The sequence below is a fragment of the Mycobacterium sp. 1274761.0 genome (genome assembly GCF_001668615.1).
Taxonomy (GTDB): Bacteria; Actinomycetota; Actinomycetes; order Mycobacteriales; family Mycobacteriaceae; genus Mycobacterium.
Window position 1 is genome coordinate 57,672 of record NZ_LZMC01000038.1, and the last position, 113,443, is coordinate 171,114.

At 67.2% G+C, this 113,443-nt stretch carries 115 protein-coding genes and 1 pseudogene (2 of these 116 only partly in view); 57 read left to right on the forward strand and 59 right to left on the reverse strand.

Annotated features, from left to right (window positions below; genetic code table 11):
- The 3 genes from A5651_RS06220 to A5651_RS25655 form a co-directional block, all read right to left on the reverse strand.
- Positions 1–954, reverse strand: partial view of a hypothetical protein gene (locus A5651_RS06220; RefSeq protein ID WP_066976838.1) — the 5' portion only. 228 nt of this gene lie to the left of the window's left edge; 954 of the gene's 1,182 nt are visible here — the first part of the coding sequence; it begins with the start codon at positions 952–954; its stop codon lies off the left edge, out of view.
- Positions 951–1,442, reverse strand: coding sequence for an ImmA/IrrE family metallo-endopeptidase (locus A5651_RS06225; RefSeq protein WP_066976841.1), 492 nt, complete (start codon positions 1,440–1,442; stop codon positions 951–953). The genes A5651_RS06220 and A5651_RS06225 overlap by 4 nt, the downstream gene beginning before the upstream one ends.
- Before the next feature lie 64 nt (positions 1,443–1,506).
- Complete coding sequence (locus A5651_RS25655) at positions 1,507–2,325, reverse strand: hypothetical protein (RefSeq protein WP_197496561.1); 819 nt, start codon at positions 2,323–2,325, stop codon at positions 1,507–1,509.
- Between the two features lie 290 nt (positions 2,326–2,615).
- Here A5651_RS25655 and A5651_RS06235 point away from each other — a divergent pair, with 290 nt between their 5' ends.
- From A5651_RS06235 to rraA, 8 genes are read left to right on the forward strand one after another with little or no spacing between them, the layout of a single operon-like run.
- On the forward strand, positions 2,616–3,272 hold the full coding sequence (locus A5651_RS06235; protein ID WP_066976844.1) for a DUF6474 family protein: 657 nt from the start codon (positions 2,616–2,618) through the stop codon (positions 3,270–3,272).
- Between the two features lie 7 nt (positions 3,273–3,279).
- The gene (locus A5651_RS06240; protein WP_066976847.1) at positions 3,280–3,801 is read left to right on the forward strand and encodes a hypothetical protein; all 522 of its coding nucleotides are present in this window, start codon (positions 3,280–3,282) and stop codon (positions 3,799–3,801) included.
- Positions 3,802–3,838: 37 nt separating this feature from the next.
- Positions 3,839–4,483, forward strand: a complete 645-nt coding sequence (locus A5651_RS06245; protein WP_156662664.1) for a YcnI family protein — start codon at positions 3,839–3,841, stop codon at positions 4,481–4,483.
- Complete coding sequence (locus tag A5651_RS06250; RefSeq protein ID WP_066976853.1) at positions 4,480–4,989, forward strand: copper resistance CopC family protein; 510 nt, start codon at positions 4,480–4,482, stop codon at positions 4,987–4,989. The genes A5651_RS06245 and A5651_RS06250 overlap by 4 nt, the downstream gene beginning before the upstream one ends.
- Positions 4,965–5,918 carry a copper resistance D family protein gene (locus tag A5651_RS06255; protein ID WP_066976856.1) on the forward strand — a complete coding sequence of 318 codons (954 nt, stop codon included), beginning with the start codon at positions 4,965–4,967 and terminating at the stop codon, positions 5,916–5,918. The genes A5651_RS06250 and A5651_RS06255 overlap by 25 nt, the downstream gene beginning before the upstream one ends.
- 44 nt (positions 5,919–5,962) lie before the next feature.
- Positions 5,963–6,493, forward strand: a complete 531-nt coding sequence (locus tag A5651_RS06260; RefSeq protein WP_066976859.1) for a hypothetical protein — start codon at positions 5,963–5,965, stop codon at positions 6,491–6,493.
- Positions 6,494–6,552: 59 nt separating this feature from the next.
- Complete coding sequence (locus tag A5651_RS06265) at positions 6,553–7,107, forward strand: MerR family transcriptional regulator (RefSeq protein WP_082943614.1); 555 nt, start codon at positions 6,553–6,555, stop codon at positions 7,105–7,107.
- A gap of 9 nt (positions 7,108–7,116) precedes the next feature.
- Complete coding sequence (rraA, locus tag A5651_RS06270; RefSeq protein ID WP_066976862.1) at positions 7,117–7,596, forward strand: ribonuclease E activity regulator RraA; 480 nt, start codon at positions 7,117–7,119, stop codon at positions 7,594–7,596.
- 4 nt (positions 7,597–7,600) lie between these two features.
- On the opposite strand, the gene A5651_RS06275 is transcribed toward rraA, so the two are convergent.
- Positions 7,601–9,076, reverse strand: coding sequence for an NAD(P)/FAD-dependent oxidoreductase (locus tag A5651_RS06275; protein WP_066976866.1), 1,476 nt, complete (start codon positions 9,074–9,076; stop codon positions 7,601–7,603).
- 76 nt (positions 9,077–9,152) lie between these two features.
- Between A5651_RS06275 and A5651_RS06280 the strand changes: the two genes are divergently transcribed.
- Together A5651_RS06280 and dinB are read left to right on the forward strand one after the other, a co-directional pair.
- Positions 9,153–9,803 (forward strand): TetR/AcrR family transcriptional regulator, encoded by a 651-nt coding sequence (locus A5651_RS06280; protein WP_066976869.1) that lies wholly within the window; start codon positions 9,153–9,155, stop codon positions 9,801–9,803.
- 23 nt (positions 9,804–9,826) lie between these two features.
- On the forward strand, positions 9,827–11,032 hold the full coding sequence (dinB, locus tag A5651_RS06285; RefSeq protein WP_066976872.1) for a DNA polymerase IV: 1,206 nt from the start codon (positions 9,827–9,829) through the stop codon (positions 11,030–11,032).
- 11 nt (positions 11,033–11,043) lie between these two features.
- On the opposite strand, the gene A5651_RS06290 is transcribed toward dinB, so the two are convergent.
- The 3 genes from A5651_RS06290 to A5651_RS06300 are packed head-to-tail and all read right to left on the reverse strand — an operon-like array spanning position 11,044 to position 15,019.
- Entirely contained in the window at positions 11,044–13,278 is a 2,235-nt protein-coding gene (locus A5651_RS06290) for a catalase (RefSeq protein ID WP_066976875.1), read from the reverse strand.
- Positions 13,279–13,317: 39 nt separating this feature from the next.
- Positions 13,318–14,322, reverse strand: coding sequence for a PHP domain-containing protein (locus tag A5651_RS06295; protein ID WP_066976878.1), 1,005 nt, complete (start codon positions 14,320–14,322; stop codon positions 13,318–13,320).
- Between the two features lie 16 nt (positions 14,323–14,338).
- Positions 14,339–15,019 (reverse strand): TrkA family potassium uptake protein, encoded by a 681-nt coding sequence (locus A5651_RS06300; protein WP_066977292.1) that lies wholly within the window; start codon positions 15,017–15,019, stop codon positions 14,339–14,341.
- 118 nt (positions 15,020–15,137) lie between these two features.
- Here A5651_RS06300 and A5651_RS06305 point away from each other — a divergent pair, with 118 nt between their 5' ends.
- Positions 15,138–16,634: a potassium/proton antiporter gene (locus A5651_RS06305; protein ID WP_066976880.1), complete on the forward strand. Its 1,497-nt coding sequence runs from the start codon at positions 15,138–15,140 to the stop codon at positions 16,632–16,634.
- A gap of 86 nt (positions 16,635–16,720) precedes the next feature.
- Positions 16,721–17,557: an LLM class F420-dependent oxidoreductase gene (locus tag A5651_RS06310; protein WP_231988585.1), complete on the forward strand. Its 837-nt coding sequence runs from the start codon at positions 16,721–16,723 to the stop codon at positions 17,555–17,557.
- 378 nt (positions 17,558–17,935) lie between these two features.
- On the opposite strand, the gene A5651_RS06315 is transcribed toward A5651_RS06310, so the two are convergent.
- The 4 genes from A5651_RS06315 to A5651_RS06330 form a co-directional block, all read right to left on the reverse strand.
- Positions 17,936–18,721, reverse strand: a complete 786-nt coding sequence (locus tag A5651_RS06315; RefSeq protein WP_066977295.1) for a polysaccharide deacetylase family protein — start codon at positions 18,719–18,721, stop codon at positions 17,936–17,938.
- Between the two features lie 63 nt (positions 18,722–18,784).
- Positions 18,785–20,251 (reverse strand): glutamate synthase subunit beta, encoded by a 1,467-nt coding sequence (locus tag A5651_RS06320; RefSeq protein ID WP_066976883.1) that lies wholly within the window; start codon positions 20,249–20,251, stop codon positions 18,785–18,787.
- Positions 20,244–24,896, reverse strand: coding sequence for a glutamate synthase large subunit (gltB, locus tag A5651_RS06325; RefSeq protein ID WP_066976886.1), 4,653 nt, complete (start codon positions 24,894–24,896; stop codon positions 20,244–20,246). Before gltB ends, A5651_RS06320 begins: the two co-directional genes overlap by 8 nt.
- 460 nt (positions 24,897–25,356) lie before the next feature.
- Positions 25,357–25,635, reverse strand: a complete 279-nt coding sequence (locus A5651_RS06330) for a WhiB family transcriptional regulator (RefSeq protein WP_082943615.1) — start codon at positions 25,633–25,635, stop codon at positions 25,357–25,359.
- 134 nt (positions 25,636–25,769) lie between these two features.
- Between A5651_RS06330 and A5651_RS06335 the strand changes: the two genes are divergently transcribed.
- The 4 genes from A5651_RS06335 (at position 25,770) to aqpZ (ending at position 29,167) form a co-directional block, all read left to right on the forward strand.
- A complete protein-coding gene (locus A5651_RS06335) occupies positions 25,770–26,477 on the forward strand; it encodes a hypothetical protein (RefSeq protein ID WP_066976888.1) in 708 nt (235 codons plus the stop codon).
- A 10-nt stretch (positions 26,478–26,487) separates the two neighbouring features.
- Positions 26,488–26,973: a hypothetical protein gene (locus tag A5651_RS06340; RefSeq protein ID WP_066976891.1), complete on the forward strand. Its 486-nt coding sequence runs from the start codon at positions 26,488–26,490 to the stop codon at positions 26,971–26,973.
- Between the two features lie 19 nt (positions 26,974–26,992).
- Entirely contained in the window at positions 26,993–28,297 is a 1,305-nt protein-coding gene (locus tag A5651_RS06345) for a ClC family H(+)/Cl(-) exchange transporter (RefSeq protein WP_066976894.1), read from the forward strand.
- A gap of 87 nt (positions 28,298–28,384) precedes the next feature.
- Complete coding sequence (gene aqpZ / locus A5651_RS06350; protein WP_066976897.1) at positions 28,385–29,167, forward strand: aquaporin Z; 783 nt, start codon at positions 28,385–28,387, stop codon at positions 29,165–29,167.
- Here aqpZ and A5651_RS06355 read toward each other — a convergent pair.
- From A5651_RS06355 to A5651_RS06365, 3 genes are all read right to left on the reverse strand, one after another.
- Positions 29,160–29,717 (reverse strand): Dps family protein, encoded by a 558-nt coding sequence (locus A5651_RS06355; RefSeq protein ID WP_066976900.1) that lies wholly within the window; start codon positions 29,715–29,717, stop codon positions 29,160–29,162. The genes aqpZ and A5651_RS06355 overlap by 8 nt on opposite strands.
- Positions 29,718–29,805: 88 nt before the next feature.
- On the reverse strand, positions 29,806–30,726 hold the full coding sequence (locus tag A5651_RS06360) for a DNA-3-methyladenine glycosylase (protein ID WP_066976903.1): 921 nt from the start codon (positions 30,724–30,726) through the stop codon (positions 29,806–29,808).
- 1 nt (position 30,727) lies between these two features.
- On the reverse strand, positions 30,728–31,102 hold the full coding sequence (locus tag A5651_RS06365) for a DUF427 domain-containing protein (RefSeq protein WP_066976907.1): 375 nt from the start codon (positions 31,100–31,102) through the stop codon (positions 30,728–30,730).
- 59 nt (positions 31,103–31,161) lie between these two features.
- Here A5651_RS06365 and A5651_RS06370 point away from each other — a divergent pair, with 59 nt between their 5' ends.
- The gene (locus tag A5651_RS06370; RefSeq protein ID WP_066976910.1) at positions 31,162–31,635 is read left to right on the forward strand and encodes an SRPBCC family protein; all 474 of its coding nucleotides are present in this window, start codon (positions 31,162–31,164) and stop codon (positions 31,633–31,635) included.
- Here the strand turns inward: A5651_RS06370 and A5651_RS06375 are convergent.
- Positions 31,632–33,002 (reverse strand): FAD-binding oxidoreductase, encoded by a 1,371-nt coding sequence (locus A5651_RS06375; RefSeq protein ID WP_066976913.1) that lies wholly within the window; start codon positions 33,000–33,002, stop codon positions 31,632–31,634. The two genes, A5651_RS06370 and A5651_RS06375, sit on opposite strands and share 4 nt — an antisense overlap.
- A 68-nt stretch (positions 33,003–33,070) precedes the next feature.
- Here A5651_RS06375 and A5651_RS06380 point away from each other — a divergent pair, with 68 nt between their 5' ends.
- Positions 33,071–33,541 (forward strand): DUF4262 domain-containing protein, encoded by a 471-nt coding sequence (locus A5651_RS06380; protein WP_066976916.1) that lies wholly within the window; start codon positions 33,071–33,073, stop codon positions 33,539–33,541.
- On the opposite strand, the gene A5651_RS06385 is transcribed toward A5651_RS06380, so the two are convergent.
- From A5651_RS06385 to A5651_RS06400, 4 genes are read right to left on the reverse strand one after another with little or no spacing between them, the layout of a single operon-like run.
- Complete coding sequence (locus A5651_RS06385; protein WP_066976919.1) at positions 33,529–34,347, reverse strand: class I SAM-dependent methyltransferase; 819 nt, start codon at positions 34,345–34,347, stop codon at positions 33,529–33,531. The genes A5651_RS06380 and A5651_RS06385 overlap by 13 nt on opposite strands.
- 8 nt (positions 34,348–34,355) lie before the next feature.
- Complete coding sequence (locus A5651_RS06390) at positions 34,356–35,363, reverse strand: NAD-dependent epimerase/dehydratase family protein (protein ID WP_066976923.1); 1,008 nt, start codon at positions 35,361–35,363, stop codon at positions 34,356–34,358.
- 1 nt (position 35,364) lies between these two features.
- Positions 35,365–35,877, reverse strand: coding sequence for a nuclear transport factor 2 family protein (locus A5651_RS06395; protein ID WP_066976926.1), 513 nt, complete (start codon positions 35,875–35,877; stop codon positions 35,365–35,367).
- 20 nt (positions 35,878–35,897) lie between these two features.
- Positions 35,898–36,317, reverse strand: coding sequence for a hypothetical protein (locus A5651_RS06400; RefSeq protein WP_066976929.1), 420 nt, complete (start codon positions 36,315–36,317; stop codon positions 35,898–35,900).
- 87 nt (positions 36,318–36,404) lie between these two features.
- On the opposite strand from A5651_RS06400, the gene msrA reads away from it, so the two are divergent.
- Positions 36,405–36,920 carry a peptide-methionine (S)-S-oxide reductase MsrA gene (msrA, locus tag A5651_RS06405; RefSeq protein ID WP_066976932.1) on the forward strand — a complete coding sequence of 172 codons (516 nt, stop codon included), beginning with the start codon at positions 36,405–36,407 and terminating at the stop codon, positions 36,918–36,920.
- A gap of 81 nt (positions 36,921–37,001) precedes the next feature.
- Here msrA and A5651_RS06410 read toward each other — a convergent pair whose 3' ends face one another.
- On the reverse strand, positions 37,002–38,336 hold the full coding sequence (locus tag A5651_RS06410) for a cytochrome P450 (protein ID WP_066976935.1): 1,335 nt from the start codon (positions 38,334–38,336) through the stop codon (positions 37,002–37,004).
- Positions 38,337–38,456: 120 nt separating this feature from the next.
- Between A5651_RS06410 and A5651_RS06415 the strand changes: the two genes are divergently transcribed.
- Positions 38,457–39,098: a TetR/AcrR family transcriptional regulator gene (locus tag A5651_RS06415; protein WP_066977301.1), complete on the forward strand. Its 642-nt coding sequence runs from the start codon at positions 38,457–38,459 to the stop codon at positions 39,096–39,098.
- On the opposite strand, the gene A5651_RS06420 is transcribed toward A5651_RS06415, so the two are convergent.
- Complete coding sequence (locus A5651_RS06420) at positions 39,075–39,644, reverse strand: TetR/AcrR family transcriptional regulator (protein ID WP_066976938.1); 570 nt, start codon at positions 39,642–39,644, stop codon at positions 39,075–39,077. The genes A5651_RS06415 and A5651_RS06420 overlap by 24 nt on opposite strands.
- A 53-nt stretch (positions 39,645–39,697) precedes the next feature.
- On the opposite strand from A5651_RS06420, the gene A5651_RS06425 reads away from it, so the two are divergent.
- Positions 39,698–40,375, forward strand: coding sequence for a class I SAM-dependent methyltransferase (locus A5651_RS06425; protein WP_066976940.1), 678 nt, complete (start codon positions 39,698–39,700; stop codon positions 40,373–40,375).
- Here the strand turns inward: A5651_RS06425 and A5651_RS06430 are convergent, their stop codons facing one another.
- The 4 genes from A5651_RS06430 to A5651_RS06445 form a co-directional block, all read right to left on the reverse strand.
- The gene (locus A5651_RS06430) at positions 40,376–41,422 is read right to left on the reverse strand and encodes a prenyltransferase (protein WP_066976943.1); all 1,047 of its coding nucleotides are present in this window, start codon (positions 41,420–41,422) and stop codon (positions 40,376–40,378) included.
- 19 nt (positions 41,423–41,441) lie between these two features.
- On the reverse strand, positions 41,442–42,173 hold the full coding sequence (locus A5651_RS06435) for a class I SAM-dependent methyltransferase (RefSeq protein WP_066976948.1): 732 nt from the start codon (positions 42,171–42,173) through the stop codon (positions 41,442–41,444).
- Positions 42,167–43,402, reverse strand: a complete 1,236-nt coding sequence (locus A5651_RS06440) for a glycosyltransferase family 4 protein (RefSeq protein WP_066976950.1) — start codon at positions 43,400–43,402, stop codon at positions 42,167–42,169. The genes A5651_RS06435 and A5651_RS06440 overlap by 7 nt, the downstream gene beginning before the upstream one ends.
- A 173-nt stretch (positions 43,403–43,575) precedes the next feature.
- Complete coding sequence (locus A5651_RS06445; protein WP_066976953.1) at positions 43,576–44,031, reverse strand: PPOX class F420-dependent oxidoreductase; 456 nt, start codon at positions 44,029–44,031, stop codon at positions 43,576–43,578.
- 130 nt (positions 44,032–44,161) lie between these two features.
- Here A5651_RS06445 and A5651_RS06450 point away from each other — a divergent pair, with 130 nt between their 5' ends.
- Positions 44,162–47,155: a serine/threonine-protein kinase gene (locus A5651_RS06450; protein ID WP_066976956.1), complete on the forward strand. Its 2,994-nt coding sequence runs from the start codon at positions 44,162–44,164 to the stop codon at positions 47,153–47,155.
- A gap of 9 nt (positions 47,156–47,164) precedes the next feature.
- Here the strand turns inward: A5651_RS06450 and A5651_RS06455 are convergent, their stop codons facing one another.
- Entirely contained in the window at positions 47,165–47,776 is a 612-nt protein-coding gene (locus A5651_RS06455; protein WP_066976959.1) for an FHA domain-containing protein, read from the reverse strand.
- A gap of 65 nt (positions 47,777–47,841) precedes the next feature.
- Positions 47,842–48,786, reverse strand: coding sequence for a hypothetical protein (locus A5651_RS06460; protein ID WP_066976962.1), 945 nt, complete (start codon positions 48,784–48,786; stop codon positions 47,842–47,844).
- A 163-nt stretch (positions 48,787–48,949) separates the two neighbouring features.
- Here A5651_RS06460 and A5651_RS06465 point away from each other — a divergent pair, with 163 nt between their 5' ends.
- Genes A5651_RS06465 through A5651_RS06475 form a run of 3 tightly spaced genes read left to right on the forward strand, consistent with a single transcriptional unit; the run spans position 48,950 to position 51,105 of the window.
- Complete coding sequence (locus A5651_RS06465; protein ID WP_066976964.1) at positions 48,950–49,357, forward strand: RICIN domain-containing protein; 408 nt, start codon at positions 48,950–48,952, stop codon at positions 49,355–49,357.
- Positions 49,358–49,385: 28 nt separating this feature from the next.
- Positions 49,386–49,706, forward strand: coding sequence for a hypothetical protein (locus A5651_RS06470; protein ID WP_066976967.1), 321 nt, complete (start codon positions 49,386–49,388; stop codon positions 49,704–49,706).
- Positions 49,707–49,710: 4 nt separating this feature from the next.
- Positions 49,711–51,105 carry an HNH endonuclease signature motif containing protein gene (locus tag A5651_RS06475; RefSeq protein WP_066976969.1) on the forward strand — a complete coding sequence of 465 codons (1,395 nt, stop codon included), beginning with the start codon at positions 49,711–49,713 and terminating at the stop codon, positions 51,103–51,105.
- On the opposite strand, the gene A5651_RS06480 is transcribed toward A5651_RS06475, so the two are convergent.
- Both A5651_RS06480 and A5651_RS06485 read right to left on the reverse strand, forming a co-directional pair.
- Complete coding sequence (locus A5651_RS06480) at positions 51,106–51,420, reverse strand: hypothetical protein (protein WP_066976972.1); 315 nt, start codon at positions 51,418–51,420, stop codon at positions 51,106–51,108. It abuts the gene before it with no gap.
- Positions 51,421–51,454: 34 nt separating this feature from the next.
- The gene (locus tag A5651_RS06485; protein ID WP_066976975.1) at positions 51,455–53,056 is read right to left on the reverse strand and encodes an AMP-binding protein; all 1,602 of its coding nucleotides are present in this window, start codon (positions 53,054–53,056) and stop codon (positions 51,455–51,457) included.
- 133 nt (positions 53,057–53,189) lie between these two features.
- Between A5651_RS06485 and A5651_RS06490 the strand changes: the two genes are divergently transcribed.
- From A5651_RS06490 to glgX, 10 genes are all read left to right on the forward strand, one after another.
- Positions 53,190–54,572 carry an acyl-CoA dehydrogenase family protein gene (locus A5651_RS06490; RefSeq protein WP_066976979.1) on the forward strand — a complete coding sequence of 461 codons (1,383 nt, stop codon included), beginning with the start codon at positions 53,190–53,192 and terminating at the stop codon, positions 54,570–54,572.
- Positions 54,573–54,581: 9 nt separating this feature from the next.
- Positions 54,582–55,406 carry a DUF427 domain-containing protein gene (locus tag A5651_RS06495; protein ID WP_066976983.1) on the forward strand — a complete coding sequence of 275 codons (825 nt, stop codon included), beginning with the start codon at positions 54,582–54,584 and terminating at the stop codon, positions 55,404–55,406.
- 67 nt (positions 55,407–55,473) lie between these two features.
- Complete coding sequence (locus A5651_RS06500; protein WP_066976986.1) at positions 55,474–56,652, forward strand: zinc-dependent alcohol dehydrogenase; 1,179 nt, start codon at positions 55,474–55,476, stop codon at positions 56,650–56,652.
- A gap of 45 nt (positions 56,653–56,697) precedes the next feature.
- Positions 56,698–58,158, forward strand: coding sequence for an aminotransferase class I/II-fold pyridoxal phosphate-dependent enzyme (locus tag A5651_RS06505; protein WP_066977303.1), 1,461 nt, complete (start codon positions 56,698–56,700; stop codon positions 58,156–58,158).
- A gap of 91 nt (positions 58,159–58,249) precedes the next feature.
- On the forward strand, positions 58,250–60,085 hold the full coding sequence (locus tag A5651_RS06510; protein WP_066977306.1) for a hypothetical protein: 1,836 nt from the start codon (positions 58,250–58,252) through the stop codon (positions 60,083–60,085).
- Positions 60,082–60,264 carry a hypothetical protein gene (locus A5651_RS06515; protein WP_066976988.1) on the forward strand — a complete coding sequence of 61 codons (183 nt, stop codon included), beginning with the start codon at positions 60,082–60,084 and terminating at the stop codon, positions 60,262–60,264. The genes A5651_RS06510 and A5651_RS06515 overlap by 4 nt, the downstream gene beginning before the upstream one ends.
- Positions 60,261–60,710 carry a hypothetical protein gene (locus tag A5651_RS06520; RefSeq protein WP_066976991.1) on the forward strand — a complete coding sequence of 150 codons (450 nt, stop codon included), beginning with the start codon at positions 60,261–60,263 and terminating at the stop codon, positions 60,708–60,710. Before A5651_RS06515 ends, A5651_RS06520 begins: the two co-directional genes overlap by 4 nt.
- A complete protein-coding gene (locus A5651_RS06525; RefSeq protein ID WP_066976994.1) occupies positions 60,707–62,038 on the forward strand; it encodes a hypothetical protein in 1,332 nt (443 codons plus the stop codon). Before A5651_RS06520 ends, A5651_RS06525 begins: the two co-directional genes overlap by 4 nt.
- A gap of 52 nt (positions 62,039–62,090) precedes the next feature.
- Entirely contained in the window at positions 62,091–62,768 is a 678-nt protein-coding gene (locus tag A5651_RS06530; protein ID WP_066976997.1) for a PAS and ANTAR domain-containing protein, read from the forward strand.
- A 96-nt stretch (positions 62,769–62,864) separates the two neighbouring features.
- Positions 62,865–65,000 (forward strand): glycogen debranching protein GlgX, encoded by a 2,136-nt coding sequence (glgX, locus tag A5651_RS06535; protein WP_066977309.1) that lies wholly within the window; start codon positions 62,865–62,867, stop codon positions 64,998–65,000.
- Between the two features lie 29 nt (positions 65,001–65,029).
- Here glgX and A5651_RS06540 read toward each other — a convergent pair whose 3' ends face one another.
- The 5 genes from A5651_RS06540 to treS form a co-directional block, all read right to left on the reverse strand.
- A complete protein-coding gene (locus A5651_RS06540) occupies positions 65,030–65,380 on the reverse strand; it encodes a hypothetical protein (RefSeq protein WP_369803917.1) in 351 nt (116 codons plus the stop codon).
- Between the two features lie 391 nt (positions 65,381–65,771).
- Positions 65,772–66,140, reverse strand: a complete 369-nt coding sequence (locus tag A5651_RS06545) for a hypothetical protein (protein ID WP_066977000.1) — start codon at positions 66,138–66,140, stop codon at positions 65,772–65,774.
- A gap of 15 nt (positions 66,141–66,155) precedes the next feature.
- Entirely contained in the window at positions 66,156–67,520 is a 1,365-nt protein-coding gene (locus A5651_RS06550; RefSeq protein WP_066977315.1) for an FAD-dependent oxidoreductase, read from the reverse strand.
- A gap of 66 nt (positions 67,521–67,586) precedes the next feature.
- Positions 67,587–68,918, reverse strand: coding sequence for a maltokinase (locus A5651_RS06555; protein ID WP_066977003.1), 1,332 nt, complete (start codon positions 68,916–68,918; stop codon positions 67,587–67,589).
- Positions 68,915–70,696 (reverse strand): maltose alpha-D-glucosyltransferase, encoded by a 1,782-nt coding sequence (gene treS / locus A5651_RS06560; RefSeq protein ID WP_066977005.1) that lies wholly within the window; start codon positions 70,694–70,696, stop codon positions 68,915–68,917. The genes A5651_RS06555 and treS overlap by 4 nt, the downstream gene beginning before the upstream one ends.
- Before the next feature lie 267 nt (positions 70,697–70,963).
- Here treS and A5651_RS06565 point away from each other — a divergent pair, with 267 nt between their 5' ends.
- Positions 70,964–71,353, forward strand: coding sequence for a transcriptional regulator (locus tag A5651_RS06565; RefSeq protein WP_066977318.1), 390 nt, complete (start codon positions 70,964–70,966; stop codon positions 71,351–71,353).
- 8 nt (positions 71,354–71,361) lie between these two features.
- Here the strand turns inward: A5651_RS06565 and A5651_RS06570 are convergent, their stop codons facing one another.
- Positions 71,362–72,351: a hypothetical protein gene (locus tag A5651_RS06570; RefSeq protein ID WP_197496562.1), complete on the reverse strand. Its 990-nt coding sequence runs from the start codon at positions 72,349–72,351 to the stop codon at positions 71,362–71,364.
- Positions 72,352–72,504: 153 nt separating this feature from the next.
- Between A5651_RS06570 and A5651_RS06575 the strand changes: the two genes are divergently transcribed.
- The gene (locus A5651_RS06575) at positions 72,505–73,245 is read left to right on the forward strand and encodes a HugZ family protein (protein ID WP_066977011.1); all 741 of its coding nucleotides are present in this window, start codon (positions 72,505–72,507) and stop codon (positions 73,243–73,245) included.
- Positions 73,242–73,814: an orotate phosphoribosyltransferase gene (locus A5651_RS06580; RefSeq protein WP_066977014.1), complete on the forward strand. Its 573-nt coding sequence runs from the start codon at positions 73,242–73,244 to the stop codon at positions 73,812–73,814. The genes A5651_RS06575 and A5651_RS06580 overlap by 4 nt, the downstream gene beginning before the upstream one ends.
- Here the strand turns inward: A5651_RS06580 and A5651_RS06585 are convergent.
- From A5651_RS06585 to A5651_RS06600, 4 genes are read right to left on the reverse strand one after another with little or no spacing between them, the layout of a single operon-like run.
- Positions 73,811–74,851: an ABC transporter ATP-binding protein gene (locus tag A5651_RS06585; RefSeq protein ID WP_066977018.1), complete on the reverse strand. Its 1,041-nt coding sequence runs from the start codon at positions 74,849–74,851 to the stop codon at positions 73,811–73,813. The two genes, A5651_RS06580 and A5651_RS06585, sit on opposite strands and share 4 nt — an antisense overlap.
- Positions 74,848–75,648 carry an ABC transporter permease subunit gene (locus tag A5651_RS06590; RefSeq protein WP_082943616.1) on the reverse strand — a complete coding sequence of 267 codons (801 nt, stop codon included), beginning with the start codon at positions 75,646–75,648 and terminating at the stop codon, positions 74,848–74,850. Before A5651_RS06590 ends, A5651_RS06585 begins: the two co-directional genes overlap by 4 nt.
- On the reverse strand, positions 75,645–76,499 hold the full coding sequence (locus A5651_RS06595) for an ABC transporter permease subunit (protein ID WP_066977024.1): 855 nt from the start codon (positions 76,497–76,499) through the stop codon (positions 75,645–75,647). Before A5651_RS06595 ends, A5651_RS06590 begins: the two co-directional genes overlap by 4 nt.
- A gap of 1 nt (position 76,500) precedes the next feature.
- On the reverse strand, positions 76,501–77,649 hold the full coding sequence (locus A5651_RS06600; RefSeq protein WP_066977027.1) for an ABC transporter substrate-binding protein: 1,149 nt from the start codon (positions 77,647–77,649) through the stop codon (positions 76,501–76,503).
- Positions 77,650–77,776: 127 nt separating this feature from the next.
- On the opposite strand from A5651_RS06600, the gene A5651_RS06605 reads away from it, so the two are divergent.
- Entirely contained in the window at positions 77,777–78,310 is a 534-nt protein-coding gene (locus tag A5651_RS06605) for a hypothetical protein (protein ID WP_066977030.1), read from the forward strand.
- 9 nt (positions 78,311–78,319) lie between these two features.
- Here A5651_RS06605 and A5651_RS06610 read toward each other — a convergent pair whose 3' ends face one another.
- Together A5651_RS06610 and A5651_RS06615 are read right to left on the reverse strand one after the other, a co-directional pair.
- On the reverse strand, positions 78,320–78,559 hold the full coding sequence (locus A5651_RS06610) for a hypothetical protein (RefSeq protein ID WP_066977033.1): 240 nt from the start codon (positions 78,557–78,559) through the stop codon (positions 78,320–78,322).
- Between the two features lie 86 nt (positions 78,560–78,645).
- On the reverse strand, positions 78,646–79,272 hold the full coding sequence (locus A5651_RS06615) for a TetR/AcrR family transcriptional regulator (protein WP_231988587.1): 627 nt from the start codon (positions 79,270–79,272) through the stop codon (positions 78,646–78,648).
- A gap of 50 nt (positions 79,273–79,322) precedes the next feature.
- Here A5651_RS06615 and A5651_RS06620 point away from each other — a divergent pair, with 50 nt between their 5' ends.
- From A5651_RS06620 to A5651_RS06635, 4 genes are all read left to right on the forward strand, one after another.
- On the forward strand, positions 79,323–79,730 hold the full coding sequence (locus A5651_RS06620; RefSeq protein ID WP_066977324.1) for a TIGR03668 family PPOX class F420-dependent oxidoreductase: 408 nt from the start codon (positions 79,323–79,325) through the stop codon (positions 79,728–79,730).
- 45 nt (positions 79,731–79,775) lie between these two features.
- Entirely contained in the window at positions 79,776–81,119 is a 1,344-nt protein-coding gene (locus tag A5651_RS06625; protein WP_082943617.1) for an Hsp70 family protein, read from the forward strand.
- 190 nt (positions 81,120–81,309) lie between these two features.
- Positions 81,310–81,609, forward strand: a complete 300-nt coding sequence (locus tag A5651_RS06630) for a hypothetical protein (RefSeq protein ID WP_066977039.1) — start codon at positions 81,310–81,312, stop codon at positions 81,607–81,609.
- Positions 81,610–81,693: 84 nt separating this feature from the next.
- Positions 81,694–82,113: a thioesterase family protein gene (locus tag A5651_RS06635; protein ID WP_066977042.1), complete on the forward strand. Its 420-nt coding sequence runs from the start codon at positions 81,694–81,696 to the stop codon at positions 82,111–82,113.
- On the opposite strand, the gene A5651_RS06640 is transcribed toward A5651_RS06635, so the two are convergent.
- Positions 82,097–82,852 carry a L,D-transpeptidase family protein gene (locus A5651_RS06640; protein ID WP_369803914.1) on the reverse strand — a complete coding sequence of 252 codons (756 nt, stop codon included), beginning with the start codon at positions 82,850–82,852 and terminating at the stop codon, positions 82,097–82,099. The two genes, A5651_RS06635 and A5651_RS06640, sit on opposite strands and share 17 nt — an antisense overlap.
- 182 nt (positions 82,853–83,034) lie before the next feature.
- Here A5651_RS06640 and A5651_RS06645 point away from each other — a divergent pair, with 182 nt between their 5' ends.
- On the forward strand, positions 83,035–85,197 hold the full coding sequence (locus tag A5651_RS06645) for an elongation factor G-like protein EF-G2 (protein WP_066977047.1): 2,163 nt from the start codon (positions 83,035–83,037) through the stop codon (positions 85,195–85,197).
- A 1-nt stretch (position 85,198) separates the two neighbouring features.
- Here A5651_RS06645 and A5651_RS06650 read toward each other — a convergent pair whose 3' ends face one another.
- A complete protein-coding gene (locus A5651_RS06650; RefSeq protein ID WP_066977051.1) occupies positions 85,199–85,876 on the reverse strand; it encodes a TIGR02206 family membrane protein in 678 nt (225 codons plus the stop codon).
- A 179-nt stretch (positions 85,877–86,055) separates the two neighbouring features.
- On the opposite strand from A5651_RS06650, the pseudogene A5651_RS25915 reads away from it, so the two are divergent.
- Positions 86,056–86,199: pseudogene (locus A5651_RS25915) on the forward strand (group 1 truncated hemoglobin); the annotation flags it as partial.
- Between the two features lie 165 nt (positions 86,200–86,364).
- Here the strand turns inward: A5651_RS25915 and A5651_RS06655 are convergent.
- A complete protein-coding gene (locus tag A5651_RS06655) occupies positions 86,365–87,357 on the reverse strand; it encodes a TerC family protein (protein WP_066977055.1) in 993 nt (330 codons plus the stop codon).
- A gap of 195 nt (positions 87,358–87,552) precedes the next feature.
- Here A5651_RS06655 and A5651_RS06660 point away from each other — a divergent pair, with 195 nt between their 5' ends.
- Entirely contained in the window at positions 87,553–88,380 is an 828-nt protein-coding gene (locus A5651_RS06660) for an acyl-CoA thioesterase domain-containing protein (RefSeq protein WP_066977327.1), read from the forward strand.
- Positions 88,381–88,383: 3 nt separating this feature from the next.
- On the opposite strand, the gene A5651_RS06665 is transcribed toward A5651_RS06660, so the two are convergent.
- On the reverse strand, positions 88,384–88,857 hold the full coding sequence (locus A5651_RS06665; protein WP_066977058.1) for a GtrA family protein: 474 nt from the start codon (positions 88,855–88,857) through the stop codon (positions 88,384–88,386).
- A gap of 184 nt (positions 88,858–89,041) precedes the next feature.
- Here A5651_RS06665 and A5651_RS06670 point away from each other — a divergent pair, with 184 nt between their 5' ends.
- Positions 89,042–91,807, forward strand: coding sequence for an AAA family ATPase (locus tag A5651_RS06670; RefSeq protein WP_231988589.1), 2,766 nt, complete (start codon positions 89,042–89,044; stop codon positions 91,805–91,807).
- A gap of 11 nt (positions 91,808–91,818) precedes the next feature.
- Here A5651_RS06670 and A5651_RS06675 read toward each other — a convergent pair whose 3' ends face one another.
- Complete coding sequence (locus A5651_RS06675; RefSeq protein ID WP_066977064.1) at positions 91,819–93,024, reverse strand: cytochrome P450; 1,206 nt, start codon at positions 93,022–93,024, stop codon at positions 91,819–91,821.
- 8 nt (positions 93,025–93,032) lie between these two features.
- The gene (locus tag A5651_RS06680) at positions 93,033–93,869 is read right to left on the reverse strand and encodes a mycofactocin-coupled SDR family oxidoreductase (protein ID WP_066977068.1); all 837 of its coding nucleotides are present in this window, start codon (positions 93,867–93,869) and stop codon (positions 93,033–93,035) included.
- Between the two features lie 94 nt (positions 93,870–93,963).
- Here A5651_RS06680 and A5651_RS06685 point away from each other — a divergent pair, with 94 nt between their 5' ends.
- The gene (locus A5651_RS06685) at positions 93,964–94,545 is read left to right on the forward strand and encodes a TetR/AcrR family transcriptional regulator (RefSeq protein ID WP_082943618.1); all 582 of its coding nucleotides are present in this window, start codon (positions 93,964–93,966) and stop codon (positions 94,543–94,545) included.
- A 276-nt stretch (positions 94,546–94,821) separates the two neighbouring features.
- Entirely contained in the window at positions 94,822–95,223 is a 402-nt protein-coding gene (locus tag A5651_RS06690) for a heme-binding protein (RefSeq protein WP_066977333.1), read from the forward strand.
- 59 nt (positions 95,224–95,282) lie between these two features.
- Here the strand turns inward: A5651_RS06690 and A5651_RS06695 are convergent, their stop codons facing one another.
- From A5651_RS06695 to A5651_RS06710, 4 genes are read right to left on the reverse strand one after another with little or no spacing between them, the layout of a single operon-like run.
- Positions 95,283–95,672 (reverse strand): hypothetical protein, encoded by a 390-nt coding sequence (locus A5651_RS06695; protein WP_231988591.1) that lies wholly within the window; start codon positions 95,670–95,672, stop codon positions 95,283–95,285.
- On the reverse strand, positions 95,669–95,956 hold the full coding sequence (locus A5651_RS06700) for a helix-turn-helix domain-containing protein (RefSeq protein WP_082943619.1): 288 nt from the start codon (positions 95,954–95,956) through the stop codon (positions 95,669–95,671). Before A5651_RS06700 ends, A5651_RS06695 begins: the two co-directional genes overlap by 4 nt.
- On the reverse strand, positions 95,953–98,310 hold the full coding sequence (locus A5651_RS06705) for a glycoside hydrolase family 65 protein (protein ID WP_066977077.1): 2,358 nt from the start codon (positions 98,308–98,310) through the stop codon (positions 95,953–95,955). The genes A5651_RS06700 and A5651_RS06705 overlap by 4 nt, the downstream gene beginning before the upstream one ends.
- On the reverse strand, positions 98,307–99,059 hold the full coding sequence (locus A5651_RS06710) for a beta-phosphoglucomutase family hydrolase (RefSeq protein ID WP_066977080.1): 753 nt from the start codon (positions 99,057–99,059) through the stop codon (positions 98,307–98,309). The genes A5651_RS06705 and A5651_RS06710 overlap by 4 nt, the downstream gene beginning before the upstream one ends.
- Positions 99,060–99,102: 43 nt before the next feature.
- On the opposite strand from A5651_RS06710, the gene A5651_RS06715 reads away from it, so the two are divergent.
- From A5651_RS06715 to A5651_RS06730, 4 genes are all read left to right on the forward strand, one after another.
- On the forward strand, positions 99,103–99,609 hold the full coding sequence (locus A5651_RS06715) for a peroxynitrite isomerase (protein WP_369803915.1): 507 nt from the start codon (positions 99,103–99,105) through the stop codon (positions 99,607–99,609).
- Positions 99,610–100,881, forward strand: a complete 1,272-nt coding sequence (gene lipE / locus A5651_RS06720) for a lipase LipE (protein WP_066977087.1) — start codon at positions 99,610–99,612, stop codon at positions 100,879–100,881.
- An 83-nt stretch (positions 100,882–100,964) separates the two neighbouring features.
- Complete coding sequence (locus A5651_RS06725; RefSeq protein ID WP_066977090.1) at positions 100,965–101,324, forward strand: STAS domain-containing protein; 360 nt, start codon at positions 100,965–100,967, stop codon at positions 101,322–101,324.
- A gap of 41 nt (positions 101,325–101,365) precedes the next feature.
- On the forward strand, positions 101,366–101,839 hold the full coding sequence (locus tag A5651_RS06730) for an ATP-binding protein (protein WP_066977093.1): 474 nt from the start codon (positions 101,366–101,368) through the stop codon (positions 101,837–101,839).
- On the opposite strand, the gene A5651_RS06735 is transcribed toward A5651_RS06730, so the two are convergent.
- From A5651_RS06735 to A5651_RS06745, 3 genes are read right to left on the reverse strand one after another with little or no spacing between them, the layout of a single operon-like run.
- Entirely contained in the window at positions 101,825–102,265 is a 441-nt protein-coding gene (locus tag A5651_RS06735) for a response regulator (protein WP_066977097.1), read from the reverse strand. The two genes, A5651_RS06730 and A5651_RS06735, sit on opposite strands and share 15 nt — an antisense overlap.
- A complete protein-coding gene (locus A5651_RS06740; protein WP_066977100.1) occupies positions 102,262–103,917 on the reverse strand; it encodes a CHASE3 domain-containing protein in 1,656 nt (551 codons plus the stop codon). The genes A5651_RS06735 and A5651_RS06740 overlap by 4 nt, the downstream gene beginning before the upstream one ends.
- Complete coding sequence (locus A5651_RS06745; protein ID WP_066977103.1) at positions 103,914–105,128, reverse strand: PP2C family protein-serine/threonine phosphatase; 1,215 nt, start codon at positions 105,126–105,128, stop codon at positions 103,914–103,916. Before A5651_RS06745 ends, A5651_RS06740 begins: the two co-directional genes overlap by 4 nt.
- A 150-nt stretch (positions 105,129–105,278) precedes the next feature.
- Here A5651_RS06745 and A5651_RS06750 point away from each other — a divergent pair, with 150 nt between their 5' ends.
- Positions 105,279–106,475, forward strand: coding sequence for an acyl-CoA dehydrogenase family protein (locus tag A5651_RS06750; RefSeq protein ID WP_066977106.1), 1,197 nt, complete (start codon positions 105,279–105,281; stop codon positions 106,473–106,475).
- On the forward strand, positions 106,468–107,697 hold the full coding sequence (locus A5651_RS06755; RefSeq protein ID WP_156662668.1) for an acyl-CoA dehydrogenase family protein: 1,230 nt from the start codon (positions 106,468–106,470) through the stop codon (positions 107,695–107,697). Before A5651_RS06750 ends, A5651_RS06755 begins: the two co-directional genes overlap by 8 nt.
- Here A5651_RS06755 and A5651_RS06760 read toward each other — a convergent pair.
- Both A5651_RS06760 and A5651_RS06765 read right to left on the reverse strand, forming a co-directional pair.
- Positions 107,694–108,584: an SDR family NAD(P)-dependent oxidoreductase gene (locus tag A5651_RS06760; protein WP_066977109.1), complete on the reverse strand. Its 891-nt coding sequence runs from the start codon at positions 108,582–108,584 to the stop codon at positions 107,694–107,696. The genes A5651_RS06755 and A5651_RS06760 overlap by 4 nt on opposite strands.
- Positions 108,585–108,588: 4 nt before the next feature.
- Positions 108,589–109,707, reverse strand: a complete 1,119-nt coding sequence (locus A5651_RS06765; protein ID WP_066977113.1) for an FAD-dependent oxidoreductase — start codon at positions 109,705–109,707, stop codon at positions 108,589–108,591.
- A 42-nt stretch (positions 109,708–109,749) separates the two neighbouring features.
- Here A5651_RS06765 and A5651_RS06770 point away from each other — a divergent pair, with 42 nt between their 5' ends.
- A complete protein-coding gene (locus A5651_RS06770; protein WP_066977116.1) occupies positions 109,750–109,989 on the forward strand; it encodes a hypothetical protein in 240 nt (79 codons plus the stop codon).
- Positions 109,990–109,996: 7 nt separating this feature from the next.
- Here the strand turns inward: A5651_RS06770 and A5651_RS06775 are convergent, their stop codons facing one another.
- Complete coding sequence (locus tag A5651_RS06775; RefSeq protein WP_066977119.1) at positions 109,997–110,821, reverse strand: alpha/beta fold hydrolase; 825 nt, start codon at positions 110,819–110,821, stop codon at positions 109,997–109,999.
- Between the two features lie 29 nt (positions 110,822–110,850).
- Entirely contained in the window at positions 110,851–112,290 is a 1,440-nt protein-coding gene (locus tag A5651_RS06780) for a carotenoid oxygenase family protein (RefSeq protein WP_066977123.1), read from the reverse strand.
- Between the two features lie 57 nt (positions 112,291–112,347).
- Here A5651_RS06780 and A5651_RS06785 point away from each other — a divergent pair, with 57 nt between their 5' ends.
- Positions 112,348–113,004, forward strand: coding sequence for a TetR/AcrR family transcriptional regulator (locus A5651_RS06785; RefSeq protein WP_066977126.1), 657 nt, complete (start codon positions 112,348–112,350; stop codon positions 113,002–113,004).
- Between the two features lie 26 nt (positions 113,005–113,030).
- Here the strand turns inward: A5651_RS06785 and A5651_RS06790 are convergent, their stop codons facing one another.
- Positions 113,031–113,443: the 3' portion of a hypothetical protein gene (locus tag A5651_RS06790; protein ID WP_066977129.1), read on the reverse strand. The gene runs 256 nt beyond the window's last position; the window shows 413 of its 669 coding nt (coding positions 257–669); its start codon lies beyond the right edge, outside the window; the stop codon is at positions 113,031–113,033.

A 113,443-nucleotide genomic window follows, 5' to 3' on the forward strand; every position in this document is an offset into this window, starting at 1 on the left:
GTCGGTGATCTCAGCATCGAGGTCACTGTCGAGGTCCCGCTCGGCCGACGCGCCGGACGACTCGACGCGGTGGCGCAGCGCGGCGTCAGCGGCCGTCGCCTCCAAAAACAGCGCATCGGAGATCAGCGACATCCGCTCGGCCACCCGGAACACCAGCGGGCCCCTGGGACGCACCCCGATTCCGACGTCGGGATGCCGCTGGCCGAGTTCGTCGAGCAGCGGCTGGATCATCCGCAGCTCGCGCCGCGCCCCGAACCAGTCCTCAACGCTGGGCAGCAGTGAGCCCGCGGCCACCACCACCATGGCGCAGCCCAACAGGGTGGCCGCCGCGCCGACACCGACGAATTGGGTGGTGCCGACGGCCCTCAGGAAGAAGAACGCACTGGCGAGCACGATCAGCACGATGCCGACAGTGAACACGAACAGGGCCCGGCCGCGGCGGGTGCGGTTCGAGTGACGCATGCCGGCCCACGACACCAGCGTCAGCGCCAGAAGCACATACAGCAGCGGCAGCAGCCAGGACGACGCGGTCCCGCTCGAGCCCAGGTTGCGCCGCAGGTACTCATCGGGCGACATCTCCGGCTGGTGGCCCGCCGCGAAGAACGCGACGAGCGTGGCAACGGCGATGACAACCGCAATGGCGTACTGCGCCAGCGCGATACGGCGAAGCGTGGCGGGTTTACGCGGCGAGGAGACCGTGGTGATCATCACGCAGCTGCCCGCCGCGCAGGCGACGAGTGCGACCTGGCTGAGCGCCATCGACACGTTGGGCCACTGCAGCAGGGTGTCCAGCAGCAGCGTCAGCGGTTGCCAGTTGAGCGCGGCCACCATTCCCAGGCTGCCCAGCGCCAGGATCATCGCGGTGCTCACCAGCGACTGTTTGTTGACCAGGGCCCAACCGATGCGCAGGCCGGTAGCAAGTCCGAGCAGACCGGCGATGACCCAGATGATCAACCAAACGCCTCTCCGAGCCGAACCTGCACGATCGAGGAGCGGTCGGAGGGCAACCTGCCCAGGCGGTAGATGAGCAGCGCTGCGAAGTCCTCGGCCTCCTGCTCGGCGTCTTCGCCGCTCGGTCCCATGCAGCCAGTTCGCTGGTTGAGCATGTACCCGATCAGCTCGGAGCTGGCGACTTCGGTTTCCTCGCGGGCGGCTTGCACCACCGGGATGCCTTCGTGGCCCAGCACCAGGTGCCCGAGTTCGTGGGCCAACGTGCGGTCCCAGGCCGGCAGGCCTTTCTGGATCAGGAACACGTCCCGGTCGGCGTACTGGCGCCACTGGCCGCAGACGCCGGGCGGCAGGTCCGCCGTCTTCAATTCGATCGGCCGCTTGCGGTCCTCGCTGACCGCGTCGACGAGACGTGGCAGCGAGATCTCACCGCGTCGCGGCGCGAGATCCAATACCGCGCCGACGGCGCGGGTAACCCGACGGCTCGCTGGCATATGCCCCCCTCTCGACGTAATCCACTATGCGCCGCCCAGTCTTGTGATGGGGCGGTTTGTCCTACTACCTCATGAAGCGAGCCGAGCCGCCGGTCCGAACGGCATGACCCGCCCTTGCTTGCCGGTATCCCATCAGGCCGCCGGCGCCGGTCAACACCAGAATGCCGACGACGCCCGGCACAGCCAAGGCCGCCACCTGCGGCAACCCCGCGCCGCGCAGATACTCGCTGTACCCGACCCGATAGGTGGAATGTGATGACGCGGCAGCGCTGCCCACATTGGCCGGCGGCGGGATCCGTCCGGCGGGCGGCTGCGCGGACATGGCTCTCGGCGCCGTCGGCGGCCCGGCCACTGGGCCTGCGCCGCGCGCACCCACGCCGAGACCGAGAGGCGGTGCGACGATCACCGGTAGAGCGATCGGGGCGGCCGGTCCGACGGGCGCGACAGCGACGGCGTTCGCGCCCGCGTCGAGCGCAGCGGTGTCGCCCGGCTGGCTGGGGTTCAGCTGATCAGGCAGCACCATGTCGGGAACGCGCGGCGGCGTGTATCGCGGAAGCGCGACAGCCGCACCCCCGCCACCACCCCCACCACCGCCAGCGCTCTGCGGCGGCGGTGGAGTCTCGCCCGGCGGCTGGTCGTCGCCATCGCCGGGACACGGCGGCTTGGTGGTCTCTTTGGTGGGGGTGCCCTGCGGAGGACGACCGTTGCCCCAGCGGGGATGGCGGGGCAGCTCACTAACCGACTCACTGTCGCTGCCGCCGGCTTTGACGTCGAACGCGGGCCGGACCGCATCGGCGACGGTGTCTTTATCGCTGTCTTTATCGCCCTTGTCGTGGTCGGAGCCGGCCTCACCATGGCTGTGACCGGGCTCCGCAATCGCCATCGCGCCACCGGCACCGGCGAGGAACAGGCCAGACGCTACGAGGCATGCGGACGCGGCTACACGGACACGCGAAGCCACCCGGTCACCACCTCTCGAGACTCCGCCCCCCAACGAAATCAACCGCTGCGACAATCGTCGCACAGGGGCACAGTAGCGTTTGCTAGTGGATCGCACCATACGCCGAAAGGGGCACGCAAGCGCCCGCCGCGATGCAGGCGATAGTGTTGTGCTGCGCCATCGCATGAACCGATGGCCAGATGCCGACGAGATGACGGGGAAGGCGGCCGGGTATGGCCCTGTTCAAGCGACGCAAAAGCCGCGCTACTCGGCGAGCTGAGGCCCGTGCCATCAAGGCCAAGGCGAAGCTGGAAGCCAAGCTTGCGGCGAAGAACGAGAACCGTCGCATCAAGGCCGCACACAAGGCCGAGACCAAGGCGCTCAAGGCTCAGCTACGGGCGCAGCGGGAGAGCGACAAGAATGCGCTGAAGGTTGCTGAAGCCGAGCTCAAGGCGGTTCGGGAAGGCAAGCTGCTGTCGCCGACGCGCATTCGCCGCACGCTGACCGTCACCCGGTTGCTCGCCCCTATCGCGGTGCCGCTGGCCTACCGCGCCGCGATCGCTGCACGCGGATTCCTCGACCAACGGCGGGCAGACCAGCTGGGTGTGCCGCTCAGCCAGCTCGGCCAATTCTCAGGCCACGGGGCTGCGTTGTCGGCCCGCATCGCAGGCGCCGAGCAGACGCTGCGCCAGGTAGCCGACAAGAAGCCGAAGGATGCCGAGACGAAGCAGTTCGTCGCCGCCATCACCGACCGGCTGACCGATCTTTCGGCGGCCGTCACCGCCGCGGAGCACATGCCGTCGGCCAAGCGGCGCACCGCGCACAGTTCGATCTCCCAGCAGCTCGACGGCATCGAAGCCGATCTGATGGCCCGCCTCGGCGTGGCCTGACAACACCGTGCGAGCGCAGCCGACGACCACAGCGCCCCCTCTTCGGGGCACGGCGGCGGGGCTGCTGACCGCTGCCCTGGCCGTCGCCGCCCACGGCACCGCCGCGGGGGCCGCCCCCGCGGGCGCGGCCGTCGTTCTGCTGGTGGCGCTTTCCGCGACGGTCGGCGGGCTCGCCGCGACCGTCTCCCACGCCGCGGACGTGCGCGTGCTGCTCGGGTTACTCGCGACCGCCCAGCTCGTCGGCCACGTGATGCTCGCCGGGGCGGGGCACCATCAGGCGGTGTCGCCGACCCCCTCGATGATGGCCGCACACGCCGTGGCCGTGGTCGCAGGCGCGGTGCTGATCGCCGCGGGCGACCGGCTGTGCGGGGCGGTGTCACGTGCTGTCGGCGTCGCCACGCGCCCGGTCGCCGCGCCGATTCCGGGCATGACGGTCGTCGCCGCGAGCGCCGATCAGCCGTTGCGCTCGTCGCTGCTGCTCGCGACCTCGGTGTCGCATCGGGGTCCGCCGGTCAGCCGCGCCCGCTGACCGTCCGTTCCCCTATTCCACGAAAGCGACATCTTCAATGCGTTTCCCATCCATGGCGCCCAAACGCGCCCTCATCACCGTCGCCGGCGCGCTGACGATCGGCTTGGCGTGCGCGGCGCCCGCGGCGGCCCACGTCCGAGCCGAAGCCGACAATCCCACGCCGGGTAGCACCTCGGTGGTGACCTTCCGGGTTCCGGGTGAGTCCGAAACCGGTGCTGTGACAACCCAATTGAGCGTCACCCTGCCGAATGTGGCATCGGCTCGCGCCGAAGTCATGCCCGGCTGGACCGCCAGCCTGGACCGCGATACCGCCGCCGGCACAGTCCGCTCGGTCACGTGGACGGCCGACCCGAAGACCGGCATCGCGTCGGACCAGTTCGCTCTGTTCCGGATCTCGGTGAAGTTGCCCGAGGGTGACAGCGTCGCCTTCCCGGCAACGCAGACCTATTCCGACGGCACCGTGGTGCGCTGGGACCAGCAGCCGCTGCCCGGGGGGCAGGAACCCGAACACCCCGCACCGGTGGTGAGCTTGACCGGCACGCCGGTGGGCGACGATCGCGAGATGACGGCGTCGAATGCCGCACGCACGGTGGACAACTCGGCCCGATGGCTCGCCGGTAGCGCGCTTGTGCTGGCCGCGGTCGGCATCGCCGCGGCGCTGCTCACGCGCAGGCGCACATGATCCGTTCGGTCCGGTTCGCGTTCATCACCGCCCTCGTGGCGGCGATGGCGCTTGCCGGTGCGCCCGTAGCGGCCGCGCACGCCGCCCGGATCGCGACCGACCCCGCCGACAATGCCGCGCTGACGCAGGGCCCGCCACGGGTCAGCGCGACGTTCAACGAGGCGTTGCAGCCGCAGTTCGCTGCGATGACCGTCGTCGGTCCCGACAAGAACCTGTGGTCGACGGGTGACGCGCGGGTGGCCGGTGCCGTGATCACCGTCGACGTGCGGCCGCTTGGCCCGGCGGGCACCTACACGGTGAACTACCGGGTGACTTCGGCCGACGGTCATCCGGTGTCGGGTTCGTGGACGTTCCGGCTCACAGCGGCGGGCACCGGCACGCCCGGTCCGCCGGCGGCTCAGCCGGCCGACACCGGTGACGGCGGAATTCCGGTGTGGCCGTTCCTGATTGCGGGTGCACTGATCATCGGCGGCGCCACCGCATGGACGGCGCGGCGCAAGCCGTGACCCGGCGCCGGGCCGTGCTCGGCGGCCTAAGCGTCATCGCCGTCGTGCTGGCCGCCTCGGCCGCGGCCTGGGCGGTGGCGTTCGACCAGGCGGCGCCTGCTGCCACGGTGGTGCGCGCGTTCGCCGACTGCGCGGCCGTCGCCACGCTCGGCCTGGCGGTGGCGCCGATGCTCGACGCCGGCCGTCACCGTGCCGAGTTGGTGCTGCGCGCTGGCCGGCCGTTGGTGAGGGCGGCCGGTCTCTGGCTGCTCGCCGAGATGTGCCGTCTCGCGGTCGGTGCCGCCGAGGCCGCTGCTGTCCCGCTCAGCCGGGTCGGGGTCGCGGCCACGGCCCAGTTCGCCTGGACGACGTCGACGGGGCGGTCGGGTCTGTTTAGCGTCGTGGCGGCCCTCCTGGTGCTAATCGTGGCGCTGGCCGGGGTGAGGACGCAGGCCGCGGCCGTCGCCATTGTGGGGGTTACGGCGATCGGTCTGGCCGCACGCACGATCGGTGGCCACACGTCGGCCAGCGGGCTCGGCGCCGTCGCGGTCGCGATCCATGTGCTGGCCGCCGCGACGTGGTGCGGGGCGTTGGCGGCGCTGGCGTTGACCGTGGAGCACCGCGGTCAGTGGGCTCGGGTGCTGCCGAAATTTTCCGAGCTGTCGTTGGCGTGCGTGCTGGCGTTGCTGGCCGGCGGCGTGATGGGCGCACTTGCCGTGCTGGGTTCGCCGTCGCAGTTGTTCGCCACGGGTTACGGGCGGCTGTTGCTGACAAAGATCATCCTGACCGCCCTGCTGATAGCGCTGGCGTGGCGTAACCGCGCCCGGTGGTTGCCCGCGGCGAAGTCCCACCGGGCCACGGCGTATGTGTCGCGGTGGCGGTCGCTGACCGAGCTGGCAATCATGACGGTGGCCCTGACCATGGCCGCCGCGCTGTCGGTTACCGGTTAGGGTGGAATGGCTTTGAGGACGAGACACTGCAAAGGAGCAGCCTGATGGCCGACCCGCAGGATCGACCCGACGAGAAGCGGGGCGCTCCCCCGGCCGCGCCGCAGTTCTTAGACGCTGCGCCTGCCGGGCGGCCTGCGCCCGAGCCGCCCGCCGCCGAGCCGCCAGCACCGCCGCCTCCGGCCCCTCCGGCCAAGAAGTCCGCCAAGAAAGCCGCGAAGAAGGCCGCCAAGAAGGCGCCCGCCAAGACACCCAAGAAGGTGCCGGCGAAGGCGGCCAAGAAAGCCGCCCCGGCGAAAAAGGGGGCGCCCAAGAAGGCACCCGCCAAGAAAGCGCCGCCCGAGGCCGCACCCAAATCGCCTGACACCAACGGCGCGGGCAATGTCGCCGACGCGGCCAAGGAGGTCGCGGCACAGGCCAAAAAGACAGTCGCCGCCGCGAGTAACCCGGCGACCGGACCGGCCCCGGCGCCGCTGGTCGGACCCGCACCCTCGCGGATACCGATCGCCGCGGCGATTGCCGCGGGTGTCCTCGCGATCCTGTTGGTGTTGGTCATCCGCCGGCACGGCGAGGACTGACAGCGATTGGCGGAAAGGCGCTTGAACCCTCACGTGACGTCAGAGCCCACACTGGCGGCATGGACGCCAAGACCGTCGGAGAGGTAGCCGCCCTCACGGGTGTCTCCGTGCGCACCCTGCACCACTACCACCACATCGGTCTGGTGGTGCCCGGCGTCCCTACGCCTGCGGGCTATCGCGGCTACACCGACACCGACATCGAGCGGCTGCATGTCGTGCTCGTCTACCGCGCGGTCGGACTGCCGCTAGACGAGATCCGCACGCTGCTCGACGACTGTGACGCCGATGTGATGGCACACCTGCAGCGGCAGCACGCGCTGCTGACCGAAAAGGCCGACCGGCTTCGCGACACCATCAAGGCAGTGGAGGAACTGATTAGCGCACACCGCAACGGGATTCCGCTCAGCGCGGAGGAACAGGTCGAGATCTTCGGAACCACCGCATTTGGCGGGCAGTACGCCGAGGAGGTGCAGCAGAGGTGGGATGATACCGACCCGTGGCGGCAATCGCAGCGGCGGTCCGCGGACTTCACGAAGGGACGACTGGACGGCGATCAGGCCGACAAGCTGGCGCGGTTTCTGCACGACATCGTTGTCGCGCGCCACGCTCGCTAGCATCGACGGGTGACCATCGAACCCCGCGCCACCGCAGACCTCGTCGACGAGATCGGTCCCGACGTGCGCAGCTGCGATTTGCAGCTGCGGCAGCTCGGCGGCCGCCCGCAATTCGCCGGGCCCATCACCACGGTCAGGTGCTTCGAGGACAACGCCTTGCTGAAATCGGTTCTCTCCGAACCGGGTAACGGCGGTGTGCTGGTGATCGACGGCAACGGCTCGCTGCACAGCGCCCTGGTCGGCGATGTCATCGCCGGGCTCGGCGTCGACAACGGCTGGGTCGGCTTGATCATCAACGGCGCGGTGCGCGACGCCGCGACGCTACGGACGCTGGACATCGGCGTCAAGGCGCTGGGCACCAACCCGCGCAAAAGCAGCAAGACCGGAGCCGGCGAGCGTGACATCACCGTCGAGTTCGGCGGGGTCGCCTTCGTCCCCGGCGACGTCGCCTACAGCGACGACGACGGGATCGTCGTCGTCGCCGGCTGAGGCGCTACGCCGAAGCCGCCACCGCCGCACGGTGTTTCGTGAACTGCAGCGACTCTTCGTCGACCTTGCCGTACCGGATCATCCGCATGTCGAACAGGTAGTTCTGCTTGAGCCGCCACGGAGCCCGTGATCCCGACTTCGGCAACATATGCTCGGAGCGCTTGAAGTAACCGGGTGAGAAGTCCATGAACGGCAGCTCGTCCACGCTGTCGCCCGGATGCTGGGGCTCGACGCGGTCGAATCCGTTGTCGTCCATGTAATTCAGCAGCCGGCACACGAATTCGGACACTAGATCGGCCTTCAGCGTCCACGACGAGTTCGTGTAGCCGAACGTCATCGCGAAGTTCGGGATACCAGAGAACATCAGGCCCTTGTAGGTCATCAGCGACGTCAGGTCGATTTCCCGGCCGTTCTTTGTCGGCTTCAGGCCACCGAGCAGCTGCATGTTCAAACCCGTTGCGGTGATGACGATGTCGGCGGCAAGCTCCTCACCCGAGGTCAGCTTGATACCGGTCTTGGTGAACCGTTCGATGGTGTCGGTGACGACGTCGGCGTGCCCCTTGCGGATTTCTTTGAACAGATCGCCGTTGGGTGCCAGGCACACCCGCTGATCCCATGGCTTGTAGTTCGGCACGAAGTGCTTGTCGTAGTCGAACCCCTCGGGCAGCCTGCGCTCACCCATTTGGCGCAGGGCCTTCTTGAAGACGTTCGGGAAATTCCGGGCGATCTGATACTGGATCGTGCTCTGCAGGATTGCCTTCCAGCGGATCGCCGTGTACGCCGCCTTCTCGGGCAGCCACTTCGCGGCCTTCGCCGCAAAAGCATCGGTGTCGGGCATACCGGCGATGTAGGTCGGCGTGCGCTGCAGCATCGTCACGTGCCCCGACCCCGACCGGATCAGCGCCGGAATCAGCGTGACGGCGGTGGCGCCGCTACCGATGACCACGATCTTCTTGCCTTGGTAGTCGAGGTCCTCGGGCCAGTGCTGCGGGTGCACGATGGTGCCCTCGAAATCGTCGGCCGCGGGAAACTCGGGCGAGTAGCCCTCGGCGTAGTTGTAGTAGCCGGTGCAGCCGAACAGGAACCCGCAACTGATCTCGCGCCGCTGCCCGCCGGACTCGACGGTCAACGTCCAGCGGTTGTCCGCGTCGGACCAGTTGGCGCCGACCACGTTCTGGCCGAAACGCATGTGCTTGTCGATGCCGTTTTCGGCTGCCGCTTCCTTCAGGTAATCGAGGATCTTCGGCCCCTCGGCGATTGCCTGCTCGTCGAGGTAGGGCTTGAACCGGAAGCCGAGTGTGTACATGTCGGAGTCCGATCGCAGACCCGGGTACTTGAACAGGTCCCAGGTACCGCCGAGGTTCTCCCGCCGCTCCAGGATGACGTAGCTCTTGTTCGGGCAGCGGTTCTGCAGGTGCCATGCCGCGCTGATGCCGGAGATACCAGCCCCGACGATGACGACGTCGACAAATTCAGTCATGGTGTAAAGCTATCAACACGGTGTCGATCTAGTCAACAGTGCGTTGAAACTTTCGACACCGTGTAAAGTTGGCCGCGTGATAACTGCCAGCCATCCCCGCATCGCCCGAGGTCGCCGCGGCAGCCGGCCCTCCGGCGACGATCGTCAGCTGGCGATACTCGAGACCGCCGAACGGCTCCTCGAGGAGCGGCCGCCCACCGAGATCTCCGTCGACGACCTGGCCAAAGGAGCCGGGATCTCCCGGCCGACTTTCTACTTCTACTTTCCGTCCAAAGACGCGGTGCTTCTGACGCTGCTCGACCGGATCATCGCCGAGGCCGATGAACGTGCGGACAGGGCACTGGGCCCGAAGGACGAGGCGGTCGACCCGGCCGGCGTCTGGCGAGCCATCAATGCCCTGTTCGAGTCGTTCGGCGAGCACCGGGCCGTCTTGCTCGCCGGCTGGCAAATGCGGCCGACCAACGGCGAGATGCACACGATGTGGTCGCGGTTCATGCAGAAGTGGATCGGCTACACCGCCGATTCCATTCAAGCCGAACGCGATCGCGGGGCGGCTCCAGTCACCATTCCGGCGCGGGACCTTGCGATCGCGCTCAACCTGATGAATGAGCGAACGATGTTCGCCGCGCACGCCGCCGAGAAGGATTCGGTGCCGCGCGAACGCATCGTCGACACGCTCGCCCACATCTGGGTGAGCAGCATCTACGGCCCGGCGGCCTCGGTCTGACTGTCGGACGCCGGTGCGACCATGTGGTCGTGTCAGGTGAGGCCAGTGTGCTGCACGCCGACCTCGATTCGTTCTACGCATCGGTAGAGCAGCGTGACGACCCGGCCCTGCGCGGCAGGCCGGTGATCGTGGGCGGCGGCGTGGTGCTTGCGGCTAGCTACGAGGCGAAGGCCTACGGTGTCCGCACCGCGATGGGGGGCCGCCAGGCCCGAGAGCTGTGCCCGCATGCCTTGGTGGTACCGCCGCGTATGAGCGCCTACTCGCAGGCCAGCGACGCCGTGTTCGCGGTCTTTCGCGATACCACCCCGCTCGTCGAGCCCCTCTCCATCGATGAGGCCTTTCTCGACGTGTCCGGGCTGCGCCGGGTCTCAGGGACGCCCATCGAGATCGCCGTGCGCCTGCGCGCTGAGGTCCGCGACCGTGTCGGCCTCCCGATCACGGTCGGCATCGCCCGCACCAAGTTCCTCGCCAAGGTAGCCAGCCAGGAAGCTAAGCCCGACGGCCTGCTGCTCGTGCCTCCTGACCGCGAACTGGCGTTCCTGCATCCCTTACCGGTGCGCCGATTGTGGGGCGTTGGCGCCAAGACCGCAGAGGCACTGCACGCACACGGCGTCGAGACCGTGGCCGACGTCGCCGAGCTCAGCGAGTCGACGCTCGCCTCGATGGTCGGCGGCGCAATGGGTCGTCAGCTGTTTGCGTTGTCCCGCAACATCGATCGCCGCCGCGTGGTCACGGGCGTGCGCCGCCGTTCGGTTGGCGCCCAACGTGCCCTCGGCCGCCGCGGCAACACCATGTCGGCCGCCGAGGTCGACGCCGTGGTGATCAACCTGATCGACCGGATCACCCGCCGCATGCGCGCGGCGGGGCGAACCGGCCGAACGGTGGTGCTGCGGTTGCGGTTTGACGACTTCGGCCGGGCCACCCGCTCCCATACCATGCCGCGGGCCACGGCGTCGACCGACACCATCCTGGGCGCGGCCCGTGAGCTCGTGTCCGGCGCCGCCCCACTGATCGCCGAACGCGGCCTCACGTTGGTGGGTTTCGCGGTGTCCAATATCGACCGCGACGGCGCCCAGCAGTTGGAGCTGCCGTTCGAGGAAGCCGCCGACACCGTCGCGCTCGACCACGCCGTCGACGAAGTCCGCAAGCGCTACGGCAACTCAGCGGTCATCCGCGGCGTCCTCGTCGGTCGCGACCCCGGCCTGGAGATGCCCCACCTGCCGGACTGACGGCGACCCGCTCAGGCGACGACGACGCGGTTCCACACCCGGTGTTCGCCGAGGCCCTCTAAGAGGGTGGCCGCAAGCGCCGAGGCCTCCGAAGCCGTGAGGACGCCGTCCGCGTCTGCCGCCACCCCCGCTGCAGCGAGCAGCTCCTCACCCTGCGGCAGCACAGCCAGCGCCTTGAAGTGCCGGAACGCCTCGTCGACGAGGATCCGCGCCTGAACGGTCGCCGGTGTGCCGGCCAGGACCAGGGCGTCGAACTCGATGGACCGGGAGGTGGCATACGTGCGGGAGACCGGCACGCTGTCGCCGTCGTGGTCGAGGGTGCCCCCGTGCGGGGCGATCACCAAGGGCACCACGTCGGCTGCACCCAGCGCGGCAACCACCGCCGCCACATCACCGTGATCGGAGTCGGGCCCGGTGAGAATTCCGACGAGGCGTCCATCGACCGGCCAGTTCCCGCCGACCTGGGACAGCGCCTCGCTGATCACCGTGGGTTCGGTCGGGGGCACCGTCGGTGCCGGCGGCTCCAGGCCCAATCCGGCGGCGACCGTCGCGCACAGCTCGGCGTCGATGTTGGCCAGCACCGCGAGCTGGCGCTCCTTGATCGCCTGTTCGTAGCACTTGCCCAGCTCAAAGGTGTACGCCTCGGCGACGTGAGCCTGCTCGACCGGGCTCAGGCTGCGGTAGAACATCGTGACCTGCGAGAAGTGATCGTCGTACGACGCAGGGGCGGCGCGGACCTTTGTCGACTCCGCGACCGCGGCAGGCGCCTCGATGAACGCGGCGGTGTCTGCGCCGGCGAGGAACGGGCACCCGCCGTCGAGCGAATTCGGCCGGTACGGCGCGACGCCCGGATGCACACCATGCTGATGGAACCCGTCGCGGAGCATGTCGTTGACCGGAGCGTGCGGCCGGTTGATCGGGATCTGGCCGAAGTTCGGCCCGCCCAGTCGGCTGAGCTGCGTGTCCAGGTACGAGAACAACCGCGCCTGCAGCAACGGATCGTCGGTGACGTCGATACCGGGTACCAAATGCCCCGGGTGGAACGCCACCTGTTCGGTCTCGGCGAAGAAGTTGGTGGGATTGCGGTTGAGCTGCATGGTGCCGATCACCTGCACCGGGACCAGTTCCTCGGGCACGATCTTGGTGGGGTCGAGTAGGTCGATGCCCTCGTACATCTGGTCCGGGCTGTCCGGCATCACCTGCACGCCGAGGTCCCACTCCGGGTAGGCGCCCTTCTCGATCGCGTCGGCCAGGTCGCGGCGGTGCAGATCCGGATCCATTCCGGCGGCGATCTGCGCCTCCTCCCACACCAGCGAATGCACCCCCAGCCGCGGCTTCCAGTGAAACTTCACCAGCGACGTCGAACCATCCGGCGCGGTCAGCCGGAAGGTGTGCACGCCGAAACCCTCCATCATCCGGTAGGACCGGGGGATGCCCCGGTCGGACATGTTCCACATGGTGTGGGCCTGGGCTTCGGTGTGCAGCGACACGAAGTCCCAGAAGGTGTCATGCGCGCTCTGCGCCTGCGGGATCTCCCGGTCCGGGTGCGGCTTGGCGGCGTGGACGATATCGGGAAACTTGATGCCGTCCTGAATGAAGAACACCGGGATGTTGTTGCCGACGAGGTCGAACGTGCCCTCGTCGGTGTAGAACTTGGTGGCGAACCCGCGGGTGTCGCGGACCGTGTCGGCCGATCCGCGTGAGCCGAGCACGGTCGAGAAACGGACGAAGACATCGGTCTCGGTACCGGACTTCAGGAACGCCGCTTTGCAGATCTTCTCGGCCGCGCCGTTACCGCGGAACACGCCGTGCGCAGCGGCGCCGCGGGCGTGCACCACCCGTTCCGGGATGCGCTCGTGGTCGAAATGGGTGATCTTCTCCCGAAGGTGATGGTCCTGCAGCAGGGTCGGCCCCCGTTGCCCCGCCTTGAGCGAGTGATCGGTGTCGTAGAGCCGGGCGCCCTGGGCGGTGGTGAGATATTCGCCCTGCTGACCCCGCGCGGTCTGGGTGCCTCCGACCGAGACACCAGTGGCCGTTCGCAGTGCCGGTCCGCCCTGATCGGGCTTCGGCGGCAACGGTTCCCGGGGAGCGGTCGGCTCGGTGAACGAAGGCGTCTCCGACCCCGGCCGACCGGGGATGTAGCTCGGGCTGTGCTGCTCAATCCGCTCGACGGTCTCCTTCACCTTGTCCTTGGCGTCCTTGATGACACCCTTGATGGTCTCTTTGGCTCCGCGCTCTTCTGGCATGGTGCGCGGTTTCCCTGCACCGGAAACCCTGAAACGTGATCAGGACTCGGTCCAGGCCAGCAGTTCTTCGACGGGCCACGTATTGACGATCCGCTCGACGGGGAGCTTGGCGTCCAGCGCCCGCTGCGCGCCGTAGCCCAGGAAATCCAGCTGGCCGGGAGCGTGCGAATCGGTGTCGATCGAGAACAGGCAGCCGACCTCCAGCGCAAGGTTCAGCAGTCGGGTCGGGGGATCGCGGCGCTCGGGCCGCGAATTGATCTCCACCGCGGTGCCGCTGTCCCGGCATGCCGTGAACACCTTCTCGGCATCGAACTTCGACTCGGGGCGCATGCCCCGCCCACCGGTAACCAGCCGGCCCGTGCAGTGGCCGAGGACGTCGGTGTGCGGATTCTCCACGGCCTTAAGCATCCGCCGCGTCATCGCCGGTCTGTCCATCGCCAACTTGGAGTGCACGCTGGCCACCACCACGTCGAGGCGCTCCAACAGCTCGGGCTCCTGATCGAGCGAACCGTCTTCGAGGATGTCGACCTCTATGCCGGTGAGAATGCGCAGCGGCGCGACGGTCTGCTGCAGTTCGTCGATGACGTCGAGCTGCTCGCGCAGTCGCTCCGGGGACAACCCGTTGGCGATCCGCAGGCGGGGCGAATGATCGGTCAGCGCGCAGTACTCGTGGCCCAAATCCCTTGCCGCAAGCATCATTTCCTCGATCGGCGCCGATCCGTCGGACCAGTTGGAGTGCACGTGCAGATCGCCGCGCAGGGCAGCCCTGATCTCTCCGCCACCGAAATCCTTTGCACTGGAGCGCAATTCGACGAGCAGATCCGGTTCACCACCCGACCACGCCTGGGCGATGACCTTGGCCGTCTTGGGCCCGATTCCCGGCAGCGACTGCCAGCTGTTGGCAGCGCCATGGCGTTCCCGCTCGGTGTCGCTGAGTGCTTCGACGATGTCGGCCGCGTTGCGGTAGGCCATCACCCGTCGCGGATCCTCGCGGGCGCGGTCCTTGTAGTACGCGATCTGGCGGAGGGCGAGGGCAGGATCCATGACCCCAGTGTGCCCGCTACCGCCCGCGCAGCGGTTTCGTCGCCCCGTGAACGAGGGCGCGCACCTGGTCCTCGACGGTGCCACCGGCGAAGAACAACATCTCGTCATCGGCCTGCAGCACCTCGTCGGGCTGGGGCACGATCACCCCGCTGTCGCGGATGAGCAGCGCCAACGCCGTGTTCTCGGGCAGCGGAATGTCTCGCACGTGCTTGCCAACCATCGGATCATCGGCGGGCAACCGCAGCTTGCCCAGGCTCACCTGCCCCTGCCGCAGCTCCATCAGGCTCACCACGTGGCCGATGTCGATCGCGCCCTCGATCGCGGCCACCAGCGCACGTGGCGCGGACACCGCGACGTCGACACCCCAGGCGTCGCTGAACAGCCATTCGTTGCGGGCGTCGTTCACCCGCGCAACCACCCGCGGCACCCCGAACTCGGTCTTGGCGAGCAACGACGACGTGAGGTTCACCTTGTCGTCGCCGGTGGCGGCGATGACGACATCGCAACGCTGTATTTCGGCGTCCTCCAACGACGACAGCTCGCACGCATCGGCCAGCAGCCAGTCCGCGTCCGGTACCGTCTGCGGTTCGTAATGCCGCACATTGTTCTCGATCAGCAGGATCTTGTGGCCGTAGGCGAGCAGTTCCATTGCAACAGACCGGCCGATCGCCCCGGCGCCCGCGATGGCCACGCGCATCGTCGCGCGTTCGTCGACCGGTTTCGCCGACGTTCTCCAGCGCGGTCTGCTTCGGAACACTCGGAACACAAAGTCATACTGACCCATGCGTGGCCCTACTGGTTAACTGCGGGATGAAATGACTTTGCAGCAGCTGTATCTGGTGCTGCTGGCCGGCGGACTCGTTTTATTGGCCAGCATCATCGCCACGCGCGCGGCCACCACCGTCGGCTTACCGAGCCTGTTGTTGTTCCTCGGTGTCGGTGTCATCGTCGGCGAAGACGGGCTGGGTCTGCACTTCGACAATTACCTTCTTGCCGACCATCTCGGCACGGTGGCGCTGGCCATCATCCTCATCGAGGGCGGCCTCACGACCCGGTTCTCCGACATTCGGCGCGTGCTGGCGCCGGCGGCCATGCTGGCGACGGTCGGGGTCGCAGTGTCCATGGTGATCACCGCTGCGGGCGCACACCTGCTGTTGGGCATGGATTGGCAACTCGCGCTGCTGCTTGGCGCCATCGTCTCCTCGACCGACGCCGCCGCGGTGTTCTCGGTGCTGCGGGTCGTGCCGCTACCGAGACGGCTGGCCGGGATGCTCGAGGCCGAGTCCGGTTTCAACGACGCGCCCGCCGTCATCCTCGTGCTGATGTTTTCCCAGACGCCGCTGGACCTGGCGCCGTTGCACACGGTCGGTGAACTGGCCTACGAGTTGGGCGCCGGTGCGGCGATCGGGCTGGGCTGCGGGGTGCTCGGCTCGCTCGCGTTGCGCCGCATCGCGCTTCCGGCATCGGGGCTGTATCCCCTGGCCAACTTCGGGCTCGGCATGGTGGCGTTCGCCGCGGCGGGCAGCGCCCACGCCAGCGGCTTCCTCGCCGCGTATCTGGCCGCGGTGGTGCTGGCCAACTCGGGGCTTCCGCACCGCTCGGCGACGCGGTCCTTCGCCGAGGGGCTGGGCTGGCTCGCCCAGATCGGGTTGTTCGTCCTGCTCGGGTTGTTGGTCGACCCCAGCGACCTCGGCCGCGACCTGGTGCCGGCGATCATCATCGGGTTGGTGCTGTTGCTGATCGCGAGGCCGGCGTCGGTGCTCATCTCGCTGGCCGGTTTCCGCGTGCCCTGGAAGGAGCAGGTTTTCCTGTCCTGGGCCGGGCTGCGCGGCGCGGTTCCCATCGTGCTGGCGACGTTCCCGATCGTCGCGGGCGTCGACGACGCCATCAGGCTGCTCAATATCGTCTTCGTCCTGGTGGTGGTGTTCACCTTGGTGCAGGGACCCAGCCTGCGGCTGCTGGCCCACCGGCTGGGGCTGATCCCGCGCGAGGCGACCCGCGAGATCCAGGTCGAAGCGGCGCCGCTGGATGTGCTGGAGGCCGAGCTGCTGACGATGCGGGTGCAGTCGCCGTCGCGGTTGCACGGCGTCACCGTCCTGGAACTGCGGTTGCCCGACCCCAGCGTCATCACGCTGATCATCCGCAACGGCCACACCTTCGTCCCGCAGCCCCAGACCCGCATAGCGGCGGGCGACGAACTGCTGATCGTCACCACCCCGAAGACGCGCACCGCGGCCGAGCGCAGGCTCCGCGCGGTCAGTCGGCGCGGCAAACTCGCCTACTGGTTCGACGAGTACGGCGAGCCGGACTAACAGCGCACGCCCAGGAAATCCGGACTAGCCTTGATCTAGTGTGATTCGCCTTCAAAACATCCCCGCAAAACACCACCTGGCACGAGATGCTGGCCGTCTGGCAGGCCGCCGACGATATAGACGTCTTCGAGTCCGGCTGGACCTTCGACCACTTTTATCCGATCTTCTCCGACTCCACCGGACCCTGCCTCGAAGGCTGGACCACGCTGACCGCGCTGGGGCAGGCCACCAAGCGGTTGCGCGTCGGGGTGCTCGTCACCGGCATCCATTATCGTCATCCCGCCGTGCTGGCAAACATGGCTTCGGCGCTGGACATCATCTCCAACGGTCGTCTGGAGCTGGGCATCGGTGCCGGCTGGAACGAGGAGGAATCGGGCGCCTACGGGATCGAGCTCGGCTCGATCAGGGAACGCTTCGACCGGTTCGAGGAAGCGTGCGAGGTGCTCATCAGCCTGCTGAGCAAGGAGACGACGACCTTCGACGGCAAGTACTACCAACTCAAGGACGCGCGCAACGAGCCGAAAGGCCCGCAGCAGCCGCACCCGCCAATCTGCATCGGGGGTAGCGGCGAGAAGCGCACACTGCCGCTGACCGCGAAGTACGCCGATCACTGGAACTTTGTCGGCGGACCGCCGGAGGAGTTTGCGCGCAAGCGCGACGTGCTCGCCGCCCGGTGCGAAGACATCGGCCGCGACCCGAAGGAGATCACGCTGTCGGCGCACGTTCGGCTGGAATCCGCGCGCGCGAAAAACGGAGAAGATACTGACTTGGATTACGCCAAGGCGGTCGACGAGGCAGGCGCGCTGGGAGCCGAAGGACTGGACCTCGCGATCATCTATCTGCCGCCGCCGCATGACCCCGCCGTGTTGGCGCCGCTGGCCGAGGCGATCAGGGATTCGGGGCTGAGCAGCAAAGATGGTTGACGATAACGAAAATATAACGGTCGGGCAAAGGGTTGGTCACATCGCGGCGATACACCGCGTTCGGACCGGGTTTGCGGTTGCTAGAAGCCGTAACGGACGAGTTCGTCGGCAGTGATCAGGCGCTCGGCCTTCGCCGGGTACTCACGGCACTTCACGGGGTGGCGGAACAATGACCAGGCGATTCGACTCATCCGTGAGCGGGAGAGTGGGTTGAGGTACACGTCGATCACTCCTGCGGTATAGCAATTGCTGAACCGAGGCACTACGTTACCGCAGCGCCCTCACCAAGTCATTAAATAACGCTGATCTGGCAAACAGAATTAGGCGCGCCGGTTAAAAAGCAGATGATTTTATTGATGCAGAAGTGACAGATGTTGTTCAGCTGACGTACACATCATTCAGGGTGACGGTGCGCAACCGGCGCTCCCGGATGAGGTCGACGAGCCGGCCGTAGACGTGGGTGACCGGCTCGTGGTTGAGGTGTCCGATCACGATCGAACCCGGCGTGAAGTACTTCTCGGCCATCTTGACGATCTCCTCGGCCGGCAGCACCACGTGGTCCTCCAACGAGCCCGACCACAATGTGCCCGCGGTGTATCCGAGCTCGCCGCAGACCGTGTCGACGTTGGCGTTGTGCGCGCCGTAGGGCGGCCGGAAGTAGGGCCGGGCGTCCACGCCGTAGGCCTTCCACAGGAAGTCGTGGGTGTGCCGAAGCTCTTCTGCCACAGCGGTTAACGGCAACTTCGTCAGGTCCGGATGAGACCAGGTGTGGTTGCCGAGCTGGATCTGCCCACTGTCGACGAGCGGCCGCAACAGCGCCTGGTTCTCCGTCCACGACCGGTAGGCGCCGTTGACGAAGTACGTCAGCCGCACACCGGTGTCCCTGGCGAACTCGGTGTAGAGCCGCACCACATCGCTGCTGACACCATCATCGACGGTCAGCGCCAAGAGGTCCCCGCCGTCGGGCAGGGTGGCAAGCATGCCGCCACCCGGCAGCGGAATTCGCGCCACGCGCGGGGGCGGCGGCAGAAGCGGTGGCGGTTGTTCGACGGCGACCGGGGTCGCCTCGGTGGCGCGGGGCTGCGCGGCCGTGCTACACCGGGTCAACCCCATGGCGCCGACCGTCACCGCAGAAAGCGCCACCAGAAAGTGCCGCCGGTCCAGTTGCATGGCACTTACTGTCGCGCGTGCGGGCGCGAAAACCCGCTCATTGGCGGGCGTGTCGCGTCAGCGCTGGGGGACGGCGGTGGGCTTGATCGGCGCAGGTAGCACTGTGTTGCCCATCAGGAACCGGTCGACGCCCGCGGCGGCCGCGCGGCCCTCGGCGATGGCCCACACGATCAGCGACTGTCCACGCCCCATGTCACCGGCGACGAAAACACCCGGCACCGAGGTGGCGAAGTCGGCGTCCCGTGCCACGTTGCCGCGGTCGGTCAGCTCGACGTTCAGGTCGGTCAGCAGGCCTTCGCGCTCGGGCCCGACGAAGCCCATCGCCAGCAGCACCAGGTCGGCTTCCATCTCGAACTCGGTGCCGTCGACCTTCTCGAACCTGCCGCCGACCATCTGCACCTCGTGCCCGCGCAGGCCGGTGACCTTGCCGTCGCGGCCGATGAACTCCTCGGTGTTCACCGAGTACACGCGCTCGCCGCCCTCTTCATGGGCCGAGGACACCCGGAACATCAGCGGATAAACCGGCCACGGCGTCGAGTCGGCGCGTGTTTCCGGCGGCCGCGGCATGATCTCGAACTGGTGCACGCTCTCGCAGCCCTGCCGGTGCACGGTGCCCAGGCAGTCTGCGCCGGTGTCGCCGCCGCCGATGATGACGACCTTCTTGCCCTTGGCGTGCAGCGGCGGCAGGCCCTCGTCGTCGGTCACCGGATCGCCCTGCTGCACCCGGTTGGCCCACGGCAGGAACTCCATGGCCTGGTGGATGCCGTCCAGCTCCCGGCCGGGAATGGGTAGATCCCGCCAGGCCGTCGCACCGCCGGACAGGACGACCGCGTCGAACTGCGACCGCAGCTCCTCGGCGGAGATGTCCACGCCGACATTGCAGTTGGCCTGGAAGCGGGTGCCTTCGGCCTCCATCTGCTCGAGGCGGCGGTCGATGTGGCGCTTCTCCATCTTGAACTCGGGGATGCCGTAGCGCAGTAGCCCGCCGATGCGGTCCGCACGCTCGAACACGGTGACGGTGTGACCGGCACGGGTGAGCTGCTGGGCGGCGGCCAGCCCGGCCGGGCCCGACCCGACGACCGCGACTGTCTTGCCCGTCAGCTTGTTCGGCGGCAGCGGCACCACCCAGCCCTCGTCGAAGGCGTTGTCGATGATCTCGACCTCGACCTGCTTGATGGTGACCGGATCCTGGTTGATCCCCAGCACGCAGGAACCCTCACACGGCGCAGGACACAGCCGGCCGGTGAACTCCGGGAAGTTGTTGGTGGCGTGCAGCCGCTCGATCGCGTCCCGCCAGCGGTCGTTGCGGACCAGATCGTTCCACTCGGGAATCAGGTTGCCCAGCGGACAGCCGTTGTGGCAGAACGGAATACCGCAGTCCATGCAGCGGGTGGCCTGCTCGCGCAGCATGTCGTGGGAGAAGTCCTCGTAAACCTCTTTCCAGTCACGCAACCGCAGCGGGACCGGCCGCCGCTGCGGGGTCTCGCGCTTGGTGTACTTCAGAAAACCGCGGGGGTCAGCCATTCGCCGCCGCCATGATCGCGGTGGCTATGCCGTCTTCGTCCGCCCCGTCTTGCTCCGCGTCGGCGATTGCCTGCAGTACGCGCTTGAAGTCGCGCGGCATCACCTTGACGAAGTTCTTCAATTCGTTGTCCCAGTCAGCCAGAATTTGTTGCCCCACAGCGGAATCGGTGGCATCGACGTGTGCCGTGATGATGCCGCGCAAGTATTCGACGTCCTCGTTGTCCATCTCGTCGAGGTCTACCATCTCGGAGTTGAGGTTCTGCTCGAAGGTGCCGTCGACGTTGTAGACGTAGGCCACCCCGCCGGACATGCCGGCCGCGAAGTTGCGGCCGCATGCTCCGAGGATGACCACCTTCCCGCCGGTCATGTACTCGCATCCGTGGTCGCCGACGCCCTCGACCACCGCGTGTGCGCCGGAGTTGCGCACCGCGAACCGCTCGCCGACCACACCGCGGAGGAAGACCTGCCCGCTGGTGGCGCCGAACAGGATCACGTTGCCTGCGATGATGTTGTCCTCGGCGACGTAGTCTTCAGGCGCGTTGTCGGATGGGCGTACGACAAGCCGTCCGCCCGAAAGCCCCTTGCCGACATAGTCGTTGGCGTCGCCGTACACCCGCAGGGTGATGCCCTTCGGCACGAATGCACCGAAGCTGTTGCCCGCCGACCCGTCGAACGTGATGTCGATGGTCCCGTCGGGAAGCCCTTCTCCCCCATAAGCCTTGGTGAGCTCGTGACCGAGCATCGTGCCGACCGTGCGGTTGGTGTTGGCGATCGTGGTCGAGAAGCGCACAGGCGTGCCCGAATCCAGCGCCTCCCGGCACATCACGATCAGCTGCTGGTCCAGCGCCTTGTCCAGACCGTGGTCCTGACGCGAGCTGCAGTACAGGTCCTGGTTCATGAACGCCGACTCCGGCTCGTGCAGCACCGGCGCCAGGTCGAGCTTGTGAGCCTTCCAGTGCTCGGCGGCCTGTGTGGTATCCAGCGAGCCAACCTGGCCGACCATCTCGTTGACGGTGCGGAAGCCCAACTGAGCCATCATTTCCCGCACTTCCTCGGCGATGAACATGAAGAAGTTCTCGACGAACTCCGGCTTGCCCGCGAACCGCTTGCGCAGCGTCGGATTCTGGGTCGCCACGCCGACGGGGCAGGTGTCGAGGTGGCAGACACGCATCATGATGCAGCCCGACACCACCAGCGGCGCGGTGGCGAAGCCGAACTCCTCGGCACCCAGCAGCGCGGCGATGACGACGTCGCGGCCGGTCTTGAGCTGGCCGTCCACCTGGACGACGATGCGGTCGCGAAGCCCGTTGAGCAGCAACGTCTGCTGCGTCTCGGCGAGCCCGAGCTCCCACGGCGCGCCCGCGTGCTTCATCGACGTCAGCGGCGTGGCCCCGGTGCCGCCGTCGTGACCGGAGATCAGCACGACGTCGGCGTGCGCCTTCGACACGCCGGCTGCCACCGTTCCCACTCCGTTTTCGGAGACCAGCTTGACGTGCACACGGGCTTGCGGGTTCGCGTTCTTCAGGTCGTGGATCAGCTGGGCGAGATCCTCGATCGAGTAGATGTCGTGGTGCGGCGGCGGGGAGATCAGGCCGACGCCGGGTGTGGAGTGCCGCACCTCGGCCACCCACGGGTACACCTTGTTACCCGGAAGCTGGCCGCCCTCACCGGGTTTCGCCCCCTGGGCCATCTTGATCTGGATGTCGGTGCAGTTGGACAGGTAGTGGCTGGTGACGCCGAACCGGCCGGATGCCACCTGCTTGATCGCGCTGCGCCGCCAGTCGCCGTTCTCGTCACGGTCGAACCGGCTGACGGCCTCGCCGCCCTCGCCCGAATTCGACCGCCCGCCAAGGCGGTTCATCGCGATTGCCAGCGTCTCGTGCGCCTCCGCGGAGATCGATCCGTAGCTCATCGCGCCGGTAGAGAATCGCTTGACGATCTCGCTGGCCGGCTCGACCTCGTCGATCGGCACCGGGGGGCGTTCACCGTCTTTGAACTTCAGGAGACCGCGCAGCGACGCCATCCGCTCGCTCTGGTCGTCGACCAGCTTGGTGTACTCCTTGAAGATGTCGTACTGGCCGGTGCGGGTGGAGTGCTGCAGCTTGAACACCGTGTCCGGGTTGAACAGGTGGTACTCGCCCTCGCGGCGCCACTGGTACTCGCCGCCCACCTCGAGCTCGCGGTGGGCCCACTCGTCGGGCCGGTCCAGGTAGGCCAACGCGTGCCTGCGCGCCACGTCGTCGGCGATGTCGTCGAGGTCGATGCCGCCGACCGGGCACGTCAGGCCCGTGAAGTACTCATCGAGCACGGCCTGGCTGATGCCGACCGCCTGGAACAGCTGCGCGCCGGTATAGGACGCCAGCGTCGAGATGCCCATCTTCGACATCACCTTCAGCACGCCCTTACCCGCGGCCTTGACATAGTTCGCCTTGGCCTGGTCGCTGCTGATGCCGGTGATGATGCCGCGGTCGACCATGTCCTCGATCGACTCAAACGCCATGTACGGGTTGATCGCGGCGGCGCCGAAACCAACCAGGCAGGCCATGTGGTGCACCTCGCGGGCGTCGCCCGCCTCGACGACCAGGCCGACCTGGGTGCGGGTGCGGTCGCGGACCAGATGGTGGTGTACGGCGGACACGCTCAGCAGCGACGGGATGGGCGCCATCGACTCATCGGACTCCCGGTCGGACAGCACGATGATGCGCGCGCCGTCGCGGATCGCCGCCGACACCCGTGCCCTGACGTTGTCGAGCGCCTCCTTGAGGCCTTGGCCGCCGCGGTTCACCGGGTACAGGCACCGGATCACCGCTGCGCGCATGCCGTGCTTGTGGCCGCGGATCTCGTGATCGGGGTCGACGCACATCAGCTTCGACAGTTCGGCGTTGCGCAGGATCGGCTGCGACAGCACGATCTGGCGGCACGAGTCGGCCGTCGGGTTGAGCAGGTCGCCCTCCGGGCCGAGGGTGCCCTGGAGGCTGGTCACCACCTCTTCGCGGATGGCGTCCAGCGGCGGGTTGGTCACCTGGGCGAACAGCTGCTGGAAATAGTCGTAGAGCATGCGCGGCCGCTCCGAGAGCACGGCGACGGGAGTGTCGGTGCCCATCGAGCCGATCGGCTCGGCACCGGTGCGCGCCATCGGCGCCACCAGCAGGTTGAGTTCCTCGTAGGTGAAGCCAAAGATCTGCTGGCGCAAGACAACCCGGTGATGCGGCATACGTACGTAGTCGCCAGGCGGCAGTTCGTCGAGCTTGAACCGACCGGCGTCGAGCCATTCCTGGTAGGGATGCTCGGCGGCCAGCTCGGCCTTGATCTCCTCGTCGTCGACGATGCGTCCCTTGGACGTGTCGACCAAGAACATGCGGCCCGGCTGCAGCCGCATTTTCTTGACGACGGTCGACGGGTCGAGGTCAAGCACGCCAGCCTCGGAGGCCATCACCACCAGGCCGTCCTTGGTCACCCAGATGCGCGACGGGCGCAGGCCGTTGCGGTCCAGCACGGCGCCGATCACGGTGCCGTCGGTAAAGGTCATCGACGCGGGGCCGTCCCACGGCTCCATCAGCGACGCGTGGTACTCGTAGAACGCCCTGCGCGCGGGGTCCATCGACTCGTTGCGCTCCCACGCCTCCGGGATCATCATCAGTACCGCGTGCGGCAGGCTGCGGCCGCCAAGGTGAAGCAGTTCCAGCACCTCGTCGAACCGCGCGGTGTCCGAGGCGCCGGGCGTACACACCGGCACGATCTTGTCGAGGCTGCGGCCCTTGTCACGGCCGTCGCCGCCGGCCGAGCCGAACACGTCGGTGTTGATCAGCGCTTCCCGCGCCCGCATCCAGTTCTCGTTGCCGGTGACGGTGTTGATCTCGCCGTTGTGGGCGATCCGGCGGAACGGGTGGGCCAGCGGCCACGACGGGAACGTGTTGGTCGAGAAGCGCGAGTGCACGATGCCCAGCGCGCTGGTCAGCCGGTCGTCCTGCAGATCGAGGTAGAACGCCTTGAGCTGCGGCGTGGTCAGCATTCCCTTGTAGACGAATGTCTGCCCGGAAAGGCTTGGAAAATAGACGGTTTCGCGCCCGGGCCCGTCCTGGCCGGGGCCCTTGGTGCCGAGTTCGTGTTCGGCGCGCTTGCGCACTACATAGGCGCGACGCTCGAGCTCCATGCCACTCGCGCCCGCGATGAACACCTGCCGGAACGTCGGCATGGCGTCGCGCGCCAGGGCACCGAGCGACGAGTCGTCGGTGGGCACCTCTCGCCAACCCAGCACCTCCAGGCCCTCGGCCTCGGCGATCTTTTCGACGGCTTCACATGCCGTCGCCGCGTCCTTCGACGACTGCGGCAGAAACGCAATGCCCGTGGCGTAGCTGCCGGCTTCGGGCAGCTCGAAGGCTTCCTTTTCGCAGACTTCTCGCAAGAAGTCATCGGGCACCTGCAGCAGGATGCCCGCACCGTCGCCGGTGTGCGGCTCGGCGCCCTGGGCGCCGCGGTGCTCGAGGTTGACCAGGGCCGTGATGGCCATGTCGACGATGTCGCGGCTACGGCGGCCATGCATGTCCGCGACCATGGCGACGCCGCACGCATCATGCTCGAACGCGGGGTCATATAGCCCGCGCGCACGCGAGGAGCGAAACAGCCCTGGCTGTACGGGCGCCATTCCCACCTAGCCCTTCAAAACACCTACGGAAAATCTGTGCTGGCCGTCGACGACGGCGTTAGCCGGTCATGCGTGGAGGGCGCCTCCGTGCAGCACTGAACGACGACCCCTACCCCACTCGGCACAAGTGGGGAAAACGATATGACAAACCCCGGCTGACATGCCAACTTAGTCGCACCTAACTAGCCCGCCCGGCCACCGCGGCAACGCTGCCCCATGTGCTGCCATGATACGGGCGAAGCCCTTGCGCGCCTTAGCCTTTGGGTGATCGGAGGCGGACTGGCCCGGTCGGCACCGCGGGTACGGGTGCGACGAACATCACTAATCGAGATTGCTGCGGTCGATCCCGGCCGCCTATTACAAGGGAAAAGACGATCTTGTTCGTTTGCTGGAAAGCCTATCCAGTTTCTTAGAGTAGCCCGCCCGCTCACCCCTCACGAGCGGGCAGGCAGCGGGCTGATCAGCGGTGAACGGGGTATCCGCCGCGCTCGGCAAGCGAGCGCAGTTGCTTGAGCGCGAACGTGCGACCCCGTCCGCCCTCGGGAATGTGAATACCGGCCCACATGCCCTGGGCGCCGGGCATCTCGCAGGCCTCCTTCGCACACAGCCAGCGCCGCGGGCAGGACCGGCAGACCGCCTTGGTCTGGTCGTCGGTTGCGGTCATCCACCGTTCCGGGTCTTGAGTGCACGCGCCGATCTGGCCGTCGGTCAGTACAGGTAGGTCGATCATGACGGTCATGGCCCGTTCCTCTCGCTCGCCGGCCGTTAAGGAAAACGTAGCGTTCTTTCCGTAGCAGCGCAACACTTGCTACCGGTTTTGCGGCTCGGCGAGGTTGGCCCGTCGCGGCCGGTTCTGCTGGCTACACTGGGCGGGTGGACGAGGACGCCGGCGATCCGGGCATCGCCCGCGCTGGTGCCGCGGTTGCCGCCCGGCGTCGTGAATTGGACATCAAACAGCGGAATCTCGCGAAGTACAAGATCATCAACGCCGGTGCGCTTATCGCGTTCGAGAAGGGCCGCAGCTGGCCGAGGGAACGGACGCGGGCCAAGCTCGAGGAGATCCTGCAATGGCCCGCCGGAACCATAGCGACGATACGGTATGGCGGTCCGGTTCCCGGGGCTGCGACGGCGCCGCCCGCCGACGACGGGGCGGCCTCGCTGATCGTCGGCGCGGTCGAGGTGGCCATGAAGACCTTCGGCGCGGCCATCGAATCGCTGCCTCCCGACGACGACGCGGAGTTCTCCTCGCGCGTCACGGTCATCCTGGCCGATCTGCGCAAGCTCGAAGCGGTGGTGGCCCGCGCCGCCCAGCGCAGCCGCGGCACGCCCGACGTGGTGCTGGCGCTGAAGACGGTCCGGAGCAGCTACGACGACCTGATGTTCCGTGCGGCCGCCGCGCCGGGGGCAACGCTCGGCCAGCGGCTCTACGCCGCGCGCCGACGCGCCAACCTGTCGGCGGCCGAGACCGCCAACGCGGCGGGCCTTCCCACGGAGCTCGTCGACGCGGTCGAAGCGGGCGAACCGGCCACTGAGGCCGACGCCGCCACCCTGAATGCCCTCATCACCTCGCTCGATGGCTGATACTGGGCCCGTGGCACTGCCCGATCTCGTTCGCAACGTCGGCGACGTGTTGTCGCGGGCGCACACATTGTTCGGCACCGCCGACCCGGACGCGGCCGCCGCTACCCCCGACCGGTTGACCGACATCACCGACACCATCCGCTCCGGTCAGGAGCAGGCCGCCTCGATGACCGGCGACGCGATCACCGGCTACGCCGACTTCGCGCACGGCACCCGAGAAGCACTGGACCATCTGTCCGGCGTCGAATCCGAGCTCGGCCGGCGCCTGCAGGATGCCGCCGAGGCGGTGACCGCCGCCCATACGGCATCCGGGTCGGCCCTCGACGTCGCGTCGTCGGCGTCGGACGCGCTCGACCAGCTGACCGGTGCACCCGCCGCCGAGATCGCCGTTATCCGGGCACTTCGCGCGCAGGTGGGACACGAGCTCGAGCTGATCCGCACCCAGCAGGCCCTCGCCGAGCAGCTCGGCGCGCAGTTGCTTGGCCTGGGCTACTGATCCGCGCAGCGGCCAGCCGGTGGAAGATCCCGATCAGCCCGACGATTCCCCCCGGGGTGCTGTCCGCATCTGCCTCACGGCGCTGGTGGCCGGTGTCCTCATCGGGTTCGTCGGTGCCGCATTCCGCTGGTGTCTGCAGACGGCCGACCGCTGGCGCATCGACCTGGTCGACTGGGCACACGACCTGCCGGGGCCCAGCTGGCTGGTGCCGATCGCGGCTGCCGCGGCAGGCGCGACGCTGGCCGCCCTGATCGTCCGGTGGGAGCCGTTGGCCGCCGGCAGCGGCATTCAACACGTCGAGGCCGTCTTCCGCGGCGAAGCCCGACCGCCGCCGATCCGGCTGCTCCCGGCGAAGTTCGTCGGCGGCGTGCTGAGCATCGGCTCCGGGTTGGTGCTCGGCCGCGAGGGGCCCACAGTGCACATGGGGGCGGCCATCGGGGCCGAAGCAGCGCGGCGCGCTGCCCTGCCCGACGCCGAAGTCAGGATGATGCAGACAGCGCTCGGCGGCGCGGGCCTGGCGGTCGCGTTCAACGCGCCGATCGGCGGCACGCTGTTCACCCTTGAAGAGGTCACCAAGTCGTTTCGGGTAAAGGCCGTGCTCGCAACGCTTTTCGCGGCCGTCACCGCGGTGAGCTGTTCTCGCTGGGTGCTGGGCAACCATGCCGACTTCCACGTCGCGTCCGTCGGCGGCGCACCGGCACTCGCGTGGTTGCCGCTGTTCGTCGTCTTCGGGCTTCTCACCGGATGCGTCGGCGCTGCCTACAACAGGCTGATCCTGTGGTCCCTCGACCACGTCGCGGCGATCCAGCGCATACCCACGGTCGCCAAAGCCGCCGTGATCGGCGCACTCATCGGTGGCGCGATGTTCGCTCACCCCCTTGCGGTGGGTGGTGGCGACGATCTGACGCAGCGGATCCTCGGCGGCGGACACATCGCGGTCTCTGCCGCCGTCGCGATCCTCCTGGTGCGGTTAGTCGCCGGCCCACTGTCGTATTCGGCCGCGGTTCCCGGCGGGCTCTTCGCCCCGTTGCTGGCGGTCGGCGCGTTATGGGGCCTGGTGTTCATTGCGGGTTTCGGTGCCGTCTGGCCCGGCGGCACAACGCAATTGGCGGTGCCCATGGCCCTGGTCGGAATGGCCGCCCTCTTCGGGGCAGCGGTGCGTGCACCGTTGACCGGGATGGTGGTGGTCACCGAAATGACCGCCACCACCGAGACGTTAGTGCCGATGATGGCCGCTACCGCCGCCGCGGTGCTGGCCGCGTGGCGCCTCAATTCCCCGCCGATCTATGACAGCCTGCGTGAACGCATGCCCGAAACGAAGTAAGCACCGCGCGATCACGACAATTGCGGTCCCAAAACAATTCGGCAACAACCTCTTCAACGGGGTCGTCGCGCGCGCACCCTGGCGACCATGACACCACCGACCATGCTGCACCGTCTGGTCGCAGAATTCATCGGCACCTTCTGGCTGGTGCTCGGCGGCTGCGGCAGCGCCGTGTTCGCGGCCAAGTTCGCGTCCTCGGACGGCACCTCGCTCGGCGTCGGATTTCTCGGCGTCGCACTGGCATTCGGCCTCACCGTGCTCACCGGCGTGTATGCGTTCGGCACGGTGTCCGGCGGCCATTTCAACCCGGCGGTCACGCTCGGGGCGGCGCTGGCGCGCCGCGTGGAATGGAAGGCCCTGCCCGGCTACTGGGTCGTGCAGGTCGTCGGTGGTCTGGTGGCGGGAGCGGTGATTCTCGTTGTGGCCAAAGGCAAGGACGGTTTCGAGGCCACCGGCAACATGGCCGCCAATGGATACGGCGAGCACTCCCCCGGCGGCTATTCGCTCACCGCCGTCCTCATCATCGAGATCATCCTCACCGCGGTGTTCCTCTTGGTGATCCTGGGCTCGACCGACGACAGGTGGCCCGCCTCAAAAGGTTTCGCCGGGCTGTCGATCGGCTTGACCCTGACCCTGGTCCACCTGATCTCGATCCCGATCTCGAACACCTCGGTCAACCCTGCACGGTCCACGGGCGTCGCGTTCTTCAACGGTGCCGGCGCACCCGCGCAACTGTGGGTGTTCTGGCTCGCCCCCCTGGTTGGCGCGGCGATTGCAGGGCTGGCGTACCCCTACCTCTTCGGTAAGGCGGGCGAACTCGCCACCGAACCGGTACGGGACGACGCGTTGGACGGACCCGGTCCTACTTGACCGGTGCCTTCTTTTTGGCCCGGTTCGCGGCAGCCTTCTCGGTCTTGGCGCCCTGATTGGCGAGCTGGCCACCGGCGTTCTCGAGGTGAGCGCGCACGAACCACTGGAACTTCTCCAATTCGGCTGCGTGGGCGATCAACATGTCCTGGGTCACCGGATCGAGCTCTTCGGTCCGCTCGATGGACTTGCGGGTGTCCTCGATGACGCCCGTGTAGACCAGGTCAAGCGCCGCCAGGTGGGCCTGGACGGTGTCGCGTTCCACCGAGTAGTCATCCCACGTCCGGTCGTTGATGATGGCTCCTGGCGTACCCAATGGCGACTTGCCCAGCGTGGCAATCCGCTCGGCGACCTCGTCGGCGTAACCGCGCACCAGCTCCACCTGCGGGTCGATCATCTCGTGCACGCCGATGAAGTTCGGACCGACCACATTCCAGTGAACGTGCTTGAGCGTGAGGTGCAGATCGTTGTACCGGCTCAGCGCCTTCTGTAGCAGCTCGGCGACCTCATTGCTCTGCTTGTTCGACAGGCCGGGGACTGTGAACTGAGTCATCGAAAGCTCCTTCGCACGTGATGGACCGGGGCGATGTCTCTTCGGGTCTACCCGAGCCCACCACGCGGTAATCACGCCGCGGGCGACGTCACAAATCGGCCAGCTTCGGAATGGCCTGCCGGGCGCCGAACCGCGGGTTGCGCGCCAGGCCGCTGACTTCGAGGAGACGGACCGCGCGGTGGCGGTGGGGACGGACCGGTGCAAGCAGGTCGATCATGGCCTCGTCGTCGATCGGATGTCCGAGCAGGCTCCAGCCGACCACCTTCGCCAGGTGGTAGTCGCCGACAGACAGGGCGTCGGCGTCGCCGAACGCCCGCTGCGCCGTCTCGGCGGCTGTCCATATGCCGACCCCCGGCAGGGAGGTCAACGCCTGGCGCGCCTGCTCCGCGGGCCGCGTCACAAGCCGTTCGAGCGAATCGGCCCGCTGTGCGCAGCCGACGACCGTGCGCGCCCTGCCCGGGTCGACGTTGGCCAGGTGGAACTCCCAGGACGGGATCCGTCGCCACACGTCGGCAGGTGGTGGCACACGCATGCGCGCGGGCGCCGGGCCCGGCGCGGGTGAACCGAATTTGGTGACCAGCACCCGCCATGCCCGAAACGCGTCCTTGCCCGCCACCCGCTGTTCAATGACCGCCGGGATCAGCGCTTCCAGCACCCGTCCGGTGCGGCCCAGGCGCAGATGCGGCACCCGCCGGTGCGCCTCGGCGAGCGTCGGGTCGGCCGGGACGAAACCGCTCGCGTCGTCGTGCGCGCCAAGCAGGGCGGCGAACCCGTCGGCGAACTCCGCCGCCCCGGCGCCCCACGCCTCGCCGGCGATAGTGCGGGGGTCTGCCCTGCTGATCCGCGCGGTCACCGGCCCCGTGCGCATCAGGCTGGTGCGCCAGATGGCCCCGTCGGACGTCGTCTTGTAGCACGGGTCGCCGCCGCCGCGGCGTAACGGCGACAGCGTGTAGGAGGGACTGACCGGTCCCGGGAACTCCACGCTGGTTTCGACGGCGGTGCCACGCATTTCAGCCAATAGTGACATCGGCCTTGTCGGGATAGAACGCGACGTGGCCGGCGATGTCGGCGACGGCCGGATACGGCTGCTCGTAGCTCCAGATGGCGTCTTCGACGATCGCGCCCGCCGCGGTGGTGACGTGGTAGTAGCGGGCGTCGCCCTTGTAGGGGCAGTACGACGTGGTGTCGCTCGACGTCAACACCGACTGCACGATGTCAGCGAGCGGGATGTACTGCACCGCCGCATACGTCGACTCCTGCAGCGTCAGCGCGTTGTCGCTCTCGGCGACGACCTCGCCGTTGACCGTCACGACGACGTGCCTGCCGGTGGGCTCGACGGTGATCGGGTGGTCGGCGGAGGGCTCGCGGACGGGTTTGGTGGTCATATCTGGGCCAACGTGGCAAGCGCCACACCTGTTCCGCGTGCGCGGATACGATTTGCACTATGCCTGTTCTCGGACCCGCCACTGTCGAGGCGTCGGTGAAGATCTCCGCCCCGCCCACCGCCATCTATGAGCTGCTCACCGACCTCCCGACCCTTGCGACGCTGGGTGAAGAGGTCGAGGAGATGGCGTGGCGCAAGGGCACCAGCGCCACGCCCGGCGCCAAATTCCGTGGCCGCAACCGCCACGAGAACCACAAATGGACGACGACGTGCACGGTCACCGATGCCGATCCCGGACGTACATTCGCCTTCGACGTCAAGACTTTCGGTGTCGTGCCGGTCGCGCATTGGCGCTATGAGCTGACCCCCACCGACGACGGCTGCACCGTCACCGAGCGGACGTGGGACAAACGGCCTGGATGGATCCGCAAGCCCGCCGGGCTCACGACCGGCGTGTCCGACCGGGCAGCCGCCAACGCCGAGCACATCAAGGTCACGTTGGAGAGGCTGAAGGCCAGGGCGGAGGCCGGCTAAGGGCGTCCGGCGATCTTGTCGGCGACGATGGCGATCGGCGACGTGGTCTGCCTGCCGCGGTTCTCATGCCAGTCGGCCAGCTTGTAGGCCGCATACATGCTGCGCACACCGAGCCAGCGCAATGGCTCGGGCTCCCAGTTCGGTGATTGGTGGCCCACCCACGGCAATGCCGCCAACGGAGTCTGTCGGTCGAGCACGAGATCGGCCAGGGTGCGGCCGGCGAGGTTCGTCGCGGTGACGCCGTGGCCGACATATCCACCGGCCCAACCCAATCCGGTGCTCTTGTCGAGCGCGACGCCGGCCGACCAGTCGCGCGGCACCGCGAGCACGCCGCACCAGCCGTGTGCGATCGGCACATCACGAACCTGCGGCAGCACCGCGCGCAGTGTGTGGGCCAGTTGGGTGATCGTACGTTCGGGGACACGCCCGTCGACGTCGGTGCGGGAGGCGTAGCGGTAGGGCACACTACGGCCGCCGATCGCGATGCGGTTGTCGGCAGTGCGCTGCGCGTAGAAGAACCCGTGCGCGGTGTCACCGACGGTTTCGCAACCGTCCCAACCGATCTCGTCCCAGAGCTCGTCGGGAATCGGCGCCGTCGCGATCATCGAGCTGTTCATCGGCAGCCAGCGCCTGCGCAGGCCCGCCAGTTTGGCGGTGAAGCCTTCGGTCGCCCGCAGCACGATCGGCGCGTTGACGGTGCCGCGCCCGGTGGTGGCCCTGCCGCGGTCGATCGCGGTGACCGGGGACTGCTCGTAGATGTCGACGCCCAGCCGCTGCACTGCGTCGGCCAAGCCTCGCGCCAGGCGTGCGGGTTGGATCCGGGCACAGTGCGGGTTGTGGTAGGCCGTGGTCACACGAGCGAACCGGATCCGTTCGGCGGCTTGCGCTTTCGTCAGCACAGCGATTCCGTCGACCTTCCAGCTGAGCTCGTCATCTGCTTCCGCGGCCAGCCGCGCGGCCTGCGCCGCGTTGCGGGCGATGTGAAGCGTGCCGCCCTTGACGATGTCGGCGTCGATGCCTTCACGGGCCGCGACGTCGATCACCTCGTCGATGGAGTCGTTGAGTGCGCGCTGCCAGGCGACGACGCGGTCACGTCCGTGCCGCTGCGCCAGCCGGTCACGGTCACCGGGGACCAGCCCGGACAGCCATCCGCCGTTGCGGCCCGACGCACCGAACCCGGCAAACCTGGCTTCCAGAATCGCGATCCGCAGTGACGGGTCGGCCCGCTTGAGGTAGTACGCCGTCCACAGCCCGGTGTAGCCGGCACCCACGATGCAGACGTCGGCGTCGCGGTTGCCGCCAAGCGCCGGCCGCGGGTCCGGCAGCCGGTCATACCAGTGCGACACCCGACCGTTGATTGTGCCCACCGCGCAATTCTTTCAACTTGTCAGAGGCCAGGCGCATGGTGTGACCAAGTACTACGAGAGGACACGCCATGTGTTGGCAATGCGATCATCCCGGCGCCACCACCGCCGACTGGCTCGACGAATTACACAGAACCATCCGCAAGAGGAAGTGGGTGATGCAGTACGTCGAGGACGACAACAAGCCGTTCGCGTACACGGTCGGCTTGCACAAGCGGGGGTTCGCCGAATACCTCGTGACCGGCGTCACCCCGGAGCGGGCGCTGCGACTGCTCAACGCGGTGGCCAACTACACCATCCACGAGGTTCAGCCGGCACCCGGCGACACCATGGATCTCGGCGACGAAGAGCACCTGGAGTTCGTCGAGGTCGCCCAACCGGATGCGCACCTGTATGCCGCGATCGGCCTCTACGGCCCCGAAGTACGGGCGCTGCAGCTGGTTTGGCGCGACAGCGACGGACACTCGCCGTGGTGCCCGGAGTTCGACGGCGGCCGCGGCTCACAACCGGTGCTCGGAAGGCGTGGCCCTCAGAACGCGTAGCGGTGGTACTGCGCCATGAAGCGCAGCGGCTTGGCCGCCGTCATGACCGCGGCCATCACGCGGTAGGGAACGGACACCTCGGCGAAGGTCGGTGAATCGAAGGGCGATATCCACTGCAGCAGCCGCACGCCCGGCACCGCCGAGACGACGTCGGCGGGGGCGTCGATGCCCCAGCGCAGCGTCGCACCCGATCGCCTCACCACGGCGTTGGCCCACTGCATCTTGATTCCCAGTCGGCTGAACGCATCGAACTGCAACTCCCCGGACGGCGCGTGGTCGACGACGCGCCGCAGCAGCGCCAGTCCGTCGGCTTCGGTGAGGTACATGGTCAGCCCCTCGCCGATCAGCAGGGTCGGCCGATCGGCGGGGACATCGGCCAGCCACGTCGGATCGGTGACCGATGCAGCGACGACGTGGCAGCGCTCGTGCGGCGGGAACAACTGACGACGCAGGTCGGCGACGTCGGGATAGTCGACGTCGTACCACTCGACACCGGGGCCGGGCGCCAGCCGGTAGTAGCGGCTGTCCAGACCACACCCGAGATGCAGCACGATCGCCTCCGGGTGGACGGCCATGAACTGGCGCGCCCAGTGGTCGAAGTGGGCCGTGCGCGTGGTCACCGACGGCGAAGTCCGCGCCGTGATGGTGGTTCTGGTCCAGTCGTAGTCGACGCGGTCGACGATGTCGCGGGCCCACCGGTCCCCCAGGATCGGCTTGTCGAAGTCGGCGTCGAGCGCCTTGGCGTACAACGTCGCCAGCATCGTCTGCGGCGCTCCGGACAGGTCGACATTCAGTTTTCGCGTCACGGCGTCGCTCAGCCCGCCTGCTTGCTCTTGCGCTTGGCGTCGCGCAGGCCGACCCAGAACCGCGCCGCCTCGCGAATCGACTCCTCCACCGGCATTGGCTGCCAACCCAATTCGCGCCGCGCCTTCGAACAGTCGACCGGCGCCTCCGCGCGCATCAGACGCAGCGATGCCAGCGACAGCTGCTCGTCGGTGCCCCGCAGCCGCGCTTTGGCCGTGCCCAGTGCAGCCAGTGCGTAGGACGCGGCCAACGGAATCGACTTGGCGGGCGGCGCCACACCTACCGCCTCCGCTGCGATACGCGCCACCTCGGCGTTGGTGATCATCTTCTCCGAGATCAGGTATCGCTCACCGACACGGCCCTTTTCGGCGGCCAGGATCAGCGCGCGAGCGGCGTCGTCGACACCGACGGCCTCCAATTCGATGCCCGACATCACGAAGGGCAGCTTGCCGAACGCGGCGCCCGCGATGATCGCACCGTGCGGCGTGCGGCCCCAGTCACCGGCCCCGTACGTCGTCGACACGCACATCGCGGTCGCGGGCAGTCCCTGTTCGCGGGCGTAGCGCAGCACCATCTCCTCGGCCTGCACACGCGACCGCACATACGGGGTGAGCCCGCGATCGACGATCACGTCGTCCTCGGTGGCAACTCGCCCCCGTTTGCGGCCCACCGTCACATAGCTGCTGGTGAAGATGAAGCGTTGCAGCCCAGCATCTTTCGCGATCTGGAGCACGTTGCGGGTGCCGTCGACGTTGGTGTGGAACAGCGGCGCCGGGTCGTTGAGCCACCCGCGGGTGTCCACCACGCAGTAGTAGACGACGTCGCAGCCGGTCATCGCCTCGCGCAACACCTCGTTGTTCCAGATGTCTCCGATGAACCGCGTTGTCTTCAAGTCGTCGATGCCGATGGTGTTGGCTCCCTCACGCACCATGACCCGGACATCGCGGCCGTCGTTGACCAGTTGACGGGTGACGTGGCTGCCGAGGTATCCGTTGGCGCCGATGACGAGATCGGTCATGTCAACTCCTCACGCCCGCGCCGTACTTCTTCATCCACTTGGCGGCCTCGTCCGGCAACGTGCCCAACTTCTCCGCCTTGCGGCACCATTTCGCGGTCGCGGCCACGAACCGCAGCGGGTTGTACACGTCTTCTTGGCGACGCCACTGCCCGTCACCGGCGTAGGTGATGATCGAGATGTTGGTGGCGCTGATGATCGTGCCGTCACCGGGATCGCGCATCGGGTTGTCCAACTCGCAGATAATCCGGCCGGTCGGCTGGTCGATCACCGACCACAGCGACGGGAAGGAGGTCATGTAGCTGCCGGGAAACGTTTCCATTGTCTGCCAGATCCACTTGCGAACCGCTTCGCGTCCGCGCATCGTGCCTGCCGCGTGCTCGACGTAGAGAACGTCGGGTGCGTACTGCTCCACCCACGGATCCCAATCGCGAGTCTGCGCGGCCCGCTCGACGGTCCGCTCGAAGGCCGCGAATGCCTCCGCCAGCTCGTCACGGCTGAACATCTTGCCCGTCACGGGACAAACTAGAACACGTTCTACCTGGGTTTGTCGAGTGCCTGCGCAGAAGCGTTGAGCACTCGCCGATCGCCGAGCGGCGCGCTCAACGGCACCTCGAGCGTGCCGAACACCGCCAGCATGATGCACATCCGGCCGACCGCGTCTGGCAGCGTCCCGGCCTGAAGCGCGACGGTGACGTCGTCGGCGGTCTCATGAACGTCTGCGTGCACACCGGAACACGTGGGCGCCCCGCTGGTGAAGTTGACGGCCACCGCGTTGGCGTCACGAGCGCGGCTCCAGGAGTCGACCGCCAGCGGTCGCACGTCCACGAGCGACGGGTCCTCTGTGACCCGGCCGCCACCGGGCACCTCGGGCACCGCGGTCGGTTCGGCCCACGCCACCGCACCGCTCGCGGCCAGGATCACCGCTGCGGTGACCATCACCATCGCCGTGCGCATAGGTCTACGGTAAGCGGTGCTGACCAGGATTAACGGCGCGACCTATACCGTTATAGAAGCGCTATGACCACACGGGAGGCGAGAGCCATGAGTGAGTACAAAAAGGCGATCTTGGCCGGCGGCTGCTTCTGGGGCATGCAGGATCTGATCCGCAAACAGCCCGGCGTGGTGTCCACCCGCGTCGGCTACACCGGCGGCCAGAACGCGAATGCCACATATCGCAACCACCCAGGCCATGCCGAGGCCATCGAGATCATCTACGACCCCACCCAGACCGATTACCGGACCCTGTTGGAATTCTTCTTCCAGATCCACGATCCGACCACAAAGAACCGCCAGGGCAACGACATTGGCACCAGCTACCGCTCGGCGATCTTCTATGTCGACGACGAGCAGAAGCAGATCGCGCTCGACACCATCGCCGACGTAGACGCCTCGGGCTTGTGGCCGGGCAAGGTGGTGACCGAAGTCACTGCGGCGAGCGACTTTTGGGAAGCCGAGCCCGAACACCAGGACTACCTCGAGCGGTATCCGTCGGGGTACACGTGCCACTTCCCGCGGCCGGGCTGGAAGCTGCCGAAGCGGGCACCGCAGCAGGCCTAGCTTCGGCGGATATGTAGGGAAGCACCCGACTTCGTCTTTGACGACAGCGTCGAGGACGAAGTCGGCCCTCACATCACGACCCTACGTCCGGCGCCTGACCACCACCTTGCCGCCGTCCTTCGGCGTGTACGCCACACCCCGGTGGTGCACCTTCTCGGCGGGCGCATCGTCGGTCTCGATCTCGAAGTGCTCCAACACCGTTCGCAGCACGACATTCATCTCGGTGTTGGCGAACGCGGCGCCGATGCAGCGCCTGGTGCCGCCGCCGAACGGCAGCCACGCGAACGTCGGAGGCTTCTTGCCGAGGAAGCGGTTCGGATCGAATCGCGTCGGGTCCGGGTAGATGTCCGGGTTCTCGTGCAGATCGGCGATGCTGACCAGGATGTTATAGCCGTGCGGCACCCGCCACTCGCCCAGATCGATGTGCGGCGCGGCGACGTTGCGGCCGGCGAAGTCGATCACGGTGCGCGCCCGCTGCAACTCCAGGATCATGGCCTGGCGGTATTCGTCGCCGCCCTGATCGACCTCCTCGACCAGTTTGGCAAGAACGTCGGGATGACGGCGCAACCGCTCGAACGCCCACCCCAGCGCAGACGCGGTGGTTTCATGGCCCGCGCCGAGCAGGGTCAGCAACTCGTCTGAGACGTCCTGTCTCGACATCGAGGTGCCGTCGTCGTAACGGCTGCGCAGCAGCAGCGCCAGGATGTCGTCGCGCTCGTCGAGATGCGGGTCGGCCTCGGCCTTGTCGATCAACGTGAAGACCACGCGGTCGAAGTTGCGGCGGAACTCCTTGAGCCGTCCCCACGGGCTGAAGCGGCCGGTGGGGAACGACGGCTCCGGCAGCACGGCCATGCGGGAGCCGAGCTTGACCCACGGCGGAATGATCTCCCGCAGATAGTCCAGCTCGCCGCCGTCGGCACCGAAAACCGTCCGCAGGATCACGTTCAGCGTGATCCTGTTCATCGGCTCGAGTGTCCGAAACTCCGTGCCCTGCCGCCAATTCGAGATCTCCCGCAGCGTCTCTTCCTCGATGACCTTCTCGTAGTTCTTGATGCTCTGGCCGTGAAACGGTGGCGCCAGCAGCTTGCGGCGGTTGCGGTGCTCGGTCTTGTCGAGGGCGAACACCGAACCCGGGCCGAAGACCCGGCTCAGGTTCGGCTTCACGTTGACCAGGTCGTCGGTGCTGGCTGTGAACACCTGCCGCACCAGCGACGGGTCGGCCATGTAAACGGTGTTACGGAAGAACGGGATGTCGACCGCGAACACCGGCCCGTAGCGTTTGCCCGCCCATCTGATGAACGGTCTGCGAAATGCCACAAAGCCAACGCCCTGAACGATTTTCGGCAGTGGCGCCGCAGTCGGTGACTTCATCGCTACCGAGGCCGTCTGCGAATCGACGGTAACTGCCTCAGTCATGCCGTATGGCTCCCATCGCTGTCGTGGTACCGCTGAGTACCGGCGCGTTTTCCCAAACGGTACTCTGCGGTACCGTGTTGTGACAAGGTGTTCTCGTGAAACGGTGGAGGATGGGTGGCCGTGACCGTCGCTAGGGATTGGCAAACCCTCGATGGCGGGGCCGACGACGCGGACGGGCGGTTCCGTCGGCGGCTGCTTGACGGCCTCGCTGCGTCGATCGGGGAACGCGGATACCGCGATACCACCGTCGCAGACATCGTCCGCCACGCCCGCACCTCCAAGCGCACCTTCTACGGCGAGTTCTCCAGCAAGGAAGAGTGCTTCATCGAGCTGTTGCGAAGCAACAACGAGGAGATGATCGACCGGATTCGGGGTGCGGTGGATCCCGAGGCGGATTGGCAGGCGCAGATTCGGCAGGCCGTCGGGGCCTACGTCGACCACATCGCTTCGCGGCCGGCCATCACGCTGACGTGGATCAGGGAAGCGCCGGCTCTTGGAGCGAAGGCACAGCCTCTGCACCGGCAGGCGATGAGTGCGTTCACCGACATGTTGGTCGAGCTCAGCGACAGCCCCGGATTCCGGCGGGCGGACATCCCGCCCATCACCCGGCCGCTGGCGTTGATCATTGTCGGTGGTTTGCGGGAACTGACAGCGCTTTACGTCGAGGACGGCCAAGACGTCCACGCGATCACCGACGCGGCGGTGATTGCGGCGACTGCGATTCTCGGCATACGGAAATCACCGCAGCATCAGCCGCGCTGACTTCTCCAGTCGGTCCGCGATGTCTGCGTAGGACCCGTATCCCATCCCGGCCCGCACGAGCGCACCGGCGTACAACAGCTCCAACGACTCCAGCACGTCGGGATCACGCTCAGGCCCGAACGCAGTCAGCAGCCGGTCGTGGATCGCTCGTCCGATCCGCAGACGCAGCACCTCCACGTCCGGGTCCTTGCCGAGCAGCGCGGTGGTGACCGCGCAGGCGAACTCGGGTTCATCGGCGACCAGGAGCGCGATGTGGCGCAACACCTCAATCACCCGGCCCGCTGGATCGTCGGATTCCCGCGCGGCCGGCGGGGCGATGGCCAGTTTGCGCCAGAAGACCTCGGCGACGAGGTGCTCTTTCGACGAGAAATAGGTGTAGGCGGTGGCCGCGCCCACCCCGGCTTCGGCGGCGACGCGTCGCACGGTCAGGCCCGCGAAACCATCTCTGGCCAGGATGTCGACCGCGGCCCTGCCGAGCCGGTCGACGGTGTCGGCCTGCTTGGCGCTCAAACGGCGTCTGGTCGACTCCAGAGCCGCATCGGACACGTGTCCGGACGCTACTACAACCGCCATTGACCAGCAACGGTAAGTTGGACGCGATGAGCGACACCGACACCGACACCGCACTGCCCCCATCGGCCGCGCGGTTATTCGCGCTGGCCGAGCAGGTCACTGGCTTCATGCCCGCCGACGAGGGGCGCACGCTCTACGACACCGCGTTCCGGTATCTGGGCGACGGCGTCGGCGTCGAAATCGGTACCTACTGCGGCAAATCGACGCTGATGCTCGGCGCGGCGGTGCTGCAGACCGGCGGCGTGCTCTACACGGTCGATCACCATCACGGCTCCGAAGAGCACCAGCCGGGTTGGGAGTACCACGACACTACGCTGGTCGATCCGCACAGCGGACGGTTCGACACGCTGCCGTCGCTGCGCCGCGCCTTGGATTCGGCAGATCTCGATGACCATGTCGTGACCGTCGTCGGGAAGTCCGCCGTCGTCGCCCGCGGCTGGCGAACTCCCTTGCGGTTCTTGTTCATTGACGGCGGCCACACCGAGGAGGCGGCGCAACGCGATTTCGACGGCTGGGCCCGGTGGGTCGACGTCGGCGGCGCGCTGGTCATTCACGACGTGTTCCCCGATCCCGCCGATGGCGGCCAGGCGCCGTTCCACATCTACCAGCGCGCGTTGGGCATCGGCGCGTTCCGCGAGGTGCTGGCGACGGGTTCGATGCGGGTGCTCGAGCGCGTCTCGGGTACGCCCGGCGAGCCGCTGTAATCAGCGACCGCTGGTCGCGCACTCGCAGTCGAACTCGCCTTCAAGGCCGCGCGGCAGGTCCGCGCCGCGGAAGATGCCGTTGGCCGGTGTGGTGCGCGACAGCGCGTCGGCGGCGAGGATCATCGCCCCGCCGGTCCAGGTGGTGCGTTCCTCCGGCCAACGCTTACCGTCTGCGAACACCAGGCCTGTCCAGTACGACCCGTCCTTTTCGCGCAGGTGATGCATGGCTGCGAATTGCTCACGGGCACGGGCGGTTTGGCCGATGGCATCCAGAGCCATCACCAGTTCGCAGGTTTCGGCTCCGGTCACCCACGGCCGATCGTCGACGCAGCGGATGCCGAGCCCGGCCACCACGAAGTCGTCCCACCGCTCGTCGATGCGGGTGTGGGCCGCCGCGCCGCGCAGCGCGCCGCAGAGCACTGGGTAGTACCACTCCATCGACCACCGGTCCTTGCAGACGAACAGGTCGGAATGGTGGGCGATGGCGTGGCCGAGCTGACCGACGGCGACTTCCCATTCGGGCTGTGGGTCGTCGAAGTAGTCGGCGAGCGCCAGCCCGCAGCGCAAGCTGTGGTAGATGCTGGCGCACCCCGTCAGCAGCGCATCCGCCTCTGGTCCTGAATCGCTTCGGGCCCAGACGATTTCGCCGCTGGGCCGCTGCAGGTCCAGCACGAATTCGACGGCCTTGACGACCGTCGGCCACATGTCTTCGGCGAACTGCCGGTCGCCGGTGCTCAGCACGTGGTGCCAGACACCGGTGGCGATGTAAGCGCAGAAGTTGCTGTCGCTGTTGGCGTCTTCTACCACGCCGTTGCGCAGCTGGATGGGCCAGGAGCCGTCGGTCCGCTGGGTGGTCCTACACCAATCGAACGCCGCCCGTGCGGGTTCCAGCAGACCCGCGGCGGTCAGCGCCATGGCGTTCTCGACGTGGTCCCACGGGTCGGTGTGCCCGCCGTCGGACCACGGGATGGCGCCCGAGGGCTCCTGGGTGCTCGCGATCGACTGCGCCGTCTGTCTGCATTCCGCGGGCGTCAGCACGCCCGGCACCCCTGGAATCCCCGACCCGTTAACTCGAAGCACCAGGCTCCCCCGGCATGCGGAAGTACAGCGCCACGCTCTTACCGATCAAGGGGTTCAAAACCGACTCCGCGGTCCGCGTCAGCCACGGCTGGCTGACCATGTCCCATACCAGCAGCTTGTGATATGCCGCCACCGCCGGATGATCCGACTTCTCGGTTCCCACAGCGCATTTCAACCACCAGAACGGCGAGTGCAGTGCGTGCGCGTGGTGAGTGTGGATCAGTTGCAGGCCATGTGCGAGCACCTTGTCACGCAGTTCGTCGGCGCGGTAGATCCTGATGTGGCCGCCCTCGTTGGCGTGGTATTCGTCCGACAACGCCCAGCAGATCCGTTCCGGTAGCCACCGCGGAACCGTGATCGCCAGCGCGCCGCCCGGCTTGAGCACCCGCACGAGTTCGGCGATGGCGCGGTCGTCCTCGGGCACATGCTCGAGGATCTCCGAGGCGATCACGCAGTCGAATGTGCTGTCGCCGTAAGGCAGATCAAGCGCATCGCCTTTCACCGCCTCGGCCGTTGCCGACGCGGGCGCCTCGCCCTGGTCCTTCATCGCCTGCAGAATCTCGTCGACATCGTTGAGATCGGAGGCGTTCTGATCGAAGGCCACCACGTCGGCGCCTCGGCGGAACGCCTCGAACGAATGCCGGCCCGCGCCGCAGCCGACGTCGATCACCTTCGTGCCCGCACCGATTCCCAGCCGGTCGTAGTCAACGGTCAGCACTGCCCGACCCTCGCCCGCGCCATCCCGTACACCGCAACCGTCTGTGCGGCGACGGATTCCCAACTGAAGACGTCGAGCGCGCGCCTGCGGCCATTCGCGCCGAGCCGGCGCAGCTCCAACGGCGAGTCGAGCAGCTCGCCGAGCACCGCGGTGAGCTCGTCGACGTTGGCGGGCGTCACCAGCCGTGCGCACTCGCCGTCGGCGCCGACGACCTCGGGCAGCGCGCCCGCCCGGCTCGCGACGATGGGCGTTCCGCTGGCCATCGCCTCAACGGCGGGCAACGAGAACCCCTCGTAAAGCGAAGGGATGCAGGCGACTTCGGCCGACGCCAGCAGATCAGCGAGCTCCGAGTCGGACAGTCCGCTTGAGCTGTGCACGATATCGGAGATGCCGAGTTCGGCGATCAGCTTCTCCGTGGGCCCGTTAGGCTCAAGCTTTGCGACGAGCTGCAGTTCGAGGTCGCGCTCGACCCGCAACCGCGCGACCGCGTGCAGCAGGTGGCTGACGCCCTTGAGCGGAACGTCGGCGCTCGCGATCGCGATGATGCGGTTGCGAACCCGATGTTTTGAGGGCTTGAACAGGTCGGTGTCGACCCCGAGCGGGACGACGTGCAGTTGGTCGGAGGACACGGCGAAGTCCTCGGCGATGTCGGCCGCCGAGGTCGACGACACGGTCAGCAGCTCGGGGATCCGGCGTGCGACGTCTTTCTGCATCTCGGCAAAGCCGTACCAGCGACGCACCAGTGGCTTGCGCCACCAACGCGCCGCTGCCACGTCGAGCACGCGGTCGCGGGTGATCGGGTGATGGACGGTCGCCACCACCGGCAGACCCATGTCGGCGATCTTGAGCAGGCCGGTGCCGAGGCACTGGTTGTCGTGCACGATGTCGAAATCGGCCAGCCGGTCGGCCAGCAGCCGCGCGGCGCGCAGGCTGAACGTCTTGGGCTCGGGAAAGCCGGCCGTCCACGTCGTCAGCAGCTCGCGCAGGTCGATCGTCGTCTTGATCTCGTTCGGCCACGGGATGCGGAACGGATCGGGCTCGCGGTAAAGATCGAGGCTGGGCACCTTGGTCAGGCGCACCCGCGGATCGAGTACTTCCGGATAGGGCTGGCCCGAGAACACCTCGACGTCGTGTCCGAGCTCGACCAGCCCGCGGCTCAGATGGCGAACATAAACGCCTTGTCCACCGCAGTGCGTCTTGCTCCGGTAGGACAGCAGGGCAATGCGCATACTCAGTTATCTCCGGACTTTAGTGCCTGCTGACCCCTGTGACCTGCGGCTCGAGGCGACAACAGATCACTGGACATGTGTCCAGACTATAGTTTGACGGGCTATCGGACGCAACGCGGGCACCCTGTCTGACTATCACAGTCACGCGTAACCGTCGCGCTCAGCCCGGCGCCTCACCGCGGCGGGAAGCCACCCGTGGCGACCGGGCCCCAGCGGCGGGGGGTGATCCGGATCAGGCACTTGCCCTGATCGACCATGGCCTGCCGGTACTCGTCCCAGTCGGGGTGCTCGCCGGAAATCGCCCGGAAATAGTCGACCAGCGGCTCCACGGCGTCGGGCAGGTCGATCACCTCGGCTTCGCCGTCGACCTGCACGTAGGGTCCGTTGAAGTCGTCGGACAGCACGGTGACGCTGGCCCGCGGGGTGCGTCGGATGTTGGCGGACTTGGCGCGCTGGGGATAGGTGGCGATGACGATCCTGCCGTCGCCGTCGACCCCGCCTGTCACCGGCGAGCTCTGCAGCGAGCCGTCGGCCCGGAACGTGGTGAGCACCATTCGATGTCGCGGTCGGACGAACTCGAGGAGTTCGGGCAGGCCGACGGCATCGGCGGTGGCATATTTTCTGGCCACCCGGACAGCGTATCGACGCCCGCTGATTTGCCGTCGTCGACAACCGCAAATCCCCGGTTGCGGCGATGTTCGCTCGGTACCTTTGGCAATTACCAATTCCTCGGCGAGGTAACGGAGGACGATCGGCACCATGGCGGAAAGTTCTCCCCCGCATGCGAGTGGGGTAGCTGCCGAGTTGGCGGCCGCCGGGTTCACCCAAGCCGTCGAGGTCGGCCGGGGCGGCAGCGGTGTCGTCTTTCGGTGCTACCAGCAGTCGCTCGGGCGAAGTGTGGCGATCAAGGTGCTGGCCTCTGACCTCGACGAGGGCGATCGCGAGCGGTTCCTGCGTGAGGGCTATGCGATGGGAGCGCTCTCGGGCCACCCGAACATCGCCAACATCCTGCAGGTCGGAATGACCGAAAGCCACCGGCCTTTCATCGTAATGCCCTACCACTCAATGGGATCCCTGGCCGAGCGGGTCCGGAGGGAAGGCCGTATCCCGTGGCCGGACGTGCTCCGGATCGGTGTGAAGTTGTGCGCTGCATTGGAAACCGCGCACCGGACCGGCACGCTGCACCGTGACATCAAGCCCGCCAACGTCCTCGTCAGTGAGTACGGCGAACCACAACTCAGCGACTTCGGCACCGCGCGCATCGCGGGCGGCTACAAGACGGTCACCGGTTACTTCACCGGCACGCTGTCCTACACGGCTCCGGAAGTGCTTTCCGGCAATCCGCCGACGGCCGCTGCCGATGTCTATTCGCTCGGCGCCACGCTGTACGCGCTGATCGCAGGCAGGCCACCGCACGAGCGCAAGGCCGACGAGGATCTCATCGCGCACTACCTGCGCATCACCTCGTCGCCGGTGCCGGATCTACGTCCCGGTGGAATCCCGGCCGACGTGTGCGCCGCGATCGAGAAGGCGATGTCGATCGAACCGCATGAAAGGTTCGCCTCGGCGGCCGAATTCGGCCGGGAACTGCAGCTGGCGCAACGCAACAACGGGCTGACGCCGGACCCGATGCCGCTCAGCGAGCACCATGACGAGCCGGAGCGGTCTGGCACGCAGGCCTTGCCGTTGTCGGAACACAGCGGTGAGAACGCCGTCCCCGGCGAGACATCCATTTCGGGAGCCAGCTCGGCCGGTTCGGCGCCGGCGCCCGACCCGCGGATGTTCGCCCACACGGCGTCGGTCAGCGCATCCAGCCTGCCGTGGCAGCTTCCGCCGCCCGACCCGGCGACGGCGATGATCGCCAGGAAGAAGCAGAACCGCAAGAAGATTCTGATCGGCGCGGCCGCCCTCGTCGCGGTCGTGGTGCTGGTGGTCGCCGGCATTTTCATCGTCATGCCGTCGAACGACCAGAAGGCCGCCGCCCCCACTCCGAGCCAGCCGACCATTGAAGCGCAGTCGAATTGGCGCTCGATCGCCGATGCGCGGGTGGCTCGCGACGCGGTGGCGGCTACCCAGACAGACGGAACCATCTGGGTGTTCGGCGGCATGGACGCCGACAACCGGGTCAGCGGCAGGCACGAGGGGTACGACCCGGCCATCGACAGCTGGAAGGGCGGCGAGGACCTGCCCGTGCCGGTGCAACACGCGATGGCGGTGACGTGGCAGGACACCCCGGTCGTCCTCGGCGGCTGGCGCACCGATGGCGCCAATTCGAAGGTGGCAACCGATAAGGTCTGGCGCGTCGTCAATAGCCGCTGGACCGAACTGCCGCCCCTGCTGCAGCCACGCGCTGCGGCGGCGGCCGCGGTCGTCGGCGACCGCATCGTCGTCACCGGTGGGGTCAATGCGGCCGGCGATCTGCTGAACTCCACCGAGATCTTCGACGGCACCTCATGGAAACCCGGTGCGCCCCTGCCGACTCCACGACAGATGCTGGCGGCGGCCTCCGACGGCAAGGTCGTCTACGCACTAGGCGGGTCGAACGGCACCACCGACCTTGCCACGGTTGAGTCGTACAACCCCGCCACCGACACCTGGACCGGCCTCGCCGAACTTCCCGGGCGCCGCAGCGACTTCGGCGTAGCAACCGCCGATCGCAGGCTGGTGGTGGTCGGCGGCATGTCGCAAGGGCAGGTACTCAAAAGCGTCGTTGCGCTCGACCTGGTCACCCAGACGTGGAATGGCTTGCCGGACTTGGCAACTCCGCGTCACGGCATGGCGGTGGCCGGTGTCGGCAAGAACGTCTACGCGATCGGCGGTGCCAACGGTCCCGGCGATTCCGAGATCACGGCGTCGGCGGAGTCGTTGAAGCTGGCGCCGCGGAAACCACAGCCGGCACCCGACTGGCGCACGCTCCCCGACGCACCGACGGAGCGGTTGATGATGGCCTGGGCCGTCCTCGGTGACGAGATCTGGGTCGCGGGCGGTATGCGCCACGGCGAGTACCTGTCGACGGTGCAGAGCTACAACACCAAAACCGGTGAATGGCAGGAACATCCGCCGCTTCCCGTCCCGCTGCACCATGCGACGGCGGCGGCCTATCGCAACCAGATGGTCGTGATCGGCGGTGCCAGCGACAACCTCGCCGACGCGTCGAATAAGGTCTTTGCGTTCCGTGACGGCAAGTGGGACGAGCTTCCCGAACTTCAGCACCCCCGCGCCGCAGCGGCCGCAGCGGTGGTCGGCGACAAACTGATCGTGGTCGGCGGACAGAACGACAAGCAGCTCGTCACGTCTACCGAGGTGTTCGACGGCGAGAAGTGGACCCAGGCCGCCGATCTCCCGACTCCGCGGGAACATCTGGCGGCGGTGTCTGACGGCACCTACGTCTACACGGTCGGCGGCCGGAACCTGTCAGCCGACGAGAACTCTGCCGCTTTCGAGCGGTTCAACCCGGCGTCGGGGACCTGGGACAAGTTGGCGGACATGCCGACCCCGCGCGGTAGTTACGGGGCGGCGTTCATCGACGGCCGCATCGTGGCGGTCGGCGGCGAGGAGCCGACACGGGTACTGCCCACCGTCGAGATGTACGACATCTCCACCGCGAAATGGACGACGGTGGCGCCGTTGAACACGCCCGTGCACGGCCAGGTGGTCGCCGCCGTGGGTTCGACGGTGTACTGCATTGGCGGCGCCGACCGGCCCACGCACGAAAGTGCGGTCGCGACCGTGGAGGCGCTCGACTTCACGTAGCCGTTGCCGTTAGTCGGCGCCCTCGCGCAGCTGCGCGATCGTCACCGCCCCGCGCCGCAGGGCTTCGTTGGCCAGCCGGACGCGGCGATCCCCCTCCGTCGGGATGGCGAATTTGTCGTAAAGGTTCTGCAGGTGTTGTTTCACCGCGGCCTCGGTCACGTACAGCTCCCCCGCCATCCGTCGCACGGACGCGGGCTCGGGGAAGGGATCGTCGGACACCAGCGGCCGGCACAACACCACGAGCACATCAACTTCCCGGCGGGTCAACCGCGGCGGCAGCTCGGAGGGCTGCGCGGACACCGTCTCCTCCTCGCGCGGGCCGTCCTCGCGCACCTCCCAGAACAGCAGCCGGGTCTTGCCGACGCGCACCTCGTCGCCGGACCGCAGCACCCGCTCAGCCGAGATCTTCTCGCCGTTGAGATAGGTGCCGTTGCGGCTGCCCAAATCCCTTATCGACCATGCGAATCCAAGATTCTCGAATACGGCGTGCAGCCGCGAGACCGTCTGGTCGTGGTCGAGGGACACGTCATTCGACGAGGCCTTGCCGAGGGTCACCCGTGGACCGATCAGCGGCACCAGTTCCCGCCCCGACGGCTTCGAGACTTCCAGATGGGAAGACATACAGACCTCCTACAGGCAATCTTGACGCAGAGAGTGGGATTACGGTCACCGAACACGCCCGGCGGTCACGCTCGCGGGGCGCGATGGGTGGGTCGCCAGGCTGCGGGGGTGAACCGTCGGACCGTTTTCGTTTCCAGGATCGGCGTCCACGGCCAGTCGCTGCGACCCTTGCCGCGGGGCGCCTTCAGGAAGGCCAGGCCCAGGACCAGGCCAAAGATGACGTGTCCGACCAGGGTGATGGTGAATGTGGCCGGGTTCAGGTCGAACATCATCTCCTCGCCACGGGGCAGCAGCGCGACGGTGGCCATCAGCCCGGCCCAGGTCGGGAATACGGCGAAGGTAACAGCGGCCAGCACCACCTTGACGTTCGACCACCGGTCGATGCCGATCGCGAAGGCGACGACGAAGAACGCGACGCCCAGGCCGCCGGCGTCGCCGATGTAGCGCCAGATGTAGCCGACGGCAGCGCTGCCAGTCGTGTCCGGTTCGCCGGTGACGAATGAGCCCATCACAGGAATGAAGTCACCCATCAAGCCGAGGACGTGGACGGCGAACAGCCGCGCCCCGTCGTAGACGATGCAGGCCACCATGCCCGCGATCAGGCCGCGGCCGACGATCATGTCGGTGCGGTGCGGCGCGAACACGACAAGTGTGCCGTAGACGGCCGTCAGCACGATGACGACGATCGATGTGGTGGCCTGCGAAACCAGCCCCGACACGTCGACAGAAATTCCGAGGATCGGCATGGACGCCAGCGTCAGCACCAGAAGGATCCGCGCGATACCCCAGACGGTGGGACGCGCCGGCTGGGCGGCACTCACGTCGGCGTAGCGCTGCCTGACAGTCTTAGCGACGGCGCCGATGACCGGCAGGTCGACAGGGCGCAGCCGGACGGTCTTGCCGTCGAAGGCGCTGATTGCCGTCGGCAGCTTCTTCACCGGCACGCCCACTGGGCGTAGCCGCACGGTCTCATCCGTAGCGAAAATCGTGTTTACCTCGGCTCGTGTCATGTGTTCATCGTCGTGATCACGGGGGATGACCGTAATGACTGCGTCGCCAGATTCGGGACATACGGAGGAAGGTTTTGCTGTCCGCCAGGTAAGTACCGCGGCGTGGCGAATGGGGTAGTTCACCACTCGTGGCATTGCGGCGCCGCGTTCATAGCGTGACCGCATGTCCGTCACAGTGCCGGCAGGCATCCAGGAGCACACCCGGGTCGTGCGGCTGCAGGGAGGCGGTCTGCGCTTCCTCGACGTCGTCGATGGCAGGATCGTCACCCGGCCATTTGGAGCCGTCGACGCTCAGCATTGGCGCATCGTCGACATCGGCGGCGGCCTGTGTGTGGTGGAGCAGGTGAGCAGCGGCCGCCTCCTCGACACCACCGGCAACCGCGCGGTGATCCGGCCGCGGCGGGACGACGACAGTCAACGCTGGCGGCTAGAGGATCTCGGCGGGGGCTTCGTCACGCTCGAGCAGGTGAGCAGCGGCCGGTTCCTGGAGGCCGGCGTCGACGGCGACTTTCCAGTGGTGACGAGGCCGCCAGGTGACAACGAGCAGACGTGGCGGCTCGGCGACCCGTGATGTCGGTGGGAGGCGATAGCATTCGAACATGAGTTCGAGTAAAGATATCGTCGCTGCTCTAGAAGCCGTTGATGCGGCTCACCGCCGGCTGCTCGCCTTGCCGTTGCACACGTTGACGCGGGCCCAGCGCATCGAGCTGCTGCAGAGGATCGACGGGCTGGGCCAGAACCTGGCCGACTTCGACCGCCGCCTCATGGGCCGGCTCATCAGCGAGGCTGCACCGGCCCAGTGCGGCGGCGCCTCGTGGGCCGAGGTCCTTTCGCGGCGGCTGCGGATTTCCCGCGCCGAAGCCGAGCGGCGGGTCGCCGCGGCGATCTACTCCCCTGACGTGGACCGGCCGTCGGCGTAGCGCGATGAGTGCGGTTGCTGTCGCCAAGCGCATCACCGCGATCGACGCGGAGATCGATGCTCTGCTGGCCGAGCCGGTCGACGGGACCACCGCCGAACTGACCGCGGCGGCCTATCAGCTGGAATGCGTCGAGCGCCGCTTCCCCGCCGTGCGTCACCGCTTGGTGGCCGCCCTGGCGCAGGTGCCGAGAGAGGAATTCGGCGAGACCTCGCTGGGATCAGCGCTGTCGACATTGCTGCGCATCTCCAAGACCGAGGGCAACCGCCGAGTTCGCGAAGCCAAAGATCTCGGCCCGCGTGCGGCCATGACCGGAGAACCTTTGCAACCGCTGCTGACCAACACCGCTGACGCTCAACAGGGCGGCCTCATCGGCGCTGAGCACGTCGCGATTATCCGGCGGTTTTTCGACAAGCTGCCCGGCTTCGTCGACCACGAGACCCGCGAAGCCGCGGAGGCCCAACTCGCCGAACTGGCCTGCGGGCTGCCGCCGGAAGAACTGCGCGCCGCCGCTGAGCAACTGGCCACCCTGCTCGACCAGGACGGTGAACTCACCGACGCTGATCGTGCCCGCCGCGCCTTCCTGCACATCGGCAGACAACAGCCCGACGGCATGAGCGAAATCCGCGGCCAAGCCGACCCCGAACTGCGGGCTCTCATCGAGGCCGTCAACGCCAAATGGGCAGCGCCCGGCATGTGCAACCCCGACGACGACACCCCCCGCCTCGACGGCGAACCCTCGATCGAGGCCGCCCGTGCCGATCTGCGCTCCACCGGGAAACGCAACCACGATGCACTTAAAGCGGTCCTGCGCGCCATGTTGGCCTCTGGACAACTCGGCAGCCACAAGGGGCTGCCCGTCACCATGGTCATATCCACTAGCCTCGGCGAACTGGAATCCGGCGCGGGCCATGCCGTCACGGGCGGCGGAGCCCTGCTACCGATGGCCGACGTGATCCGCCAGGCCGCCGCCGCACACCATTACCTCGTAGTGTTCGACGATCACACCGAGGAGCCCCTCTACCTCGGCCGCGCCAAACGCCTCGCCACCAAAGCCCAGCGCCTCTTCCTCTACGCCCGCGACCGCGGCTGCACCCGACCCGGATGCACCGCACCGGCCTACCACTGCGAGGCCCACCACACAGACGGTTGGGCCGCCGGCGCTCCCACCAACATCACCACGATGACCCTGGCCTGCGCGCGGGACAACAAACTCATCGAAGACACCGGCTGGACTACTCGCACCCGCGCCGACGGGCGCACCGAATGGCTGCCCCCACCCAATCTCGACACCGGCCAGACCAGGGTGAACAACTACCACCATCCCCGCCGCTATCTCATCCCCGACCCATACGACACCCGAAAACGGGAGGGCGACAACGACGACGAAGACGACTGTTGATCAGCCGCGCTCCGGCTTGCGCTTCAACACCCAGGCCGGAATCCAATGGGTCACCGATCGCCGCCTGGGGCCGTAGGCGATGGCGTAGGTGACGAGGCCCCACCAATGACCCTGCTCGCAGATGCCCCAGCAAGTGAGTCGGCCTTCGACGACCGCGTGCATCTGCAGACCGGCGGGGTTGTAGCCGCCGCGGCTGTGCGGTTCGCGCGGAAACAGTGCGGCCAGATCGACGAGGACCGCCATCGGCGGTTCGACGGGCCGAAAGGCTTGTTGCACGGGTTGACCGTTGTAGCCGATGGACTGGAGCTCGCCCATTGTTCGATCATACGTTCGAATGGTTGCGCTGACTTCATCGAAGAAGCGCCTCGCCGCGCCGGCGAAGCTCAACCTTCCTGACCTTGCCGGTCACCGTCAACGGGAACTCGTCGACGATTTGGACGTATCGCGGAATCTTGTGATGCGCTATGCGGCCGGCACAAAATGCGCGCAGGCTCTCCGCCGTCGGCGGTTCGGCGCCGTCTCTGATCCGCAGCCAGACCATCAACTCCTCGCCGTACTTCTCATCGGGCACCCCGACCACTTGAGCGTCGACGATGTCGGGATGGCGGTACAGGAACTCCTCGATCTCCCGCGGGTAGATGTTCTCTCCGCCGCGGATCACCATGTCCTTGATCCTGCCCGTGATCGCGAGGTAGCCGTCGTCGTCCATCACCGCGATATCGCCGGTGTGCATCCAGCCATCTGCGTCGATCGCCTCGGCCGTCTTGTCGGCTTCCCCCCAATAGCCGAGCATCACGCTGTAGCCGCGCGTGCACAGCTCGCCGGCTGTCCCGCGCTCGACCTGCGCTCCGCTGTCGTCGACGACCTGCACCTCCAGATGCGGGCCGACCCGCCCGACCGTCGTCACCCGCCGCTGCAGGCTGTCGGTCGGCCGCGTCTGCGTCGATACCGGCGACGTCTCGGTCATGCCGTAGCAGATCGCCACGTCGCGCATGTGCATCCGGTCGATCACGTTGCGCATCACCTGCTCCGGACACGGTGACCCCGCCATGATCCCCGCGCGAAGCGTGCTCAGGTCGAAGCTGTCGAAGTTCGGCAGCCCGAGCTCGGCAATGAACATCGTCGGCACGCCGTACAACGATGTAGCACCTTGCTGCGCAACAGCTTTCAGCGTCGCTTCCGGCTCGAAGCCCGGCGCCGGAATCACCATAGCCGCACCGTGGCTGGTGCAGGCCAGATTCCCCATCACCATCCCGAAGCAGTGGTAGAACGGCACAGGTATGCAAACCCTGTCCTCCTCGGTGTAGTCAAGCAGCTCGCCCACCAGATAGCCGTTGTTGAGGATGTTGGTATGGGTGAGCGTGGCGCCCTTGGGAAATCCGGTAGTGCCCGACGTGTACTGAATGTTGATCGGATCCCCCGGCCGCAAGCCGGATCCCACCCGAGTCAGCGCGTCCTCGTCGGTCGCGGTGTCGGCGACCTCCTGCCACGCCTCACCGCCGATCACCACCACCTCGGACAGCGCCGGGCAGCGCCCGCGCACAATCGACAGCATCGCCGCGTAGTCGGAGCCCTTGAACGACGGCGCCGCGAACACCGCGCTGACCGACGACTGGTTCAGCGCGAACTCCAGTTCATCGGTGCGGTACGCGGGGTTGATGTTCACCAGGATGGCGCCCGCTTGCGCGGTGGCGTACTGGATCATCGTCCACTCGGCGCAGTTCGGCGCCCAGATGCCGATCCGCTCACCCGGTTTGGTGCCACCCGCAATCAGCCCCGAGGCGATCCGCCGGGTCGCCTCATAGAACGAGCCGTAAGTCCACCGCCTGCCGGTCGCACACTCGACCAGTGCCTCCCGGTCGCCGAAGGCGGCGGCCGTGCGAGCGAGGTTCCCGCCGATCGTCTCGTCGAGCAGCGGCGGGCTGGTCTCTCCGGCGTCATACGACAACATGCGCCCAGCTCCTCCATCGCTCGCGGTCACCGACCGTGAATTTTCGGTTCCCGCGGGGTACTCGTCACCGTAAATCTTCGACCGGAAGGCGGGTGGGCGAAATGTCAACAGAGGTGGCAGAGGCGGCAGAATCATGAGCTTCGACCTGACCCCGACTGAAGCGCAACACGATCTCGCGCAACGCACCCATGAGTTCGCCGAGCAATGCATCCGCCCCGTCGCCGCCGACTACGACGCCCGCCAGGAATTCCCGTGGCCGGTCCTCGAGGAAGCCGCCGCCCGGGGTTTCTACAGCCCGCTGTTCTACCGCGATCTGATCGGTGACCCCACGGGCCTGTCGCTGCCCATGTTCATGGAGGAGTTGTTCTGGGGCTGCGCGGGCATCGGGCTGGCCATCGTGATGCCCGCGCTCGCGCTGTCGGCGATCGGCCAGGCCGCCTCACCCGAGCAGATGCTGGAGTGGGCGCCGGAGTGCTTCGGCAGCCCCGGCGATCTGAAGCTCGCGGCGCTGGCGATCTCCGAGCCCGAGGGCGGCAGCGACGTCCGCAACCTGCGCACGCGCGCCACCCGTGACGGGGACGACTGGATCATCGACGGCCACAAGATGTGGATCGGCAACGGCGGCATCGCCAACGTGCACGTGGTGAACGCCGTCGTCGACGAGGAACTCGGCCACCGCGGCCAGGCCCTGTTCATCGTGCCCGGCGGCACGCCCGGGCTGGAGATGGTGCGCAAGCTCGACAAGCTCGGCTGCCGGGCCTCCCACACCGCGGAGCTGAAGTTCAACTCGGTTCGCGTGCCGGCCGCCAACCTCCTCGGCGGTCAGGACAAGCTCGACCACAAGCTGGCCAAGGCCCGCGAAGCCGTCGAGGGCGGCAGGCATTCGGGTTCGGCGACGCTGGGCACATTCGAGCAGACGCGGCCGATGGTCGCCGCCCAGGCGCTCGGCATCGCAAGGGCGGCAATGGAATACGCCACCGAATATGCCAACCGCCGTGAGGCGTTCGGCGCCCCGATCATCGACAACCAGGGCATCGCGTTCCCGCTGGCCGAGCTCGCCACCGCTCTGGACGGCGCGCGGCTGCTGACGTGGCGCGCCTCGTGGATGGCCGCCAACGGCATCCCGATGGAACGCGGCGAAGGGTCGATGTCCAAGCTGGCCGCCAGCGAGGTCGCGGTCCGCACCACCGAACGCGCCATCCAGACCATGGGCGGCTGGGGCTACATCAAGGACCATCCGGTGGAGAAGTGGTACCGGGATGCCAAGCTGTACACCATCTTTGAAGGCACCAGCGAGATCCAGCGGGTCGTCATCTCCAACGCGCTGGGCGCCGCCGACGGCAAGCCGCCGCTGCATTTCGACCTCGAGCCCTCCGGCGGGCCCCTCAACCGCTGGTTCGGTCGCGGCACCCCGGCGCGCACCCAAGCGGCCAACACCGCCTTGGACATGCGCGACCGCATTCCGCAGCCGGTCATGCAGCTGGCGATGAAGGTGCTCAAGCCGCCCAAGAAGTAGCGTGGGGTCATGGCCGTCAGGATGCGGGGCCTCCTCGCCGGCACCATCGATTCCCTGCGGTATGAGCCCACCGCCAAACGGATTCGGGTGTGCCTGGCCGGCGAACTGGTGGCCGACACGACCGATGCCCGGCTGGTATGGGAGCCGCGCCGCATCGTCCCGGGCTACGCCGTCCCGGCGGCCGCACTGACCGCGCACCTGCTGCCCGCGGGAGCTGAGTCCGGCGACCGGTACACCGGGTTCACGCTGCCCGACGTGAGTGACCGGCCGCTGCTGGACCCCAGCGTGCCCTTTCCCGTACACAGTTGCGCCGGAACGGTTTACGACGTCATCGCCGGCGACGAGACGGCCGGGAGTGCGGCCTTTGCGCCCGACGACCCCGACCTCGACGGTTACGTCGTCCTCGAATTCGATGCGTTCGAGTGGCGCGAGGAGGACGAGCCGATCGTCAGCCATCCCCACGATCCGTTTGCCCGCATCGACGTCTTGCGCAGCAGCCGCCATGTGCGGATCGAATACGACGGCACGGTGTTGGCCGAGTCGTCACGGCCCATGTTGCTGTTCGAGACGTTGCTGCCGGTCCGCTTCTACCTGCCGCGCGACGACGTCGTCGTGGCTCTGGAGTCCAGCGATACCGTGTCGTACTGCGCCTACAAGGGTCGCGCGTCGTATCTGTCGGTGCCCGGCGGTCCGCGTGACGTGGCGTGGACCTACCGCGAGCCGTTGCACGATGCCCTGCAGGTGCGCGATCGGGTGTGCTTCTTCGACGAACGCGTCGACGTATTCGTCGACGGTGCCCTGCGTGAGCGGCCGGTCACCCCCTGGAGCGAATGATCGTTACGCACCCGCAGGTTTCGTCGCGCATTCAGCGGGCACCCGACACGCGACCTGAGGAGGGGAAGTGCGGGCAGTCACGTGGCAGGGCCGACGGAGCGTCACGATCGAGAACGTGCCGGATCCAATCATCAAGGAACCGACCGATGCGATCGTCAGGGTCACCAGCACCAACATCTGCGGCAGCGACCTGCACCTGTATGAGGTGCTCGGCGCGTTTATGACAGCCGGCGACATCCTCGGCCATGAGGCGATGGGGATCGTCGAGGAAGTCGGCAGAGACGCCGGCGACCTGAAGGCCGGCGACCGAGTGGTGATCCCGTTCAACATCTCCTGCGGGCACTGCTACATGTGCGGGCACGGTCTTCAAAGCCAGTGTGAGACAACGCAGAACCGCGACCAGGGCACCGGCGCTGCGTTGTTCGGCTACTCGAAGCTCTACGGCCAGGTGCCGGGGGGACAGGCCGAATACCTTCGGGTGCCCCAAGCCCATTACACCCACATCAAGGTTCCGCTGGACGGGCCCGACGAACGCTACGTGTATCTGTCCGACGTGCTGCCCACCGCTTGGCAGGCCGTCGAATACGCGAACGTGCCCGACGGTGGAACGCTCGTCGTCCTCGGCATGGGACCGATTGGCTCGATGGCGTGCCGGATCGCGCAGCACCGGCACGACTGCCGGGTGATCGGCGTCGACCTCGTCCCGGACCGGCTGCAGCGGGCCAGAGACATGTGCGCCGACGTCATCGACATGAACCTCGACGACCCCGTCGAGGTGGTGCGCGAGTGCACCCAGGGCCGCGGCGCCGACTCGGTGATCGACGCGGTCGGGATGGAGGCGCATGGCTCCCCGATCGCCTCGGTCGCGCACACCGCCAGCGCTTTTCTGCCCGCGCCGGTGGGACGGGTGCTGTTGAAGAACGCCGGAGTGGACCGGCTGGCGGCCTTCAACACCGCCATCGCCATGGTGCGCCGCGGCGGCACCATCTCGCTGTCGGGCGTCTACGGCGGGGCCGCCGACCCGATCAACATGATGACGCTGTTCGACAAGCAGCTGAACCTGCGCATGGGCCAGGCCAACGTCAAGCGGTGGGTACCAGACATCCTGCCGCTGCTGACCGATGACGATCCGCTGCGTACGGAGGGTTTCGCCACGCACCGGCTGGCACTGAACGCCGCCCCGGAGGCATACGAGAAGTTCCAGAAGAAGCAGGACGGCATGGTCAAGGTGGTGTTGACGCCGTAGGTGATCGACAGGTTGAGCCGCCAGCACCCGGGTAATCCCAAGATCATGGACCAATCCGAAGCGCCGCTGCTCGATGCCCTCGTCGACTACCGCAAGGCCAACCGCTACGGGTTCACGCCGCCCGGACACCGGCAGGGACGCGGCACCGATGACCGGGTGCTCTCTGTCCTGGGCCGCGAGCCGTTTCACGACGACCTCCTCGCCAGCGGCGGGCTCGACGATCGTCACTCCAGCGGCCAGTTTCTCAAGAACGCCGAAGATCTAATGGCCGAGGCGGTCGGCGCCGACGTGGCGTGGTTCTCCACCTGCGGCAGCTCGCTGTCGGTGAAGGCGGCCATGATGGCCGTCGCAGGCGGCGCCGACGGCGGGCTGCTGGTCACCCGCGACAGCCACAAGTCGATCGTCGCGGGCCTGATCTTCTCGGGCGTGCAACCGCACTGGGTCACGCCACGGTGGGACGCCGACCGCCACGTTTCGCATCCACCGTCCCCCGACGACGTGGCCGAGGCGTGGGAGCGCAACCCCGACGCGGCGGGCGCGCTGATCGTCAGCCCGAGCCCGTACGGCACGTGCGCCGACATCGAGGCCATCGCCGAGGTGTGCCACGCCCGGGGCAAGCCGCTGATCGTCGACGAGGCGTGGGGTGCGCACCTGCCGTTCCACGATGACCTGCCGACCTGGGCGATGGACGCCGGCGCCGACGTGTGCGTGGTGAGCGTGCACAAGATGGGCGCCGGCTTCGAGCAGGGCTCGGTGTTCCACCTGCAGGGCGACCTGGTCGACGTGAACCGGCTCTCGGCATGCGCCGATCTGTTGATGACCACCAGCCCGAACGTGATGGTGTATTCGGCGATGGACGGCTGGCGCCGGCAGATGGTTCAGCACGGCCACGAATTGCTCGGGGCCGCTTTGGATCTCGCCAACAAGCTGCGCGACGACATCGAGCTGATCCCCGACCTCGAGGTGCTCGACGACGAACTGCTCGGGGTGGAGGCCAGCCACGACCTCGACCGCCTTCAGGTGCTGATGGACGTCTCGGCCACCGGCACGTCGGGATACCAGGCGGCCGACTGGCTGCGTGAACACATGCAGGTCGACGTCGGCATGGCCGATCACCGGCGGATCCTGGCCACAATGTCGTTCGCCGACGACGCATCGACCGCCGGGCGGCTGCTGGACGCGCTGTGGGCGTGGCGCAAGGCGGCCCGCGACTTCGACTCGCCGCCGCGCATCGACCTGCCGACCCCCGACGAAATCGAACTGGAAAGCGTGCAGTTGCCGCGCGACGCGTTCTTCGGCCCCGTCGAGATGGTGCCTGCGGAGAAGGCGCCCGGACGCGTCGCCGCCGAACAGATCACGCCCTATCCGCCGGGCATTCCCGCGGTAGTTCCCGGTGAGCGGCTCAGCGAGGCGGTCATCGACTATCTACGGACCGGCGTGGCGGCCGGAATGAACCTTCCCGACCCGGCAGATCCGTCGCTGAAGCGGATTCGGGTGGTCGCGTGAAGTTGCCGGTACCCCTGGTTTCATGTGGGCCGTTTCTGGCAACATTACCGGCTGGTAAGTACTTCCTCCGAGACTCTCCAGGGTGGGGCAGATGATGGGTTCGACGGAGATTTCACTCCTTGCCGCCGCGGGCAGTGAGGGTGGCGGCGCCGCACTCGACCAGGTGATCGGCATGACGGTGGTGGCGCTGGTGGTCGGTGCGCTGCTGTGCTGGCTCGGGTACCTGCATCGGGCGCGCAAAATCACGTGGGTCAACAGCGTGGCCGAATGGGCGGGCCGGCGATTCAAGCGGCCGCCGTGGGTGGCCGTCCCGATCGCGCTGTTCACCGCCACGTTGATCTGCGCGCTGTTCGGCTTCATCTGGGATGTCAGCCTGCACATCGGGAAGGGCCGCGACCCGGGGCCGTTGGCCAACCCGGCGCACTACTTCATTCTGTTCGGGCTGTTCCTGTTGTTTGTCGCGGGTTGCGCGGCGATCGTGCTGCCGTATGAGAAGCCGGGCCCGTTCGCGATCCGGATCACCAAGGACTGGTATGCGCCGGTCGGCGGCGTGCTGATGGCCGGCTGCGGGCTTTACGCGCTGACCGGCTTCCCGCTGGACGACGTCTGGCACCGCATCTTCGGCCAGGACGTCACGCTGTGGGGGCCGACGCACCTGATGATGATCGGCGGTGCAGGCTTCTCGACCATCGCGGCGCTGGTCCTCGAATACGAGGGCAAGAAGCACGTCGGCGAGGACGCGCCCAAGGAGGGCTACGGGCTCCTCTTCATCAAATATCTCGCTTTCGGCGGCATCGTCATCGGCCTGTCGGTGTTCCAGATCGAGTTCGACTTCGGTGTGCCGCAGTTCCGTCAGGTATTCCAGCCGATGCTAATCGCCGCGGCCGGGGCGTTTGCGCTCGTCGCCGCCCGCATGATGATGGGCCGCGGCGCCGCCATCCTGGCCGCGGTGTTGGCGATCGGGCTGCGCGGACTGGTGGCGTTGACTGTCGGCCCGATCCTGGGCGCGCCGATCAACTGGTTCGCGCTCTACCTGGGCGCCGCCATCGTCGTCGAAGTCCTCGCGTTCACCCCGCTGTACAAGCGGCCCATCGTGTTCGGTCTGGTCAGCGGCCTTGGAGTCAGCACGGTCGGGCTGTGGCTCGAGTCGTTGTGGGTCGACACGGTCTATCACTACCCGTGGCCGTCCAGCATCTGGCCCGAGGCGCTGATGATGGCCGTGCCGGTCGCGGTGCTCACCGGGGCGTGCGGCGCGATGTTCGGCATGGTGCTCACCGACCAGCGGCTGCCGCGCCGTGCCATCAGCATCGGCCTTGTCGTGCTGGCGATCCTGGCCATCGGCGGCGCGACGGCCAACGGTCTGCGCTACGAGGTGCCGAAAAACGCCACCGCGACGGTGACGCTGACGGAGGCCGGGACGCCCGGCAAGCGTCTGGTAAACGCCGACGTGCGGATCAACCCCCCGGATCTGATCAGCGACGACCCCAACTGGGTGTCGGTGCTCGGCTGGCAGGGCGGGCTGGCCAATGACCGCGGTATCTTCGTCGACCGCCTGGAGAAGCTCGGCCCCGGCCATTACCGGTCGACGCAGCCGATGCCGGTCTACGGCCAGTGGAAGACGTTGCTGCGGGTGCACGACGGCCGGATGCTGACCGCGGTACCGATTTTCCTGGCCGGCGACCCCGGCATCGGGGCGCCGGAGGTGCCCGCGCAGGCGTCGATGACGCGGCCGTTCGTCGCGGAGATCACGATCCTGCAGCGCGAGCGCAGTCCCGAGGTGCCCATGTCGCTGTGGACCATCGGATGTCTGATCGTGCTGGCCTGCACGCTGATCATGATCGGCGGCCTCACCTGGGGCGCGGGGCGCGTCAACAGGAGCCAGCCGACCGGGACGAAGACGGAACTCCAGCCGTCAGCGCAAGCATGACCGCTGCGCCGGACGTCGTGGTACTGGCCCATCATGGGCTGCTGCTCGCCATCCCGGCGTTCGTCCCTGCGATCATCGTGGCCGGCGTGATCGGCTACGTCGCGATGAAGGACCGTCGCAACAGAGGCGAGGCCGACAGTGAGCAATCAGGCTCGACCGATCATGATGGGAAATCGTGACTTCATTACAACGAGATAAGCGAGTCCCTGTCGTCCTGGCTGCCGTGCTCGCCGCCGGCGCCCTGCTGCTCGCCGGCTGCGGGCAAGGCGGCGAGTCACAGAACGCGCAAAGCCCGGCTGCGCCGTCCAAGTCGACAGTCAGCCCGTCGGACATGCAGAACAATCAGGCAGCGCCCGACCGTCTGCAGATCGACGTCACGATCAAGGGCGGTCAGGTGACCCCGACCAATGCCCAGCTGAAGGCGAAGGTGAACCAGCCGATCGTGGTCAAGGTCAACAGCGACACCGCCGACGAGCTGCACGTGCACTCGACGCCCGACCACAAGTTCAACGTCGAGGCCAAGCCCGCACAGCAGTTCCAGTTCACGGTCGACGTCCCCGGAAACGTGGACGTCGAATTGCACCACCTCGACAAGACGATCGCGACCATCCAAGTCCAGCCGTGACCGATCGACCCGTCGCGGTCCTGGCCCATGGCCTCGGCGGGTCCACGGATCTGCCAATCCCGTTGAGCTATGCGCTGATCGGGGCGGCGTGGGCGTTGACGTTCACCTTCGCGGTGGTCGCTTTCGCCTGGCGAACGCCGCGCTTTGATCCGGACAAGCCGGGACACGCTCTGCCGCAGTGGGTGACGACGGTGGTCGACGCAGCGGTCACCCGATGGCTGCTGGCCGCGGCCGGTCTGCTGTTCGCGGGCTGGGTGGCGATGGCCGCACTGTTCGGCACGTCCGACCACAACCCGGTGCCCGGCGTCTTCTACGTGTTCATGTGGATCGGGCTGGTGGCGCTGTCTTTGGCGATCGGCCCTGTGTGGCGGGCGATCTCGCCGCCGCGCACGCTGTACCGCCTGCTGCGGCTGGCACGGTTGCCGTCGGGCCGCGGTTATCCTCGTCGGTTGGGCTACTGGCCCGGGGTTCTCGGCCTGTTCGCGTTCGTCTGGCTGGAATTGGCCAGCCCGGACCCCGGTTCGCTCGGCGCGATCAGGCTCTGGCTGCTGAGTTACCTCGTCGTCACGCTCGCCGGCGCGATCGTCTGCGGAGACGGATGGTTCAGCCGCGCGGATCCGTTCGAGGTCTACAGCGTTGTGGCGTCACGGTTTTCGCCGTTCCGGCGCAACCCGGCCAGCGGCCGCATCGAGATCGGCAACCCGTTCGACCACCTTCCGTCGCTGCCCGTGCGGCCCGGCGCCGTGACGATGCTGGCGGTGCTGCTCGGATCGACGGCGTTCGACAGCTTCTCGGCGTCACCGGACTGGCGGAACTTCGCCGACCACTATGCTCATTCGGCGACGGCCAACAGCCTGCTGCGTTCTGCGGGTCTCGTCGTTTTCGTAGCGGTGGTGGCGGTTTCGTTCTCGCTGGCCGCGCGGGCCACCGGCGGCGTCGACCGAAGCACCAGACGCGAACTGCCCGGGCGGATGGCGCACTCGCTCATCCCGATCGTGCTGGGATACATGTTCGCGCACTACCTGTCGTATCTTGTCGAACGGGGTCAGCAGACCGTCATCGACCTCGCCGACCCGCTAAACCGTGACTGGAATCTGCTGGGCCTCGGCGACGCCGGAGTGAGTTACCTTCTGTCGCTTCATCCTTCGGTGCTGGCAACCATCAAGGTCTGCTGCGTGGTCGGCGGACACGTCGCCGGGGTGGTCGCAGCGCACGATCGCGCGCTGCGGGTGCTGCCCAAGGGATATCAGCTCACCGGCCAGCTCGCCATGATGCTGGTGATGGTCGGTTACACGTTCACGGGGCTGTACCTGCTATTCGGTGGCTGATGAAACGCGCAATCGCCACACCACTTCTCGCGAAGTCATTTAGATTGGCTTCGTGCCGGTTGACGACACTGTAGAACAAGCGTTAGCCGGGGGTTCTCCGCAGCAGGTCGGGTGGTTTCGCTTCTATTTCGCCGACGAACGATGGGAGTGGTCGGATCAAGTGCAGCGGCTGCACGGCTACGAGCCGGGCACGGTGGAGCCCACCACCGAGCTGGTGCTCTCGCACAAGCATCCCGATGACTACGTCGGAGTCGCCGCGACGCTGGACGAGATCCGGCGCACGCACAAGACATTCAGCACCCGCCACCGCATCATCGACACCCGCCAGCAGGTTCATGACGTCATCGTCATCGGGGACCGGCTCTACGACGACGGCGAGGTCATCGGCACGCACGGGTTCTACGTCGACGTGACCGATACCGACCGCAGGCGCGAGGATGAGGTCAGCGCGGCGGTCGCCGAGATCGCCGAGAACCGGGCGGTGATCGAGCAGGCCAAGGGCATGCTGATGTTGATCTACCGGATCAGCGATGACTCGGCCTTCGAGCTGTTGAAGTGGCGGTCACAAGAGACGAACATCAAGCTGCGCGTACTGGCCGAGCAGCTGCTGACCGACTTCGCGAAGCTGACCTACGAGGAGGTCCTGCCGCCGCGGGGGACGTTCGACCATCTGCTGCTGACGGCGCATCAGCGCGCGCAGCCCGACGACCCGGCCAGATCCGCCTCCTGAACCGCCGATCAAGATCATCGACTTTGGTTGTGATGGCGCCCCACTGGGCACCCCCGTATGGTCTCGTAGGTCCCCTCGATCCCTGGAGTGTGTTCGTTGACCCAAGCTGCGCAGTCGGCCCCGCTGGAAGTCTGGCCCGGTAAGGCGTACCCGTTGGGCGCCACGTTCGACGGGTCCGGCACAAACTTCGCGGTGTTCAGCGAGGCCGCGGAGAAGGTCGAGCTCTGCCTGTTCAGTGATGATGGAGCCGAGACCCGGATAACGCTGCCCGAGGTCGACGGGTTCGTCTGGCACTGTTTCATCCCGAACATCCAGCCGGGTCAGCGCTACGGCTACCGCGTGCACGGCCCATACGATCCCGCGGCGGGTCTGCGGTGTAATCCGAACAAGCTGGTGCTGTGCCCGTACTCCAAGGCAATCGATGGCACCTTCGACTGGAATCAGTCGCTGTTCGGCTACAACTTCGGCGATCCCGACAGCCGCAACGACGACGACTCGGCGGCCAGCATGCCGAAGTCTGTGGTCATCAACCCGTACTTCGACTGGGGGGTGGACCGCCCGCCCGGCCACGAGTACGCCGATTCGGTGATTTACGAAGCGCACGTGAAGGGCCTGACCCAGACCCACCCCGACATCCCGGAGGCCATCCGCGGCAGCTACGCCGCGATCGCGCATCCCGCGATGATCGAACACCTGCAGTCGCTGGGCGTGACGGCAATCGAACTCATGCCGGTGCATCACTTCGCCAACGACTCCACGCTGGTCGACAAAGGCCTGTCCAACTACTGGGGCTACAACACCATCGGCTTCTTTGCTCCCGACCCCAAATACAGCAGCAACCCCACGCCGGGTGGGCAGGTGCAGGAGTTCAAGGCGATGGTCCGCGCGCTGCACGAGGCCGACATCGAAGTGATCCTCGACGTCGTCTACAACCACACCGCCGAGGGCAACCACCTGGGCCCGACGCTGTCGATGCGCGGCATTGACAACGCCGCCTACTACCACCTTGTCGACGACGACAAGCGGTACTACATGGACTACACGGGCACCGGCAACAGCCTCAACGTCCGCCATCCGCACACGCTGCAGCTGATCATGGACTCGCTGCGTTACTGGGTCACCGAAATGCACGTCGACGGGTTTCGCTTCGACCTGGCCGCGACCCTGGCGCGCGAGTTCTACGACGTCGACCGACTGGCCACGTTTTTCGAACTGGTGCAACAGGATCCGACGGTCAGTCAGGTCAAGCTCATCGCCGAACCATGGGATGTCGGGCCCGGCGGCTATCAGGTCGGCAACTTCCCGCCGCAATGGACCGAGTGGAACGGCAAGTACCGCGACACCGTCCGCGACTACTGGCGCGGTGAGCCCGCCACGCTCGACGAGTTCGCCTCCCGCCTCACCGGTTCGGCCGACCTCTACGAGCACACCGGGCGCAGGCCGGTGGCGTCGATCAACTTCGTCGTCGCCCACGACGGCTTCACGCTGCGGGATCTGGTGTCCTACAACGAGAAACACAACGAGGCCAACGGCGAAGACAACAACGACGGGGAAAGCCACAACCGGTCGTGGAACTGCGGTGCCGAAGGTCCCACCGACGACCCCGAGGTCAACGGGTTGCGTGCGCGCCAGCAGCGCAACTTCCTGACCACGCTGCTGCTCTCGCAGGGCGTCCCGATGATCGCCCACGGCGACGAACTCGGCCGCACGCAGCAAGGCAACAACAACGTCTACTGCCAGGACAACGAGTTGTCCTGGATTGACTGGGCGACCGCCGACGAGGGGCTTATCGAGTTCACCCGGTCGGTGTCCGCGCTGCGCGCCGCCCACCCCGTCTTCCGGCGGCGACGTTTCTTCAGTGGGCGGCCGGTGCGGCAGCGCCCGGGCCCGACGCTGCCCGACATCGCCTGGCTCGCGCCCGACGGATCCGAAATGACCGACGAGGACTGGGAATCCGGCTTTGCGAAGTCGCTCGGCGTCTACCTCAACGGATACGGCATCCCCGATCTCGACGTGCGCGGGCAACGGCTCACCGACGATTCGTTCGTGCTGTTCTTCAACGCCCACTACGAGCCGATCGACTTCACGCTGCCGCAGAAAGAGTACGGACCGTCATGGGTGCCGGTGATCTACACCGCCGACGACGTCAATGAAGAGTCCAAACCGTATGACGCTGCGGCGACAGTCACCGTGGACGCCCGCTCGGTGATGGTGCTGCAGGCCGACTCCTAGCGAAAAGCTCTGTCCGACAGCCCTATTCCTTATTCGACCACATCGAAGAACGAATCGCCGTCCTCGGGTGTGCCGTCGATCTGACCCTCTTCGCGGCCGCGCTGCTCGGGGTCCAGCCGATCGAGCTCGTCATCGGGTGTTGAAATGGTCTCGTCGTCGGCCCGGTCGTTCGCGTCGCGAACGTCGATGTCGTCGGGCGTCACATCGGGTTCCTCTTCGGCGAGCCGTTCGTCGAGCGACTCGTTCTCACCCGCGTCGATCCACCGCTCGGGCGGATCCACCACGTTGTCACCGTCGTCGTTGCGGATCTCGTCGGAGTCGAGAGCCTCTTCGGGAGTCAGTGGATTGTCATCGGAGACGTCGCGTGCCATGTCTCCCATGTTGCCCGGCATCGGAGGGGGTTAAACAGCGGCCATCATCATCAACACCGCCGTCGGCCCGCCGGCGCATTTAGCTCGACGGTTGCTGCCGGCCCCGAATCCGGTCGACCGGCGACAGCGCCGGGCCCGCCGCGCTGGCCGCTTCGCGCGGCGGAACCAACGGCGGCCGAACGTAGGACGACTTAGTCGAAATCATTGCCCGTAACTGGGCATATGGTACGGTTGACCAGCTGAAGCAGCCGTGGTCATGTATTCGGCACCGAGGGGTGCCGCCGGCCGGGCGGGCTGGAAGTAGAAGCCGAAGAGCGGCGGTGACTACCGACGGCCACGGTTGCAACAGCACCCTCTCCGGCCATCGTGAACTTCACGCCTGTCAAGTTGCTGGTAGCTCCTAGCGGGTGGTCGGTGTCAGGCCGGTCTTGGCGTCGAGGTACTGCAGCAGATCATGGGCGGCCAGCTCGATGTCTTTGTGCCGCCACTCCGATGCGCGGTAGACGCAGGCGATCAGCCCCGTGCGGTGCAGCCGCCGCAGATCGCCGTAGACGAAGGCGTAACGCGCCTTGGTGTGGTCTGATGCGCCCTCGGTGAGGCCGAGGTGCCACCGGGCGTACTCGTCCCACGAGTGGTTTTCCAAGAACGTGTTCTGAGCTTCTGCGCCGGGCTGCACCTGTCCCCAGTCGCTGTCGAGCACGTACTGGCGGGCGTCGATGAGCTCGCGCGCCTTGGTCACCGCGTCCTTGTTCACCGCATATTTGGCCATACGCGCGGATACCCGTTACGGGACCGCCACCTTTTCGCGCTGCAGGATCTCGGCCGCGGCGCGCTCCCCCGAGCGCACGGCTCCGTCCACCCACCCGCACATGACCGCTGAGCTCTCGGTGCCCGCCCAGTGGATGCGGCCGCATGGCTCGCGCAGTGCGGTGCCGAACTCGGTGAGTACGCCCGGTGGCGCATGGCTGATCATGCCGCCGCCCGAATAGCGTTCGACCGTCCAGTTCTGCTCGATGTAGTCCACCGGCGAGCGCGCCGCGCCGCCGAACCGCTTGCCCAGCTCGTCGAGGATTACAGCGCGGCGTTCCCCGGCGTCGAGCCGGCACAGCTCGCGCGCGCCCGGCCCCTCGGTGATCACACAGAGCACCCCCGGCGTGCCGGTGTCGGTGCAGGCGTCGATGGTCACCGCCGCCGCCGTGCCCGGCGCCGCAGACTGCCCCGAGAGCCCCTGGGACCGCCAGAACGGTTCGTCGTAGACGATGTTGGTCTTGATGACCGCACCGCTGGGCATCCGCTGGTGCAGAAACGACCTTTCCACGGAAAGCGTTGGCTCATAGATGATCTGGCTTGCGATCGCCAACGGCACCGCCACCACGGCACGCCTGGCCCGCACTGTCATGTCATCGGAAGCGACCGTGACGCCCTCGCCGTCCTGCTCGATGCGTCGCACCGGTTGGTTCAAGTGCACTGACTCGCCGAGCGCCGCGGTCATCGGCCCGGACACCGCGCCCATGCCGCCGACGATGCGGGAATCCTGCGAGCCGCCCACGATGCCGAACACGAACTCGGGCCCGCCGCCGGAGGCCATCTGGTGCAGCGCGAACAACAGCGAGACCTCGGCGGTGTCGCTGGTGTAGGTGCCGCCGACCGCGGTTTCGAGCAGGTCGCGCGCGGCCCTCGACCACACGTGGCGGTCCAGCCAGTGCCCGACGGAGACGCTGTCCCACTTGCCGGCCTTCTTCGCGGTCCACGGCGCCTCGAGCGGAACCGTCTTGCACATTCGGCCGAGTTCGAAGAACGCGGCGCCGAGGCTGAGCGTCGCGAGAGGATTGAGGTTGCGCGGTACGACGCCCTTGTAGCGGTATTGCTTGCCGTCGACGACCATCATCGCCTCGCCATCGGCGTACTGCTTGTAGCTCGGCACGTCGAACTCGTTCATCAGCGCGCGGATGCGGTCCTGGCCCGGGCCGATCCAGGCGCCGCCGCGGTCGATCCACGTGCCGTCGGGACCCGCCACGGTGAACGTGCGCCCGCCAACCCGGTCGCGGGCCTCCAGCAGAGCCACCGAGTGGCCGGCCTGCTTGCATCGCAGCGCGGCCGTCAGCCCGGCGAACCCGGCCCCGATCACACAGATGTCCACGTCAGCCATCATCGGATGGTCCACCCACCGGTGGCCGCGCGCTGCCTTTTGGCACTTTCTTAGGAGGTCGTGACCTCAGCCGACGATTCGCGCGATCGAGCGCAGCGGGATCGGCAGCCATGTCGGCCGGTGCCGGGCCTCGTAGGCCGCCTCGTATACCGCCTTGTCCAGCTCGTACGCCGCCAGCATGGCAACCGAATCGCGGGGGTCAGCCCCGGCCACCACGGCATAACCCTCGCAGAACGCGCCGGCGTTGCGCTCCACCCATTCGCGCGCCCGGGCGGCCAGCTGCCGGTAGCGGTCGTCTTCGGCCTGCTCCATCAACCGCTGGTAGGCGGCGTATTCGAAGGAGCGCAGGATGCCCGCCACATCGCGGGCAGGCGAGTCGGGCCGCCTGCGGTCGTCGAGCGGCTGGCCCGGCTCGCCTTCGAAGTCGATCAGCAGCCACCGCTCCGGCGTGCGCAACACCTGCCCGAGGTGCAGGTCGCCGTGCACGCGCTGGACGGTGATCGTTTCCTCCGCCAGCTTGCGGTAGCGCTCCTCGATCAGCGGCACGTACTGCTGCAGGTCGGGGACAGCCGCGGCGGCACCCTGCAGTCGCTCCAGCACGGCGTCGAGCGGGAAGGGTGTCGTCGCCGTGCCGAGCTCCTCGGCAAGGGTGGCGTGCACCGAGGCGACGGCCTCGCCCAGGCGGTAGGACTCGCCTGCGAAGTCGCCGCCCACCTCGTCGGCGTACAGGTCGCCCTCGGCGAACAGATCACGGGTACTGGCGGTGGCCATGTCCCAGCCTTCGGCGGAGTTGGCCGCGAACGCGGTGACCATGCCCAGCGCGCTCGGCTCGTCGCCCCACGCCGTCTCGTACGAGCCGAGCAGGCGCGCCACGTGCGGATTGCCGGCGCGGGCGAGCACCCGGTTCAACTCGATGTCGGGGTTGGTGCCCGCCGTGATGCGTCGGAAGACCTTGAAGACGGCCTGCTCCTCGAACACGACGCTGGTGTTGCTCTGCTCGGCGCTCCCAACCCGGGGCGCCGAGTCCAGCGGCAAGGTGACGTCGGGTTCCTTGCTGAACCGCAAATCCCCGACCGTCGCCGACGAATCCACCAGCGACAGCAGGAAGGACGCCGCGGTCGGGTCGTAGAGCGCGTCGTAGGCGGTGCGGTCCTCGTCCGCCCCGATCGTGGCGACGTCGGCGTACTCGTCGATGGGCCCCGACCCCCACCGCACCAGCACCTGGTAGCGGTCGGTCGAACCGTCGCCGTAGATTGCGTCGAGCAGCACCAGATCCAGATCGTCGCGCAGCGCGACGATGTGGGCGGGCGCGACGGACGACAGCGTACGGGTGCGGCCCGCATACCAGCGCTGCTCGGTGAGCCATTGCGCCCACGGCAGGTTCTGCGGCCGGCTCATGGCTTCTCCTCGGACGCCTTCAGCGAGAACCAGTAGAAACCGTGGCCCGGCAGGGTCAGCAGGTAGGGCAACTGGCCGATCGGCGGAAACTCAACGTAGCCGGTCATCTCCACCGGTGTGTACCCGTTCCAGTGCTGCAGGTTCAACTCGATCGGCTGCGGGAAACGCGACAGGTTGTTCACGCACAGCGCGATGTCGTGCTCGCCGTCGCGGTCGAGTTCGCGGACATATGCCAGCACCGACGGGTTGGACCCGCCGAGTTCACGGAACGTCCCGATGGCGAAGGCCGCGTGGCGTCGCCGCACCGCCAGCATGGTGCGGGTCCAGTTCAGCAGCGACGATGAACTGTCGCGCTGCGCTTCGACATTCACCGACTGATAGCCGTAGATCGGGTCCTGGTTCGGCGGCAGGTACAGCTGTCCGGGGTTGGCCTTGGAGAAGCCGGCGTTACGGTCGGGCGTCCACTGCATCGGGGTTCGCACGCCATCGCGGTCACCGAGCCAGATAATGTCGCCCATGCCGATCTCGTCGCCGTAGTAGAGCACCGGCGAACCCGGCAGCGACAACAGCATCGCGGTGAACAACTCGATCTGGTTGCGGTCGTTCTCCAGCAACGGCGCCAGCCGACGGCGGATACCGACGTTGGCCTTCATGCGCGGATCCTTGGCGTACTCCGCGTACATGTAGTCGCGCTCTTCGTCGGTGACCATCTCCAGCGTCAGCTCGTCGTGATTGCGCAAAAAGATTCCCCACTGCGCCATTTCGGGGATCGGCGGGGTTTGCGCCAAAATCTCTGAGATCGGGAACCGGGATTCGCGGCGCACCGCCATGAAGATGCGCGGCATCAGCGGGAAGTGAAACGCCATGTGACACTCGTCGCCGCCGGTGTCGGGATCACCGAAGTACTCGACCACGTCGGCCGGCCACTGGTTGGCTTCGGCCAGCAGCACACGTCCCGGATACTCGTCGTCGATCACCTTGCGGCAGTGCTTCAGGAACGCGTGGGTCTCCGGCAAGTTCTCGCAGTTCGTGTTCTCGCGTTCGAACAGGTACGGCACCGCGTCGAGGCGGAAGCCGTCGATGCCCAGATCGAGCCAGAACCGCAGCACGTCGATCATCGCTTCCTGCACGGCAGGGTTGTCGTAGTTGAGATCGGGCTGATGCGAGAAGAAGCGATGCCAGTAGAACTGCTTGCGCACCGGGTCGAAGGTCCAGTTCGATTCCTCGGTGTCGACGAAAATGATTCTGGCGTCAGCGTATTTCTGGCTGGTGTCACTCCACACGTAGTAGTCGCCGTAGGGGCCGTCCGGGTTGCGGCGTGACTCCTGGAACCATTCGTGCGAGTCGGACGTGTGGTTCATCACCAGGTCTGTGATGACGCGGATGCCGCGGCGGTGAGCCGCGTCCAGCAGCGCTACGAAATCGTCGACGGTGCCGAACTCCGGCAGGACCTTGTAGAAGTCCCTGATGTCGTAGCCGCCGTCACGCAGCGGTGAATCGTAGAACGGCGGCAGCCAGAGACAGTCCACGCCAAGCCATTTCAGGTAATCGAGCTTTTCGATCAACCCGCGCAGATCGCCCGACCCGTCGGCGCTTGCGTCGTAGAACGCCCGCACCAGAACCTCGTAGAAGACGGCTCGCTTGAACCAGGTGCGATCCTCCGGCAGCACCCTGGCGTGCCCGAAGTCGTCGGCGTTGGGATGCTCGACTACGCCGTCTTCAACACGGCTGCCTTCGGCGGGGTCGTGGTCGACCGGGTTTTGTCTTGCAGCATCCATCGACCTTCAAACCTACCCAACCGCGACGGAATTGAATCCGCCGCGCTTGTCGTCACGACGGCGAGCAAATACGCCGCCTGCGGCGGTGAGACGTACCAGTTGAAACCACCGTCGAACCGGGATAGCGTTTCCGCTGCCTTTCCGAGGCCATCGCCCCACACCGGCGGCATCGGCCTTCCCCGTCCCTTGACGAATCGAGTGGCCGTGTCAGAGCCGAACGACGGCGAAGCCCCTGTAATCGTTGGTTTGTCCGATGCGGCGATGCACATGTATGCCGCCGCGATCGAGGCACTCCCCGATCCCAGCGACCCGGAGTTCCCCGATCGGGCGGGCGTGATCCTGGCCGGCCTACGCAAACTTCAGGATTCACTCACCGACGCCGCCGCCCGCAGCCGCGCCACCCCGTCGGTGATCGTCGCGCTCAGCGGTGTCCGCAACCAATACGACGAGCTGATGGCGACCGCCGCCAACGGCCCCGGCGCCACCCACGGGCAGCGCCTCTACACCGCTCGCGGGCGGGCCAAGCTGACCACCGCGGAGGCAGCCAACGGCGTCGGCCTGCGTGCGGCGCTGATCGAGGCCGTCGAGACCGAGCAGTCGGTGCTCGACGACGAGGCGGCGCGCATCAAGGACCTCATCGCCGCGTTGGGCGGCTGACGCCCGAACTAGGGCAGATACCGGGCCGCGCCGGTGACGCGGATCATCCGGCCCGCCTCGGCCTGCCGATAACCGATGACGCCGCCACCGAAGGTCATCAGCAGGATCGCGGCAACACCCGGCAGTGCCGCGCCGGTCAACTGGGTCAGCGTCGGGCTGCGCAGGTAATCGGTGTAGCCCTGCCGCGGTGTCTGGGCCGTCTGGGCGGTCAGCGCCCTGACCGTGCTGTCGTTCGGCGGCGTCTGTCCCTGCGCTGCGGTAGTGCGGCCACCCTGCGCGCTCGGGGCGAGTTCGAGGCCGCGTGCAGCACCCGAGCCGATGCCCGGCACGGGAGGCGCGATGGGCGGGAAAGCGGGGAACCGCGCGGCGGACGGCGGCGCGACGGGCGCCACGACAACCGGCGCCGACAGCACCTGCGCGGGACCGAAACCATTGCCGTGGTAGCCGCTGCCGCCTCCGCCGGGGACGACTCCGCCTGAGGCGTCGAGGACGGGCTCAGGCTCCGGCGCGCCGCCACTGCGGAATGCGGGCCCCGGCACGGGCTCGGGTTGCGGTGGGGTCGGTGCGGCCAGGAATGGACTGAACACCTGCTGGGTGCGGGAGATGATCTGGTTCGCGCTCCACCATTCGCCGCCGTCGCGCCGGATATCAAGAACGTAGAAGGGGAACTTGTGCGTGCCGGACGTGGTGGGCTTGTTCCGCGGTTCGGGGTCGACGCGCACGACCGTGTTGCCGCCGGAGCCACCCGCTGTGCCGCCGGCATCCTTGGCCCCTTCCGGATCCTTGGTGCCTTCACCCTGTAGTTGTCCGCCGGCGCCGTCGCCGTTCAGCCTGATCTGCGCCACAGCTTCGTTGTCACCGGGTTTGCTGTCTTGCTGGTCGCCGACGGTCGGACTGGTGACCTCCGGTTCGGCGAAGGCGATGCCGGCGGTGCTATATCCGAGCATGAGGGTCCCCGCGAGCACACCGGCACAGGCCGCAACGCGGAGAGCCGACACCCCCATGCGCACCCTCGATCCCCATGAAACCAGTGCTGACTAGGCCATTGCCGTGGGCCGATTCTCGCATATCCGGCGCCATTCGTCGGTGGAATCCTTGATTGCTGGCAAAGGCCATAACTCCCTACCTCGCGGCCGGCGTATTGTGCCGACGTGGCATCGGGCGACAGGCTGTCGGCGGCCGAAGCGGCACGCACCCTCGCCGCGTCCAGCAACGCGGGCACGCTGGCGACGCTCACCGCAACCGGAGAACCGTGGGCGTCGTTCGTCACCTATGGGCTGCTGGGCGGTGAGCCGGTGTTGTGCGTGTCGAGCCTGGCCGAACATGGCCGGAACCTGGTGGCCGATCCGCGGGCGAGCATCTCGATCGTGGTGGCCAGCGCCATTTCGGACCCGCAGGCGTGGGCCAGGGTGACGCTGGCCGGGATGGCGGAACGTCCCGCGGGCGACGCATTGGCCGCTGCCCGCGAGGCACACCTGCACGCGGTGCCCGGCGCCGCCGAGTACATCGACTTCGCGGACTTCACGCTGTGGGTGCTGCGCGTGCGACGGGTGCGCTGGTACGGCGGGTACGGCCGGATGGACGTGGCGACGGGTGAGGCGTACGCGGCTGCGCGGCCCGACCCGGTCGCGCTCCATGCGGCTCGCGCGATCGCCCACCTGAATGGCGACCACGCCGAGTCGCTGTACGTGATGGCCCGCACCCTCGGCGGTGTGCCCGACGCCACCGCGGCGACCTGCACGGGTGCCGACCGATACGGCCTCGACCTGGCAGTGCAGACACCACGCGGAACCTCCTACGCCCGGGTCGCATACGCTGCGCCCATCGAATCGACGGACGATTTACGCTCGGCCACAACCGAATTGGCCGACCGCGCTAGGATCACCGGGTGACTAGCGCACGCTCTGAGCTGTGGCAGGCCGCATTCGAGCTGATCCGTACCCGCGGCCATGAACGTCGCGACGAGCCGTTCCGGCTCGCCAGCGGGCAACTCAGCCATGACTACATCGACGGCAAGTACGCCGTCGACACCGGCGAACGGCTGGCGGTGGTCAGCCGTGCCGTCGCCGAGCTGGCGACCGCCAACGGTATCGAGTTCGACGCCGTCGGCGGGCTCACCATGGGTGCCGACCCGTTGGCCCACGGCGTCGCCATGGTCACCGGCAAGGCGTGGTTCTCGGTACGCAAGGAGCAGAAGCAGCGTGGCCGCGAGCAGTGGGTCGAGGGCACGCGGCTGCAGCCGGGCACCCGGGTGCTGTTGGTCGACGACGTCATCAGCACCGGCGGCTCAACGGCTTTGGCGTTCGACCGGATCGCCCCGCTGGGCGTCGTCGTGACGGGCGTGATCCCGATGGTGGACCGCGGCGACGTGGCCGCCAAGCTGTTCGCCGAGCGCAATGTGCCGTTCGTCGCGCTGGTCACTTACCGCGACCTCGGCATCGAGCCCATCAAGCCCGTCTAGGGCCCGACCACCAGCACGCCGGCCTGTTCGACGCCGACGGCCACCCGGTCGCCGGGCGCGAAGGCGCGCGCGGCCGAGCTCGACGTCTGGGCGGCGACGACGGTGCCGTCGGCCAGTGTGCAGTACACCCGCGAGATGGCCCCGAGGAACGCCACCGACGTCACCCACGCGCCGCCCGCCGGGTCAGCGCTGACCGTCAGCGACTCGGGCCGTACCATCGCCAGGCCGGCACCCGAGGTGATCGAGCCGGCCAGGACCGGCACCGACGTGCCGAGTAGCAGCGCGCGGCCGTCCGAAACCTCCGCGGGCACTTTGTTGTTCAGCCCGACGAAGTCTGCGACGAACGGCGTTGCCGGGTGGGCGTAGAGCTCGGCGGGCGCGGCGAGCTGCTCGAGCCTGCCCTGGTTCATCACCCCGACCCGGTCGGCGACGGCGAGCGCCTCCTCCTGGTCGTGCGTGACGAACAACGTCGTCGTTCCGACCTCGAGCTGCACGCGGCGGATCTCGTCGCGCAGTTGCACCCGCACCTTCGCGTCGAGCGCCGAGAGCGGTTCGTCGAGCAACAGCACCCGTGGCTGGATCGCCAGCGCCCGCGCCAGCGCGACCCGCTGCTGCTGCCCGCCGGACAACTCGCTGGCGTACTTGTCCCTATGCGCCGTCAGCCCGACCAGCTCGAGCATCTCTTCGGTGCGAGAGCGCCGCTGCCCCATGCTTTTACGGCGCATCTTCAGACCGAATGCGACGTTGTCGAGCACCGTCAGATGAGGAAAAAGGCTGTAGGCCTGAAAGACCATGCCCATATCGCGTTTGTTGGCGGGCACGTTGGTCAGATTCTTGCCGTCAACGGAGACGCTGCCCGACGTAGCCTCGTCGAGGCCGGCGAGGATGCGCAGCGCAGTCGTCTTGCCGCAGCCGGACGGGCCGAGCAGCGCGACGAGTTCGCCCGGTTCGATGCGCAATGTGAATCCGTCAAGCGCCTTGACCGGACCATAGACCCGCGTCAGCTCGTTGAGCTCGACCGAAACCCCGTTTGTCACAGTGGAATTCCTGCCGCCTCGCCGGCGCGGCGTCTGCCGCGGGTCACCACTGCGAGAACGAGCAATAGCACGAATCCGAACACCAACGTCGCCAGCGACGCCGCCACCGAAGTCGGGCCATCGGTCTTGCCGATCAGCACGATCTGCACCGGCAGCGTCTCGTAGCCGGACAGCGAGGCAATTGTGTACTCCCCTAACACCACCGCGATCGAGATGAATGCCGCCGAGAGAATCCCCGACCAGATGTTGGGCACCAGGACCCGGGTGATGGTCATCGACCAACCGGCGCCGAGCGAGCGGGCCGCCTCCGACAGCGTCTTCAGGTCGATCGCCGACAGCGCCGCATCCAAGGCGCGGTATGCGAACGGAAGCACCAGCACGACGTAGACGAACGTCAGCGTCAGCGCCGACTCGCCGAGGAAGTAGGTCACCCACAGGTAGACGTTGCGCAGCCCGACGACGATCACCAACGCCGGAATTGTGAGCGGAAGCAGGCAGAGGAATTCCACGATTCGCTTGGCCCATGGTGCTCGCAGCCTGACCCAGATCATCGTCGGCACAAGTATGACCAGCATGAGCAGCGCCGTGAAAACAGCCAGCAGCAATGAGATCACGATGGCCTGGTACAGCGCGTCGTCGGACACCAGGTTCTGCCAGGCGCGCCCGGTGCGGCCGCCGGCGATCAGGTTGCGGGTGGAGAAGTCGGCCATCGCGTACAGCGGAAACAGGAAGAACAGGCCGAAGGCAAGCCACAACAGGACACGTAATAGTCTGCCGTGCAGGGTCGTTCGCTTCACTGCAGCCACCTCGCCGTCCGGCGCACCAGCATGTTGTAGGCCACCATCACCACGGCCACGATGACGATCGTCTCCAGCGCAAGCGCATACGCGAAGCCGGACTGGCCCAGCACCACTTCACTTGTCAGCGCCGCGCGGATCAGCAGCGGCACGATCGGGCTGCCCTGGCTGACCAGCGCCGCCGCAGTGGCATAGGCAGCAAAAGCGTTGGCGAACAACAAAAGAACGGATCCAAAAAAGGCCGGTGACAGCAGCGGCACCGCGATCTGGCGCCAGTATTGGAACGTCGACGCGCCGAGGCTAACCGCCGCCTCGCGCCACTGCTCGCGGAGCCCCTCCAGCGCGGGCACGAAGACGATCACCATGAGCGGTATCTGGAAGTACGTGTAGACGAGAATCAAGCCTCCCAGACTGTAGAGCCACCCGGAGCCCGCGAGGTTCCACCCGAAGTGCTGCTGGACCCATAACGTCAGCACACCGTTGAGGCCGACGGTCGCCAGGAACGCGAAAGCCAGCGCCACACCGCCGAATTGAGCAAGGACGCTGCACAACGAGATGACGGCCCGGCGGAGCACAGACTCCGGCGGGCTGCTGACGACCAGCCACGCCAGCACGGCACCCAGAACCGCCCCGATGATCGCGGTGCTCGCCGACAGCAGCACGCTCTTGCCCAGCGCGGACAATGCGGTGGGAGAGAACAGTGCCGCCACCCGGGTCGCAGAGAACGCGCCGTCGACGAAGAAGGCGCTGACAACCACGGTCGCGGTCGGGATGATCAAGAAGATCGTCACCAGCGCGACAAATGGCAATAGCGGCAGCGAGTCTCGAACCAAGCGCAATCGTGTCGGCATGTCAGCCGATGGCTTTGGCCCAGTTGTCCGTCAGGTACTTGGTGGCTTTCTCGGTCTGGGCCGGTGTCGGCACGTTGACCGGGCCGTCGACGACCGGAATCTTGGCCACCGCTTCCTTATTGATGGTGCCCGCCTGCACCATCTGGTCGGCGCGCACCGGCCGTACCCCGCCGGCGGCGTAGAGGTTCTGCCCTTCGTCGCTGTACAGGAACTCCTGCCACAGCCGCGCGGCGGCCGGATGCGGCGCATCCTTGTTGATCGCCTGGTAGTAGTAGCCGGCCACCACCGCGTTGGACGGCACGAAGACCTGCCAGCTGGGCAGCTTCGCGGTTTCGGTGGCGTTGAGATAGTTCCAGTCGATGACGACCGGCGTCTGACCTGACTCGATCGTCGCGGGTGTGGGGTCGACCGGCAGGAAGTTGCCTGCCGCCTTGAGCTTTCGGAAGAATTCCACGCCGGGCGCGATGTCGTCGACCGATCCGCCCTGCGACAGCGCGACCATCACGACCCCGGAGAACGCGGCGCCGGCCTGCGTGGGGTCGCCGTTGAGGGCGACCTTGCCGCTGTATTCGGGCTTCAACAAATCGTTGACGTCGGCGACCGGCGGCACCTTAGCGGAGTCGAAGCCGATCGACATGTAGCCGCCGTAGTCGTTGACCCACTTGCCGTCCGGGTCGCTGTATGCGGCGGGAATCTGGTTGAAGGTCGCGACCTTGTACGGCGCGAACATCAACGTGTTGGCCAGCGCGACGGCCTGGCCCAGATCGAAGACGTCGGGCGCGGTGCTCTTGCCCTTCTGTTGGTTTGCGGCGTTGATCTCATCCTGGCTGGCGGCGTCGGGCTGCGCAGAGTTCACCTTGATGCCGTACTTGTCGCTGAACGCCTTGATGATCGCGCCGTAGTTGGCCCAGTCGGGCGCCAGCGCAATGGCGTTCAGCTGACCCTCCTTCTTCGCGGCCTCGACCAGGCCGTCCATGCCGCCGAAGTCTTCGGCCGAGGTCGCCTCGCGGGCGTTGACGCCCGACTGAGTCTGTTCGCCCTGGCTTTTCTTCTCTGGCGGCGCGCACGCTGTCAGTCCGCCGATGAGCAGGGCCGACGCGGTGATCGCGGTGACGCCGAGCAGACGCGACGTCGTGATGAACGGGTGCATGGGCGAACCTTCCGATGGGCACGTAGACCAACGTGGCCCTGAAATCCGGGGCGATGGAACCCTACCGCGAGTCCATCTTTCAGCGTTGACCGCCCATTTCCCCAGGTAGTGGCGTTAGCATCACATAGTGGCGGAGAAGGGGGCCCCGCGGGGTGTCGACTTCCCTGGAGAGGAGGCCGACTTCGACTATCTGCTGAGGGAGCAGACGCAACAGGCCGGCGGGTTCGATGCGTTCGACGAGAGCACCTGGGACACGGTTTTCACGCCGGTGGCCCCGACGCCGTGGTATCGATGGCCACGGCCCCGCACCCTACTGATCGTCAGCGGCGCCGCGGCGTCGGCCATCGTGGTTTCGGTTGTGCTGCTGGTGTTTCGGGGTTCGCCGGTCGATCAGCGCCCGGCGCCGGGAACGACAGGGGTCACCACCACACCGCTGGCGACCGCGACGAGCGAGCCCGCGCCGCCACCGCCTCTTGCGCCGCCGCCACCGCCTCCTGCGCCGCCGCCACCATCAGAGGCCGCGCCAGTGTCAGAGGCGCCCGCGGTGGTCCGTCCGACGGTCCGGGCCCGCCCGACGAACGAACCGAAGATCGGTGTCACGCGGTCGCCGGTGACGAGGTCGCCGATCAGCGTGGCTCCCCAGCCGCGTCGACCCCGGTGATCGACGCTCTTAGTGGTGCCCGCCGTGGTGGAATAGCAACTCGCCGCCGAAGAAGGGATACGGGTATGGGTAGGTGACCGGTTGGTCGCTGTTGATCTGCACGTTGCCCGGCGATTGGCATTGCGTGGTCTGGGCACCGACGTAGGTGCAACTTGGCCCGAGCGGTGCGGCGGCAGCCGCTGGTGCGGCGACGATGGCCGCTGCGGCGGCGCCGGCCGCGAGCAGACCCGATATATGACGCAGTCTCATGAGACCCGTCCTCTCCAAAATCTAAACTGAACGTTTAGTTTCAACTCGGAGAAGGCGCGGACCGATGCCGCGGGACCGCGGTGATCTCACTCACGTTCGGCGAGGACGCGGAGCGTGGCGTCGACCAACGTGTCGGCCTCGCGGCCGGTGAGTGGGGCGTGGCCGACCAGGAGCCGGTACAGCGCGGGGCCGATCAGCAGGTCGATGACCGCATCGGAGTCGAGGTCGCCGCGAAACTCCCCCCTATCGACGCCGCGATCCCAGATCGTGCGGAACAGTTCGCGGCGCGAGTCGACCAGGTGGATGCGCAGTTCCTGAAGGATCGCCGGGTCGGCCTGCGCCTCACCGACGAGTTGGGCGAAGACGCGCCCGCTCGGGCCGGTGTAAAAGCGCAGCAGGCCGTGCATCACGGTGGCCAGGTCGTCGCGGGCGGATCCGGTGTCGGGGTCGTGTGACTCGGCCATCATCTCGGTCAGAAAAGCCTCGATGGCCACGGCGTATTTGTTGGGCCACCACTTGTAGATCGTGGCCTTGCTGGCTCCGCTGCGGCCGGCGATCTGCTCGGTGGTCATCGCCCGCAGCCCCACGTCACGCAGCAGCTGCGAGGTGGCGCGCAGCACCGCCGCTCGCGACGCCTCGCTGCGGGGCCGGCCAGGGCGGTTTCGCGCAGGCGTCTCCGCCGGTTTTTCGTCGACAATGAACCGGCCGTTCACAATCTTTACTATTGACTATTCCGGCGGTACCGCAACTGGAGAAGGTCAGCATGTCGGACTTCGACGCGAGGGAGAGGTTCGCCTCGTCGCCGGTCGCTCAACTCGCGACCGCGGGTGCCGACGGCGTGCCCCACGTCGTGCCTGTCGTGTTCGCCGTCGACAAGCACACCATCTACACCGCGGTCGACGCGAAACGGAAGTCCACCCACCGACTGCGCCGGATGGTGAACATCGAAGCCAATCCCGCCGTCAGCCTGCTTGTCGACCACTACGACAACGACTGGTCGCAGCTGTGGTGGGTGCGCGCCGACGGTACCGCCCAAATCCACTACAGCGGTGAGGAAATGGCCAACGGGTACTTTGCGTTGCGTCGCAAGTACCCGCAGTACCAGCGAGTTGCACTAGACGGACCGGTGATCGCAATCACGGTCAGTCGCTGGTCCGGATGGCAGACCTGAGCTTGCGGTAATGGCGTCGGTTGCGACGGCGATATACGTCGTGACATGACTCAACGTGTAGGGGTTTCGGTCGGTGCCTCAACGCTTGCCGCGGTGGTGCCGGGGTTCGCGGCCGTCACGCGTGCGCCGGTTCTCGCCCTGCACCGCGGACTCGTCGTCACCGATTTCGTGGACCGCTGCGCCGACCCGGTCGGTGTCATGGCCGCCGACGGCTCGTTTCACCGGGCCGAGGCGCTGGTCGCTGCAGCGTTGCGGGCCATGGCGTATGCCGCCGCCGGCGGACGGCGCCCGACGGTGCCTCCCGGCGTCGCGTATCCCGCCCACTGGAGGGCGATCGCGGTCGAGGCGCTGCGCCGCGAACTGCTCCGGCGACCCGAATGGTCGGCACGCATGACGCTGATACCCGACGCCGCGGCCGCCGTCACCGCTTTGCAGGCCGACCCGGGTCTGCCGACGCGGGGCATCGTCGCGCTGTGCGACTTCGGCGGGACTGGCACCAGCGTCACGCTGGCCGACGCCGCGGACGGCTACCGGCCCATTGGGGCGACGGTGCGCTACACCGACTTCTCGGGTGACCTCATCGACCGGGCGGTGCTGACGCACGTGCTCGCCGACCTCGGCCTGCGGGGCGGCGCAGATGCGGCGGGAACCACCGCGATCGGAACTCTGCAGCGGCTCCGGAAGGAATGCCGCGCCGCCAAGGAGCGCCTGTCCCGCGTCGCGGTCACCACCCTGTTCGCCGACGTCGCCGGGTTCCGCGGCGAAGTCCGACTCACCCGGGCAGAGCTCGATGGCGAAATCCGCCGTCCGCTCGCAGCGGTTGTCGATTCACTGCGAGAGCAGCTGTTCCGCAATGGAATTGGACCCGCCGATCTGGCGGCGGTCGCCACCGTCGGCGGAGGTGCCAACATCGCGGCCGTCACCACCTCGCTGTCGGAGCGGCTGCGCGTGCCCGTCATCAGCACGCCGCGTCCGGAGCTGACCGCCGCGCACGGCGCCGCCCTGCGATCCGTCCGACGGTCCGACAGCGTCACCGCCGTCGCGCCCGCGCAATCGGCGACGTTGCGTGCACTGGCCTGGTCGGCCGTGGATGCCGTACCTGAAATCGCCCCGCCGCCACAGCGATTCGATGTGCGCGCCAACGCAGGCGCTGCCCGGCCCAGGATCGATTTCCAAGCCTCGCCTTCTGCTGCTCGGCCCGCGCCTGCGCCCGTCGCGCGGTACCGGTCCGTGCTTGTCTCGGCGGTGGTGTTCGCCGCGATGGTGCTCATCGGCGCAGGCGCCGTCATGGCCATTCGCAATGACGCAACCGCGATGTCGGGGACGGCAACGGCGACAGTGACGGTCTCGCAAGAGCCTGCGATACCCGGGAATAAGGTCTTACCCTAGATCGTTCGCCTGCAAGCACGAAACACGTGCCCTGCCACCGTCTTCGGGCGCCCGAACAATCGGATTCTGCCAATCCGGCGATCAATTTCTGCCACCGGAATTAATGGTGCTGATCTGGCAGTTGATTCGATCAGGCCGAGCAATAGCAGCTTTGTCCGGCCGCACAACAGAAGAGAAGAAGGCGTCAAAGATGAAGAAGTTCGGATTTGCCAGTCTTGTCGCAGGCGGATTGACCGCGGCGGTCCTGGGGCTTGCCGCGCCCGTCGTCGCCGCGCCGACCGGCCCTGGCAATGCGCAGGAGACCATCGACGGGCTGAAGGCCGACGGCTACAACGTCATCGTCAATCGCCTCGGCGGAACCCCGCTGGACCGGGCGACCGTCGTGGCTGTGCGACCCGGCCAAACCTACTCGCGGACCGATTCCGGCAACCCCGGAGACGACTTCGGCACCACCGTCACCAACAAGACGGTGTACGTCGACGTCAGGTAGCGCCCGCGAGCAGAAAAGGGGCACCCCCATTCCCGGGGGGTGCCCCTTCTTCGTCTCCACAACGATCGTGGCGATGATGGAGCCGTGACCGAATACTCGCTGCCGATCGTGCCGAGGTTCGCCGAAATCGATCAGCAGAGCGTGGTCTTCAACGCCCACTACCTGACCTGGTTCGACGAAGCGGTGACCGGCTATCTCGACCACCTCGGTACCAGCTATCCGGATCTGATGTCGGCCGGCCTCGATATGCAGTTGGTGCACACCGAGATTGACTATGCCGCACCGGTGCGGTGGCGCGACTCGGTGCGCGTAGCGGTGGCGTGCGAACACGTTGGCACGACAAGCTTCAGGATCGGCTTCTCGGTGCTGCGCCGCCGCGACGGCTCCGAGGAACTGGTCGCGGTGCGCGGCAGAAACGTCTACGTCGTGGTGTCGACCGACGACTGGACCAAGCGCAGCGTCCCCGAAGCGTTGCGCCGCGCCTTGTCTAGGCCTGCACGATGACGGGATCGCCGACGCGCACCGTGTCGAAGTACCAGGCGGCGTTGGACGGGCTGAGGTTGATGCAGCCGTGGCTGACATTCGCATACCCCTGCGAGCCGACCGACCAGGGCGCGCTGTGCACGTAGACGCCGCCGTTGGTGATGCGCACAGCGTCGGCGACGGTGAGCTTGTAGCCCTCCGGGTCACTCAGCGGGATCCCGATGGTGCGGGAATCCATGACCACCGACTTCTCCTTCGCCAACGCGGTGAACGAGCCGACCGGCGTCGGGTGCTTGGGCTTGCCCATCGACGCGGGCATCTCCTTGACCACCTGATCGTCGATCTTGACGGTGAACGTATGGGCGTCGATGTCGGCGATGCCCACGACCTTGGAGCCGGTCTCGAAGCTCGTCGAGAATCCCCCCGCGGTGACCGAGATCGGCGAGTGCGCGGGCCAGAACTGATTGGGTGTGAACTGCACGGTGTCGTTGCTCAGCCAGGTGAACTTCCCTGTCGGGGTGCTCTTCGAGGTGATGTCGATGGACTGCTCGGCACGCGCGCGATTGGTGACCGGTTCTGCGAAGGTCACCTCGATCGGTGCGGCGACGCCGACGACCTCTCCAGAGCCTGGTGAAACCGAGGTGACGACGGGGCCCGAGGCCGGACCGGGCACCGCGGCCAGGCCGGCGGGAGCCGAACCCACCATGGCGACAGCCGTAGCGCCCACCACGACGAGTATGTATCGAACAGCTCTACGCAACGCTTCTATCCCTTCACCGACATCCCGACCAGCAAAGTCGATTGTAGTGACAACACTGCCCAACAGCCGCCGAGGACCCGTTGTTCCACGTCGGATGGGGTCTTGCAGACAGTGACGATTGGGAGAATTGTGGTCTGCATCACGGGCCCGACGAAGCGACCCGGGTGCTGGAAAGGCACGTCATGGCAGACAAGGCGAATACTTCCCAGGGCGCCGGAGCCGCCCCGACCGCGGACAGTCCGGCCGCCATCCGAAACGTGGTGCTCGTAGGACCATCGGGTGGCGGCAAAACCACCCTCGTCGAGGCCCTGCTGACCGCAACCGGGGTGTTGTCCAGACCGGGATCCGTCGTCGACGGCACGACCGTGTGCGACTTCGACGACGCCGAGATCGGCCAGCAACGCTCCGTAGGGCTGGCGCTGGCGCCGCTGTCGCACAGCGGCATCAAGGTCAACCTGATCGACACCCCCGGATACGTCGACTTCGTCGGGGAGCTGCGGGCCGGTCTGCGCGCCGCCGACTGTGCGCTGTTCGTGATCGCGGCCAACGAAGGCGTCGACGAACTCACCAAGTCGTTGTGGCTGGAGTGCCAGCAGGTCGGCATGCCGCGCGCGGTGGTGATCACCAAGCTCGACCATGCCAGAGCCAGCTACGACAACGCGCTGGCGGCCGCCCAGAGCACGTTCGGTGAGAAGGTGCTGCCGCTGTATCTGCCTGCCGGCACGCCGTGCAGCGGCCTGGTCGGGCTGCTCTCGCAGACGCACTACGAGTACACCGGCGGCAAGCGGACCACCAGGGAGCCCGACGCATCCGCCGCGGCGCGGCTCGAGGAGCACCGCGGCACCCTGATCGAGGGCATCATCGAGGAATCCGAGGACGAGACGCTGATGGAGCGCTATCTCGGCGGCGAAGAGATCGACGAGAAGGTGCTGATCGAGGACCTGGAGAAGGCCGTCGCCCGCGGCTCGTTCTTCCCGGTGATCCCCGTGTGCAGCAGCACCGGTGTCGGAACGCTCGAGCTGCTCGAGATCGCGACGAGCGGGTTCCCGTCGCCGCTCGAGCATCCGCTACCCGAGGTCTTCACGCCGCAGGGCAAGTCACGCGGAAAGCTCAGTTGTGATCCGTCGGGTCCGCTGTTGGCCGAGGTGGTCAAGACGACGTCGGATCCATACGTCGGCAGGGTCAGCCTGGTCCGCGTCTTCTCCGGCACCATCACACCCGACGCGACGGTTCACGTGTCGGGCCATTTCTCGTCGTTCTTCGGCCCGGCTTCGCAGAACGGTTCGGCGAGCGCGCACGAGGACCATGACGAGGACGAGCGCATCGGCACGCTGTCGTTCCCGCTCGGCAAGCAACAGCGGCCCGCGGGGACGGTGGTGGCCGGAGACATCTGCGCGATCGGCAGGCTGTCGCGCGCCGAAACCGGGGACACGTTGTCGGACAAGGCCGATCCGATGGTGTTGAAGCCATGGACGCTGCCGGAGCCGCTGCTACCGGTCGCGGTGCAGCCACGCGCGAAGACCGATGACGACAAGTTGTCGGTGGGTCTGCAACGGCTGGCCGCCGAAGATCCGACGCTTCGCATCGAGCAGAACCCGGAGACCCACCAGATCGTGCTGTGGTGCATGGGCGAGGCCCACGCGGGTGTGGTGCTCGACGGTCTGGCGAACCGGTTCGGCGTCAGCGTCGACAAAGTGGATCTGCGGGTGCCGCTGCGGGAGACGTTCGCCGGCTCCGCCAAGGGCCACGGCAGGCATGTCAAGCAGTCCGGAGGCCACGGCCAGTTCGCCGTTTGCGACATCGAGGTGGAGCCGCTGCCCGAGGGTGCGGGCTTCGAGTTCGTCGATAAGGTCGTCGGCGGCGCGGTGCCGCGGCAGTTCATCCCCAGCGTGGAGAAAGGCGTTCGGGCACAGATGGAAAAGGGCGTGGGCCCCGGCTATCCCGTGGTCGACATCCGCGTCACCCTGTTCGACGGCAAGGCGCACAGCGTCGACTCGTCGGACTTCGCGTTCCAGATGGCCGGCGCGCTCGCGCTGCGCGAGGCCGCCCACGCGACGCGGATCAACCTTCTCGAACCCGTCGACGAGGTGGCGGTGCTGGTGCCCGACGATCTGGTGGGCGCAGTGATGGGTGATCTGGCCAGCCGCCGCGCCAGAGTGCTGGGCACCGAGAACGTCGGCGAGGACCGCACCGTGGTGAAAGCCGAAGTGCCGCAGGTCGAATTGACCCGCTATGCCATCGACCTGCGTTCGCTGTCACACGGCGCGGGATCGTTCACCCGCACCTTCGTCCGCTATGAGCCGATGCCGGAGAACGCGGCGGCCAAAGTGAAGGCCGGTGTCTAGGTCACGAACGACGCTCCCAGGCCCAGGTCATCAGCGCCCACACGGTCGCGACCAGTGCGGCCGCGACGGCCACATAGAGCGGCCATGGACCGAACAGATCGAGCAGCGAGGGCGTGCCGGGCTTGCGGTTGAGGAACCCGTAGTTGGATCGGGCAATTGCGTTGAACGCCATCGTGATTGCGGCCCACGCCAGCGTGACGACCAGAACGAACCGGTAGTCGCCCCACGTCGGCCGAAAGCCGCGGCCCCAGGTCAGGTAGATCGCCGCCCACACCACGAGCAGGTGGATCGCCCAGAACGCCAGGAAGCGGTAGTCGGGAAAGTCCCGGCCCCTCAGCACCGGTGAGATCAGCGCCTGCACGCTGAGCACCAGGCCCCAGTAATAGGTCAGTGCCGCCGCCCAATGTCGTTGTGACCACAGCGCATAGGCGCCCACGGTGGTCGCCAGGTCGGTGAGTTGCAACGGCACCGAATACTGGAGCGACGGCGGGATCAGCGAGTAGACCAGCACCGCGGCGTAGATCAGCGCCGTCACGCCGCCGAGCACGCGGCCGAAGATACGTGCCTGCGCTTCGGACTGCCTGCGGCCGACCGCTACCAACAGCACGGCCCCGACGGCGAACACCGCGAGGACGGCCCAGTGCGACGGGCCGTAAACGGTGAACTCCCGGTCCGTCAGCGCGCCGCGACCTCAGCAACCGGGGAAACCGACTCACCCATCCGCACCACGCTAAATCAATCGGCTGACTTGGTGTGAAGACTGCGTGCCGGCGCTAGCGTTTCTTCATGGCCCTAGCAGAGCACACCCTGTACCGCAGGCTGGGCGGCTACGACGTCATCGCCCGCGTGATCGACGACATGTTCGTCGCCTTACGCGCTGACCCGGCGTTCGCCCGGTTCGGCGTGGGCCGCAGCACCGACTCGCACAACCGCGCCCGCCAGCTGCTGGTGGACCAGATCTGCCAGCTGAGCGGCGGGCCGTGTGTCTACATCGGCCGCGATATGAAGACTTCCCACGCTGGACTGGGAATCTCGGAGTCCGAGTGGACCGCCAACATGGCACGCCGATGCCGCGCTGGTGAAGAACGCGGTTCCCGATGCCGAACGCGCCGAGTTCCTCAGCCTTTTCGAGCGCTATCGCTCCGACATCGTGGAGGAGCGCCCGCGCTAGTTCTGCTTCACGTCGGCCGTCGAGTTGTTGTCCTTGACGCGGGTCTTGTAGAGGCTGGCGGCCGTGGTGATGACGAGGGTGACCACGATGAAACCGAGCGACAGCAGCGTCGGAATCTCCGGCACCGGCACGTGCTCGCCGCCGTTGATGAACGGCACCTCGTTTTCGTGCAGCGCGTGCAGGATCAGCTTGACGCCGATGTAGAAGAGGATGACCGCCAGCCCCTGCGACAGGTAGACCAGTCGCTTCAGCATGTCACCGAGCAGGAAGTAGAGCTGACGCAGACCCATCAGCGCGAAAATGTTGGCGGTCAGCACCAGATACGGCTCCCGGGTGAGCCCGTAGATCGCAGGGATCGAATCGAGGGCGAAAATCAGATCGGTGGTGCCGAGCGCGATGATCACCAAAAACATCGGCGTCATCAGCCGTTTGCCATTCTCCTTGACGTAGAGCTTGAGCCCCTCCCACTTGTCGGTGAAGCTCAGGTGGCTGCGGGCGAAGCGCACCACGACGTTGTCCCCGTCGTCGTCATGGTCGCGGTCGCGCGCCAGGTTGACCGCCGTCCAGAGCAAGAAAACGCCGAAGATGTAGAACACCCAGGAGAACTGGTTGATCGCGACGGCCCCGAGCGCGATGAAGATGCCGCGGAAGATCAGCGCGATGATGATGCCGATCAGAAGCGCCTCCTGCTGATACTTCTTGGGCACGTTGAAGCTGGCCATGATGATCAAGAAGATGAACAGGTTGTCGACCGACAGGCTGTACTCGGTGAGCCAGCCCGCGAAGAACTCGACACCGAATTGGCTGCCGTGGAACTGCCAGACAAAGATGCCGAAGGCCACCGCCAGGCCGACGTAGATCGACAGTGCCGCCACCAGCTCGCGCTTCGACGGTTCGTGGGGTCGTCGGCCGATGACCACGACATCGAACAGCAGGACGGCGATCGTCACGCCCAGGGTGATCGTCCACTCGAGTGGGGTTACGTGCATCTACGGTGCCTCCGGTCGTCAAAGCGGCCGAGGTCTCTTCCGCCGTAGGGCCGGCCCGCGGAGCCGGTCGTCCAATATGGCCGACGTGATGACGACGCCGCGGCGAAGGAATACTCCCCTCGCGGTCCAGTCTGTCAGATGGCTCTGGGTGGTGCCCACCCCGGTTACGGGGTGCCCCTGTGCGACGATGCCTCGATGACGGCGCGCCCTGCACATTTCCTCCCGGCGGGCGAAGACCGCTATACCCCGACGAAGTATGCGCAGAGCCACTGGGGACCCGACCATCTCAACGGCCCGGCGCTGGTCGGCCTCGCCGCGCACGCGCTGGAGGGCAAGTTCGGCTCCGACGAGTTCATGCCGGCCCGGCTGACCGTCGACCTCTTCAAGGCCGCGCGTGGTGTGCCGACGACCACACAGGTGCGGCTCATCCGGGACGGCCGCCGGGTGCGCAATTCGGAGTGTGAGATCTTCCAAGACGGTGTTGCGGTGGTGCGCGCCACGATGGTGGCCTACCGCCGGTCGCAGCCGCCTCCTGGCGAGGAGTGGGCAGCGTCCGCCGAGTTCACCTGGCCGCCGGAACTGGGCACCTCCACGAGCTCAGTCGGTGCGTCCTACATGGGCAGCGACGGGATCGGGTGGACCAGGGGCATCGCCGAGCATCAGCACACGGCCCGCAAGCGGTTCATCAACCGGATGATCGACGCGGTCGAGGGTCACGACAACACCCCGTTCGTCCGCGGCGCGATGGTGGCCGAGGGCGCAAGCCTGGTGACCAACATGGGGTCGGCGGGCGTCGGCTACATCAACGGCGACCTCACCGTCGCGCTGGCTCGCCTGCCCGTCGACGAGTGGATGGGGGTGCAGGCCGACTCGCATTGGGCGGCCGACGGTATCTCGGTCGGCACCGCGACGATGTTCGATCGCATCGGCGCGTTCGGCTCGGCGTTGGTGACCGCCGTGGCCAACCCGGCAGCGCAGATCGACTTCAGCAACGACCCATTTCCGTCGCGCAGCCCGTCCTGACGGTCAGCGGCGGAAGACCACCCAGCGCATCGCGCTGTACATGTAGACCGCTTCGCAGCCACCCGCGACGATGCGGGCCATGCGGAAGTCCACACCGAGCGCGGTCAGCGCGCTGGACACCCCGAGAATGAACGCCAGGTAGTTCACCGCCACCACAACGACATAGACGGCGAACTGCGGCCCGACAGGGGCGTGGGACTGAAAGTTCATGGTGCGGTTGAGGTAGTAGCCCAGCGTGAACGCACACGCGTAGGCCACCGTGACGGCCAGCGGCAGCGACACGCCGAGCCCGGCGTGCAGCCCCGACAGCAGCGCCAAATCCACGGCGAACGTGCACCCATTGATCATGGCGAAGCCTAGAAATGTCGGCGCCACAACGGAATTCAGCCCGAACGGCAGGCGAGCCACCACCGCTGCGCACCAGGCGTGGAAGCGCTCGGCGAACCTCTGCGCGCTCGCCCGCGCCTCGACCCGCACGCGGACACGGTGCCATAGACAGGTTTACGGAACATGAGCACTCGGCCAACAGCAGGCGGCGGCGCGACAAGATGGCGAAAATTGCTGCTCGGCAACACCGCTCGGGTCCTTCGTTATCTGGATAACGGTGCCAATGTCGACGTCTGCTGCGCGGTCAGCAAAAGATGTTGCGATACTTGAGCGCGTGCCCAGCCGCATTGTCACCCGACCCGAAGAGGGTCGAGCGGTCGCGGCGTTCCTCACCGCCGCCGCGTCGGAGCCCTCGGGTCTGGTCGCCGAGGGCGAGCCGGGCATCGGCAAGACGACCCTGTGTCTGTCCACCATCGAATCCGCCGAGAGCCGCGGCTTCCGGGTGTTGGCGGCCCGGCCTGCCGAGCCCGAGTCCGTTCTCGCGTATGCCTCGCTGGCCGACCTGCTTTCGGGAGTCGACGCGACGGTGCTAGCCGGCCTGCCGACGCCGCAGCAGCTCGCGATCGACCGGGTGCTGTTGCGGGCAGAGGCCGAGGACCTGTCCACGGACCAGCGCGCGGTCGGCGCCGGCTTCCTGTCGGTCATCGAGCTGCTGGCCGAGCAGGCCCCCGTGCTGCTGGCAATCGACGACCTGCAGTGGCTGGATCCCTCGAGCCGCAACGTCATTGCGTTCGCAGCCCGTCGGCTCTCCACCCGTGTCGGTGTATTCGGCACCGCCAGAACCGATCCCGAAGATGGCCGCGCGCCGGCCCCGTGGCTGCAGCTGCCAGAGCCGGACGGCGTGCGCCGGATACAGCTGCGCCCGTTGAGCCTCGGCGGTTTGAACGCCGCCATCACCCAGCGGCTCGGGCACTCGCTGTCGCGGCCCGCAATCGTTCGGATACAAGAGGTTTCCGGGGGTAATCCGTTCTACGCAATCGAGCTTGCACGCGCGATGGACGGCGACCAACGCAGCGCCGAGATGCCGTTGCCGATGACGCTCACTGAGCTGGTGCGCGCCCGCATCGGCAGCATTGACGAGTCGGTGCGCGACGTGCTGCTTGTCATGGCCTGTCACGCCGCGCCCAGCGTGGTATTGGTGTCGCGTGCCACGGACATGAACGAACGCGAAGTCGTCGCGCACCTCGAAGAGGTCGAGGCGAAGGGCATCGTCGTGATCGACGGCCACCGCCTCCGGTTCGCACATCCGCTGTTGGCCAAGGGTTTCTACACAGATGTGGCGCCGGCGCGACGCCGGGCGATGCATCGCCGGTTGGCCGAGATCGTCGACGAGCCCGAGCTGAAGGCCAGACATCTGGCGATGGCGGCCACCCACGGGGACGAGCAGACCCTGCTGTCGCTCGACGAGGCCGCCGATATTGCGCGAAGCCGCGGCGCGCCGGTGGCCGCGGCCGAGCTGCTCGACCTGGCCATCGGGCTGGGCGGCGGCACGCCTGAACGCCGGATACTCTCCGCGGCACACCATTTCGACGCCGGCGAACCCGCGACGGCGCGGGGCCTTCTGCAAGACACCATCTCTGAGCTGGAGCCCGGCCCGCGGCGAGCCGAGGCCTACACGCTGCTCGCGCTCGTCGCCTCGCTCAATGACAGTTTCGACGAGGCCTCGGTGCTTCTCGAGCAGGCACTCGACGACGTCGCCGACGAACTCGCTCAGCGGGTCGCCATCCTGGTGTCGTTGGCGTTCGCGTTGGTCAACTCCGGTCGGATGGAGCCAGCCGTGGCTCGCATCGAAGAGGCGGTGGTGTGCGCGACGGAGCTCGGGGACCCGCACGCCCTCAGCCAGGCCCTGGGTATGCGGGTGGTTCTTCACTTCATGCGCGGCGACGGACTCGACGCAGGCAGCCTGGCGCGTGCTGTCGAGCTCGAGGACCGGCACGGCCACGTGTCGTCGGCATTCAGTCCGAGAGTCCAACGAGCGTTGATGCTGGCATGGACCGGCGACCTCGAGGTGGCGCACAGCGAGATGATCGACATCCGCCGCCGATGCATTGATCGCGGTGAGGAAGGCGAGCTCTCGTTCATCGACTTCCATTCGGTGTTGATCGACATCTGGCGCGGCGCCATGGCCGACGCCAATCTGATCGCCGAGGACAGCGTCGAGCGGGCCCACCAGCTCAACGGCGACCTGCCGCTGTCCGTCTCGCTGACCGTGCGCGCCGCCGTCGCCGCCTACGCGGGTGACGAAGAGGCCGTCCGTCGCGACGTGGCCGATGCGATCGCGGCCAGCGAGCGGTGCGGTTCACGCCGCCTCGGCGAGTGGCCTGTGACAATTCTTGGCTTCCTTGAGCTTTCGTTGGGTAACTACGAGGCGGTGCTGTCCACCGTCGCGCCGCTGATGCCGATGCTCGACGCCGTGCCGGATTCGACGGAGATCATCAACGCCACCTACGTGCCCGATGCCGCAGAAGCGCTAGTTCACCTGGGTCGGTTAGACGAGGCCGAGCCGTTGATCGCACAGCTCGCGCGCAACGGTGAGCGTCTCGACCGCCCCTGGATGAAGGCCGTCGCCGCGCGCTGCCGGGCGATGGTGTCGGCGGCGCGGGGCGACGTCGAGACGGCGACCCGTTGTGTCGAACAGGCCCTGGTCGAACACGACCGATTGCCGATGCCGTTCGAACGCGCGCGGACCCTGCTGCTGGCCGGGCAACTCCAGCGCAGGCAACGCCAAAAAGACCAAGCCGCAACGACTCTGCGCGAAGCGCTGAAGACCTTCGAGGACCTCGACACCCGGCTGTGGGCCGAGCGGGCCCGCGCCGAGCTCGCACGCGCCGACGTCGGCGCTCGACGGATGTCCAACCTGAGCCCGTCGGAGCAGCGCGTGGCGGAACTAGCCGCCTCCGGGATGACCAACCGCGACGTCGCCGCGGCGCTGTTCATCAGCCCCAAGACGGTGGAGTCGAACCTGGCCCGCATCTACCGCAAGCTGGGTATCCACTCGCGCGCCGAATTGGGCAGGCAGATGGGACAACCCGAGTCCTAGCCCCCGGCGGATCACGGCAGCACGATGCGCAGCCGTTCCCACCCCCGCACGGTCGACGTCGGCGCGGGCACCGCGCTGTCGTAGTCGATTCCCCACTCCGGCCACCGGTTCAACAGCTCGTCGAGCGCCACCCGGCCCTCCAGCCGGGCGAGGTTGGCACCAAGGCAGTAATGCACACCCTTGCCGAATGTCAGGTGGCTGATGCTGTCCCGGTGGATGTTGAACGTGTCGGGATCGGTGTAGCGACGCGGATCGCGGTTGGCCGCGCCGAAGAGCAGCAGCATGGCGCTGCCCGCGGGCACCGTGGTGCCGTACAGCTCAACGTCTTTCAGCATGTAGCGCGCGACGTGGGGCCCGGTCGGTTCGTAGCGGAGCGTTTCGTCGACGGTGCGGGTCAGCAGCGAACGGTCTTCATAGACCGCGCGGCGCTGGTCGGGATGCTCGGCGAGGACCTTGGCCAACCAGCCGATCAGCCTGCCGGTGGTCTCGTTGCCCGCGCCCGCCACCACCTGCACGTAATGCAAGATCTCCTTGCGGTGCAGTTTTCGGGTGACGCCGTCCTCGTCGGTGAACTCCATGTTCAGCAGCGCCGTCATGAGGTCATCCGACGGGTTCTTCGAGCGCCACTCCACGTAGTCGGCATAGATGCTGCCGTCGGCGATCTTGTCGGCGTTGACCACCTTCATGGGTGCGCCCGGCTTGGTGCGCAGGTTCGCGTCGTTGGCGTCACGAACCGCGACCTGATCGGACTCGGGGATGCCGAGCAGCATGCCGATCACGCGCATCGGCATCATCGCGGCAAGCTCGGCGACGATGTCGAAGCCGTCCGAACCGACGTGCGGGTCAAGGCAATTGACGCAGAATTGCCGGATCTGGTCTTCGATCTCGGCCATCCGGCGGGGGGTGAACACGCGACCCATCAACCCGCGCAGCATGGTGTGCACGGGCGGATCCTCGAACATCATCACGCCCTCGGGCATGTCGAATTCCGAATTGACCAGCTCCAGGATGTCGCTGCGGGAGTTGGAGAACGCCTCCCAGTTCGAGAGCGCCGACTCGACATCGCTGAACCGGGAGATCGCCCAGAAGCGGTAGCGCTCGTTGTAGTAGATCGGTGCTTCCTCCCGCAGCCGCGCATATGTGGGCCATGGGTTGGCCGCGATATCGACGTCGTACGGGTCGTAGTAAACGGTGCTCGTCGTCCCGGGTTGTGTCATGTGATTCCCTACTTCAACAGGCTGCCGGCGTCCACGGGCAGCGTGACGCCGGTGATATAGCGCGCCTCGTCCGAGGCCAGGAACAACACCGCGTTGCTGATGTCGACCGGCTCTACCCACGGAATCGGCAGGAAGTGGAACGACTGGCAGACCGGTGCCAGGTCGTCAGGCCCCGGGTTTACCAGGTCGGGCCGGAACATCCGGTAGGTCGGCTCGTTCATCAACAGCGGGCTGGACACGTGGGTGGGATGGACGGTGTTGACCCGGATCGAGTGCTGGCCCAGCTCGACGGCGAAGGTCCGCATCAGGCCCACCACGCCGTGCTTGGCGGTGATGTAGTGGCCGACGTGGGGATAGGCCTTCAGCCCGCCCACGGAGCTGGTGATGATCACCGACCCTCCACGCCCGCCCGCCAGCAGGTGCGGCACTGCGGCCTTGATGGTCTTCCACACCCCGCCGAGGTTGACGTCGATCGTCTCGTCCCAGCTGTCGTCGCTCATCTTGTGCAACTTCACACCGGTGGTGCCGATGCCCGCGTTGGCGATGACGATGTCAAGTCGCCCCAATTGCTCGACGCCGCTGTCCAGCGCGCTCTTCAGCGCGTCGTAGTCGCGGACGTCGACCTCGGCGGTGATGATCCGGCGGTCGAGGTTCTTCACCATGTCGGCGGTTTCGGCGAGGTCCTCCGGCGTGGCCGGGGGCGCAGGTGAATCGGCGAACCCGCGGCAGATGTCGACCGCGATGATGTCGGCACCCTCCTGCGCCAGCCGCACCGCGTGGCTACGGCCCTGGCCGCGTGCGGCGCCGGTGATGAAAGCGACCTTGCCCTCTACCCGTCCCGACATCGTCCCTCAATCGCCGAGCACTTGTTGGGCGACTGCCCAACATTTATGCTGATGCCATGTCTAGCAGTCGCCGCGGCGCCTGGTCAAGGCCCAGATGAGCGCCCCGAAATCGGCGGGCCGCAACTCGTCTGCCCGCCGGGCGCTGATTCAAGCGACTGCCCAAGTCATGCTCGAGGAAGGCTATGCCGCCGCGACATCGCGGCGGGTGGCCGCCAGGGCCGGGGTCAGGCCCGCCCTCGTGCACTACTACTTCCCGAGCATGGACGACCTGTTCTTGGCGGTGCTGCGGGAAGGGGCAGAGACCAACCTCGACCGGCAGCGTGAGGCGCTGGCCGATGAGCGGCCGCTGCATGCGTTGTGGCAACTGAACAACGCCCACGGGGCGCGGCTGCTGATGGAGTTCATGGCGCTGGCCAACCACCGCAAGGAGATCCGCAGCGAGATCATCGGCTACGCGTCGCGCTTCGGCGAACTGGAGGAAAGCGCGGTGACGCTGGCGCTGCGCGCCCACGGTGTCGACATGGCGGAGTTTCCGCCCGTGGTGATGTCGATGATCGTGACCAGCCTGGCGCGAATCCTGGTCCTCGAACGCAGCCTCGGCATCAGCCGCGGCCATGACGAGGCCACCGCCTTCATAGAACGGCTGCTCGACAAGTATGAATTGCCGCCGAATTAGGGGCCGACGCCGATAACGATTCGGTCACTATTGCGATCACGATCATTTAAGAGTCGGGGCCGATTCCTGAGAAGCTTTATGAATAGCGCCGTGGTCTGCGCGCGGGCTTATCCGATTAGCGGGTATTGAGGCACAAATCACGTCGAGAGACCGTAACGCATCAGCACCAACTGTTTGCGCCTTTGCCAGCCGTGTTTGGACGGGTTGACGTTGGGCTACTTTGGATTTCGGGCGGGGGAAGAGAAATACGAATCGCAATTCGAGGGACATTTGATCATGAATTTCAGTGGTATCACTGCGCGCCGGAAATTCTCTGGCGTCATCGTCGGTTCGCTTCTAGGCGGGGTTGCCGCGGCGACGATCGCTGCACCGTCGGCCGTGGCCGCACCGCAGGGATGCAGTGCCGGTGACGTGGCGGCCACCGTCAGCTCCACGTGGGGCTCGGCCCGCCAGTACCTCAACAACCACCCGGGCGCCAACCAGGTGGTGACCGCGGCGTTCAACCAGCCGCGTGCTCAGGCCGAGACCGACCTGCGCAACTACTTCACCGCCAACTCCGGTGAGTACTACGACCTGAAGGGCATCCTGGCCCCGATCGGTGAGAAGCAGCGCGAGTGCAACGTGACGGTGTTGCCGCCGGATCTGGCGTCGGCCTACAACACGTTCATGGCCGGCTGATCCAGCCCAACGAAGACCCGCCGCTGCAGCCCACGCTGCCGCGGCGGGTTTTTGTGTCCTTACATGTCGGTCCGGTGTGCCCAGCGCAGCCGGGTAAACCCGTTCTCGAGGCACTGCAGGGCGATCCCGTCGGAGCCCTGCGCCGACAGGTTCAGCGCCGGGCACGACAACGCGACGTTGTACACCCCGATCAACGGCCCCGTCGGCTCCCACACCCCGGCGGCGCTGCAGATCACCGTCGCGCCCCCGGGCTCGAGTCCATACGCGTACAGGCGGCGCGGCAGGGGTTCGCAGGGACCGCCCGCGACGACGTTTCTTGCCACGTTCGGAACGCAGTCCGCCGAATAGCAGGGCACGGCGGATGCCGTGTCCGCCGATGCCGGCAGCAGAGCGCCCGTCGCGAGCGCGGCGCCCGCCATAACACGGAAAACCTCGATTCGAACCGTCATGCCGGATCCTCTCCCCAGGTCACGCCCGGTGCACGCCCGTAAATAGCGCGGTAGAACGCGGCGAACAGCCGTGGATTGGCGAATCCCCAGCGGTACGCGATCGCGGCCACCGATGCAACCGTATCGCCGCCGCCGGGCGTCCGTGTCAGTAAATCGCGATGTGCACCCTCGAGCCGCACGCGATGCAGATACTCCATCGGGCTCACTGGGTGCCCCCTGCCGAAGGTGGCCTGCAGTCCCCAGCCGTCGACGCCGGCCGGCGCGTCGGCATCCGGCGGCGTCAGTGCTGGCTGGAGCGACGGACCGGCTCGCGGCCCGGCGGCTGCTGAGGCGAGGGCAGGAGGGGCGTGCGGGGCTGCACGGCCACGGTCGAGGGCGTGTTGGACGTCAGCTGCAGGCTCTCCCCGGCGTGACGAATGGTCAGCGCGGAGTCGGGTCCGTCACGCAGCGTGTAGGTGACCTCGTCGTGGTTGGCGTCGACGGTTAGCCGAAAGTCGCGCCAGCGCAAGCGGAATCGGAGCCGCGATATGCCCTCGGGCAGGTGCGGGTCGAGGGCGAGGATCCCCTCGTCGTCACGCAACCCACCGAACCCGGCCACCAACGCGGTCCACGCCCCGGCCAGTGACGCCATGTGCAGGCCGTCTTTGGTGTTGTGGTGCAGATCGCGGAGATCGATCAGCGCCGCCTCATAGGCGTAGTCATGCGCCAGCTCGACATGGCCCACCGCAGCGCAGATCACCGCCTGGGTGCACGCCGACAATGACGAGTCACGGGTGGTGCGCCGTTCGTAGTAGTCGAGATTGCGCGCCATCTGGTCCGGGGTGAACGCGTGGCTGCGCCAGTGCATCGCCAGCACCAGGTCGGCCTGCTTGACGACCTGCGACGGGTAGAGGCGGACGTACGGCTCGTGCAGCAACAGCGGATACAGGGTGTTTTCCGTGAAGTTCCACTCGCGCAGCGTGGTGAAGCCGGCGCACTGCTCGTGCACCCCGAGATCCTCGTCGTACGGGATGTAGGCGGCCGCCGCCGCGGCCCGCCAGGCCGCTGTCTCGTCGGTGGTCACCCCCACGCTCGCCGCCATATCCGGGTCGCGCTCGCAGGCGTCGGCGGCGGTGCACAGGTTGTGCGTCGCCATAAGGTTGGTATAAACGTTGTCGCGCACCAGCGCGGTGTATTCGTCGGGGCCTGTCACCCCGTCCAGATGCCAGACGCCGTGCCGGTCGAAATGTCCCAGCGACATCCAGAGCCGCGCCGTCTCGACGAGCACCACGAGGCCGCATTCTTTCTCCAGCGAATGATCGCCTGTCACAACGCGATACCGTTCGAAGGCCATCGCGATCACCGCGTTGACATGCCAGGCGGCGGTGCCTGCGGGCCAGTAGGCCGAGCACTCTTCGCCGTGAATGGTGCGCCACGGGAACGCGGCACCGGCAAGATCGAGTTCCTCGGCGCGCTGGCGGGCGAGATCCAGCGTCGACATCCGCCAGCGCAGCGCGTCAGCGGCGGCGGCGGGCGCGGTGTAGGTCAGCACGGGCAGCACGTAGCCTTCGGTGTCCCAGAACGCGTGCCCGTCATAGCCGGTTCCGGTCAGGCCTTTGCCGGGTATCGCCCGGCGTTCGGCACGCGCGCTGGCCTGCAGGACGTGAAACAGCCCGAACCGCACCGCCTGCTGGCACTCGGGGTCGCCCTCCACTTCGACATCGGCGGCGTCCCAGTAGTCGTCGAGATAGGCGCGTTGCGCTTCGAGCAGGCCGTCCCAGCCGGAGTAACGCGCCCCGGCGATCGCCGCGGCCACCTGATCGCGCAGCGCCGGGCGGGACCGCAGGCTCGACCACCCGTAGCCCAGGTATTTGACGATCCGCAGCTGCTGGCCGGGCCGCAGGCCGCAAATCACGGTGGTGCGGGCCAGTTCCTCGTGCGACTCCGAGCTCACCTCGACGCGGCCAGGCACTTCGATGTCGTGTGCCATGCCGGCAGCCATCATCAACCCGCTGGCGCGCGTCCTGTGCACCAGCACCGCGCCGTGGTCGGTCGTCTCGTGTTGCACGGGCTCGAGCGGGTTGCGCAACAGCGCGGCCGTCCGTGGATCCTTGGACCGCTTTGGCTGATCTTCATTGGCGACGAGCTCCGACTGCACGGTGACGCGGATGAAGTCGTTGATCGCCTCGATGGAGTACTCGATGGCGGCCACGCCGCGCTGCACCAGCGACACCAGTCGGTTGGACCGCACCACAACCTGCTTGCCGGCGGGCGACGTCCAGCGCACAGTCCGGGACAGAGTTCCGGCCCGCATGTCCAAAACCCGTTCGTGACTGTGCAATTCGCCGTACCGGACGTCGAACGGTTCGTCATCGACCAGCAGCCGCAGCAGCTTACCGTTGGTGACGTTGACGATCGACTGACCGTCCTCGGGGTAGGAGAACCCGGACTCGGCGTAGGGCAGGGGTCGGGTCTCGTAGAAACCGTTGAGGTAGGTGCCGGGCAGGCCGTGCGGCTCGCCCTCCTCGAGGTTTCCGCGCAGCCCGATGTGGCCGTTGGACAACGCGAACAGCGATTCGGTCTGCGCGATGCGGTCCAGGTCCAGCGCGGTCTCACGGACATGCCATGGCTCTACCGGGAAGACGTCCTGGTCGATCATCGTTTGTCCAGCAGCTCTGCCAGATCGGTGACGACGATGTCGGCCCCGTTGCGACGCAACTCGTCTGCGTGGCCCACCCGGTCGACGCCGATCACCACGCCGAAGTTTCCGGCGCGCCCGGCCGCGACTCCGGCGAGCGCGTCCTCGAACACCGCGGCTTCCGCTGCGGGGATGTCGAGCAGTTCGGCGGCCCGCAGGAACGAGTCCGGCGCCGGCTTGCCCGCGATGCCCTCCTCGCGCAAGGTCACCCCGTCGACACGGGCCTCGACGAACGTCGCGAGGCCGGTGACATCGAGCACCTCACGCGTGTTGGCGCTCGACGACACCACCGCCACCCGCAGCCCGGCCGCCGACACGGCCTCAAGATACCGCCGCGACCCGTCGAACACCTCGACGCCGTCGCCGCGCAGCGTCTGGTGGAACAGCTCGTTTTTCCTGTTGCCGAGGCCGAACACCGTCCCGGCGTCGGCGTCGTCCTCAGGATCCCCTTCGGGCAGGGTGATGCCGCGGCTGTCCAGAAACGCACGCACGCCGTCCTCCCGCTTCTTGCCGTCCACGTACGTCTGGTAGTCCGCACCGATGTCGAACGGCACGAACCGCTCGCCGGTCTGCTCGGCGCGGGCACGCAGGTAGGCGTCGAACATCTGCTTCCACGCGTTGCGGTGCACGCTGGCCGTATCGGTGAGGACGCCGTCGAGATCGAAAAGACAGGCTCGAACCTGCTCAGGCAAACCCAACTCCTCCGCCATAGGCCGGTAATACCCAACAGCGCCGATCCATAGACTGGTCGCCGTGGCTCGTCTTCACCCCGACCTTCATCCGGACCTTCATCCGGACATGGCGCCGCTCGCCGCGCTGCTCGGCGTTTGGGCAGGTCAAGGCACCGGCGTGTACCCGACCATCGAGCCGTTCGATTATTTCGAAGAAGTCTCCTTCGGCCACGTCGGCAAGCCGTTTCTCAGCTACGTGCAGAAGACGATGGCCGTCGACGACCGACGCCCGATGCACGGCGAGACCGGCTACCTGCGGGTGCCCGCGCCGGATCGCGTCGAGCTGGTGCTCGCCCATCCGACCGGGGTCACCGAGATCGACGAGGGCACGCTGACTGCGTCGGGCACCGCGCTCGACATGCAGTTGCGCTCGACGGCGATCGGCCGCACCGCGTCGGCCAAGGAGATCACCGCACTGACGCGATCTCTGCGCATCGAGGGCGACGAGCTGACCTACACCGTGGCGATGGGCGCGGTCGGTCAGCCGCTGCAACAGCACCTGAGCGCGACACTGCGCAGGAAGGCATAGATGACCGCTGGTAGCAGCGTGGGACGAATCCGCGTCCCCGACGACCTCGACGCGGTGACCGACATCGGTGTGGAAGACCACTCGGAGATCGACCCGGCCGCGATCGAGCGGATCTGGCAGGCCGCGCAGCACTGGTATTCGGCGGGCATGCACCCGGCGATCCAGCTGTGCCTGCGCCGCAACGGGAAGGTGGTGCTGAACCGGGCCATCGGCCACGGCTGGGGCAACGCGCCCGACGATCCGCCCGATGCCGAGAAGGTCCCGGTCACCACCGACACCCCGTTCTGCGCGTTCTCGGCAGCCAAGACGATGGCGACGACCGTCGTGCACATGCTCGTCGAGCGGGGCTACTTCTCCCTCGACGACCGCGTCTGTGACTACCTGCCGACCTACACCAGCCACGGCAAGGACCGCACGACGATCCGGCACGTAATCACCCACAGCGCGGGCGTACCGTTCGCCACCGGCCCCCGGCCGAACCTGGACCGCATGGACGACACCGAGTACGCACGCAGAAAGCTCGGCGAACTCAAACCGATCCACCGGCCCGGGCTGATGCACATCTACCACGGGGTGACGTGGGGCCCGCTGGTGCGCGAGATCGTGTCCGCGGCGACGGGCCGCAACATCCGCGAGATCCTTGCCACCGAGATTCTGGAGCCGCTCGGGTTCCGGTGGAGCAACTTCGGCGTTGCCGAGCACGACGTGCCCTTGGTGGCGCCGAGCCACGTCACCGGCAAGCCGCTGCCCGCCCCGATCGCCAAAGCGTTCAAGATCGCCGTCGGCGGCACCCTTGCCGAGATCATCCCGTTCTCCAACACCCCGCTGTTTTTGACCGGGGTCGTGCCGTCGTCCAACCTCGTCTCCACGGCCGACGAGATGTCGCGGTTTGCCGAGATCCTGGTGCGCGGCGGCGAGCTCGACGGTGTGCGGGTGGTGAATCCGCAGACCCTGCGTTCCGCGACCAGGGAGTGCCGCCGGCTGCGGCCCGATTTGGCCGACGGCTTCGCTCCCCGCCGCTGGGGCACCGGCTACATGCTCGGAAACAAGCGGTTCGGGCCGTTCGGTCGTGACGCGGTGGCGGCGTTCGGCAACACCGGGCTGACCAATATCGCGGTGTGGGCCGACCCGGAGCGCGGCCTGGCCGCCGGGCTTATCAGCAGCGGCAAACCCAGCGGCCACCGCGAGGCCAAGCGTTACCCGGCCCTGCTCGACCGCATCACCGCAGAGATTCCGCGGGTACCGCAGAGTCAGCGGGTGTTCTCGCCGTAGACCCAGCGCACGGTCATCCACATCACTACCCGGTAAACTCGCGACGTTGTCGCCGGAGGGGCGTCAACGTCTGGGAGGTGAGCATGGAAGGTGCGGCATCGAGTAGCTGCGCGATTGCGGAACGCCGCATCGAGTCCACGAGTGTGGTGTCGGTAACAGGCGTCGTCGACATGCTCACGGCACCCGAGCTCGAAAAGGCGATAACCGAGGCCGCCAAGAGCTCGCCGACGGCGGTGGTCGTAGATCTGACCGAGGTGGAGTTCCTCGCATCGGCGGGCATGGGGGTGCTCATCGCTGCGCAGGACGAGTTGTCCCCCTCGATCAAATTGGCGGTGGTGGCAGATGGTCCGGCCACGAGCAGGCCGCTCAAGCTGGTCGGCGTCACCGATGTCGTCGACCTGTACGCCACGCTCGACGAAGCCCTTGCGGCACTGAGAAATTAGGCGCATTAAAAGAGTCCCTATGGGGTAGCCAGCAGGCTGAAATGCGAGATTCGGAAAACAGCGACTCGAGAACACGGTTCGCGCAGAAGACCAGCCTTGCCACCGCCGCATGCGCGGCGCAGATGCGGCAGGAATTCTCGCTGTGGCTCAAAAGGTACTTCGACCTGGACCCCACCAAGATCAGTGATGTGGTGCTCGCCGTCAACGAGGCGTTGGCCAACGCGGCCGAGTACGCCTACTCAAAGCTTGATCGCCCGGGCGCCATGCATCTACTCGCCGACTATGACGACTGCGCCGACGTGCTCAAGGTCACAGTGACCGACGAGGGCGCCTGGCGGGTGAAAGACGGTCAGCACACCAGCTTTTCGCGCGGCCGCGGGATCCCGTTGATGCGGGCGCTAGCCGACCGCGCGACCATCGAGTCGACGCCCGGCGGCACGCGGGTGTGCTTGGAGTGGAGCGGTGTCACCGCGGCCCAGGGCGCAATGACTAGCGCCGAGTCAGGGCTTGGGTAGCCGCACCACCTGAACGAAGAACTCGTCGATCTGGCGCACCGCGCTCATGAACTGGTCGAGGTCCACGGGCTTGGTGACGTAGGCATTGGCGTGCAGCTTGTAGCTCTTGAGAATGTCTTCTTCGGCCGACGACGTGGTGAGCACGACGACGGGAATATGGCACAGGTCACTGTCGTTCTTGATCTGCTCGAGCAGTTGCCTGCCGTCGTACTTGGGCAGGTTGAGGTCGAGCAGAATCAGGTCGGGACGCGGCGCGTCGGCGAACTGGCCGCGCCGGTAGAGGAAGTCCAGGCCCTCTTCCCCGTCGTGTGCGACGTGCAAATTGTTGCTGATCTTGTTGTGCTCGAACGCTTCTCGGGTAATGAGTTCGTCGCCGGGATCGTCTTCGACGAGCAGGACGTCGATGGGGCGCACATCTGGGGTCACGCGGTTGTTCCTTCCTGAACGGATGCGGTGGTGGTCGGCTTGGGTTCCGCCTCGTCGGATGACGGTTCGGGTTCGGCTTCGGAAGGGGCGGGTTCCGGCAGGGTGAATTTGAACCGGGTTCCTTCGGAGTAGGAGGTGTCGACCCAGATGGTGCCGCCGTGGTGCTCGACGATCTTCTTACATATCGCAAGACCGATTCCGGTACCGCTGTACTCATCGCGGCCGTGCAGCCGCTGGAAAATCACGAAGACCTTATCGGCGAAGTCCTCCCCGATGCCGATGCCGTTGTCGGTCACACTCAACAGCCATTCGCTGCCGTGTGTGCCCTGCTGCTGCTCGCAGTCGATGACGATGCGAGGCGCGACCCCCTCGCGCCGGAACTTTACCGCGTTGCCGATGAGGTTCTGCCACAACATGGTCAGCAGCATCGGGTCGCCTTCGATGGTGGGCAGCGGGTGGGGCGGCCGCACGATGTCGGTGTCGGACTCCTCGATGGCGGTGGACAGGTTGGACAGCGCCGTGTTCAGCGCGTCGTCCAGCGCGACCTCGGAATAGGCGGAGTTGAGGCGGCCCACCCGCGAGAACGTCAGCAGATCGTTGATCAGCGCCTGCATCCGCTTGGCACCGTCGACGGCGAAGCCGATGTACTCGACGCCGCGTTCATCGAGCTTGTCGCCGTAGCGCTTTTCGAGCAGCTGGCAGAACGAGGCCACCTTGCGAAGTGGCTCCTGCAAGTCGTGGGAGGCGACGTAGGCGAACTGCTCGAGTTCGGCGTTGGACCGACGCAGCTCCTCGGCCTGCTCGTCCAACGTGGCGCGGGCGATGGTGGAGGACTCGAGTTCGGAGACGATGCGCTGTCGCATGTCCTCGACGGCGGCCGCGATCGCCCGGATGTCACGGGGCCCACGCGGCACGATGCGCTCCCCGAAGCTGCCTTCGGTGATGCGTCGGCACGCCGCGGCCAGCGAGTCCAGCGGACGGGTGACGGCGCTGCGGACCAACAACGCCAGCAACACTCCCAGCACGACGAAGGCCACCACCATGGCGATGGCCAACCCGTCGCGCCAGTGCCTCATGTGGTCGAGCTCGCGGATGCCCTCGGTGCGTGCTGCACCTAGATTCTCGTTCTGTGTCTCGAAAAGCGCTCGCAGCCGGTCGAATTCGACCTTGCCGCGCTCGGTGAGTTCGCGGGTGGCCGGCCCTGGTCCCCCATGAGAGATCAGGGCGATGAGCGGTTCGGCGTACGAGGTGCGCCACCTCATCGAGGCCTGGTCGATCGCGTCGAGATCCCTCATCAGGTCGGCGTGTGTCCCCACCAGACGGTGGATTTCCTCGGCTGCGTGCTTTTGCACCTGTTGCCCGGCGTAGTAAGGCTCGAGGAACTGCTTGTCGCCGGCGATCACGTAACCACGCACCGCGGTTTCCTGGTCGCGCAGCGCCGCCTGCATCTGGTAGGCGGCCACCCGCGCCGGCTGGATTTTCTGGATCAGATCGCGGGACATGTCGTCGGTGCGGTGCATCAGCAAGCCGCCGATCACCAAACCCATGAGCACGACGATGGCCATCGCGGACAGCACGAGGTTCTGCCAGCCCTGCACCGTCAGCCGTCGGTGCGGCTTGGGCGGTCTAGGGCCCCCGTCAGCCGGCCTCATGAAGTGGTGCGCTCCACCCGGACCACCGCGATGTCATCAGTCAATCCGCCGTGCGCACGCGCCCGATCCGAGGCCTCGGTGATGAGCGCGTCGACGAACTCGGGGCCGGGCAGGGCCGCGTGCTTGCGCGCCAACTGCAGCAGGCCGTCCTCCCCGAGCCGAACGTTGCCGACGCCCGAATGGCCCTCGAAGAGCCCGTCGGTGAGCAGCACCAGCCCGGCGCCCTCCGGCCATTCCACCTGGTGATAATCCCATCCTCCGGAATGCACGCCCAGCGCGGGACCGACGGGCGGCTCCAGCCAGTCCACGGTGCCTGCGCCGTGCACCAGGATGCCCGGGTGCCCCGCGCGCACGGCCCGGAACGTCGACCCCTCGGGCGGGATGGCCAGGCTGAGCACGGTGGCGAAGATGCCCTTGCTGGCGCGCTCGGTGCGCAGGATCTGGTCCAGCCCGCGCATCCGGTCAGGGCCGCGCAGGCCCGCGAACGTCAGCGCCCGCCAGGTGATGCGCAGCGCGACGCCCAGCGCGGCCTCGTCGGGGCCATGGCCCGCGACGTCGCCGATCATGACGTGCACCGTCCGGTCCGGCGTCTGGACGAAGTCATAAAAGTCGCCGCCCAGCAGCGTGTTCTCGCGGCTCGGCACGTACCGGGCGATGATGTCTACGCCCGGGTTGTCCAGCAGCAACGGCGACGGCGACAGCCCGCGCTCGAGCCGGGCGTTCTCCATGGCGCGCAGTTGGCTGGCGTGCAGTTCGACGGCGGTGATCTCGGCGCGCTTGCGTTCGATCGCATACAGCACGGCGCGCAGCAACATCCCGGGCTCGACATGGCCTTTGACCAGATAGTCTTGGGCGCCGGAGGCCACCGCCGATACGCCGAAATGTTCGTCGGCCAGGCCGGTGAGTACCACGATCGGGATGTTCGGGTCGGCCGCTTTGATGCGCTCCAGCGCTGCGATGCCGTTGGCGTCGGGCAGGTTGAGGTCCAGCAGCACACAGTCGGGCTGGGTGAGCACCAACTCCTGTTCGGCCTGTGACACCGATTGGGCCCAGGCGCAGCTGATGTCGGCCTCTGCGTCTGCGATCAGCTCTTCCACCAGCAGAGCGTCGCCGCGATCGTCCTCGACGAGCAGCACCGAAAGGCTGGCTCCGGTGCGGGCAAAGGCAGGGTCAACTGCGGGCATAGTGTGCGGCTCGAACGGCGCGCGCATGGGTGATCACGTCCTTTACGTAACGTCACCCGGTCGCGCGACCCTCTTCTTCAGTGACAACTCAGGAGACAATACCCACGACTCCCGCGGGATGCCGCACAGCGGTCCCCCGCGCCGCATCCCGACCGACACGTTTCCTATGGTGACGAGGTGAGCAGTGTTGCCGATGCAGATCGCGTCGCCGATCTCGCCAGGAAGGTCGTCGCCGAGCACGATCCGAAGACCGTCCCGATCCCGGAATTCCTCGGCGCGTGCTACGACGCCGGGTTGTCATGGGTGCATTTCCCCGAGGGCCTCGGCGGCCTCGGCGTCTCGCGCGGTCTGCAGGCCGTGGCCGACGGCATCTTGCAGGGTGCCGGCGGGCCCGTGCCGCTGGCGCTGAACCCAATGGGCTACGGCATGGCCGCGCCGACCGTGCGCGAGCACGCTCAGACCGACGAGGTGAAGCGCCAGCTCATGCGGCCGCTGGCCACCACCGAGGACATCTGGTGCCAGCTGTTCTCCGAGCCGGGCGCCGGTTCGGACCTGGCCGGGCTGGCGACGTCGGCGGTGCCCGATGGTGACGAGTGGGTCATCAACGGCCAGAAAGTGTGGACCAGCCTGGCGCATCGCGCGCGGTGGGGTCTGCTGCTCGCGCGCACCAACCCCGATGTGCCGAAGCACAACGGGCTGACGTACTTCGTCATCGACATGCACGGCCCCGGCGTCGAGACCAGGCCGCTGCGTCAGATGACCGGCCAGGCCGAGTTCAACGAGGTCTACATGACCGATGCCCGCATCCCCGATACGCACCGGCTCGGCGCGGTCGGTGACGGCTGGCGGGTCGCGATGACCACGCTGATGAACGAGCGCAGCGCGCTGGGCGCCAGCGGAAGCCGGCGCGGTGCGGGCACCATCGCCGACGCGGTGGCGCTGTGGGCGTCGCGACCGGATCTGCACACCCCCGTGCTGCGCGACCGGCTCACGCAGCTGTGGCTGCGGTCGGAGGCACAGCGCCTGACCTCCGAGCGGTCGCGCGCGGCCGCCACCGTCGGCGGCCCCGGCCCGGAGGGTTCGATCGGCAAGCTGGTGGGCGCCGAGCTGAACCAGCACATCTACCAGTGGTGCATGGATCTGCTTGGGCCGGAAGGGATTCTGTACCACGGCTACGGTATGAGCGACGGTGCCGGCGACGGCGCTGACTGGCGCGGGCCGGTGCAGCAGCGATTCCTGCGCAGCCGCGCCAACACCATCGAAGGCGGCACGTCAGAGGTGATGCGCAACATCCTCGGCGAGCGGGTGCTTGGCCTGCCCGGTGATCTGCGTGCCGATGCGGGCATGCCGTGGAAGGAGGTCCCTCGTGGCTGAGGAGCTTGCGGATCAGACCGACAAGGTGGCTGAGGAGCTTGCGGATCAGACCGACAAGGTGGCTGAGGAGCTTGCGGCTGATTTGGTCAACGAGCAGCGTGAGTACGTGTTCACCGAGGAGCAGGGTCAGCTGCGTGACGCCGTGCGGAAATTCTGTGCGGACAACTTCGACGAGCAGACCGTGCGCACGCTGATGGAGTCCGACCCGCCGTTCGACCCCAAGACGTGGGCCCGGCTGGGTGGCGAACTGGGCGTGCTCGGGCTGTCGGTGCCGGAGGCCGACGGCGGAGTGGGCGGCACCCTCGTCGACCAGGCCGTCGCGGTCGAGGAGCTGGGCGCTTCGCTGGCATGCGGCCCGGTGTTCGGCACGGTGTTCCTGGCGATTCCGGCGCTGGTCGCGGCGTCAGCGGGAGACACCCGCGACGCCTTGCTGGCCGACCTGGTGGAGGGCAGGCGCACCGCGGCGTTCGCTGCGAGCGCCGACCGGGTGACCGCCGACGGGGACACGTTGTCCGGGGAACTCGGCCCGGTGGTCGACGCCGGTACGGCCGACGTGCTGCTGGTCGCGGCGACCGGACCCCAGGGCGTGGGCCTCTACGCCGTCGACGCCTCGGCTGACGGACTGAGCCCTACGCCACTGGTCACGCTCGACCTGACGCGCCCACAGGCCGCGGTCACGCTGTCGAACGCACCGGCCACGCTGCTGGCCGGACCCGAGGAGGCGCCGCGCGTGATCGAGCACGCGCTGCACGTGGGTGCGGCACTGCTGGCCGTCGAGCAGGTCGGCGCTGGGCAGCATCTGCTGAACCTTTCGGTGAACTACGCAAAGTCGCGGCTTCAGTTCGGCAGGCCCATCGGCTCGTTCCAGGCGGTCAAGCACAAGCTCGCCGACCTTCTGGTCGACCTCGAGCACGCCCGCTCGGCGGCGTATCACGCCGTGTGGGCGCTGACCGACGGCTCCGACGACCCGGCGCTGGCGACGAGCATCGCCCAGGCGACGGCGTCGGCGGCGCTGTCGCGAATCGCGGCGGACACCATCCAGGTGCACGGCGGCATCGGCTTCACGTGGGAGCATCAGGCGCACCTGTATTTCAAGCGTGCGGTCACCGATGCCGCGTTGCTCGGCAGTGCCGAGCAGCATCGCGCGCGGATCGCTGAACTGGTGCTGGACCACGCCGAAGCCGACCGTGTGCCGCGGGTGGCCGACGGCACACCGGCCTAAACGGAAAGCGCTGTGCCCGTTTCTTTTTCAGCGAACTCGACCAGCCGCGCCGCGGCTTCGTAGTCGCAGGCGACAGCCGATCGGCCGATCATGACGGGGCCACCTTTGAGGCCCCACCGGCCGTCGATGCCGACGTAGGCGCCGGGCGGTATCGGCTCGCTGATGCAGTACAGCGTCGTCGCAGCGCCCGCATCGATGTCGTTGCCGAACACGTCGGCCAACCGCCTGACCACCTTGTCGGCGACGCCGACGAGCCGGCTGTCGGAGACACTGGACAGGTTCGACGACACCCAGCCCGGATGGGTGAGCTGGGTGACGACGGGCGATTTCGCCTGCCGCAGACGGCGATCCAGGTCGAGGCCCCACAGCATGACCGCCAGCTTCGACCGAGCGTAGGCGCCCATCGCGGTCCATTTGTGATGACGCAGGTGCATGTCGTCGAGCCGCAGCGTGGCGCCGCGGTGGGCCTGCGATCCGACGTTGATGATCTGCGAACGGATCCGATCGAAGATGAGATTGGTCAGCGCGAACGGGCCCAGAAGGTTTGTGCCGATGGTCTTTTCGAACCCGTCAACCGTTCTCTCCGGCGACGAGGTCAACATGCCGGCGTTGTTGATCAGGATGTCGACGTCGCTGTCGAGGGCGTCGGCGAAGGCGTGCACCGACGACAGGTCGGCGAGGTCGACCTTGATGATGGATGTCGAGCCGCCGATCTCCTTGGCCCGCTGCGCGCCGAGTTGAGTATTGCGGACGGCCATGATGACGTGCGCGCCTGCCTTGGCCAGTGCGCGGGCGGTGCCGAGGCCGACGCCGTTCGTCGCGCCGGTCACGATGATGCGTTTACCGCTGAGGTCGCCCAGCCGGGCCGTGGTCCACTCCGCTGTCACGGAGTCAGGCTAATGGGCGGTTGTCGCGGACTCCGCGGTAGATCCCCCAGCGCACGATCACCGGCATCAGCACCCGGTCGAACGTCCACGCCGGGAAGCGCACCGCCTGCCCCTTCGGGGTGAACACCTCCAGCCCGTCGGGCTGCACCCCGAGCACCGAACCCCAGCGTCTCCGCGGGGCACGATACGCCCGCAACGGGCGGGCCGCGAAGTGCGCACGGATGTTGTGCGCCACGATGGCGTCCCCGCGATTGCGGGCCGAGCTGCGCAGCGGGTCGGTCGCGGCGACGTCGCCGACGGCGAAGACGTTCGGGTGTCCGGGAGCCTGCAGCTGCGGGGTCACCCGGACGAAGCCCTGCTCGTCGAGCAGTTCGGCGGGCAACCAGTCGGTGTTGGGCCGGACCCGGCCGATGGCCCACAGCACGGCGTCTGCGGTCGCGGGCGGTTGTCCGGTGCTCCACGCGACGTGCTCGCTGGTGATCGCGTCGCAGAAGAAGCCGTCGGGGATGACCGCGCGGTGGCCCGGGTGCAGTCGCACCCCGGCGTCGGTGAGCCGCCGCCGCACCGTGTCCCAGATCCGCGGGTGGTGTGATGGCAGCGCCTGCGCGCCGGGGAAGTACAGGTCGACCTGTTTGTCGGGCCAGGTGGTGGCGACCTGGGCCGCGGCGCTGATCGCTGCCGCGCCGCCGCCGATCACGGCCACCGATGTGGCGACGGCCAAGCTCTCGTGTGTGCCGCGGAGGTCATCGCCGATCTCGTTGTGCGACTGCAGCTTCGGTGTCCGCCAGAAGCCGTTGGTGACGCCGGTGGAGATGACCAGCGCATCGTAGTGCTCGCGCAGCGTGGTGCCGTCCGCGCCGCGGATGGCCACGGTGTTGCCGTCGAGGTCGACGCCGGTCAGCGTGCCGTGCACGGTGCGCACCCGGTCCAATGCGCGGAACCGGTCGAACGGTATCCAGTTGGCTTCTGCCCAGTCCTGCGGCCGCGACAGCCGCCAGCCCAGTTCCTGGCCGCTGACCAAGGCCGGCTTCACGGAGACGCCGACGACGTCGAAGCGCCGGGACAGCCGGATCGCGGTCAGTACACCGCTGTCTCCGAGCCCCGCGATGACCACCCGTTGCACACCGTTGAGGCTGCCATACCGCAGCGCTAGTCTGGGTGCACCATGACGACCTCTTTGCGACGGCTGTCGGGCGCGGCGATTGCCGCGGCGGCGTTGACCGCCGGGGGCATGCTGGTCACACCCGCGGTCAGCTCGGCATGTCTGCCCGGCGAGACCGGGGTTACCAACGCGTGCGCGCCGTTCTGTCTCCCCGGCAAGGCGCTCGACGTGCAGACCGGCCTCTGCGTGCCGGTGCCCAACCCGTCGCCCAACGGCGTCAACCCCCCGATCAACGACTACTGACGCCAGCTCAGGACTGAAAGAACGCCAGCAGGTCGGCGTTGATCACGTCCGCATGAGTGGTCGGCATGCCGTGTGGAAAGTCCTTGTAGGTCTTCAGGATTCCGTTGGCCAGTAGCTCGGCCGACTTCGGGCCGGCCGCCACATAGGGCACGATCTGGTCGTCCTCGCTGTGCATCACCAGCACGGGAATCGTGATCTTCTTCAGGTCTTCGGTGAAGTCGGTCTGGGAGAACGTGACGATGCCGTCGTAGTGCGCCTTCGCGCCGCCCATCATGCCCTGGCGCCACCAGTTCTCGATGATGGCTTCCGACGGCTCAACGCCGGGGCGGTTGAACCCGTAGAACGGGCCCGCCGGCAGGTCGCGATAGAACACCGACCCGTTAGCGGCCAGCTGGGCCTGCAGGTCGTCGAACACCTCCTTCGGCAGACCCTCGGGGTTGGCGTCGGTCTTCACCATCAGCGGTGGTACGGCGCTGATCAGCGCCGCCTTGACCGCGCGGCGCTGGCCGTGGCGGGCCAGATAGTGCGCCACCTCGCCGCCGCCCGTCGAGTGCCCGACGTGGACCACGTCATGCAGGTCCAGGTGCTCGACGACAGCGGCGAGATCATCGGCGTAGTGGTCCATGTCGTGGTTGTCGGCAACCTGTGACGACCGCCCGTGCCCCCGGCGGTCGTGTGCGATCACCCGGTAACCCTTCGACAGGAAAAACAGCATCTGGTTGTCCCAGTCGTCACCCGTCAACGGCCAGCCGTGGCTGAAGACGATCGGTTGACCCGATCCCCAGTCCTTGAAGAAGATTTCGACGCCGTCATTCGTGGTGATGGTGGGCATGGACCGAAACTCTAGGGCCTCTGGGCCATCTATGGTGTTGGAACCCAGTTGCCGTGAAAACCGGCGGGAACACGGTGCGGCAGTTTGATGCTCGCGACGTCCTGCAGAGTGGCGGCGTCGAGGATGGCCAGCTCGCTTCGGTCGGCGGTGCGGTCGTAGACGTAACCCATCAGGACGCCGTCGTCCTCGACCGCATCCGGCGATGAGGCCTGAAATACGAACTCGCCAAGCGCCTTTCCCGTGCCGAACGATCGGGCTTGCGTCTTGCCGCCGACGAAGTCGTGCTTCAGCAGCACATCGTTGCCGCTGACGCCTTCGCCGACGGTCGGCGCGTAGCCGTACCGGTGCCGCTTGCCCACGAGTCGTTCGTCGACGCGCGGGAATTCCTGGCCGCGGTCGTCGACCCGCGATTCGCGTACCTTGCCGTCGGCGAGGTCGACGGTCCACCGGTCGAGCGTCGGCGGTCCCTCGTCGGGCCCAAGGTGTTCGGTGGCGAACATCTTCGGGTGCCGGATCACGTCGAGGACGACGGTGTCGCCGTCATCGTAGGCGTTCATCGGGTGGAAGACGTAGCACGGTTCGACGTCGAACCAGCGGACGTCGGCGTTGTCGCCGTCGCGGGGCATCACTCCGACCCTGGCGGGATACTTCGGGTTCCACGAGTACGGGAACCTTCGGTCGCTCCGGTTGCCGCGCGGCTGGCGGGCAGAGATCGGGTCCGGAATGCGGATACGACCAATCAAGGCTGACAACAGAAGTCGCGCAGGCAGCCGCATATTGCGCGGCACGGTCATGGCCACGGCCGTGCTCGCATCGAACGTGACGGGCAGGTCGTAAAAGATGACGTGCTTTTCGGTCAGCGACATGTCGTGCATCATCGGGCTGCCTGCTACCTCGATGTCGACCGTGCGCCTGGCCCGCCCGTCAGCGCCGATCACCGAGTACTGCACCGTGTTGCCCCGGTACATGCTGTATGAAACGGCATGGAGCTCACCGGTTTCCGGATCGCGCTTGGGGTGGGCGGTGTAGCCACCCGTCAGCGTCCCGTCGAAGTCACAGGCGCCGACGGTGTCCAGCTCGTCGGTCAGTTCGATGTTGGTCACGCCGGATTCGATTAAGGCAAGCGTCTTGCCCGCATGCCCGATCACATTGGTGTTCGCGCCGATTCCGGACAGCGGGAACTCCCCGGGCGGGGGCTGCTCGCCGAGCGCTGCGGCGGTCTGCGGTCCGCGGACCCACCGGTTGCGGTACCACTCCGCCTTGCCGTCCCGGATGCGGATGCCGTGCACCATGCCGTCGCCGACGAACCAGTGATACAGCTGCGGGTCGATCTCACCGATCGGGTTCGGCCCGTTGCGCAGATAGCGCCCGTCGAGATACTCCGGAATCTCCCCGACGACCTCCAGGTCGGTCAGCGTGTACTCGCGGTCCAACGGCGCGAATTCGCCTTCGAGGTAGCGGCTGCTCATCACGACCCTCCCTATAACGGTGTTATGGATATCTCTGTATAACACCGTTATGGCACGATGGCAAGGGTGAACGGCGGACGTGAGCAGTTGGTCGAGGCGGGTATGCGGGTGCTGGAGCGCGACGGCCTCGCCGCCTTGAGCGCGCGCAAGCTGGCCGCGGAGACAGGGACGTCGACGATGTCGGTCTACACCCACTTCAGCGGCATGACCCAGCTGATCGACGCCATCGCGGTGGAGGCATTCCGCCGGTTCACGCAGGCGCTGACCGAGGTCGACGAGACCGACGACCCGGTGGCCGACTTCCTGGTGATGGGCGGGCACTATCACGCGTTCGCACTGGCCAATCCGCAGCGCTACCAGATGATGTTCGGCACGCCGGCGGGGTCGTGGGACCGCTTCCGCGCCGACCTCACGGTCACCGGCCGTACCACCGCGCGCGACGACCTCGGGGTGTCGTTCGACGCGCTGCTGACGGTGGTCCGCCGCATGATCACGGCGGAACGGATCCGCGACGGCGACGCCTCGGTGATCGCCGGCCGGCTGTGGAGCGTCATCCACGGCGCAGTCTTGCTCGAGATCGCCGGCTTCTTCGGCCACGAAGGGCACGGGATATCCCAGATACTGGCGCCGCTCATCGTCGACGTGCTTGTCGGGATGGGCGATGACCGGGAGCGCACCCAGCAGTCCATGTCGGCAGCGGCCGCCCGCCGGTAATCGGATCTGGACGACGACGACGCAGGCTAGCCGTCGAGCTCGCCTGCGATTCCACGCTCGATAGCGGCGCGGGTGCGTTCCGGCAACACGATCAGGCCGTCGAGCTCGCGGCGCGCCACCTCGAAGGCGCGCTCGCGCTCCTGGGGCGTCGCTGCGGCGTCGGTCGCAATTCGCATCGCGGCGTGCGCGCGCGACAGCCGCTGCTGATCGTCGCGCGAGAAGTCGCCGCGCCGTCGGCGCATCGCCTCGGCCTCGGCCACTTCGAAGGCCGTGGCGTACTCCTCCACGGCGTCCAGATACGCTCGCGCCGCGTCGCTGTCGTCCAGCAGATCACCGGCGTCGGAGGGTCGCAGCAGGTCCGCGCGCAGCTTCGCACGGTGGAACCGCTGGGTGAGGGGATCACGCATGTCGGTCATCAGCGGGTAGTCCAGCAGCTTGC

Bases quoted from the DNA above. Each gene is read 5' to 3' on its own strand.
- A5651_RS06225 (WP_066976841.1), bottom strand. From the start codon at position 1,442: ATGCCAGCGAGCCGTCGGGTTACCCGCGCCGTCGGCGCGGTATTGGAT.
- A5651_RS25655 (WP_197496561.1), bottom strand. From the start codon at position 2,325: ATGGCGATTGCGGAGCCCGGTCACAGCCATGGTGAGGCCGGCTCCGAC.
- A5651_RS06235 (WP_066976844.1), top strand. From the start codon at position 2,616: ATGGCCCTGTTCAAGCGACGCAAAAGCCGCGCTACTCGGCGAGCTGAG.
- A5651_RS06245 (WP_156662664.1), top strand. From the start codon at position 3,839: ATGCGTTTCCCATCCATGGCGCCCAAACGCGCCCTCATCACCGTCGCC.
- A5651_RS06250 (WP_066976853.1), top strand. From the start codon at position 4,480: ATGATCCGTTCGGTCCGGTTCGCGTTCATCACCGCCCTCGTGGCGGCG.
- A5651_RS06255 (WP_066976856.1), top strand. From the start codon at position 4,965: ATGGACGGCGCGGCGCAAGCCGTGACCCGGCGCCGGGCCGTGCTCGGC.
- A5651_RS06260 (WP_066976859.1), top strand. From the start codon at position 5,963: ATGGCCGACCCGCAGGATCGACCCGACGAGAAGCGGGGCGCTCCCCCG.
- A5651_RS06265 (WP_082943614.1), top strand. From the start codon at position 6,553: ATGGACGCCAAGACCGTCGGAGAGGTAGCCGCCCTCACGGGTGTCTCC.
- A5651_RS06275 (WP_066976866.1), bottom strand. From the start codon at position 9,076: ATGACTGAATTTGTCGACGTCGTCATCGTCGGGGCTGGTATCTCCGGC.
- A5651_RS06290 (WP_066976875.1), bottom strand. From the start codon at position 13,278: ATGCCAGAAGAGCGCGGAGCCAAAGAGACCATCAAGGGTGTCATCAAG.
- A5651_RS06295 (WP_066976878.1), bottom strand. From the start codon at position 14,322: ATGGATCCTGCCCTCGCCCTCCGCCAGATCGCGTACTACAAGGACCGC.
- A5651_RS06300 (WP_066977292.1), bottom strand. From the start codon at position 15,019: ATGCGCGTGGCCATCGCGGGCGCCGGGGCGATCGGCCGGTCTGTTGCA.
- A5651_RS06305 (WP_066976880.1), top strand. From the start codon at position 15,138: ATGACTTTGCAGCAGCTGTATCTGGTGCTGCTGGCCGGCGGACTCGTT.
- A5651_RS06310 (WP_231988585.1), top strand. From the start codon at position 16,721: ATGCTGGCCGTCTGGCAGGCCGCCGACGATATAGACGTCTTCGAGTCC.
- A5651_RS06320 (WP_066976883.1), bottom strand. From the start codon at position 20,251: ATGGCTGACCCCCGCGGTTTTCTGAAGTACACCAAGCGCGAGACCCCG.
- gltB (WP_066976886.1), bottom strand. From the start codon at position 24,896: ATGGCGCCCGTACAGCCAGGGCTGTTTCGCTCCTCGCGTGCGCGCGGG.
- A5651_RS06330 (WP_082943615.1), bottom strand. From the start codon at position 25,635: ATGACCGTCATGATCGACCTACCTGTACTGACCGACGGCCAGATCGGC.
- aqpZ (WP_066976897.1), top strand. From the start codon at position 28,385: ATGACACCACCGACCATGCTGCACCGTCTGGTCGCAGAATTCATCGGC.
- A5651_RS06355 (WP_066976900.1), bottom strand. From the start codon at position 29,717: ATGACTCAGTTCACAGTCCCCGGCCTGTCGAACAAGCAGAGCAATGAG.
- A5651_RS06360 (WP_066976903.1), bottom strand. From the start codon at position 30,726: ATGCGTGGCACCGCCGTCGAAACCAGCGTGGAGTTCCCGGGACCGGTC.
- A5651_RS06365 (WP_066976907.1), bottom strand. From the start codon at position 31,102: ATGACCACCAAACCCGTCCGCGAGCCCTCCGCCGACCACCCGATCACC.
- A5651_RS06370 (WP_066976910.1), top strand. From the start codon at position 31,162: ATGCCTGTTCTCGGACCCGCCACTGTCGAGGCGTCGGTGAAGATCTCC.
- A5651_RS06380 (WP_066976916.1), top strand. From the start codon at position 33,071: ATGTGTTGGCAATGCGATCATCCCGGCGCCACCACCGCCGACTGGCTC.
- A5651_RS06390 (WP_066976923.1), bottom strand. From the start codon at position 35,363: ATGACCGATCTCGTCATCGGCGCCAACGGATACCTCGGCAGCCACGTC.
- A5651_RS06400 (WP_066976929.1), bottom strand. From the start codon at position 36,317: ATGCGCACGGCGATGGTGATGGTCACCGCAGCGGTGATCCTGGCCGCG.
- msrA (WP_066976932.1), top strand. From the start codon at position 36,405: ATGAGTGAGTACAAAAAGGCGATCTTGGCCGGCGGCTGCTTCTGGGGC.
- A5651_RS06410 (WP_066976935.1), bottom strand. From the start codon at position 38,336: ATGACTGAGGCAGTTACCGTCGATTCGCAGACGGCCTCGGTAGCGATG.
- A5651_RS06425 (WP_066976940.1), top strand. From the start codon at position 39,698: ATGAGCGACACCGACACCGACACCGCACTGCCCCCATCGGCCGCGCGG.
- A5651_RS06440 (WP_066976950.1), bottom strand. From the start codon at position 43,402: ATGCGCATTGCCCTGCTGTCCTACCGGAGCAAGACGCACTGCGGTGGA.
- A5651_RS06450 (WP_066976956.1), top strand. From the start codon at position 44,162: ATGGCGGAAAGTTCTCCCCCGCATGCGAGTGGGGTAGCTGCCGAGTTG.
- A5651_RS06455 (WP_066976959.1), bottom strand. From the start codon at position 47,776: ATGTCTTCCCATCTGGAAGTCTCGAAGCCGTCGGGGCGGGAACTGGTG.
- A5651_RS06460 (WP_066976962.1), bottom strand. From the start codon at position 48,786: ATGACACGAGCCGAGGTAAACACGATTTTCGCTACGGATGAGACCGTG.
- A5651_RS06465 (WP_066976964.1), top strand. From the start codon at position 48,950: ATGTCCGTCACAGTGCCGGCAGGCATCCAGGAGCACACCCGGGTCGTG.
- A5651_RS06470 (WP_066976967.1), top strand. From the start codon at position 49,386: ATGAGTTCGAGTAAAGATATCGTCGCTGCTCTAGAAGCCGTTGATGCG.
- A5651_RS06475 (WP_066976969.1), top strand. From the start codon at position 49,711: ATGAGTGCGGTTGCTGTCGCCAAGCGCATCACCGCGATCGACGCGGAG.
- A5651_RS06480 (WP_066976972.1), bottom strand. From the start codon at position 51,420: ATGGGCGAGCTCCAGTCCATCGGCTACAACGGTCAACCCGTGCAACAA.
- A5651_RS06485 (WP_066976975.1), bottom strand. From the start codon at position 53,056: ATGTTGTCGTATGACGCCGGAGAGACCAGCCCGCCGCTGCTCGACGAG.
- A5651_RS06490 (WP_066976979.1), top strand. From the start codon at position 53,190: ATGAGCTTCGACCTGACCCCGACTGAAGCGCAACACGATCTCGCGCAA.
- A5651_RS06495 (WP_066976983.1), top strand. From the start codon at position 54,582: ATGGCCGTCAGGATGCGGGGCCTCCTCGCCGGCACCATCGATTCCCTG.
- A5651_RS06505 (WP_066977303.1), top strand. From the start codon at position 56,698: ATGGACCAATCCGAAGCGCCGCTGCTCGATGCCCTCGTCGACTACCGC.
- A5651_RS06510 (WP_066977306.1), top strand. From the start codon at position 58,250: ATGATGGGTTCGACGGAGATTTCACTCCTTGCCGCCGCGGGCAGTGAG.
- A5651_RS06515 (WP_066976988.1), top strand. From the start codon at position 60,082: ATGACCGCTGCGCCGGACGTCGTGGTACTGGCCCATCATGGGCTGCTG.
- A5651_RS06540 (WP_369803917.1), bottom strand. From the start codon at position 65,380: ATGGGAGACATGGCACGCGACGTCTCCGATGACAATCCACTGACTCCC.
- A5651_RS06545 (WP_066977000.1), bottom strand. From the start codon at position 66,140: ATGGCCAAATATGCGGTGAACAAGGACGCGGTGACCAAGGCGCGCGAG.
- A5651_RS06550 (WP_066977315.1), bottom strand. From the start codon at position 67,520: ATGGCTGACGTGGACATCTGTGTGATCGGGGCCGGGTTCGCCGGGCTG.
- A5651_RS06555 (WP_066977003.1), bottom strand. From the start codon at position 68,918: ATGAGCCGGCCGCAGAACCTGCCGTGGGCGCAATGGCTCACCGAGCAG.
- treS (WP_066977005.1), bottom strand. From the start codon at position 70,696: ATGGATGCTGCAAGACAAAACCCGGTCGACCACGACCCCGCCGAAGGC.
- A5651_RS06565 (WP_066977318.1), top strand. From the start codon at position 70,964: ATGTATGCCGCCGCGATCGAGGCACTCCCCGATCCCAGCGACCCGGAG.
- A5651_RS06595 (WP_066977024.1), bottom strand. From the start codon at position 76,499: ATGCCGACACGATTGCGCTTGGTTCGAGACTCGCTGCCGCTATTGCCA.
- A5651_RS06600 (WP_066977027.1), bottom strand. From the start codon at position 77,649: ATGCACCCGTTCATCACGACGTCGCGTCTGCTCGGCGTCACCGCGATC.
- A5651_RS06610 (WP_066977033.1), bottom strand. From the start codon at position 78,559: ATGAGACTGCGTCATATATCGGGTCTGCTCGCGGCCGGCGCCGCCGCA.
- A5651_RS06620 (WP_066977324.1), top strand. From the start codon at position 79,323: ATGTCGGACTTCGACGCGAGGGAGAGGTTCGCCTCGTCGCCGGTCGCT.
- A5651_RS06625 (WP_082943617.1), top strand. From the start codon at position 79,776: ATGACTCAACGTGTAGGGGTTTCGGTCGGTGCCTCAACGCTTGCCGCG.
- A5651_RS06630 (WP_066977039.1), top strand. From the start codon at position 81,310: ATGAAGAAGTTCGGATTTGCCAGTCTTGTCGCAGGCGGATTGACCGCG.
- A5651_RS06645 (WP_066977047.1), top strand. From the start codon at position 83,035: ATGGCAGACAAGGCGAATACTTCCCAGGGCGCCGGAGCCGCCCCGACC.
- A5651_RS06655 (WP_066977055.1), bottom strand. From the start codon at position 87,357: ATGCACGTAACCCCACTCGAGTGGACGATCACCCTGGGCGTGACGATC.
- A5651_RS06660 (WP_066977327.1), top strand. From the start codon at position 87,553: ATGACGGCGCGCCCTGCACATTTCCTCCCGGCGGGCGAAGACCGCTAT.
- A5651_RS06675 (WP_066977064.1), bottom strand. From the start codon at position 93,024: ATGACACAACCCGGGACGACGAGCACCGTTTACTACGACCCGTACGAC.
- A5651_RS06680 (WP_066977068.1), bottom strand. From the start codon at position 93,869: ATGTCGGGACGGGTAGAGGGCAAGGTCGCTTTCATCACCGGCGCCGCA.
- A5651_RS06685 (WP_082943618.1), top strand. From the start codon at position 93,964: ATGAGCGCCCCGAAATCGGCGGGCCGCAACTCGTCTGCCCGCCGGGCG.
- A5651_RS06690 (WP_066977333.1), top strand. From the start codon at position 94,822: ATGAATTTCAGTGGTATCACTGCGCGCCGGAAATTCTCTGGCGTCATC.
- A5651_RS06695 (WP_231988591.1), bottom strand. From the start codon at position 95,672: ATGACGGTTCGAATCGAGGTTTTCCGTGTTATGGCGGGCGCCGCGCTC.
- A5651_RS06705 (WP_066977077.1), bottom strand. From the start codon at position 98,310: ATGATCGACCAGGACGTCTTCCCGGTAGAGCCATGGCATGTCCGTGAG.
- A5651_RS06710 (WP_066977080.1), bottom strand. From the start codon at position 99,059: ATGGCGGAGGAGTTGGGTTTGCCTGAGCAGGTTCGAGCCTGTCTTTTC.
- lipE (WP_066977087.1), top strand. From the start codon at position 99,610: ATGACCGCTGGTAGCAGCGTGGGACGAATCCGCGTCCCCGACGACCTC.
- A5651_RS06725 (WP_066977090.1), top strand. From the start codon at position 100,965: ATGGAAGGTGCGGCATCGAGTAGCTGCGCGATTGCGGAACGCCGCATC.
- A5651_RS06730 (WP_066977093.1), top strand. From the start codon at position 101,366: ATGCGAGATTCGGAAAACAGCGACTCGAGAACACGGTTCGCGCAGAAG.
- A5651_RS06740 (WP_066977100.1), bottom strand. From the start codon at position 103,917: ATGAGGCCGGCTGACGGGGGCCCTAGACCGCCCAAGCCGCACCGACGG.
- A5651_RS06745 (WP_066977103.1), bottom strand. From the start codon at position 105,128: ATGCGCGCGCCGTTCGAGCCGCACACTATGCCCGCAGTTGACCCTGCC.
- A5651_RS06770 (WP_066977116.1), top strand. From the start codon at position 109,750: ATGACGACCTCTTTGCGACGGCTGTCGGGCGCGGCGATTGCCGCGGCG.
- A5651_RS06775 (WP_066977119.1), bottom strand. From the start codon at position 110,821: ATGCCCACCATCACCACGAATGACGGCGTCGAAATCTTCTTCAAGGAC.
- A5651_RS06780 (WP_066977123.1), bottom strand. From the start codon at position 112,290: ATGAGCAGCCGCTACCTCGAAGGCGAATTCGCGCCGTTGGACCGCGAG.
- A5651_RS06785 (WP_066977126.1), top strand. From the start codon at position 112,348: ATGGCAAGGGTGAACGGCGGACGTGAGCAGTTGGTCGAGGCGGGTATG.